The 112073-nt window shown below is 71.3% G+C and carries 111 protein-coding genes, 4 tRNA genes and 1 pseudogene (2 of these 116 cut by a window edge); 95 read left to right on the top strand and 21 right to left on the bottom strand.

Annotation, left to right across the window (positions count from 1 at the left end):
- From GXW83_RS30510 to GXW83_RS30490, 5 genes are all read left to right on the top strand, one after another.
- Nucleotides 1–270, top strand: partial view of an NADH-quinone oxidoreductase subunit L gene (locus tag GXW83_RS30510; RefSeq protein WP_182446245.1) — the 3' end only. Its footprint begins 1821 nt before the window's first position; the window shows 270 of its 2091 coding nt (coding positions 1822–2091); the start codon falls outside the window, past its left edge; the stop codon is at nt 268–270.
- Nucleotides 267–1841 carry a NuoM family protein gene (locus tag GXW83_RS30505; protein WP_182446244.1) on the top strand — a complete coding sequence of 525 codons (1575 nt, stop codon included), beginning with the start codon at nt 267–269 and terminating at the stop codon, nt 1839–1841. Before GXW83_RS30510 ends, GXW83_RS30505 begins: the two co-directional genes overlap by 4 nt.
- 3 nt (nt 1842–1844) lie before the next feature.
- Nucleotides 1845–3398, top strand: coding sequence for an NADH-quinone oxidoreductase subunit N (locus tag GXW83_RS30500; RefSeq protein ID WP_182446243.1), 1554 nt, complete (start codon nt 1845–1847; stop codon nt 3396–3398).
- A gap of 175 nt (nt 3399–3573) precedes the next feature.
- Nucleotides 3574–4437 (top strand): zinc metalloprotease HtpX, encoded by an 864-nt coding sequence (htpX, locus tag GXW83_RS30495; protein ID WP_182446242.1) that lies wholly within the window; start codon nt 3574–3576, stop codon nt 4435–4437.
- Between the two features lie 106 nt (nt 4438–4543).
- Entirely contained in the window at nt 4544–4945 is a 402-nt protein-coding gene (locus tag GXW83_RS30490; protein ID WP_182446241.1) for a YccF domain-containing protein, read from the top strand.
- 43 nt (nt 4946–4988) lie between these two features.
- Here the strand turns inward: GXW83_RS30490 and GXW83_RS30485 are convergent, their stop codons facing one another.
- Nucleotides 4989–5948, bottom strand: coding sequence for a D-2-hydroxyacid dehydrogenase family protein (locus tag GXW83_RS30485; RefSeq protein ID WP_182446240.1), 960 nt, complete (start codon nt 5946–5948; stop codon nt 4989–4991).
- Between the two features lie 261 nt (nt 5949–6209).
- On the opposite strand from GXW83_RS30485, the gene GXW83_RS30480 reads away from it, so the two are divergent.
- Nucleotides 6210–6395 carry a hypothetical protein gene (locus GXW83_RS30480; RefSeq protein WP_182446239.1) on the top strand — a complete coding sequence of 62 codons (186 nt, stop codon included), beginning with the start codon at nt 6210–6212 and terminating at the stop codon, nt 6393–6395.
- A 183-nt stretch (nt 6396–6578) separates the two neighbouring features.
- The gene (locus GXW83_RS30475; protein ID WP_225447341.1) at nt 6579–7106 is read left to right on the top strand and encodes a peptide deformylase; all 528 of its coding nucleotides are present in this window, start codon (nt 6579–6581) and stop codon (nt 7104–7106) included.
- A 141-nt stretch (nt 7107–7247) separates the two neighbouring features.
- Here GXW83_RS30475 and GXW83_RS30470 read toward each other — a convergent pair whose 3' ends face one another.
- The gene (locus GXW83_RS30470) at nt 7248–7736 is read right to left on the bottom strand and encodes a YajQ family cyclic di-GMP-binding protein (protein ID WP_182446238.1); all 489 of its coding nucleotides are present in this window, start codon (nt 7734–7736) and stop codon (nt 7248–7250) included.
- Nucleotides 7737–7965: 229 nt separating this feature from the next.
- Here GXW83_RS30470 and GXW83_RS30465 point away from each other — a divergent pair.
- Nucleotides 7966–8050 (top strand) — tRNA-Tyr (locus GXW83_RS30465).
- Nucleotides 8051–8514: 464 nt separating this feature from the next.
- Nucleotides 8515–8739: a 50S ribosomal protein L28 gene (gene rpmB / locus GXW83_RS30460; RefSeq protein WP_182446237.1), complete on the top strand. Its 225-nt coding sequence runs from the start codon at nt 8515–8517 to the stop codon at nt 8737–8739.
- Nucleotides 8740–8963: 224 nt separating this feature from the next.
- On the opposite strand, the gene GXW83_RS30455 is transcribed toward rpmB, so the two are convergent.
- Nucleotides 8964–9704, bottom strand: a complete 741-nt coding sequence (locus GXW83_RS30455) for a 4'-phosphopantetheinyl transferase superfamily protein (protein ID WP_182446236.1) — start codon at nt 9702–9704, stop codon at nt 8964–8966.
- A gap of 482 nt (nt 9705–10186) precedes the next feature.
- Here GXW83_RS30455 and GXW83_RS30450 point away from each other — a divergent pair, with 482 nt between their 5' ends.
- From GXW83_RS30450 to GXW83_RS30435, 4 genes are all read left to right on the top strand, one after another.
- Nucleotides 10187–11752, top strand: a complete 1566-nt coding sequence (locus tag GXW83_RS30450) for a GNAT family N-acetyltransferase (RefSeq protein ID WP_225447340.1) — start codon at nt 10187–10189, stop codon at nt 11750–11752.
- Between the two features lie 23 nt (nt 11753–11775).
- Nucleotides 11776–12879 (top strand): FkbH-like protein, encoded by a 1104-nt coding sequence (locus GXW83_RS30445; protein WP_255431336.1) that lies wholly within the window; start codon nt 11776–11778, stop codon nt 12877–12879.
- The gene (locus GXW83_RS30440; RefSeq protein WP_225447339.1) at nt 12866–13144 is read left to right on the top strand and encodes an acyl carrier protein; all 279 of its coding nucleotides are present in this window, start codon (nt 12866–12868) and stop codon (nt 13142–13144) included. The genes GXW83_RS30445 and GXW83_RS30440 overlap by 14 nt, the downstream gene beginning before the upstream one ends.
- 514 nt (nt 13145–13658) lie before the next feature.
- On the top strand, nt 13659–13862 hold the full coding sequence (locus GXW83_RS30435; RefSeq protein WP_182447657.1) for a DUF3073 family protein: 204 nt from the start codon (nt 13659–13661) through the stop codon (nt 13860–13862).
- A gap of 391 nt (nt 13863–14253) precedes the next feature.
- On the opposite strand, the gene hpf is transcribed toward GXW83_RS30435, so the two are convergent.
- Complete coding sequence (gene hpf / locus GXW83_RS30430; protein ID WP_225447338.1) at nt 14254–14886, bottom strand: ribosome hibernation-promoting factor, HPF/YfiA family; 633 nt, start codon at nt 14884–14886, stop codon at nt 14254–14256.
- A 682-nt stretch (nt 14887–15568) separates the two neighbouring features.
- The gene (locus tag GXW83_RS30425; RefSeq protein ID WP_182446233.1) at nt 15569–15946 is read right to left on the bottom strand and encodes an S-adenosylmethionine decarboxylase family protein; all 378 of its coding nucleotides are present in this window, start codon (nt 15944–15946) and stop codon (nt 15569–15571) included.
- A gap of 851 nt (nt 15947–16797) precedes the next feature.
- Here GXW83_RS30425 and GXW83_RS30420 point away from each other — a divergent pair.
- From GXW83_RS30420 to GXW83_RS30405, 4 genes are read left to right on the top strand one after another with little or no spacing between them, the layout of a single operon-like run.
- Nucleotides 16798–18639 (top strand): peptide ABC transporter substrate-binding protein, encoded by a 1842-nt coding sequence (locus tag GXW83_RS30420; protein ID WP_225447337.1) that lies wholly within the window; start codon nt 16798–16800, stop codon nt 18637–18639.
- Nucleotides 18636–19589, top strand: a complete 954-nt coding sequence (locus tag GXW83_RS30415; RefSeq protein ID WP_182446231.1) for an ABC transporter permease — start codon at nt 18636–18638, stop codon at nt 19587–19589. The genes GXW83_RS30420 and GXW83_RS30415 overlap by 4 nt, the downstream gene beginning before the upstream one ends.
- Nucleotides 19576–20532: an ABC transporter permease gene (locus GXW83_RS30410; protein WP_182446230.1), complete on the top strand. Its 957-nt coding sequence runs from the start codon at nt 19576–19578 to the stop codon at nt 20530–20532. The genes GXW83_RS30415 and GXW83_RS30410 overlap by 14 nt, the downstream gene beginning before the upstream one ends.
- A gap of 10 nt (nt 20533–20542) precedes the next feature.
- Complete coding sequence (locus GXW83_RS30405) at nt 20543–22627, top strand: ABC transporter ATP-binding protein (protein WP_182446229.1); 2085 nt, start codon at nt 20543–20545, stop codon at nt 22625–22627.
- 85 nt (nt 22628–22712) lie between these two features.
- Here GXW83_RS30405 and GXW83_RS30400 read toward each other — a convergent pair whose 3' ends face one another.
- Entirely contained in the window at nt 22713–23702 is a 990-nt protein-coding gene (locus GXW83_RS30400; protein WP_182446228.1) for an NAD-dependent epimerase/dehydratase family protein, read from the bottom strand.
- A gap of 200 nt (nt 23703–23902) precedes the next feature.
- On the opposite strand from GXW83_RS30400, the gene GXW83_RS30395 reads away from it, so the two are divergent.
- Nucleotides 23903–24379: a hypothetical protein gene (locus GXW83_RS30395; protein WP_182446227.1), complete on the top strand. Its 477-nt coding sequence runs from the start codon at nt 23903–23905 to the stop codon at nt 24377–24379.
- Between the two features lie 168 nt (nt 24380–24547).
- On the top strand, nt 24548–25180 hold the full coding sequence (locus tag GXW83_RS30390; protein ID WP_182446226.1) for an N-acetyltransferase: 633 nt from the start codon (nt 24548–24550) through the stop codon (nt 25178–25180).
- A gap of 129 nt (nt 25181–25309) precedes the next feature.
- Here GXW83_RS30390 and GXW83_RS30385 read toward each other — a convergent pair whose 3' ends face one another.
- Nucleotides 25310–26587: a hydrolase gene (locus GXW83_RS30385; protein WP_182446225.1), complete on the bottom strand. Its 1278-nt coding sequence runs from the start codon at nt 26585–26587 to the stop codon at nt 25310–25312.
- Between the two features lie 206 nt (nt 26588–26793).
- Here GXW83_RS30385 and GXW83_RS30380 point away from each other — a divergent pair.
- The 8 genes from GXW83_RS30380 to GXW83_RS30345 all read left to right on the top strand — a co-directional run bounded on the left by GXW83_RS30380 (nt 26794) and on the right by GXW83_RS30345 (nt 31612).
- A tRNA-Thr gene (locus tag GXW83_RS30380) sits at nt 26794–26866 on the top strand.
- Nucleotides 26867–26910: 44 nt separating this feature from the next.
- Nucleotides 26911–26986 (top strand) — tRNA-Met (locus GXW83_RS30375).
- Nucleotides 26987–27073: 87 nt separating this feature from the next.
- On the top strand, nt 27074–27238 hold the full coding sequence (gene rpmG / locus GXW83_RS30370; RefSeq protein ID WP_182446224.1) for a 50S ribosomal protein L33: 165 nt from the start codon (nt 27074–27076) through the stop codon (nt 27236–27238).
- Between the two features lie 127 nt (nt 27239–27365).
- Nucleotides 27366–27818, top strand: a complete 453-nt coding sequence (locus GXW83_RS30365; protein WP_182446223.1) for a MaoC family dehydratase N-terminal domain-containing protein — start codon at nt 27366–27368, stop codon at nt 27816–27818.
- A gap of 2 nt (nt 27819–27820) precedes the next feature.
- Nucleotides 27821–28249, top strand: coding sequence for a MaoC family dehydratase (locus tag GXW83_RS30360; RefSeq protein ID WP_182446222.1), 429 nt, complete (start codon nt 27821–27823; stop codon nt 28247–28249).
- Between the two features lie 113 nt (nt 28250–28362).
- Nucleotides 28363–28926, top strand: a complete 564-nt coding sequence (locus GXW83_RS30355) for a TetR/AcrR family transcriptional regulator (protein ID WP_225447336.1) — start codon at nt 28363–28365, stop codon at nt 28924–28926.
- A 110-nt stretch (nt 28927–29036) separates the two neighbouring features.
- Complete coding sequence (locus GXW83_RS30350; protein ID WP_182446221.1) at nt 29037–30464, top strand: DHA2 family efflux MFS transporter permease subunit; 1428 nt, start codon at nt 29037–29039, stop codon at nt 30462–30464.
- Nucleotides 30465–30553: 89 nt separating this feature from the next.
- Nucleotides 30554–31612, top strand: a complete 1059-nt coding sequence (locus GXW83_RS30345) for a UDP-N-acetylmuramate dehydrogenase (RefSeq protein ID WP_182446220.1) — start codon at nt 30554–30556, stop codon at nt 31610–31612.
- 39 nt (nt 31613–31651) lie between these two features.
- Here the strand turns inward: GXW83_RS30345 and GXW83_RS30340 are convergent, their stop codons facing one another.
- Nucleotides 31652–32734: an adenosine deaminase gene (locus tag GXW83_RS30340; protein WP_182446219.1), complete on the bottom strand. Its 1083-nt coding sequence runs from the start codon at nt 32732–32734 to the stop codon at nt 31652–31654.
- A gap of 163 nt (nt 32735–32897) precedes the next feature.
- A complete protein-coding gene (locus GXW83_RS30335; protein WP_182446218.1) occupies nt 32898–34145 on the bottom strand; it encodes a pyridoxal phosphate-dependent aminotransferase in 1248 nt (415 codons plus the stop codon).
- Between the two features lie 214 nt (nt 34146–34359).
- On the opposite strand from GXW83_RS30335, the gene GXW83_RS30330 reads away from it, so the two are divergent.
- The 10 genes from GXW83_RS30330 (at nt 34360) to GXW83_RS30285 (ending at nt 48327) form a co-directional block, all read left to right on the top strand.
- Nucleotides 34360–34432: transfer RNA gene (locus tag GXW83_RS30330), tRNA-Trp, on the top strand.
- 112 nt (nt 34433–34544) lie between these two features.
- The gene (secE, locus tag GXW83_RS30325) at nt 34545–34880 is read left to right on the top strand and encodes a preprotein translocase subunit SecE (protein WP_182446217.1); all 336 of its coding nucleotides are present in this window, start codon (nt 34545–34547) and stop codon (nt 34878–34880) included.
- A gap of 195 nt (nt 34881–35075) precedes the next feature.
- Nucleotides 35076–35975, top strand: coding sequence for a transcription termination/antitermination protein NusG (gene nusG / locus GXW83_RS30320; protein ID WP_182446216.1), 900 nt, complete (start codon nt 35076–35078; stop codon nt 35973–35975).
- Nucleotides 35976–36218: 243 nt separating this feature from the next.
- A complete protein-coding gene (rplK, locus tag GXW83_RS30315) occupies nt 36219–36653 on the top strand; it encodes a 50S ribosomal protein L11 (protein ID WP_182446215.1) in 435 nt (144 codons plus the stop codon).
- A gap of 88 nt (nt 36654–36741) precedes the next feature.
- Nucleotides 36742–37464, top strand: a complete 723-nt coding sequence (rplA, locus tag GXW83_RS30310; RefSeq protein ID WP_182446214.1) for a 50S ribosomal protein L1 — start codon at nt 36742–36744, stop codon at nt 37462–37464.
- Nucleotides 37465–37749: 285 nt separating this feature from the next.
- Entirely contained in the window at nt 37750–38631 is an 882-nt protein-coding gene (locus GXW83_RS30305; RefSeq protein WP_182446213.1) for a hypothetical protein, read from the top strand.
- Between the two features lie 358 nt (nt 38632–38989).
- Complete coding sequence (gene rplJ, locus GXW83_RS30300; protein WP_182446212.1) at nt 38990–39559, top strand: 50S ribosomal protein L10; 570 nt, start codon at nt 38990–38992, stop codon at nt 39557–39559.
- 75 nt (nt 39560–39634) lie between these two features.
- Entirely contained in the window at nt 39635–40018 is a 384-nt protein-coding gene (gene rplL / locus GXW83_RS30295; protein WP_182446211.1) for a 50S ribosomal protein L7/L12, read from the top strand.
- Between the two features lie 829 nt (nt 40019–40847).
- Nucleotides 40848–44321, top strand: coding sequence for a DNA-directed RNA polymerase subunit beta (gene rpoB / locus GXW83_RS30290; RefSeq protein WP_182446210.1), 3474 nt, complete (start codon nt 40848–40850; stop codon nt 44319–44321).
- A 106-nt stretch (nt 44322–44427) separates the two neighbouring features.
- Nucleotides 44428–48327, top strand: coding sequence for a DNA-directed RNA polymerase subunit beta' (locus tag GXW83_RS30285; protein ID WP_182446209.1), 3900 nt, complete (start codon nt 44428–44430; stop codon nt 48325–48327).
- Between the two features lie 107 nt (nt 48328–48434).
- On the opposite strand, the gene GXW83_RS30280 is transcribed toward GXW83_RS30285, so the two are convergent.
- Both GXW83_RS30280 and GXW83_RS30275 read right to left on the bottom strand, forming a co-directional pair.
- Complete coding sequence (locus GXW83_RS30280; RefSeq protein ID WP_182446208.1) at nt 48435–51008, bottom strand: helicase-associated domain-containing protein; 2574 nt, start codon at nt 51006–51008, stop codon at nt 48435–48437.
- A gap of 178 nt (nt 51009–51186) precedes the next feature.
- Nucleotides 51187–52560, bottom strand: coding sequence for a DUF2786 domain-containing protein (locus GXW83_RS30275; protein ID WP_182446207.1), 1374 nt, complete (start codon nt 52558–52560; stop codon nt 51187–51189).
- Nucleotides 52561–52881: 321 nt separating this feature from the next.
- On the opposite strand from GXW83_RS30275, the gene GXW83_RS30270 reads away from it, so the two are divergent.
- From GXW83_RS30270 to tuf, 5 genes are all read left to right on the top strand, one after another.
- The gene (locus GXW83_RS30270) at nt 52882–54282 is read left to right on the top strand and encodes a DUF2637 domain-containing protein (RefSeq protein ID WP_182446206.1); all 1401 of its coding nucleotides are present in this window, start codon (nt 52882–52884) and stop codon (nt 54280–54282) included.
- Between the two features lie 315 nt (nt 54283–54597).
- Nucleotides 54598–54969, top strand: coding sequence for a 30S ribosomal protein S12 (rpsL, locus tag GXW83_RS30265; protein ID WP_014144289.1), 372 nt, complete (start codon nt 54598–54600; stop codon nt 54967–54969).
- A 2-nt stretch (nt 54970–54971) separates the two neighbouring features.
- On the top strand, nt 54972–55442 hold the full coding sequence (gene rpsG, locus GXW83_RS30260) for a 30S ribosomal protein S7 (RefSeq protein ID WP_030251646.1): 471 nt from the start codon (nt 54972–54974) through the stop codon (nt 55440–55442).
- A gap of 42 nt (nt 55443–55484) precedes the next feature.
- Nucleotides 55485–57590 (top strand): elongation factor G, encoded by a 2106-nt coding sequence (gene fusA / locus GXW83_RS30255; protein WP_182446205.1) that lies wholly within the window; start codon nt 55485–55487, stop codon nt 57588–57590.
- A 230-nt stretch (nt 57591–57820) separates the two neighbouring features.
- A complete protein-coding gene (tuf, locus tag GXW83_RS30250; RefSeq protein WP_182446204.1) occupies nt 57821–59014 on the top strand; it encodes an elongation factor Tu in 1194 nt (397 codons plus the stop codon).
- 160 nt (nt 59015–59174) lie between these two features.
- On the opposite strand, the gene GXW83_RS30245 is transcribed toward tuf, so the two are convergent.
- Together GXW83_RS30245 and rfbA are read right to left on the bottom strand one after the other, a co-directional pair.
- A complete protein-coding gene (locus GXW83_RS30245) occupies nt 59175–59783 on the bottom strand; it encodes a dTDP-4-dehydrorhamnose 3,5-epimerase family protein (RefSeq protein WP_182446203.1) in 609 nt (202 codons plus the stop codon).
- Nucleotides 59780–60652, bottom strand: a complete 873-nt coding sequence (rfbA, locus tag GXW83_RS30240) for a glucose-1-phosphate thymidylyltransferase RfbA (protein WP_182446202.1) — start codon at nt 60650–60652, stop codon at nt 59780–59782. Before rfbA ends, GXW83_RS30245 begins: the two co-directional genes overlap by 4 nt.
- Nucleotides 60653–60780: 128 nt before the next feature.
- On the opposite strand from rfbA, the gene rfbB reads away from it, so the two are divergent.
- The 6 genes from rfbB to GXW83_RS30210 are packed head-to-tail and all read left to right on the top strand — an operon-like array spanning nt 60781 to nt 66103.
- A complete protein-coding gene (rfbB, locus tag GXW83_RS30235; protein WP_182446201.1) occupies nt 60781–61767 on the top strand; it encodes a dTDP-glucose 4,6-dehydratase in 987 nt (328 codons plus the stop codon).
- Nucleotides 61764–62693 carry a dTDP-4-dehydrorhamnose reductase gene (gene rfbD / locus GXW83_RS30230; protein WP_225447335.1) on the top strand — a complete coding sequence of 310 codons (930 nt, stop codon included), beginning with the start codon at nt 61764–61766 and terminating at the stop codon, nt 62691–62693. Before rfbB ends, rfbD begins: the two co-directional genes overlap by 4 nt.
- Nucleotides 62690–64000, top strand: coding sequence for a lipopolysaccharide biosynthesis protein (locus tag GXW83_RS30225; RefSeq protein ID WP_182446200.1), 1311 nt, complete (start codon nt 62690–62692; stop codon nt 63998–64000). Before rfbD ends, GXW83_RS30225 begins: the two co-directional genes overlap by 4 nt.
- Nucleotides 64001–64029: 29 nt before the next feature.
- A complete protein-coding gene (locus GXW83_RS30220; RefSeq protein ID WP_225447334.1) occupies nt 64030–64719 on the top strand; it encodes a glycosyltransferase family 2 protein in 690 nt (229 codons plus the stop codon).
- Nucleotides 64716–65117: a DUF2304 domain-containing protein gene (locus tag GXW83_RS30215; RefSeq protein WP_182446198.1), complete on the top strand. Its 402-nt coding sequence runs from the start codon at nt 64716–64718 to the stop codon at nt 65115–65117. Before GXW83_RS30220 ends, GXW83_RS30215 begins: the two co-directional genes overlap by 4 nt.
- Nucleotides 65118–65173: 56 nt before the next feature.
- On the top strand, nt 65174–66103 hold the full coding sequence (locus GXW83_RS30210; RefSeq protein WP_182446197.1) for a glycosyltransferase family 2 protein: 930 nt from the start codon (nt 65174–65176) through the stop codon (nt 66101–66103).
- A gap of 79 nt (nt 66104–66182) precedes the next feature.
- On the opposite strand, the gene GXW83_RS30205 is transcribed toward GXW83_RS30210, so the two are convergent.
- Entirely contained in the window at nt 66183–67766 is a 1584-nt protein-coding gene (locus GXW83_RS30205) for a DUF2142 domain-containing protein (RefSeq protein ID WP_182446196.1), read from the bottom strand.
- Nucleotides 67767–67788: 22 nt separating this feature from the next.
- Nucleotides 67789–69411 carry a hypothetical protein gene (locus tag GXW83_RS30200; RefSeq protein WP_182446195.1) on the bottom strand — a complete coding sequence of 541 codons (1623 nt, stop codon included), beginning with the start codon at nt 69409–69411 and terminating at the stop codon, nt 67789–67791.
- A gap of 734 nt (nt 69412–70145) precedes the next feature.
- Here GXW83_RS30200 and rpsJ point away from each other — a divergent pair.
- The 31 genes from rpsJ to truA all read left to right on the top strand — a co-directional run bounded on the left by rpsJ (nt 70146) and on the right by truA (nt 87697).
- Entirely contained in the window at nt 70146–70454 is a 309-nt protein-coding gene (rpsJ, locus tag GXW83_RS30195) for a 30S ribosomal protein S10 (protein WP_020549238.1), read from the top strand.
- Nucleotides 70455–70469: 15 nt separating this feature from the next.
- Entirely contained in the window at nt 70470–71114 is a 645-nt protein-coding gene (rplC, locus tag GXW83_RS30190) for a 50S ribosomal protein L3 (protein ID WP_182446194.1), read from the top strand.
- Between the two features lie 4 nt (nt 71115–71118).
- Nucleotides 71119–71796, top strand: a complete 678-nt coding sequence (rplD, locus tag GXW83_RS30185; protein WP_182446193.1) for a 50S ribosomal protein L4 — start codon at nt 71119–71121, stop codon at nt 71794–71796.
- Complete coding sequence (rplW, locus tag GXW83_RS30180; protein WP_182446192.1) at nt 71796–72125, top strand: 50S ribosomal protein L23; 330 nt, start codon at nt 71796–71798, stop codon at nt 72123–72125. The genes rplD and rplW overlap by 1 nt, the downstream gene beginning before the upstream one ends.
- Nucleotides 72126–72167: 42 nt before the next feature.
- On the top strand, nt 72168–73004 hold the full coding sequence (rplB, locus tag GXW83_RS30175) for a 50S ribosomal protein L2 (RefSeq protein WP_182446191.1): 837 nt from the start codon (nt 72168–72170) through the stop codon (nt 73002–73004).
- Nucleotides 73005–73015: 11 nt separating this feature from the next.
- Complete coding sequence (gene rpsS, locus GXW83_RS30170; protein ID WP_034089814.1) at nt 73016–73297, top strand: 30S ribosomal protein S19; 282 nt, start codon at nt 73016–73018, stop codon at nt 73295–73297.
- A gap of 46 nt (nt 73298–73343) precedes the next feature.
- A complete protein-coding gene (gene rplV / locus GXW83_RS30165) occupies nt 73344–73691 on the top strand; it encodes a 50S ribosomal protein L22 (protein WP_182447654.1) in 348 nt (115 codons plus the stop codon).
- Complete coding sequence (rpsC, locus tag GXW83_RS30160; protein ID WP_182446190.1) at nt 73691–74530, top strand: 30S ribosomal protein S3; 840 nt, start codon at nt 73691–73693, stop codon at nt 74528–74530. Before rplV ends, rpsC begins: the two co-directional genes overlap by 1 nt.
- A 4-nt stretch (nt 74531–74534) precedes the next feature.
- The gene (gene rplP / locus GXW83_RS30155) at nt 74535–74954 is read left to right on the top strand and encodes a 50S ribosomal protein L16 (protein WP_030251586.1); all 420 of its coding nucleotides are present in this window, start codon (nt 74535–74537) and stop codon (nt 74952–74954) included.
- Nucleotides 74954–75178: a 50S ribosomal protein L29 gene (gene rpmC, locus GXW83_RS30150; RefSeq protein ID WP_182446189.1), complete on the top strand. Its 225-nt coding sequence runs from the start codon at nt 74954–74956 to the stop codon at nt 75176–75178. The genes rplP and rpmC overlap by 1 nt, the downstream gene beginning before the upstream one ends.
- The gene (rpsQ, locus tag GXW83_RS30145) at nt 75178–75453 is read left to right on the top strand and encodes a 30S ribosomal protein S17 (RefSeq protein WP_034089818.1); all 276 of its coding nucleotides are present in this window, start codon (nt 75178–75180) and stop codon (nt 75451–75453) included. Before rpmC ends, rpsQ begins: the two co-directional genes overlap by 1 nt.
- A 106-nt stretch (nt 75454–75559) precedes the next feature.
- Nucleotides 75560–75931, top strand: coding sequence for a 50S ribosomal protein L14 (rplN, locus tag GXW83_RS30140; RefSeq protein ID WP_030251577.1), 372 nt, complete (start codon nt 75560–75562; stop codon nt 75929–75931).
- A gap of 14 nt (nt 75932–75945) precedes the next feature.
- Nucleotides 75946–76269, top strand: coding sequence for a 50S ribosomal protein L24 (gene rplX, locus GXW83_RS30135; RefSeq protein WP_030251573.1), 324 nt, complete (start codon nt 75946–75948; stop codon nt 76267–76269).
- Nucleotides 76269–76838: a 50S ribosomal protein L5 gene (gene rplE / locus GXW83_RS30130; protein ID WP_182446188.1), complete on the top strand. Its 570-nt coding sequence runs from the start codon at nt 76269–76271 to the stop codon at nt 76836–76838. Before rplX ends, rplE begins: the two co-directional genes overlap by 1 nt.
- 4 nt (nt 76839–76842) lie before the next feature.
- Complete coding sequence (locus tag GXW83_RS30125; RefSeq protein WP_055585129.1) at nt 76843–77028, top strand: type Z 30S ribosomal protein S14; 186 nt, start codon at nt 76843–76845, stop codon at nt 77026–77028.
- 229 nt (nt 77029–77257) lie between these two features.
- The gene (gene rpsH / locus GXW83_RS30120) at nt 77258–77665 is read left to right on the top strand and encodes a 30S ribosomal protein S8 (protein ID WP_182446187.1); all 408 of its coding nucleotides are present in this window, start codon (nt 77258–77260) and stop codon (nt 77663–77665) included.
- Nucleotides 77666–77688: 23 nt separating this feature from the next.
- The gene (gene rplF, locus GXW83_RS30115) at nt 77689–78228 is read left to right on the top strand and encodes a 50S ribosomal protein L6 (protein WP_182446186.1); all 540 of its coding nucleotides are present in this window, start codon (nt 77689–77691) and stop codon (nt 78226–78228) included.
- 3 nt (nt 78229–78231) lie between these two features.
- On the top strand, nt 78232–78615 hold the full coding sequence (gene rplR / locus GXW83_RS30110; RefSeq protein ID WP_182446185.1) for a 50S ribosomal protein L18: 384 nt from the start codon (nt 78232–78234) through the stop codon (nt 78613–78615).
- A 45-nt stretch (nt 78616–78660) separates the two neighbouring features.
- Entirely contained in the window at nt 78661–79287 is a 627-nt protein-coding gene (gene rpsE / locus GXW83_RS30105) for a 30S ribosomal protein S5 (RefSeq protein WP_030251561.1), read from the top strand.
- Nucleotides 79287–79469, top strand: coding sequence for a 50S ribosomal protein L30 (gene rpmD / locus GXW83_RS30100; protein WP_030251557.1), 183 nt, complete (start codon nt 79287–79289; stop codon nt 79467–79469). Before rpsE ends, rpmD begins: the two co-directional genes overlap by 1 nt.
- A 1-nt stretch (nt 79470) precedes the next feature.
- Nucleotides 79471–79926: a 50S ribosomal protein L15 gene (gene rplO, locus GXW83_RS30095; protein WP_182446184.1), complete on the top strand. Its 456-nt coding sequence runs from the start codon at nt 79471–79473 to the stop codon at nt 79924–79926.
- 381 nt (nt 79927–80307) lie between these two features.
- Nucleotides 80308–81621 carry a preprotein translocase subunit SecY gene (secY, locus tag GXW83_RS30090; RefSeq protein ID WP_182446183.1) on the top strand — a complete coding sequence of 438 codons (1314 nt, stop codon included), beginning with the start codon at nt 80308–80310 and terminating at the stop codon, nt 81619–81621.
- Entirely contained in the window at nt 81621–82292 is a 672-nt protein-coding gene (locus GXW83_RS30085; RefSeq protein ID WP_182446182.1) for an adenylate kinase, read from the top strand. Before secY ends, GXW83_RS30085 begins: the two co-directional genes overlap by 1 nt.
- A gap of 140 nt (nt 82293–82432) precedes the next feature.
- Entirely contained in the window at nt 82433–83266 is an 834-nt protein-coding gene (gene map / locus GXW83_RS30080) for a type I methionyl aminopeptidase (RefSeq protein ID WP_182446181.1), read from the top strand.
- Between the two features lie 168 nt (nt 83267–83434).
- A complete protein-coding gene (gene infA / locus GXW83_RS30075) occupies nt 83435–83656 on the top strand; it encodes a translation initiation factor IF-1 (RefSeq protein ID WP_003956442.1) in 222 nt (73 codons plus the stop codon).
- Nucleotides 83657–83713: 57 nt separating this feature from the next.
- Nucleotides 83714–83827 (top strand): 50S ribosomal protein L36, encoded by a 114-nt coding sequence (gene rpmJ / locus GXW83_RS30070; protein ID WP_009740505.1) that lies wholly within the window; start codon nt 83714–83716, stop codon nt 83825–83827.
- Nucleotides 83828–84030: 203 nt separating this feature from the next.
- Nucleotides 84031–84411, top strand: a complete 381-nt coding sequence (rpsM, locus tag GXW83_RS30065) for a 30S ribosomal protein S13 (protein WP_182446180.1) — start codon at nt 84031–84033, stop codon at nt 84409–84411.
- Between the two features lie 113 nt (nt 84412–84524).
- Nucleotides 84525–84893, top strand: a complete 369-nt coding sequence (gene rpsK / locus GXW83_RS30060) for a 30S ribosomal protein S11 (protein ID WP_182447653.1) — start codon at nt 84525–84527, stop codon at nt 84891–84893.
- 125 nt (nt 84894–85018) lie between these two features.
- Nucleotides 85019–86038 carry a DNA-directed RNA polymerase subunit alpha gene (locus GXW83_RS30055; RefSeq protein WP_182446179.1) on the top strand — a complete coding sequence of 340 codons (1020 nt, stop codon included), beginning with the start codon at nt 85019–85021 and terminating at the stop codon, nt 86036–86038.
- A gap of 144 nt (nt 86039–86182) precedes the next feature.
- Nucleotides 86183–86674 carry a 50S ribosomal protein L17 gene (gene rplQ, locus GXW83_RS30050; RefSeq protein ID WP_182446178.1) on the top strand — a complete coding sequence of 164 codons (492 nt, stop codon included), beginning with the start codon at nt 86183–86185 and terminating at the stop codon, nt 86672–86674.
- A gap of 93 nt (nt 86675–86767) precedes the next feature.
- Nucleotides 86768–87697: a tRNA pseudouridine(38-40) synthase TruA gene (gene truA, locus GXW83_RS30045; RefSeq protein WP_182446177.1), complete on the top strand. Its 930-nt coding sequence runs from the start codon at nt 86768–86770 to the stop codon at nt 87695–87697.
- Nucleotides 87698–87745: 48 nt separating this feature from the next.
- Here the strand turns inward: truA and GXW83_RS30040 are convergent, their stop codons facing one another.
- Complete coding sequence (locus GXW83_RS30040; protein WP_182446176.1) at nt 87746–88834, bottom strand: hypothetical protein; 1089 nt, start codon at nt 88832–88834, stop codon at nt 87746–87748.
- A 67-nt stretch (nt 88835–88901) separates the two neighbouring features.
- Here GXW83_RS30040 and GXW83_RS30035 point away from each other — a divergent pair, with 67 nt between their 5' ends.
- From GXW83_RS30035 to glmM, 4 genes are all read left to right on the top strand, one after another.
- On the top strand, nt 88902–90584 hold the full coding sequence (locus GXW83_RS30035; protein ID WP_182446175.1) for an ABC-F family ATP-binding cassette domain-containing protein: 1683 nt from the start codon (nt 88902–88904) through the stop codon (nt 90582–90584).
- A 432-nt stretch (nt 90585–91016) separates the two neighbouring features.
- A complete protein-coding gene (gene rplM / locus GXW83_RS30030; protein WP_182446174.1) occupies nt 91017–91460 on the top strand; it encodes a 50S ribosomal protein L13 in 444 nt (147 codons plus the stop codon).
- Between the two features lie 44 nt (nt 91461–91504).
- Complete coding sequence (gene rpsI, locus GXW83_RS30025) at nt 91505–92005, top strand: 30S ribosomal protein S9 (RefSeq protein WP_182446173.1); 501 nt, start codon at nt 91505–91507, stop codon at nt 92003–92005.
- A 169-nt stretch (nt 92006–92174) separates the two neighbouring features.
- Nucleotides 92175–93533, top strand: coding sequence for a phosphoglucosamine mutase (glmM, locus tag GXW83_RS30020; protein ID WP_182446172.1), 1359 nt, complete (start codon nt 92175–92177; stop codon nt 93531–93533).
- A gap of 60 nt (nt 93534–93593) precedes the next feature.
- On the opposite strand, the gene GXW83_RS30015 is transcribed toward glmM, so the two are convergent.
- Together GXW83_RS30015 and coaA are read right to left on the bottom strand one after the other, a co-directional pair.
- A complete protein-coding gene (locus GXW83_RS30015) occupies nt 93594–94664 on the bottom strand; it encodes a protein kinase family protein (protein WP_182446171.1) in 1071 nt (356 codons plus the stop codon).
- Nucleotide 94665: 1 nt separating this feature from the next.
- A complete protein-coding gene (gene coaA / locus GXW83_RS30010; RefSeq protein WP_182446170.1) occupies nt 94666–95646 on the bottom strand; it encodes a type I pantothenate kinase in 981 nt (326 codons plus the stop codon).
- A 149-nt stretch (nt 95647–95795) separates the two neighbouring features.
- Here coaA and GXW83_RS30005 point away from each other — a divergent pair, with 149 nt between their 5' ends.
- Both GXW83_RS30005 and GXW83_RS30000 read left to right on the top strand, forming a co-directional pair.
- Nucleotides 95796–96788 (top strand): ATP-binding cassette domain-containing protein, encoded by a 993-nt coding sequence (locus GXW83_RS30005; protein ID WP_182447652.1) that lies wholly within the window; start codon nt 95796–95798, stop codon nt 96786–96788.
- 2 nt (nt 96789–96790) lie between these two features.
- Nucleotides 96791–97597 carry an ABC transporter permease gene (locus tag GXW83_RS30000; RefSeq protein ID WP_182446169.1) on the top strand — a complete coding sequence of 269 codons (807 nt, stop codon included), beginning with the start codon at nt 96791–96793 and terminating at the stop codon, nt 97595–97597.
- A gap of 43 nt (nt 97598–97640) precedes the next feature.
- On the opposite strand, the gene GXW83_RS29995 is transcribed toward GXW83_RS30000, so the two are convergent.
- Nucleotides 97641–100952, bottom strand: coding sequence for a BTAD domain-containing putative transcriptional regulator (locus tag GXW83_RS29995; protein ID WP_182446168.1), 3312 nt, complete (start codon nt 100950–100952; stop codon nt 97641–97643).
- Nucleotides 100953–101070: 118 nt separating this feature from the next.
- On the opposite strand from GXW83_RS29995, the gene GXW83_RS29990 reads away from it, so the two are divergent.
- From GXW83_RS29990 to GXW83_RS29965, 6 genes and pseudogenes are all read left to right on the top strand, one after another.
- Complete coding sequence (locus GXW83_RS29990; protein WP_225447333.1) at nt 101071–101439, top strand: holo-ACP synthase; 369 nt, start codon at nt 101071–101073, stop codon at nt 101437–101439.
- A 34-nt stretch (nt 101440–101473) separates the two neighbouring features.
- On the top strand, nt 101474–103006 hold the full coding sequence (locus tag GXW83_RS29985) for an NAD(P)H-hydrate dehydratase (protein WP_182446166.1): 1533 nt from the start codon (nt 101474–101476) through the stop codon (nt 103004–103006).
- 120 nt (nt 103007–103126) lie between these two features.
- On the top strand, nt 103127–104281 hold the full coding sequence (gene alr, locus GXW83_RS29980) for an alanine racemase (RefSeq protein ID WP_182446165.1): 1155 nt from the start codon (nt 103127–103129) through the stop codon (nt 104279–104281).
- Nucleotides 104282–104847: 566 nt separating this feature from the next.
- Nucleotides 104848–105963, top strand: a pseudogene (locus GXW83_RS34585) (alpha/beta fold hydrolase); the annotation flags it as partial.
- A 203-nt stretch (nt 105964–106166) separates the two neighbouring features.
- Complete coding sequence (gene tsaE, locus GXW83_RS29970) at nt 106167–106670, top strand: tRNA (adenosine(37)-N6)-threonylcarbamoyltransferase complex ATPase subunit type 1 TsaE (protein ID WP_182446164.1); 504 nt, start codon at nt 106167–106169, stop codon at nt 106668–106670.
- A gap of 94 nt (nt 106671–106764) precedes the next feature.
- Nucleotides 106765–106995 (top strand): hypothetical protein, encoded by a 231-nt coding sequence (locus GXW83_RS29965; RefSeq protein WP_182446163.1) that lies wholly within the window; start codon nt 106765–106767, stop codon nt 106993–106995.
- A 42-nt stretch (nt 106996–107037) separates the two neighbouring features.
- On the opposite strand, the gene GXW83_RS29960 is transcribed toward GXW83_RS29965, so the two are convergent.
- Nucleotides 107038–107610 (bottom strand): hypothetical protein, encoded by a 573-nt coding sequence (locus tag GXW83_RS29960; RefSeq protein WP_225447332.1) that lies wholly within the window; start codon nt 107608–107610, stop codon nt 107038–107040.
- Between the two features lie 113 nt (nt 107611–107723).
- On the opposite strand from GXW83_RS29960, the gene tsaB reads away from it, so the two are divergent.
- From tsaB to GXW83_RS29940, 4 genes are all read left to right on the top strand, one after another.
- Nucleotides 107724–108398, top strand: coding sequence for a tRNA (adenosine(37)-N6)-threonylcarbamoyltransferase complex dimerization subunit type 1 TsaB (tsaB, locus tag GXW83_RS29955; protein WP_182446162.1), 675 nt, complete (start codon nt 107724–107726; stop codon nt 108396–108398).
- Entirely contained in the window at nt 108395–108901 is a 507-nt protein-coding gene (gene rimI, locus GXW83_RS29950; RefSeq protein ID WP_225447331.1) for a ribosomal protein S18-alanine N-acetyltransferase, read from the top strand. The genes tsaB and rimI overlap by 4 nt, the downstream gene beginning before the upstream one ends.
- 6 nt (nt 108902–108907) lie before the next feature.
- Nucleotides 108908–109993, top strand: coding sequence for a tRNA (adenosine(37)-N6)-threonylcarbamoyltransferase complex transferase subunit TsaD (gene tsaD, locus GXW83_RS29945; protein WP_182446161.1), 1086 nt, complete (start codon nt 108908–108910; stop codon nt 109991–109993).
- 111 nt (nt 109994–110104) lie between these two features.
- A complete protein-coding gene (locus GXW83_RS29940; protein ID WP_182446160.1) occupies nt 110105–110995 on the top strand; it encodes a polysaccharide deacetylase family protein in 891 nt (296 codons plus the stop codon).
- A gap of 19 nt (nt 110996–111014) precedes the next feature.
- On the opposite strand, the gene GXW83_RS29935 is transcribed toward GXW83_RS29940, so the two are convergent.
- Nucleotides 111015–112073, bottom strand: the 3' portion of a protein-coding gene (locus tag GXW83_RS29935; RefSeq protein WP_182446159.1) for a class I SAM-dependent methyltransferase. Its footprint extends 144 nt past the window's final position; 1059 of the gene's 1203 nt are visible here — the last part of the coding sequence; its start codon lies off the right edge, out of view — the gene reads right to left on this strand; its stop codon occupies nt 111015–111017.

Genomic DNA, 112073 nt, shown 5'->3' with positions numbered 1-112073 from the left:
CTCGGCCCGCTGCTCGGGCCCGCGAGCAGCGGCTTCGGCATGGACCGGCTCTACCGGAACCTGGCCGTCCGCCCTGTCCTCGCCGCCGCCGGGCTCGCCCGCTTCCTCGACCGCGAGGTCATCGAGACCTACATCGCCGCAGCCGTCGGCCTGCCCCGGCTGCTGGGCGCGGCCGTCCGCCGGGCCCAGAACGGCAACACCCAGACCTACCTCAGCGCACTGCTCGCCGGGGCCGTCGTCCTCGCCGTCCTCGTGGAGACCACCCGATGAACGCCGTCCTCATCGCGCTGATCCTGCTGCCGCTCGCCGGGGCCGCCGCCACCCTCGTCCCCGGCCTGTTCGGCGCCGACGAGCAGGCTGCCGGACGCCGTGCGCTGCGCTTCGGCGCCGCCGTCAGCGGGCTGGCCCTCGCCCTGGCGGTCGCCCTGGCCGCCGGATTCGACCGAGGCCACTCCGGCCGGATGCAGGCCGTCACCAACGCCCCCTGGATCCCCGCCATCGGCGTCCGGCTGCACCTCGGCGTGGACGGGATCTCGCTCCCGCTGCTGCTGCTCACCGCCCTGCTCTCCTTCCTGTGCGCGGTCTACTCGCTGCGCCGACTGCCCGACGGGCCCGGCACGCCCAGCCCCCGCTCCTACACCGGGCTGCTGCTGCTGCTCGAAGCGGGCATGCTCGGCACCTTCGCGGTGCTCGACCTGATCCTGTTCTTCCTGGCGTTCGAGGTCGTGCTCATCCCCATGTACTTCCTCATCGCCCGCTGGGGCGGCGAGAACCGGGGCCCGGCCGCCAACCGCTTCATCCTGTACACCCTGCTCGGGTCCGCCAGCATGCTGCTGGGCTTCCTGCTGCTCGGCTTCAAGTCCGGCACCTTCGACATGACCGTGCTCGCGCACCGCCACGGAGCCGGGCTCTCGCACAGCACCCAGGTCCTGGTCGTGTTCGCGGTCGGGCTCGGCTTCGCCGTCAAGGCGCCGATGTGGCCCTTCCACAGCTGGCTGCCCGACGCCCACACGGCCGCCCCCACCACCGGCTCGGTACTGCTCGCCGGGGTGCTGCTGAAGATGGGCACCTACGGTTTCGTCCGGATCCTCCTCCCCGCCACACCCCAGGGCATGGCGACGTTCGCGCCGTACCTGGCCGCGTTCGCGGCGGTCGGCATCGTCTACGGCTCACTGGCCTGCCTCGCCCTGGTCCGCCCCGGCGCCAAGGGCGACCTCAAGCGGCTCATCGCCTACTCCTCCGTCGGCCACATGGGCTTCGTGCTGCTGGGCATCTCCACGCTCACCGCCGCCGGGGTCAACGGGGCGCTGTTCGCCAACATCGCCCACGGGCTGATCACCGGCCTGCTGTTCTTCCTCGTCGGCGCGGTCAAGGACCGCTACGGCACCGCCGACCTCGACACCATCGCCGGGGCCACCGGCCGCACCGGCGCGGCGCTGTACGGACGCGCCCCCCGCCTGGGCGGACTGCTCGCCTTCGCCGCCATCGCCAGCCTGGGACTGCCCGGCCTCGCCGGGTTCTGGGGCGAACTCCTCGCCATCTTCGGCTCCTTCCAGCCCGCCGCGGGGCTCTCCCGCCCCGCGTTCCTGGTCTTCATGGCCCTCGCCGGACTCGGCACCCTGCTCACCGCCGCCTACATGCTCAACGTCGTGCGCCGGATCTGCATGGGAGACCCCCGCAGCCCGCACAACTCCACCGCGCCGGGCATCGCCGACGTCCAGGCGTACGAAGTCGCCGCCTGGACCCCCCTCGTCGCCCTCACCGTCCTCGCCGGGCTCTGGCCGGCCGTGCTCCTCGGCCTCAGCAACCCCGCCGTCACGGCACTCCTCGGAGGCAGCTGAGCCATGGCCCTGACCCCACTCGCCTCCGCCGCCGCGGGCTCGCTCATCCAGTCCGTCGACTGGACCACGATCGCCCCACCGCTGATCACCGCCGCCACCGGGCTCGGCGTGCTGGTCGCGGACCTCTTCCTGCCCGCCCGGCGCAAGCCGCTGCTGGGCTGGGCCTCCATGGCAGGACTGGTCGTGGCCCTGCTCGCGCTCATCCCGCTGCGCGACGGAACCCACGTCACCTTCTGCCTCAAGACCGTAGCGGGCACCACTGACAACGGGGCCTGCTCCTACGTCGCCGACCACTTCGCGCTCTCCTTCCAACTGCTGGTGCTCGGCGGCGCGCTGCTGGTCGCGCTGCTGTCCGTGCACGCGGTCGAGGAGACCGGCCTGCCGCGCGGCGAGTACTGGTTCCTGCTGCTCAGCTCCGCCGCCGGGGCCGCGCTGCTGCCCGCTGCCCGCGACCTGGCGACCCTGGTGGTGGCCCTGGAGGTGGCCTCGCTGCCCGCGTTCGCCCTGGTCGGGCTGCGCAGGGACGGCCGGGGCGGCGAGGCCGCGCTGAAGTTCTTCCTCTCCTCCGTCGCCGCCACCGCCGTCACACTGCTCGGCGCCGGCTTCGTCTACGCGGCCACCGGCAGCATGTACCTGACCCGGATCGCGGCGGCGCTGCCGCACGTGCCGGACCAGCTGAAGACGCTGGCCCTGGTCGGCGCGGTGCTGACGCTGGTCGGCTTCGCCTTCAAGACCGCCGCCGTGCCGTTCCACTTCTGGCTGCCCGACACCTACGCGGGCGCGCCGGTGCCGGTCGCCGCGTACCTCTCCGTGGTCGGCAAGGCCGCCGGCATCTCCGGCCTGGCCCTGATCGCCGTCGTCGGATTTCACCCGTACGGCCGAATCTGGGGACTGGGACTGGCCGTCGTCGCCGCCCTCACCATGACCCTCGGCAACACCGCGGCGCTGCGGCAGCGCACCGATGCACCGCACAGCGCCGTCCGGCTGCTGGCCTGGTCCTCGATCGCCCAGGCCGGCTACCTGCTGGTGCCGATCGCGGCGGCGGGCTACGGGCACGGACGGCACGACCCGCTCGGCGCCACCGTGGCCTACGCGCTGATCTACGGCGTGGTCAACCTGGGCGCGTTCGCGGTGGTGGCGCTGCTCGCGGGCCGGGTGGACGACTACCGCGGGCTGTACGCCCGGCGCCCCGCCACCGCCCTGGCGCTGGCCTTCTTCCTGCTCTGCCTGGCCGGGCTGCCGCCGGGCGTGATCGGCCTGTTCGGCAAGGTCGTGGTGTTCCGCGCGGCGGTGCAGTCCGGGCTGGGCTGGCTGGCCGTGGTGATGGCGGTCAACGTCGTCGTCGCGCTCTACTACTACCTGGTGTGGACGGCGAAGCTGTTCCAGCCCGACCCGACGCGGCCGAGCGCCGAACCGGCGGCCGCCCCGCGCCCGCCCCGCCCCGCCCTGCCGCTGCCGCTGGCGGTCGGCCTGGGCCTGGCCGCGGCCCTCGGCGTGGTCCTCTCGCTCGCGCCGCAGCTTGTGCTCCAGGTCACCTCCGTCTCGCTGTTCGGCTGACCGCGCCCGGCGCACGGCTCTGACCTGCGGTCGTCCGTCCGGGGGCGGGTGTGCGACCATCCCGGGCCCGGCCCGGCGGGGACGCGTCGGGGAACCAGGACGTCGGCTCCGGCCGTTGGATGCAACGAATGGGCGGTGAACGTCACCGCCAGCGTTCGTTCTGGAGGGCCCACCCGTGCACCGCCGGCACAACGGTCTGAAGACCGCCGTACTCCTCGGCGGCTTCTCCGTGTTGATCGTCGTGATCGGCGGAGCGTGGGGCCTGACCGGCCTGCTGCTGGGCCTGGTGGTCGCGCTGGCAGCCAACGGCTTCGCGTTCTGGAACAGCGACCGGCTGGCGCTGCGGGCGATGCGGGCCCGGCCGGTGAGCGAGTTCGAGGCGCCCTGGCTGTACCGGATCGTCCGCGAGCTGTCGATGTCCGCGCGCCAGCCCATGCCCCGGCTCTACATCTCCCCGACCTCCGCCCCGAACGCCTTCGCCACCGGCCGCAACCCGCGCAACGCGGCGGTCTGCTGCACCCAGGGCATCCTCGGCATCCTGGACGAGCAGGAACTGCGCGGAGTCCTGGGGCACGAGCTCTCGCACGTCTACAACCGCGACATCCTGATCTCCTCGGTGGCCGGCTCGCTGGCGTCCGTGGTGATGTTCCTGGCCAACTTCGCCTGGCTGATACCGCTCGGCCGCAGCGAGGACGACGACAGTCCCGGCCTGGTCGGGCTGCTGCTGCTGATGGTGCTCGGGCCGCTCGCCGCCACCATGATCCAGCTGGCCGTCGGGCGCTCCCGCGAATACGCGGCGGACGCCTCGGCCGCCCGGCTCACCGGCGACCCGATGGCCCTGGCCAGCGCCCTGCGCAAGCTGGACGCCGGCAGCCGGCGGCTGCCGCTGCCGCCCGAGCCGCAGCTGCAGACAGCCAGCCACATGATGATCGTCAACCCGTTCCGGCAGGGCGAGGCCGGCGCCCGGCTGTTCTCCACCCACCCGCCGATGGCCGAACGGATCGCCCGACTGGAACAGATGGCCGGGTACCGCAGGTGAACGGACTGCCCCGGGGCGGCGGTGGTGGCAGACTCTCCGGTAGGGACCGGAACGCATCCGGACCCCTGCCCACCGCCCAGCGCGGCGCACAGGAGGCGGTCGCACCATGAGCGTGATCAATGTCGTCCTCAACATCATCTGGCTGATCTTCTGCGGCATCTGGATGGCCATCGGCTATGTCGTCGCCGGCATCATCTGCTGCATCCTGATCATCACCATCCCCTTCGGCATCGCCTCCTTCCGCATCGCCGCCTACGCCCTGTGGCCCTTCGGCCGGACCACGGTGGAGCGGGGCGACGCGGGCGCGCCGTCAGTCGTGGGCAATGTGATCTGGGTGATCTTCGCCGGTGTATGGCTGGCCCTGGGCCACGTCGTCACGGCCTTCGCGCTGGCCGTGACGATCATCGGCATCCCGTTCGCCTGGGCCAACCTGAAGATGATCCCGCTGGCGCTGATGCCGCTCGGCCGCGAGATCGTCCCCACCGACCAGCCCTTCGCCGCCCGCTGACCGCCGCGGCCCTTGCCCGCCGTGGGCTCAGCGGCTCAGCGGCTCAGCCGAGGACCCGGACCGGCTCCCCGGCGAGGAAGGCGGCGATGTCCTCCACCGCCTGCTCGAAGTAGGTCCGGTAGTTCCGGCGCGTGACATAGCCCAGGTGCGGGGTGGCCAGCAGGTTCGGCAGCGAGCGGACGTCGTCGTCGGCGGCCAGGGGCTCGGTCTCGAAGACGTCCAACCCGGCCCCGGCGATCCAGCCGCCGCGCAGCGCCTCGGCCAGCGCTGCCTGGTCCACGATGGGCGCGCGCGAGGTGTTCACCAGATAGGCCGACGGCCGCATCCGCTTCAGCTCGGCCGCGCCGACCAGGCCCCTGGTCCGCTCGCCCAGCACCAGGTGCACCGAGACGAAGTCGCTGTCCGCCAGCAGCTCCTCCATGCTCCCCGCCAGCCGGACGCCGACCTCCCCGGCCCGCTCGGCGGTCAGGTTCCGGCTCCAGGCCGACACCTCCATGCCGAACGCCTGGCCGACCCGTGCCACCCTGGCGCCGATCCTGCCGAGGCCCAGCAGCCCCAGCCGGCTGCCGTGCAGATCGACGCCGACGGTGCTTTGCCAGGGGCCGCCGTCCCGCAGGGCCGTGCTCTCCGGGACCAGCTGCCGGGCCAGCCCCAGGATCAGCGCCCAGGTGAGCTCCACCGTCGGCTCGGAGCTGCCGGCCGTCCCGCACACGGTCACTCCGTGCCGCCCGGCCGCGGCCAGGTCGATCGAGGCGTTGCGCATGCCCGAGGTCACCAGCAGCCGCAGCCGGGGGAGCCGGTCGAACAGCTCGGCGCTGAACGGTGTCCGCTCCCGCATGGCCACCACGATCTCGCAGTCGGCCAGGGCCGCCACCAACTCGTCCTGCGAGGCGAGGTGTTCCCTCACCACCCTCACCTCGACACTGTCGGCCAGCACCGACCACTCGCCACTCGCCAGGGCCACACCCTGGTAGTCGTCCAGCACAGCGCAGCGCAGTCTCATGGAGATTCCCCTCACTCGGCAGCCACAGAAACCCGTCCAACACCCATCCTCCCCCGCCCACCGCCGCAACCGGCCGCCCACACAACGGCCTGATCCGCCATCACCCAGGCCCGCCCCGACCCGTAGGAGGGCGGCGGGCGGTAGTTGACGAACTGAAATCACAAGGCGCTGACCTGGGAATACTTCCCCAATGTGCCCTGGTGGCTGCCCTGCATGCGCGGATGGGGATGTCATGTCAGAGGCCACTGATAGACCCTGTCCATGACGTTCGTCGTGGTAGTTGATGGCGATGCGGCCGGCTGGCGAGTCAATCCGACGGCGCTGACCGAGGCAATCCGGGCTCGATGGGCCGATGCCGAGTTCGATTCGACTGAGTACAGCGAGGTGCGCAGCCTCATATGGCGCTTCGAGACCGGCTTCAGACCGGGATCACCTGCGGAGAGCTGACCGATCTGGTGGACGCTGCTGGCTGAGTTCAGGCGGTGGCCGGAGGGCTGGACGAGGACGGCCACAACCGATCGGCCTCGATGCATGTGAGAAGACGATGTCGCTCATCTGGACGTCGCTGCTTCCAGCGCGCGGTCCGCCTGCCTACCGACCATCTCCAGGTCCGGCTCGCCTGACCTCGGCGTGGTCCAGTACGGAGCCGAGATCCTGGAACGGCCTGCCCGACGTTTCGACTTGCCTTCCGAGCGAGCGGAAGCCGAAGCGGCCGTGGACCGGCTGTTCGCTTCGCTCGATCCGATCGGCCAGGTTCACTCCTTCGCCAAGGGCATGGGCATCGCCGCCCCTCAGCTCGGCATCGACCGAGCCGCCGCCGTGGTCCAGCCCGCCGAACCCGGAGCCCCGGTCATCGTGCTGCTGAACCCGCGCGTCATCGACTGCTCGTCCGACACCGACGAGCAGTACGAGGGCTGCCTGTCCTTCTTCGATGTCCGGGGCCTGGTCCCGCGCCCGCTGACCATCACCGTCGAGACCACCACCCTCGACGGCAGCACCGCCGTCACCAGCTACGAACGCGGCTTGGCCCGCCTGGTCCACCACGAGATCGACCACCTCGACGGCCTGCTCTACCTAGCCCGCATGCGCACCGGTGTAGAACCGCTGCCCGTTGAGGAGTATCGACAGGTCGGCCGCGCCTGGAGCTACGAGCCGTAACCGTCAACTTCCCTTACACGCACCTCTGGCCGGACGAGGAGGACACAACGAGGGCAGCGATCGAGTCTGTGCTCAGCGCTGTGCCCTCGATGTGCCCTCTCTCCGCCCAGGAACTACAAACGCGCAGGTCAGAGCCCTGCTTTAGCGGTAGTTCACGAACTGGACCGCGAAGTCGAGGTCCTTGCCCTTGACCAGGGCCTGGACGGCCTGGAGGTCGTCCCGGCTTTTGGAGGTGACGCGCAGTTCCTCGCCCTGGACCTGGGCCTTGACGCCCTTGGGGCCCTCCTCGCGGATGATCTTGGCGACCTTCTTGGCGTTCTCCTGGGAGATGCCCTCCTGGATGGACGCGAAGATCTTGTACTCCTTGCCGGAGAGCTGCGGCTCGCCCGCGTCCAGGGCCTTCAACGAGATGCCGCGCTTGATCAGCTTGGTCTGGAAGACGTCGAGGATCGCGTTGACCCGCTCCTCCGAGTTGGCCCGCATCTCGATCTTCTCGCCGGACCACTCGATGGAGGCGCCGACGTTCTTGAAGTCGAAGCGGGTGGTCAGCTCGCGGGCGGCCTGGTTGAGCGCGTTGTCGACCTCCTGCCGCTCGACCTTCGAGACGATGTCGAAACTGGAGTCGGCCATGATCTGTGAATCTCCTTGGCGGTTCTACGACACGGAAGGCGCCGGTCTCCGTTCGAGGGCCGTCGCCGCTCCAGCCTAGCCATCGCGGGCCCCCGGTGCCCTCCTCCCGGTGGACCGTGGCAGACGCTCGCCGCGCCCGGTCCGCGCCTGATGAACCGGGTGGCGGAGCACCCCCTGCGATCGGGTATTGTTTACCTCGTCGGACGGGAGACCGCGAGACAAAGCCCCTGGCGGGTTGCCCGAGTGGCCAAAGGGAGCAGACTGTAAATCTGCCGGCTCAGCCTACAGTGGTTCGAACCCACTACCCGCCACCAGGGAATTGCGGCCCCTGATCTGCAGCAGTGCGGATCAGGGGCCGCTGCTTTTGTGACGGGGCGTCGCATTCCCGGCCGCTCCCGCACGCGTCCCCGTGCGCGTCCCTCGTGCGCTCGCGCTCCGGGCGTGGACGGGGCGGTGAAGGGCCTGTAGTACCCTTGGGACGGGCCTCTTGGGAGCCGTGATTGAGTCAGTGAGCGCACTGCAGTGGGTGATGCTCCCGGGCGACACGTAAATACGTGTTCCGTTCTCCGGCCCGGCTCAACCGCCGGGTCGATTGCGTGGACGGGAAGTCGAACAGCCGTTGTGCGTGGGTTGCGCGGTCGGCATGGGTCCCGGCATGCCTGCGAGAGCGGCATTTGCCGCCCGAGGCCGAGATGTCATAGTGTATGCGAGCATGTGCTCTTGGCGGCTCACGCCAAAAGTTAACGGTAGATTCAAGCTCTGTAACGGAGGGTAGTCGATGGCGAACAGGTGTGACTCCTGTGAGAAGGAGCCGACGTTCGGCCGGACTGTCGCGCGTCTGGGCCGTGGAGCCCAGAACCGTCGTATCAAGGGACGTTCTGCGCGTAGGTTCAACCCGAACATCCAGACGTTTCGCACCGTCATCGACGGCACGCCCAAGCGTCTGAAGCTCTGCACTTCTTGCTTGAAGAAGGGTAAGTTTGCCAGGCGCGTTGCAGCCTGATCCCGTGAGCTGCGGGCAGTCGTTGAATGCGAAGGCGACAATGGTCCGGCTCTGTAGCTATTGACAGCCCAGGTTTTCGTGGTTGGCACTAGCGGCAGAGCCGGACTGTTCCATTGGGGCGCCGCCGAGTTCGGCGCACCGGACGCCCCGAGCATGCAGGGTTGTGAGGCGGCCGTCCAGCTGTGGAGACACACCTGGGCGGCCGCCTCTCGCATGCCCGGGTCTCACCGCGTGGCCCAGGCGCGCAGCCGGTGCCCGGCGAAGCCGCCGGCGACGGCGGGCGCGGTGTCCGTCCGGGCGGCCAGGCAGGCGAGATGCTCCCGGTCCGGCCGGATCCCGGTCAGCCGCACCTCGGCCGGGGCCTGCGGCCGGCTCGGCCAGGCGAGCAGCGCGGGCGGCTGCCCGGGCGGCGCCAGCCGCAGCGCCCGCAACGGCGTCCGGAGCCCGACGCCGTAGCACTTGAGCACCGCCTCCTTCTGGGTCCAGGAGCGGACGAACGCCTCGCGCCGCTGCTCGCCCGGGAGTTCGGCCAGGGCCTGCCACTCCTCCGCGCCGAGGACCCTCGGCCCCAGCGCGTCCACGTCGGCCCGGGTGGACAGCGGCTCGACGTCCAGCCCCACCTCGAATCCGTCGCCCAGGGCCACGCCGACCAGCGCGCCGGCATGGGTGATCGAGAGCCCGATCCCGTCCGGCCCCTGGCCCTCGACGCCGACCCGGCCGTGCGGTCCGCCGCAGTTCGGGCAGGAGCGCAGCAGGCGGACATCGCCGGGCGCGAGACCGAGGCACTCGCCCAGTGCCAGCTTGGCCAGGGCGCAGCCGAGCAGGAACGCGGCGCGGCGCTCGGGCCGCAGCGTGGTCTCGTAGCGCGCGCGCTCCACCGGATCGAGCAGGTCCCTGAGCGAGCCGTGCGCGTCGGCCGGGCGGGCCCACCACACCCGCGCGCCGCCGGGCGGCAGGCCGGTCATGCGGCCCGGCCGGGGGCGGGGTGCGTGGTTCCGACATACATGCCGGCTGTCGTCCTTTGCGTTTCGGCTGGAAGGGTGAGCACCGCCCGCGCGGCCGGGAGGTGGGATGATCCCTGCCGATACAGCCTGCTCCGTCGACCGCCGCCGGAATGGGCGGTCTATGATACCCTGGCAGCACCTACATTTGGAAATTGATTGTGACGCATCTGCACCTGGATCCGCAAGAACATTCTGCCGAAAAGCTCCTCCAAGAAGTTGCGAATGCGGTTCGTCTGCAGGAGGGGGCTGTAGGCGTCCGGTCCGTTCTGCGCGCAATCCGGCGGCTTGCTCCGGCCGCCACCAAAGAGATCAGCCGGGCGACGGGTATTCCGGTTCCCATCATCGCCGCCATCAGCAATGAACTCCGCCGCCGCGGCATCCTGACCCGGCAGCGCCCCTCGCAGCTCACCGCCGCCGGGCTGGAGCTGGCCGCGGATCTCGGCATGGACCTCGCCATGGATCCGACCTGCCCGCAGTGCCACGGCCGGGAGGTGACCGTGCCTGCCGCGCTGGACGAGATGGCGGCCCGGATGCAGGCGTTGATGGACGTCGGGCCCTTGGCGGACATGAGCCTTGACCAGTCCAGGTGCACCCCGGAGACCAAGGTGCGCCGGGTGCTCGCGCTGCTGCGCGCGGGCGCGCTGCCCGGTGGATCGCTGCTGCTGGTCGGCGACGACGACCTGGTCTCGCTCGCGGTCGCGGTCGCCGCCGAGGTCCTCGGTGTCCGCCTGGCCCAGCGCATCGCCGTGGTCGACATCTCGCCGGATATCCTCGGTTATGTCGAGGAGGTCTCCGCAAAACACGGATTCGGAATCGAGACGTACCAGCACGACCTCCGGCTGCCGCTGCCCGAGGAATTGTGCCGCCAGTTCGACGTCGCCATGACCGATCCGCCGTACACCGCCGAGGGCGCCCGGGTATTCCTCTCCCGCGCGGTCGAAGGGCTCCGCCCCGGTCCGGCGAACAGTATTTTCTTCTCCTTCGGGCCCAAGAGCCCGGACGAGCTGTATTCCGTGCAGCAGGAGATCCTGGAACTCGGCCTGGTCACCAACGGCTACATCAACAATTTCAACGAATACGAGGGCAGCGGGATCATCGGCGGCTCCGGATTCCTGCAGCACCTGCTCACCACCGGCTCCACCCGCTCGTCCGTCGACGGCTCCTACCAGGGCCCCATGTACACCCGGGACAAGCGGCCGCAGCAGCGCGTGTTCGCGTGCCTCTCCTGCCGGGCGCGGATCGTGGTCGGCCAGGGCGCCCGCTGGCAGTCCGTGGCCGCGCTGCGCGCCGACGGCTGCCCGGAGTGCGGCGGCGGCCCGTTCCGTCCGCGCCAGTTGGTCCCGGAGACCAAGCGGCCGGACGAGCCCCGGCAGCCCGAGGGCCTGGGACAGCCGGACGGTGCGCAGCAGCCGACCGAGGCCGACGAGCACCCGGCGTACGACGTCCCGCTGGACGACGCAGACGACGCCCGGGCGGACGACGACGCCCCGGTGCGGGCGGCCGAAGGGCTGCCCACCGGCTACCGGCCCCGCGAGCTGGACGGCTACCGGATCAGGCCCGCCGAGGAGCGGGATCTGGACGCCATCGCCGCCTTCGAGGTGGAGATCGCCCAGGTCTCCTTCCAGGAGCACGCCGTGGACGACCTGCCGACCCACCGCTCGCGCCTGGCCAAGGCGATGAGCCGGTCCAAGGTCGGCATGTTCGTGGCCTGCCAGGAGTCCGACGACCAGGTCGTCGGCTGGGTGTGGATGAGCGTCAACCGCAACGCCATGACCGGCAACTCGTACGTCAACTTCCGCTCCCTGGCGGTGGCGCCCGGTGAGGACCGGAGCCTGGTGGCCGAGCAGCTGATCAGCGTCGGCCTGCGGTTCGCGCGCGAGCAGCGCCCGACCGAGGTGGTCGGCCGGGTGTACAGCGGCAACCTGCCGATGCGGGCGCTCTACCGCAAGTTCGGCTTCGAGTCGGCCCACATGGCCATGCGGTTGAGGCTGCCGGAGGGCGGCCGCTAGTGCATGCGGGTCGCATCAAGTGTGTGGCGTGGGACCTCGACGGCACCCTGTGGGACGGGGTCGCCGTCGAGTCGCCCCCCGGCACACTGCCGGAGCTGCGCCCACCCGCGCTCGACGCGGTCGACGCACTGACGGCCATGGGCGTGGTCAGCAGCATCGCCAGCCGCACCGATCCCGCGGTGCTGGAGCTGGTCGCGGCCGACCCCCGGCTGGCCGGGCGGTTCCTCGCCCCGCAGGTCGGCTGGTGCGACAAGAGCGTCTCGCTGCGGGCCATCGCCGCCGACCTGGGCATCGGGGTGGAGGCGCTGGCCCTGGTCGACGACAACCCGTACGAGCGGGCCGAGGTGGCGGCGATGCTGCCCGACGCCCAGGTGCTGCGGCCGGACGAGGTCGCGGAGCTGCTGGCGGCGCTGGCCGGGCAGCCGGTGACCGGCGACGCCCGGAACAGGGTCGGCCGCTACCGCGACGAGGAGCAGCGCAGCCGGGCCGGCCGCTCCTTCGACGGGCCCCGCGAGCAGTTCCTGGAATCCTGCCGGATGCGGCTGACGCTCACCCGGGCGCGGCCGGACGACGTCCCACGCTTCGTGGAACTGGCGGCCCGCACCCACCGGTTGAACTCCTCCGGGCTGGAGCTGGACGCCGACCGGGTGCGCGGGCTGCTCGCCGACGGCAGCCATCTGCTGCTGACCGCCCGGCTGGAGGACCGTTTCGGCGACTACGGCCTGATCGGCGCGGCTCTGGTGGAGCGCGGCGCGGCGGCCTGGACCGTCCGGCTGCTGGCCCTGTCCTGCCGGGTGGCCGGGCGCGGGGTGTCCGCGGCCTTCCTGTACGGGGTGATGCGCGAGGCCCGGCGCTGCGGGGCCGGGGAACTGCTGGTGGACTCCGCGCCGACCTCCGCCAACGTCGAGCTGCGGCTGCTGTTCCGGCAGGCGGGGCTGCGCCGGTCGGCCGATCTCTTGCCGGAGCCTGGCGCCCCGTCGTCGTATGCTGCTGTCGAAGCCGAGGGGATCCCTGCCCGCGAGCCGCGGGTGCGCCGACTGGGCCGGTCCCTGCTGGATCCTCTCCCGAATTTCCCGTCCTGGCTGGACGTGGTCGAGCCAGGAAGAGAACTGGATGATGGAGAGTGACCCCACTCTCGCCGCGATCGAGGCCGTGGTGCGCCCGCTGCTCGCCGACGCGCTCGGCCTGGACCCGGGGGCGGTCTCCGCATGGGCGGCGGACACGCCGCTGTTCGGGCCGGTGATCGGCCTCTCCTCGCTGTCCGGCGCCAATCTGCTGGCCGGTATCGAGCGGGAGTACGGCCTGGACGTCGCCGACGGCGATCTCGACCTCGACTCGCTGGAATCCATTGCCACGCTGTGCGCCTACGTGGCCGTGCACCTGCCCCGCTGAGAGTTCCCCGCGGAATTGCCGCCGGGAGCGGCGCGGAATTGCCGGGCGGGAAGCCGGAAGGCCATAGCGGGCCCGGTCGGGTGCGGCCGTTCGGGGGCCGTTGCGCCGAGTATGCCCAGGAACTTTCGCCGCGTCCGCGACTGTCGTCCGCGACTCTCCCCTTTACCCGCGTCCGTTTACCCCGGCCGCCGGTGAGGGGCGCCGTCCGGGCGGACGCCGGTCCGGGCCGTCGAGGCCGCCCGGACGGGCCCGGCGGGGCCTGGCGGGCCGTTCCGGCGGCGCCTCGGCCATGTTCGCCCGGAGCTGTGGGAACGGGTCCGCAGTCACCCGCTGAAGCGGTTCCGGCCAGGCCGCGAGCGTCTCGGTGACCGACGGTTGCGGACGTCCGGGGCAGGCCACGGACGGGTACCAGGCCTCAACTCGCTGGTGCTACACTCCGCAGTGTGACTTAGCAGCTGAGCGGTTCCGTCGGGATGCGATCGGGTACGCCGCTCCTCTTTTGGAGATACTCGATATGGGACGTGGTCGGGCACGGGCCAAGCAGGCGAAGATCGCTCGGGAGCTGAAGTACTCCGCACCGACAGCCGACTTCGCTGCCCTCCAGAAGGAGCTCTCCAGCAGTGGGCCGAGGGTCCCCGCCGAGAGCTTCGCGCAAGCGTCGGACAGCTCTGACGACGGCGGCGATTCCCGCGACCAGGGCGCTGACCGCGATTACTAGCAGGCGATTCCGCCGGACCGAGGGCCGGTCTGCTGTATTCCTCCGGCAATTCCGGGAAGATATCGGGTCGGTCTGCGCGGTCTGAGGACCATGGAATTCCGGGTGCCTGGCGCGGGCGTTTTCGCCTGTCCTTTCACTCCGCCTCTCGTACAGCGAGACAGGCATGACAGCAGAGCGCCGACCGGGACGATACCTGTCCCGGTCGGCGCTCTGCTGTCTGCGGTCGCTGTGTGCGGTCGGGGCGTCGGCTCCGGCCCAAGTCCCCTGCCAGCGGCGCCTGTTGGACGAATGCCGCCAACACGGGGCTTCAGCAGGGAAGTTGGGCCTCTCCGGCCCGGCCCGGCTCGGGGGAGCGGCGACCGCTGCCGCCGCTCCCCCGGGGCTCGGGACGCTAGTCCTGTCCCTCCACCTTGAGGTGGATCACTCCGTAGTCGTAGCCGCGCCGACGGTAGACGACGCTCGGCTGGCCGGTGTCGCTGTCCACGTACAGGAAGAAGTCGTGGCCGACCAGTTCCATCTCGTAGAACGCCTGGTCGAGCCCCATCGGCACGCCGGCGTGGACCTTCTCGCGGACGACCAGCGGGCCGTCGCCCTCCACCTCCACCGAGCCCACCAGCGTGCGCTTGGGCGGCTGCCCGGTCTCCTCCGCCAACGTCGAGCCCAGCGGCTCGGTGAGCGCTGCCGTGCTCTCCGCGACGCTCTTGGGCGCGTGCCTGCCGGTGTGCACACGGCGGCGGTCGGCGGCCTTGCGCAGTTGCGCGTCCAGCTTGGCCGAGGCCAGGTCGAGTGCCGCGTACGGGTCGGGGGCGCACGCCTCGGCCCGGATCACCGGGCCCTTGCTGTGCAGGGTGATCTCCACCCGGTCGGACCGTTCCGCCTGGCGCGGGTTGCGCTCCTTGGAGAGTTCCACATCGAGGCTGATGACCTTGCCGTCGAGCTTCTGGATGCGCTCCAGCTTCTCGGCCACGTGCTTGCGGAACCGCTCGGGCACCTCGGTCTTGCGACCCTTCACGACGATGTCCACGCAGATCTCCGATCCCTTGCGCTGTCGCCGGCGAACCCGCGGGTCCGCACGGCCCATCGAGTACGCAGCACCGCCCGCCCGGGGTGAGCGGGGCCGCCCCTCACACCCCCTCCTCCCCACTGGAAACGGTTGGAACCCCATGAAACAACGGATCCCCCGTTTCCGCCCGTTCTGCGGCGGTCGGAACCCGGACATCCTGGGCAGCTCTGCGTCCAACCCCTCCAACCTCCCGCCGACGCGCGCCGGTGTACAGGCCCTCGACCGGCTCTGCCCCCTTTCGAGTGACGAGCGGCCGAAACCCGCACACTGCCCCTGCCCGGTCCGGGAAGGTGGGGAACCTCTGTGCCGACCCTTGCCCTGACACGGCATCAGTCGCCGTCGGCCGCAGCGGCGTACCGGTGCCGGGCGCGGAGCGGATACGGCTTCTCCGCCGACCGGCGTTTCGGAATTGCTCCGGGGCTCCCGGCACCGCCGGGAAACCCTTCCGAAATGCCGGTCGGGAAACGGGTGGCAGGCGTCGGCCGGGAAGACCTGGGGGCGGTGGAATGCGCGTGCGCGGGAACAGGGAATGCGCTGCCGGGGCCGCTCCGGCGCCGAAAGGAAACGTCCGGACGAAAAAAGGATTCCCCGCGGGCCGTAAAGGCCGGCGGGGAATCCGGGTACGCGCGCTCGGAGCGGGCGGTCAGTGGACCGCGCGGAGCAGCCGGGAGACGTTGATCTTGGTGGGGGAGAGGCCGGTCTCCACGCTCTCCATCATGCGCTCGCCGTTGAGGCGGCCGTAGGCCAGCAGGTCGACGTTGGCCAGGCTGAACTCCGGCCAGGTGTGGATGGACAGGTGCGAGGCCGAGAGCAGCAGGATCGCGGTGACCGCGCCGTTCGGGAAGATGTGGGACGCCTCGCCCAGGATCTTCGCGTTGCCCTTCTCGGCGGCCGTGCGCAGCAGGTCGAGCAGACGGCGCTCGTCCGTGAGGATGCTGGCGTCGCTCACCCATACATCGACGGCGTAGGAGCACAGATCATCGACATTGATATCGGCGGGCTCGGTCTCGGTAGAGTTCATCGTTGATAGCTGGGAAGCGAGGCGCAAAGAACTCCGCCTCCCATCTCCTTCCGGCTGTGGATTTCCGTCCGATGCGCGCGTTCGATGACGCCCTCTAACCGGCATGCATGACGATCGGATCGAACAATTTTACCATGGGCCCGACCGGCCGCCTTCTTTTGCTGCCGGGGCCGAGCTGTTCGGGATCTTTCCGGTCGGTACGCCGGTCGGGGAATGGCCCGGTCGGCAATCGCGCGGTCGATCCGGGCCGTCCGAGTGCCGTCCGAGTGCCGTCTGCGGGCCGTTCGCGGGTCTTCGGCGCGGGCGGACGTCGGGACGGGCACAGCGATGGCTCAAAATTGACCAGGACATGTCTAGACAAGCGGCGGCTCGACGCCATGTGCGATACGTCATAGGCCCGCCCGGCGGATGCCCCTCGTCGAGCGCCCCGACCGTGACGGTGCTGTTGCGGCGGGCGAAGCAGCCGCGGCACGGCTCCACGGGGGCCCGAGGCGGCCGCCCCACGGCCGCAGCGGAAGCTTCTGTACTGCCGCTGAGCACAGTTGATCATGCGTCAGTTTCAACTGCCCGGCGCGCGAGGGCACATGCCCCGCCCTGCAGGCGCTTCGGGACTGTTTCAGGAAGATTGACCCCCGTAACAAGGCTCTCTATCAGACATTCTGAGTCCCGCTCGCCCAAACGGCCTCTGGCACAAGAAAAGTGGCGTAGATCACACGATTCCGCAGCGCGCCCCAGGGGCATCCATGGTGAAGTGTTCCTGCCATTCCGCGGCGGGGTGACAGCCATCCCTGCCGTGAAAACCCCTGCCACATGCGCGTTTTGAGCTACGGAAGGCGACAACCCGAATGAGAATGACCCGCCATCTGGCCGTCACGTCGGTCGCACTGACTCTGGCGTTGACCGTGGCGGGGTGCAGCGGTGGCAGCAGCGGATCCGGCGGCGCGATAGGCAACGGCAACTCGGGCAGCTCCGCGCCCAAGGGCCAGTTGCAGCACGGCGGAACGGTCACCATCGCCGAGGTGGGCGCCTCGCCCAACTTCGTCTTCCCGCTCACCCCGGCGACCAACACCGACGGCTACAACGTCAACCTCACCCAGGGCATGTGGCCCTTCCTGGTCTACTCCGGCGACGGCGCCCAGTCGGTGATCAACCCGCAGGAGAGCCTGACCACCTCCATCGTCTACGGGGACGGCGACAAGCAGGTCACCATCGGCCTGAAGGACTGGAACTGGTCCGACGGACAGCCGATCACCAGCCGGGACTTCACCTTCGTCTACAACCTGCTGAAGGCCAACGCCTCCAACTGGTCCGGCTACGTGCCCGGGCTGTTCCCCGACGACGTGTCCAAGGTGACCGCACCGGACGCCCACACCGTCGTGCTGGACCTCACCAAGGCGTACAACCCGAGCTTCTTCACCGACGACGTGCTCAGCGAGATCCCGCTGCTGCCGCAGCACGCCTGGGACAAGACCTCCACCACCGGCGCCGTCGGCAACGCCGACCAGACCACGGCCGGGGCCAAGGCCGTCTACGCCTTCCTGCAGAAGCAGGGCGGCGACATGACCACCTTCGCCACCAACCCGCTGTGGAAGGTGGTGGACGGCCCCTGGCAGCTGTCGGCGTTCCGCACCGACGGCTACTACAGCTACGTGCCCAACGCGCACTACTCCGGGCCGGACAAGCCGATCGTCTCCAGCGTCGTCGAGACCCCGTTCACCACCGACACCGCCGAGCTGAACGTGCTGCGCTCGGGCACCACCCTGGACGTGGGCGGCCTGCCGCTGAACGACGTCAAGCAGGCCGGGGCGCTGGAGGCGGACGGCTACTCGGTGGCCAGCATCCCGATCCCGGGCGTGGCCGGCATCATCCCCAACCTCTACAACGCCAAGGTCGGGCCGGAGCTCCAGCAGCTCTACGTGCGCCAGGCGCTGGAGGACCTGATCAACCGCCCGCAGATCGTCTCCAAGGTCTACGGCGGCTACGCCGACCCGGGCAACGGACCGGTCCCGCTGACCGCGACCGGGCCCTGGGCCTCGCCGCTGGAGAAGTCCGGCGGGCCCTACCCGTACAACCCGTCCAAGGCCGCCGCGCTGCTGACGGCGCACGGGTGGAAGGTGGTGCCCAACGGCAAGACCGTCTGCCAGTCGCCGGGCACCGGGCCCGCGCAGTGCGGCGCCGGGATCACCGCCGGCGAGCCGCTGACCTTCGAACTGGCCTACTCCTCCGGCAACACCGCCACCGGTGAGCAGGAGGCGGCGATCCAGTCCTCGGAGGCCCAGGAGGGCATCACCGTCAACCTCAAGGCCGAGCCCTTCAACACGCTGATCGGCGCCATGGGCTCGTGCACCGCCGCCTCGCACCCGGCCGCCACCTGCGGCTGGCAGCTGGTGGACTACGGCTACGACCCGTACCCGCTCTACCCGGCCGGGGACGGCTTCTTCAACAGCACCGGCGACAACAACTCCGGCGGCTACGCCAGCCCGGAGATGGACCAGCTGATCAACGCCACCGAGTTCGGCTCGCAGACCTCGGCGTTCTTCGCCTACGAGGACTACACCGCCCAGCAGTTGCCGTGGCTGTGGCTGCCCAACCAGGAGGCCATCCTGGTCTACCGGAAGAACCTGCAGGGCGTCACCCCGCTCAACCCGTTCTCGGGCGGGCTGAACCCGGAAGTCTGGTACTTCACCAAGTGAGCAGCTACCTCCTGCGGCGCGTGGGTCAGGCGGTCGCCGTCGTCATCGGCGTGATGGTCCTGACCTTCGTCATGCTCCACCTGGAGCCCGGGAGCGCGGCCCGGGCCACCCTGGGGGTCAAGGCCACGCCCGGCCGCATCGCCATCTTCAACAGCGTCAACGGGCTCGACCAGCCGCTGTACAAGCAGTTCCTCACCTATGTGCGGCAGGTGTGCGAGGGCGACCTCGGCACCTCGTACTCGCTGCAGCAGCCGGTCTCCACGCTGATCGCCCAGCGGGTGCCCAGGGACGCGGTGCTGGTGGGGATCTCCACGGTGCTGTCGCTGCTGATCGCCCTGCCGCTGGGCATCGGCCAGGCGGTGCGGCGCGGCGGCTTCGCCGACAACGTGCTCACCGCGGTGGCGTTCGTGCTGTATTCCATGCCGGACTTCTTCTTCGCGCTGCTGCTGATCTCGGTCTTCTGCGTGCAGCTGCACCTGCTGCCGCCGGAGGCGCCGCAGGCAGTGTCGGTGGGCGGCATCCTGGCCGACCCGCGCGCCCTGGTGCTGCCGTTGGCGACGATGACGCTGGGCAGCTTCTCCGGCTACAGCCGCTACATGCGCTCCTCGGCGATCGACGCCCTGGCCCAGGACTACATCCGGGTGGTCCGGGCCAAGGGTCTGCCCGAGCGGCTGGTGCTGGCCCGGCACGTGCTGCGCAACTCCATGCTGCCGATCATCACCCTGCTCGGGCTCTCCGCACCGGGGATCGTGGCCGGCGCGGTGATCGCGGAGGAGGTCTTCAACTACCCCGGCATGGGCCTGCTCTTCTTCCAGGCCGCCACCAGCCACGACTACCCGATCCTGCTGGGCTCCACGCTGGTCGTCGGCGTGGCCACGGTCGCCGGGAACCTCGTCGCCGACGTCGTCTACAGCCTCCTCGACCCACGGATCCGCTATGTCAGCTCCTGAACCGGGCACCGGCACCGCCGAGCTGCCCGAACCGCCCGGCCGGGCCGCCGGGACCGGCCGGTCCGAGACCGCCGAGGCGGGCGCGCTCGCCGCGCGCACCGGCTCCGGCCGGCTCATCTGGCAGGCGTTCATCCACAACCGGCTCGCCGTCGCAGGCGCGCTGACGGTCGTCGTGATCGCCCTGTTCTGCTTCCTGGGGCCGCTGTTCTACCACACCGACCAGGTGACCGTCCGGCTCGACCTGGCCGAACTGCCGCCCAGCAGCGCGCATCCGCTGGGCACCGACGCCTCCGGCTACGACGTGCTCGGACGGCTGATGGAGGGCGGGCGGTCGTCGCTGGAGCTGGGCTTCGCGGTGGCCGTCGCCACCACCGTCCTGGGCGCCCTGTACGGGGCGTTCGCCGGGCTGGTCGGCGGCATCGTGGACTCCCTGATGATGCGGGTCATCGACACCTTCCTGGCCGTCCCCGGCCTGGTACTGCTGCTGATCCTGGTGAACCTGTTCACCCCCAACCTGTGGATGATCATCATCCTGCTGTCGCTGCTCTCCTGGATCGGCGTGGCCAGGCTGGTGCGCGGCGAGGTGCTGACCCTGCGCACCCGGGACTTCGTGCTGGCGGCGACCATGATGGGCGCCACCCGCTGGCGCGTGGTGGTCCGGCACCTGCTGCCCAACGCCATCGGCGTGATCATCGTCAGCGCCACCTTCACCGTGGCCGACGCCATCCTCACCCTGTCGACCCTGAGCTTCCTCGGCCTCGGCCTGCCGCCGCCGCACGCCGACTGGGGCACCATGCTCTCGGACGGCCTCAACTACCTCTTCGACGGCTACTGGTGGCTGGTGTACCCGCCCGCGATCATCCTGATCGTGACGGTGGTGGCGTTCAACCTGATCGGTGACGCCGTCCACAACGCCCTGGACGTCCGCCTGAGCAAGAACTGACGGGAACGACATGGCCCCCCTCCTCGAGGTCAACCACCTCACCACGCACATCCGAACCGGCGACCGCCGCGTGGTCCAGGCCGTGGACGACGTCTCCTTCCACCTGGACGCGGGCGAGACCCTCGGCCTGGTCGGCGAATCCGGCTGCGGGAAGTCCATGACCGGGCTCTCGCTGATGGGGCTGCTGCCCCCGGGCGGCGCGATGATCGGCAGGTCGTCGGTGGTGCTCGCCGGGCGCGAACTCGTCGGCCTGCCCGAGCGCGAACTGCGGGCGGTGCGCGGCAACGAGATCGCCATGGTCTTCCAGGACCCGATGAGCTCGCTCGACCCGACCAAGACCATCGGCTACCAGGTCGCCGAACCGGTCCTGCTGCACCGAGGCTGCTCGAAGGCCGAAGCCATGGACCGGGCCGCCGAGGTGCTCGGCCTGGTCGGCCTGCCGCACCCCAAGGAGCGGCTCGGGGACTACCCGCACCAGCTCTCCGGCGGCCTGCGGCAGCGGGTGATGATCGCCATGGCGCTCGCCAACGAGCCCAAGGTGCTCATCGCGGACGAGCCCACCACCGCCCTGGACGTCACCATCCAGGCGCAGATCCTCACCCTCCTCGCCGACCTCAAGGACCGGCTGGGCATGGCGATGATCCTGATCACCCACGACATGGGCATCATGGCCGGGCACGCCGATCGGATCAACGTCATGTACGCCGGGCGGATCGCCGAGAGCACCGGCACCGACGCGCTGTTCGGCGCCATGCGCCACCCCTACACCCAGGGCCTGCTGGCGGCCACGCCCACCCTCGGCCAGGACAGCACCCGCGCCCTCTACACCGTCCCCGGCCTGCCGCCGGACCTCGCCGACCCGCCCCGGGGCTGCCGCTTCGCCGAGCGCTGCGCGTACGCCACCGACCGTTGCCGGGAGGAGGAGCCGGCCCTGGCCGGGAGCGAGCAGCACCTGTTCGCCTGCTGGCACCCGACCGACGGCCCGCTGCCCCCGGCCGAGCCGGTGCTGACGGTCGCGGCGCAGGCCAGGGCGGAGGCCGAGGTCGAGACGGCCGACGCCCGCCCGCTGCTGGAGGTCCGCAGCCTGGTCAAGGAGTTCCCGGCCGGCCGGGGCGGGTTCCTGGGCCGGGAGCGGCTCTCCGTCCACGCCGTCTCGGACGTGTCGCTCACGCTCGGCTACGGCGAGACCTTCGGCCTGGTCGGCGAGTCCGGCTGCGGCAAGACCACCCTCGGCCGCATGATCGTCGGCCTGGAACGGCCCAGCTCCGGCACGGTCAGCCTGGACGGCACCGACATCAGCAGCCTGCGCGGGCGCGAACTGCGCCGCCACCGCCGGGATCTGCAGATGATGTTCCAGGACCCGATGAGCTCGCTCGATCCCCGGATGCGGGTCAGCAGCACCCTGCTGGAGCCGCTGCAGATCCAGGGCATCGGCACCGCCAAGGAGCGGCTGGAGCGCGCCGCCGAGCTGCTGGCCGAGGTCGGCCTGCCGGAGAGCGCCCTGGATCGGTTCCCGCACGAGTTCTCCGGCGGCCAGCGGCAGCGCATCGGCCTGGCCCGGGCGCTCACGCTGACGCCCCGGGTGATCGTCGCCGACGAGCCGGTCTCCGCGCTGGACGTCTCCATCCGCGCCCAGGTGCTCAACCTGATGAAGCGGCTGCAGGCCGCCCACCGGCTCTCGTACGTGGTCATCTCGCACGACCTGGCGGTGGTGAAGTACCTGGCCGACCGGATCGGGGTGATGTACCTGGGGCGGATGGTCGAGGTCGGCAGCGGGGACGACATCCACCACCGCACCGCCCACCCGTACACCGCGGGCCTGCTGGAGGCCATACCGGTGCCCGAGCCGGAGCTGGAGCGCACCAAGCGCGGCGGCGGGATCAGGGGCGAGCTGCCCAGCCCGCTGGACCCGCCCTCGGGCTGCCGCTTCCGCACCCGCTGCCCGCTGGCGCAGCGCCGGTGCGCGGAGGAGGAGCCGCAGCTGCGGCACTTCGGCCCCGGCCATGTGGCGGCCTGCCACTTCCCGCTGCGGACGCCGCTGCCGGAGATCCCGGCGCCGACGGCCGCCGCGGAGGGGGCGTCCACGCCGGTCTGACGTGACCGGGCGGGGCCGGGCCGGACCGGGCCGGGCCGGGCCGATTCGCTTCGGTTCGCTTCGACCGACCGGCGCGGCCCCCGGGTCAGGGCCGCCGCAGCAGCTCCGCCTCCCGCTCCGGCTCCAGCCCGGGCGGGCGACGGCCGTGGCGCGGGGCCGGCGGGGGCGCGTCCGACTCCCGCAGCCAGCGCCAGGTGTCGGCCACGGTCTCCGCCACCGGGCGGCAACGCAGGCCAGCGCCGACGGCCTTGCCGACGTCCCCCTGGTGCAGGGCGTCGTACAGCTCGCCCGGCGGGATCCACACCGGCAGGTCGGTCCAGGGCTCGACCCCGGCGGCCAGGATCGGCTCCGGGTCGGTCCACCGCAGCTCGGCGCCGGAGCCGGTCACCCGGACGCAGGACTCCAGCAGCTCGCCCATGGTGGCGTGCCCGGGCGGGCTGACCACGTTGTACGCGCCGCCGAGCCCGCGCCCGGCGGCGTCCAGCACCCAGGCGGCGAGGTCGCGGGCGTCCACGTACTGCAGCGGCAGCCCGCGCGGCCCGGGCGCCAGGACCGGCCCGCCGCGCTCGATCCGCCGCAGCCACCAGGGCAGCCGTCCGACGTTCTCGCGGGGGCCGAGGATCAGCCCGGCCCGGGCCAGCAGCGCCCGCTCGCCGAAGGCCGCGATGGCCGCCAGCTCCCCGCCGCGCTTGGCCTCGGCGTACTCCACCTCGCCGTCGTCGGGCGAGCCGTCCACCAGCGGCCCGTCCTCCCCCAGCCCGGCCGGGGCCGGGAACGCGTACACCGAGCGGCTGGACACGTACACGTAGTGCCCGGCCCGCCCGGCCAGCAGCCGCGCGGCGTCCCGGACCGCCGACGGCGCGCCGCTCCAGGTGTCCACCACGACGTCCCACTCGCCCGTGGCGAGCGCCGACAGCCCGTCAGCGGCGGTGCGGTCACCGCGCAGCGCGGTGGCGCCCGGCGCCTGTTCCTGGCGGCCGCGGTTGAACGCGGTCACCTCCCAGCCCCGGGCCAGCCCCTCGTCGACGACGGCCCGGCCCACGAATTCCGTCCCACCCAGCAGCAGCAGCCTCATGCCCCGACTCTGCCCGCCCGGCCGGGGGCTGTGAACGGCGGCACGCTCTCGGCGGAATCGCCCAGAGCGGAACGGCGGCCCGGGGCGCCCGGATCTCGGCGTGCGCCGGGCAGCCCAGGTCGGACAATGGTGGTGGTGGACGTAGGGGCACGGACGGCCCGCACTCGCCGCACGGCCCCTCCGGGACGAGGAGGCGCACGATGATGTGGCACAGGGGCGAACGCCAGACCGGCGCCGGGGCGGGCGGAAGCGCCGGAGCGGGATCCACGACCGGCCCGGCCGCCACTGAACCGGCCGCCGACCCCGCCGCGGTGCGGGCCGACGCCGCCGAGCGGGCCCGGGCCGCCGAGCTGATCCTCGCCGCGGTCGCCACCGAGGGCCTCCCGGCGCTGGTGCACTCCTTGCTGGAGGCCAGATCCGGCAACCAGGACGCGGCGGCCATGCCGGTCGGCGCGCTGCTCCGGGCCCTGCCCGACACCGGCTGGTTCACCGCCCACGACCTGGTCAGCCTGGCCGGGATCACCGAGTCCACCACCGTCGGCGAACTGGACGCCGTGCAGCTCAGCACCCTCACCCGCGGCCTCAACCGGGCCTCCTACCTGCCCGGCAGCCCGCAGGCCGGGCAGGGGGCGGCCGACAGCCGGCAGGCCCGGCCGCAGCCGCCGCGCGGGGTGTGACCGGCCGCCTCCGGCGCGGACCGATGGCGCACCCTCGCTAGCGGCGGCCCGGAGGTTCGTCCTAGGCTCGGCCCGACCAGAGGAACTGCCGTCCCTCCGGCACCAGTTCGATGCGGCTCGGTTCGGCGGGGGAGCGCTTGGACGCACGGCAGGGAACAGGGGCATGGAATGAGCGAGCAGGCGGCGGTGCGCGAGGCCGTGGCGCAGGACGTGGACGCGGCGGTACGGCTGTGGACGCTCTCCCATGTCGTCCGCCGCAACGGCAGGCCCCTGCCGGAGGCGCACATCGCCTCGGTCCACCGGCGCATGGCCACGCCGGGGGCGCTGCTGCTGCTCGCCCGCTGCCCGGCGGACGACGAGCCCGGCGCGCCCGGCGCGCACCTTGGCGGCGGCGACCCGCAGCGGCCGGGCGCCGACCGGGACGGCCGCGTGGACGCGGGATGGGACGGCGGCGTGCACGACCCCGGCTCCGCCGGTCCGGGCGCGGTGGTCGGGACCATCCTCGGCCTCCAGGGCCTCGACCGGGACGGCGCCGGGCCGCCCGTCCCCGGGCTGCTGCACATATCCCAGCTCAGCGTGGCCCCCGACCGCTGGGGCCAGCACATCGGGCGGCAGCTGGTCGAGCAGGTCCTGATCCGCGCCTCGGCGCGCGGATTCGAACAGGCGCAGCTGTGGACGCACGCCGACAACCTGCGGGCGAACCGGCTGTACAAGTCCATGGGCTTCCGCCGCAGCGGCCGGGTTCGGATCGACGACTGGGGCGAGCTGCTGGTGCACTACCGGCGCGCGGTCCGGGGCTGACGCCCGCCGCAGTCCCAGTCCCAGCCCCAGCCCGCCGCAGCCCGTTCCCGCCGCAGTCCCAGCCCCAGCCCGCCGCAGCCCGTCTCCGCCGCAGTCCGTGCCCGCCGTGGCGCGTCCCCGCTGCGATCCTCAGCCGCTGCGGCCCTGGCGGGGCACGGCCGGGGCGATCGGGTCGGCGTACTCGCGGACCGCGCTGGTCCGGCTGACCACCCGGCCCGCGTGCAGCACCACCCGGCTGTGGCCGCCGGAGAGCACCCCGCGCAGGTTCTCGCCGCGCACGGCCAGCAGCTCGGCCGGGAAGCCGACGGCCAGCCGGACCGGCGGCAGGCCCAGCACCGTCCGGGCGGCCGCGCTCACCGACTCGTACCCGGCGGCCACGTCCAGCTCGCCGCAGGCGGCCAGCAGGAACGCGGCCTCCAGCGGGTCCATCCGCCCGACCGGGTTGGCGGTGTCCCGCACCGCGCCGCTGCCCGCCGCCACCACCACCCCGGCCGCCCGCAGCCGCCGCACCGGCACACCCGTCCCGGCGCGGCGCGGGCCGTCGGCCCCGGCCGCCAGGCCGACGCAGCGGCCGCTCTGCGGCAGGCAGACCAGCGCGATCCCGGCCGAGGCCAGCCGGTCGGCGGCGCGCGCCAGCCCGTCCGGGGCCGGCCGGCCCAGCCCCGGGACCGGGCCGAGCGTCACCGGGGTGCGCAACGGCCGCAGCGCGTCCGTCAGTTGCGCCAGCCGCAGCGGATCTGCGGCGTCGGTGTGCAGGTCCAGCGGCCGCTCCGCCTCACCGGCCAGGGTGGCCAGGGCGCGCAGGCAGCCGACCGGGTCGGCCTCCCGGTCGGGACTGCCGCCGAGGGCGTGCGCGCCCATCGCCAGCGCCTCCCGCAGCAGCGCGCGCCCCTCGCGTCCGGCCGCCCCGGACAACGGCGGCGGCAACACCGCCACCTGAAGCTCCATCAGGCCGCGCAGCCCCCGGGCCGCCTGCAGCGCGGCCTCCAGCCGTACCAGCGCGTGCGCGTCGCCGATCCGCACATGGGTGCGCTGCGCCACCGCCCCGTAGCCCAGGCCGCCGAGGGCCGCCTCGGTGATCCGCCGCTGGAGCGCCTCCGGCGAGGGCTCCGGCGCGGGCCCCGGGGTCGGTCCGGTACGCGGGCCTGACGCCGCCTCCGGCCAGGGGCCGGCGCTGAACGCCTCGTCCAGGTGGGCATGGGGCTCCACCGGGGCCGGGAGCAGCAGGTAGCCGCTGAGGTCCAGTCGTTCGGCGGCGCTCAGGCTGCCCGCCGCCCCGATCGCCTCGATCCGGCCGCCGCTGATCCGGACGTCCACCGTGCGGCCGTCCGGCAGCCGGGCCCCGGAGAGCAGCTGGGCGGGGCCGACGGGCGCGCCCAGCCCCCCGGAGGGCGTGCCGGTGGACATCGCTGCTCCTTCGGGCCGGTCAGGATCGCCGGGGGGAGCCTAGGGCGGCGTCGGGGGCGGGCCCGGGAGGCGCGTGGGGACGATGGGGAGGACTGGATAAGTCGTACCGGCCGGGTGGTCCGTCCGGCCGCTCTGAGCTGGGAACGGGCAGTCCTGATACGGATTTCACGGATCGGCCGGGAACCGTGTAATGTCTTCCTCGGCCAGCCCCTATAGCTCAGTCGGTAGAGCGTCTCCATGGTAAGGAGAAGGTCTGCGGTTCGATTCCGCATGGGGGCTCGGATGAGAGGGAACCCCGCTTCGGCGGGGTGCCCGATCGTCGTGGCGGTGTAGCTCAGTTGGTAGAGCAAGCGGCTCATAATCGCTGTGTCACCGGTTCAAGTCCGGTCACCGCTACCACGCCCTGTAGCCGATTGTCGGGTAACCCGCCCAGTCGGCTACTCTTGTCTGTGTTCATAACGTTGTCTGTCCGAGGAAGGCACTCCTGTGGCCGCCACTGATGTCCGCCCGAAGATCACGCTGGCCTGCGTGGAGTGCAAGGAGCGGAACTACATCACCAAGAAGAACCGGCGTAACGACCCGGACCGTCTTGAGTTGAAGAAGCACTGCCCCCGCTGCAAGTCGCACACCGCGCACCGCGAGACCCGCTGACCTCTGCGTTCACTCGCAGGGCCGGTGCTATCGACCAGCTCGTCGGCGAAGGCCGTCCCCATCCGTGGGGGCGGCCTTCGTCTCGTTGCGGTTTCCCCAACCACCAGGATCCACAAGGAGACTGTCCATGCCGCTCGACCCCTCCTTCATCGGGCGGACCTACCCGCCCACGGCCCCGTACGAGGTCGGGCGCGAGAAGATCCGCGAGTTCGCCGAGGCGGTCGGCGACCCCAATCCGGTCTACCGGGACCAGGAGGCCGCCAAGGCCCTGGGCCACGCCGACGTGATCGCCCCGCCCACCTTCCCCTTCGTGATCACCTACCGGGCCTCCGCCCAGGTGGTCAACGACCCGGAGCTGGGCCTGGACTTCTCCCGGGTGGTCCACGGCGACCAGCGCTTCGTCTACACCCGGCCGGTGCGGGCGGGGGACCGGCTGGCGGTCACCTGCGTCATCGAGTCGATCAAGTCGCTGGCCGGCAACGACGTGCTGTCGGTGCGCGGCGAGGTGCACGAGGAGAGCGGTGAGCACGTGGTCACCGCCCACATGATGCTGGTGGCCCGCGCCGCCGAGGAGGGGTGACCATGACCGCGAAGGTCAACTACGACGAGGTCGAGGTCGGGGCCGAGCTTCCGGCGCAGTCCTTTCCGGTGACCCGCGCCACCCTGGTCCAGTACGCCGGGGCCTCGGGCGACTTCAACCCGATCCACTGGAACGAGGCGTTCGCCACATCGGTGGGCCTGCCGGACGTCATCGGCCACGGCATGTTCACCATGGCCGAGGCGATCCGGGTGGTCACCGACTGGCTCGGCGACCCGGGCGCGGTGGTCGAGTACGGCGTGCGCTTCACCAAGCCGGTGGTGGTCCCGAACGACGGCGTCGGCGCGGTGATCGAGGTCTCGGCCAAGGTCGGGGCGAAGCTGGACGACCGCCGGGTGCGGGTGGACCTGCTGGCCACCAGCGCGGGCCAGAAGGTGCTGGGCATGTCCCGGGCCGTAGTCCAGCTGGCCTGACGGCGCTCGCGGCGACCGATCGCGGCGCACCCCGGACGGCCTCCGGGCGGGCGCCGCGACCGCCGGGGCGCCCGGCGTTGACAGGTTAGTAATCAACCACTAACTTTGTCTGCATGGCAAAGGCGAGCATGAGGATGACGGCGGAGGAGCGGCGCGAGAGCGTCATCCGCGCCGCCATGGTCGAGTTCGCCGAGCGCGGCTACAACGGCACCTCCACCCAGTTGATCGCCGACCGGGTCGGCGTCTCGCAGCCGTACCTGTTCCGGATCTTCCCCAGCAAGCGGGCGATCTTCGAGGCCGCCGCCCGGCGCTGCATGGACGACATCCGGGAGGCCTTCGTCGCCGCCTCCGAGGGGCTCAGCGGCGAGGACGCCCGGGAGGCCATGAGCCTGGCCTACATCGACCTCATCGCCGACCGCAGCCGGCTGATGATGCAGATGCAGATGTACGTCTCCACCGCGGCCGCCGAGGCCGCCGGGGACGCCGACGTCGGCGAGATCGTCCGGGGCATGTGGACCGACCTCTGGGACACCGTGACCGATGCGGCCGCGATGACCCAGGAGGAGACGCGGGAGTTCTTCTCGCAGGGAATGCTGATCAACGCAATGGTCGCCATGGGTTTTCCGCCGGAGCACCGCCTGTGGCAGGGATTCAACTTCGAGGACAAAGGGCACTGAGGCGGGCCCGCCGGGCCTGTCTGCGGCGTTTCTTTCTGTCCGCGAAAGTTAGTAATCAATTACTAAGTGTGGCCCCACCCCAGTCGGGGCCGAGCAGCAGGGAAACCGACATGCGCAAGGGCAATCCAGCAGTCTGGGCCTTCGTCATCACCAGCACCGCCGGCTTCATGGCCGCCCTCGACAACCTCGTCGTCACCACCGCCCTCCCCTCCATTCGGGCGCACCTCGGCGGCGGCATCACCGACCTCGAATGGACCGTCAACGCCTACACCCTGACCTTCGCCGTGCTGCTGATGCTCGGCGCCGCCCTCGGCGACCGCTTCGGCCGCCGCCGGATATTCACCCTCGGGCTCACCCTGTTCACCCTCTCCTCGCTGGGCGCGGCCCTCGCCCCCGACATCGGCGCGCTGATCGCCGCCCGCGCCGCCCAGGGCGTCGGCGCGGCCCTGCTCACCCCGGTCAGCCTCACCCTGCTCACCTCCGCCGTCCCGCCCGCCCGGCGCGGCGCCGCCTTCGGGGCCTGGGGAGCCGTCAACGGCATGGCCATCGCCCTCGGCCCGCTGATCGGCGGCACCGTGGTCGAACACCTCTCCTGGCAGTGGATCTTCGCGCTGAACGTCCCCATCGGGCTGGCCCTGATACCGCTCGCCCGACTGCGGCTGACCGAGAGCCACGGCCCCAACGGACGCCTCGACATCCCCGGCACCGCCCTCGCCAGCGCCGGCCTCTTCGGCATCGTCTTCGCCCTGATCCGCGGCAACTCCGACGGCTGGAGCAGCCCCACCGTGCTCACCGGACTCGTCGCCGGAGCCGCCCTGCTGGTCGCCTTCGTCGCCTGGGAGATGCACACGGACGCGCCGCTGCTGCCCATGCGGCTGTTCCGCAACCGGGCCTTCGCCGCCGTCAACAGCGCCTCGCTGCTGATGTCCCTGGGCATGTTCGGCTCGATCTTCCTGCTCAGCCAGTGGCTGCAGAACGCCCAGGGCTACAGCCCGATGGAGGCCGGGGTCCGGATGCTGCCCTGGACGGCCATGCCGATGGTGGTCGCGCCCATCGCCGGACTCTTCGTCGACCGCATCGGCGGACGCGTCATCATCGCCGCCGGGCTCGCCCTGCAGACCGCCGGGCTCACCTGGTTCGCCCTGATCGTCGCCGCCCACGTCGGCTACGCCGCGCAGCTCCCCGCGCTGATCCTCTCCGGCATCGGCATGGCCCTGTTCTTCTCGCCGGTCGCGGCGGTGCTCATGGGCTCGGTCGAGCCGGAGGAGCAGGGCGTCGCCTCCGGCGCCAACAGCGCGCTCCGCGAGGTCGGCGGAGCCCTCGGCATCGCCGTCCTCACCTCGGTCTTCACCGCCCACGGCGGCTACGGCAGCCCGCAGGCGTTCGCCGACGGACTGGACCCGGCGCTGTGGGTGGGCGCCGCCGCCATCGCCGCCGCCGTGGTCGCCGCCCTGGTCATCCCGCGCCGCCGCCGGGCCGCCGGGGCGCCCGAGGCCGCCGCCGAGAGCCAGGCCCCCACCCTGTCGCCGGTCTCCTGACCCGGCCGCGCGGCACGACCGGCGCCCCGTCCCATCCGCCCCGGCGGGTGCGGGCGGGGCGTCCGCGCGCCCCCCTCTAAGCTGGCATCGTGCAGGTACTCCAGGACGCCCCCCTCGCCCCGCTGACCACCTTCCGCCTCGGCGGCCCGGCCCGCCGGCTGGTCAGCGCCACCACCGACGACGAGATCGTCGAGACCGTCCGCGCCGCCGACGCCGCCGGGGAGCCGCTGCTGGTGATCGGCGGCGGCAGCAACCTGGTCATCGGCGACAAGGGCTTCGACGGCACCGCCCTGCACATCGCCACCACCGGCCACACCCTGCACGGCACCCGCCTGGACGCCGCCGCCGGAGAGGTCTGGACGGACCTGGTCGCCGCCACCGTGCTGGAGTACGGGCTGGCCGGGAACGAGTTCCTGGCCGGCATCCCCGGCTCGGTCGGCGCCACCCCGGTGCAGAACGTCGGCGCCTACGGGCAGGAGGTGGCCCACACCGTCACCGAGGTCGTCGCCTACGACCGCCGCGCCCGCGAGACGGTGACCCTGGCCAACGCCGACTGCCGGTTCTCCTACCGGCACAGCGTCTTCAAGGCCCACCCCGACCGGTACGTGGTGCTGCGGGTCCGCTTCGACCTGGAGGACGCCCAGGGGCGCTCCACCCCGGTCCGCTACGCCGAGGTGGCCCGCACGCTCGGCGTGGAGCAGGGCGAGCGCACCGGGCTGCGCACCGCCCGCGAGACCGTGCTCGAACTGCGGGCCGGCAAGGGCATGGTGCTGGACCCGGAGGACCACGACACCTGGTCGGCGGGCTCCTTCTTCACCAACCCGGTCCTGGACCCGGAGCAGCAGGCCGCGTTCCTGGCCCGCGTCCGCGACCGGCTCGGCCCGGACGTCCAGCCGCCGCTGTTCCCCGCGCCGGACCAGGGCGCCAAGACCTCGGCCGCCTGGCTGATCGACCGGGCGGGCTTCGGCAAGGGCTACGGCCGCGGCCCGGCCCGGCTCTCCGGCAAGCACACCCTGGCCCTGACCAACCGCGGCCAGGCCACCACCGATGACCTGCTGGCGCTCGCCCGCGAGGTGCGCGACGGCGTCCGGGCGGCCTTCGGCGTCACCCTGGTCAACGAGCCGGTGCTGGTCGGCGTCGAGCTCTGACCCGGACCGGCCCGCGCACCGGCCGCGGCGCGCGCCCGGTCAGGACACCAGCCAGGCGTCCACCCCGGCCAGCAGCCGCTCCCGGACGTCCTTGGGCGCGCACGAGCCGCGCACCGACTGCCGTGCCAGCTCGGCCAGTTCGGCGTCGCTGAAGCCGTGCACCTCGCGCGCCGAGCGGTACTGGGCCACCAGCCGCGAGCCGAACAGCAGCGGGTCGTCGGCGCCCAGCGCCATCGGCACGCCTGCGTCGAACAGCGTGCGCAGCGGCACGTCCTCGGGCTTCTCGTAGACGCCCAGCGCCACATTGGACGCCGGGCAGACCTCGCAGGTGATCTGACGGTCGGCCAGCCGCTGCATCAGCCGGGGGTCCTCCGCCGCGCGCACCCCGTGGCCGACCCGCCCGGCGCCGAGGTCGTCCACGCAGTCCCGGATGCTGGCCGGGCCGGCCAACTCGCCGCCGTGCGGGGCGGCCAGCAGGCCGCCCTCCCGGGCGATGGCGAAGGCCCGGTCGAAGTCCCGCGCCATGCCCCGGCGTTCGTCGTTGGACAGGCCGAAGCCGACCACGCCCCGGTCGGTGTAGCGCACCGCCAGCCGCGCCAGGGTGCGGGCGTCCAGCGGGTGCTTCATCCGGTTGGCGGCGACCAGCACCCTGATCTCCACGCCGGTCGCCCGGGAGGCGGCGTCCACCGCGTCCAGGATGATCTCCAGCGCCGGGATCAGCCCGCCGAGCCTGGGCGCGTAGGAGGTCGGATCGACCTGTATCTCCAGCCAGGCACTGCCCTCGGCCAGTTCGTCCTGGGCGGTCTCCAGTACCAGCCGCCGGATGTCGTCCTCGTCGCGCAGCACCGATCGCGCCATGTCGTACAGCCGCTGGAAGCGGAACCAGCCGCGTTCGTCGGTGGCCCGGAGCTTCGGCGGCTCGCCGGAACTCAGGGCGTGGGCTCCCAGCGCCTCGGGCAGGTGCACTCCGTGCTTGTCGGCCAGCTCCAGCAGGGTCGCGGGGCGCATGGAGCCGGTGAAGTGCAGGTGCAGATGCGCCTTGGGAAGAAGGCGGACATCCCGGGGGGCAGGGGCGGCGGCGACCGCAGGGGGGCCGATCGGGGCAGCGGATACCTGTTCCATCCAGAGATCTTCGCTCATTCAGCCTGGCCTTGGAATACATCCAGGTCAAGACCCTCGATCGGGTGAACCCCGGACGGGGCGCCGCGCTGACGCGACGGGCCCGTCACCGCGGCCGCAGCCGCCGTGACGGGCCCGAAAGACCGGCTCGCACCGGCCCGGCGGTCTAGTCGCGGGCCTCGCCGAGCAGCTTCTGCAGCCGGGTGACGCCCTCGACCAGGTCGTCGTCGCCCAGCGCGTACGAAAGACGCAGGTACCCCTGCGTTCCGAACGCCTCGCCCGGGACGACCGCGACCTCGGCCTCGTCCAGGATCAGCGACGCCAGCTCGGCGGAGGTCTGCGGGCGCCTGCCGCGGATCTCCTTGCCCAGCAGCCCCTTGACCGACGGGTACGCGTAGAACGCGCCCTGCGGCTCCGGGCAGACCACGCCGGGGATCTCGTTGAGCATCCGCACGACCGTCCGGCGGCGGCGGTCGAACGCCACCTTCATCTCGTCCACCGCGGAGAGGTCGCCGGACACCGCCGCCAGCGCCGCCACCTGGGCCACGTTGTTGACGTTGGAGGTCGCGTGCGACTGCAGGTTGGCGGCCGCCTTGACGACGTCCTGCGGGCCGATCACCCAGCCCACCCGCCAGCCGGTCATGGCGTAGGTCTTGGCCACGCCGTTGACCACGATGCACTTGTCGGCCAGCTCCGGCACGGCCACCGGCAGCGACACGAACGCGGCGTCGCCGTAGACCAAGTGCTCGTAGATCTCGTCGGTGAGCACCCACAGCCCGTGCTCCGCGGCCCAGCGGCCCACGGCCTCCACCTCGGCCCGGGTGTAGACCGCGCCGGTCGGGTTGGACGGCGAGACGAACAGCAGCACCTTGGTGTTCGCGGTGCGGGCGGCCTCCAGCTGCTCCACCGACACCTTGTAGCCGGTGGTCTCGTCGGCGACCACCTCGACCGGGACACCGCCCGCGAGCTGGATGGACTCCGGATAGGTGGTCCAGTAGGGCGCGGGCACGATGACCTCGTCGCCCGGGTCCAGGATCGCGGCGAACGCCTCGTAGATGGCCTGCTTGCCCCCGTTGGTCACCAGCACCTGCGAGGGCTCCACGGCCCAGCCGGAATCGCGCAGCGTCTTGGCGGCGATGGCGGCCTTCAGCTCGGGCAGCCCCCCGGCCGGCGTGTAGCGGTGGTTCTTCGGGTCGCGGCAGGCCGCCACGGCCGCGTCCACGATGTAGCCGGGAGTCGGGAAGTCCGGCTCGCCTGCGCCGAAGCCGATCACCGGACGACCGGCCGCCTTGAGGGCCTTGGCCTTGGCGTCGACGGCGAGGGTGGCGGACTCCGCGATGGCGCCGATGCGTGCCGAGACGCGGCGGTCTGCCGGACGGATGCTGGGGTCAGGGGTGGGGGATGCAGCGCTCATACCTGCATGGTCGCAGAACCGGACCGGCCCGGGCATCGCCGTTCCGCGATACGGCCGGGAACCGCCCGGCGGCAAGGCATTCGACCAATCGCGCCCCCACCCCCTACACTCAACCTCCGATGGACCGAGCCGCGGCTCAGGAATCGTGCACACACCGTGCCGGGGCCCTGATGCGGTAGGTTGGGTCCTGCGAATCCGGTCACCCGGATTCCAAAGGGTCGTAGCTCAATTGGTAGAGCACCGGTCTCCAAAACCGGCGGTTGGGGGTTCAAGTCCCTCCGGCCCTGCAGTCCGCCCTGTTGCAAACGCGCTTCAGGCGGTACCGTCCAGCAGTGCGCAACACGAGATCGCAACACTGCGACCACTCGAACAGGTACCCGATCTTCAGGTGAGGAACGAGTGACGGAGACCGTGGGCTCCACCGCGACACCTGATCGTGGTAACCCTGAGGACGAACAGGGCGAGGCGCTGTCCCGCCGCGACCGCAAGCGCGCCAACAAGGCCGCCGGCAAGGGTGGGAAGAGGCAGAAGGACCCGAACCGCAAGAACGTCTTTGCGCGTACGGCCCTCTTCTACCGCCAGATCATCGCCGAGCTGCGCAAGGTCGTCTGGCCCACCCGCAACGAGCTGACCACCTACACCACCACGGTCATCTGCTTCGTCCTGGTGATCATGGCGATCGTCTACGGCCTCGACACCGGCTTCGCCGAGCTGGCCAAGCTCGTCTTCGGCTGACGGTCGGCCGCAGCTGCCCGGCGCCGCGCTGCCGGACCGCCGTGGGACACCATCACCGGACACCGCCGTGCGGACGCTCCGCTACCGTGGAGTCGGTATCGTTGAGTATCCGAGTCGTCCGCAGTCAAGCCCTGCTTCTCCCTGTGGACGGTCCGGTACCGATCCACCCTTCATCTCCAGGAAGAAGCAGCCAACGTGTCTGAGTCCCACCCGTCCGACGCCGCAGAGACCCCCGAGGCTGACGAGGCCGTGGAGTCGGTCGACGCTGCGGAGCAGGACGCGTCTGCGTGGGCCGATGCCGACGACTCCGCCGAGCAGATCATCGACAACGCCGATGGGGACGACGACGAGGCCGAGGCAGCTGACGACGAGGCCGGCCGGGCCGCCGAGGATGCGGCGCTGACCGTCGTCACGGACGAGGAGTCCGCGGCCGTCGAGGCGGCCGAAGAGGCCGACGCCGAGGTCACCGAGGAGGACCAGGTCGAGATCGACCCGGTCGCCGCGTTCCGCGAGGAACTGCGCCTGGCCCCCGGCGAGTGGTACGTCATCCACACCTACGCCGGGTACGAGAACCGGGTGAAGTCCAACCTGGAGCAGCGCGCCGTCTCGCTCAACGTCGAGGACTACATCTACCAGGCCGAGGTGCCGCAGGAAGAGGTCGTCCAGATCAAGAACGGCGACCGCAAGACCATCCGTCAGAACAAGCTCCCCGGCTACGTACTGGTGCGCATGGACCTGACGAACGAGTCCTGGGGCGTCGTCCGCAACACCCCCGGCGTCACCGGCTTCGTCGGCAACGCCTACGACCCGTACCCGCTGACGCTGGACGAGGTCGTCAAGATGCTGGCGCCGGACGTCGAGCGCGCCGCCGCCAAGGAGGCCGGCCGGCCCTCGCAGGTCCGCCCGTCCGAGATCCAGGTGCTGGACTTCGAGGTCGGCGACTCGGTCACGGTCACCGACGGCCCGTTTGCGACGCTGCAGGCCACCATCAACGAGATCAACCCGGACTCCAAGAAGGTCAAGGGCCTGGTCGAGATCTTCGGCCGGGAGACCCCGGTCGAGCTGTCGTTCGACCAGATCACCAAGAACGACTGAGTACCAGGAGCGACTGAGTACCGAGCACGACCGCAGGGCCCCGCACCGGACGCACGGTGCGGGGCCCTCGCGCGTGCGGCCTCGGGAGCGATTTAGGATCGTGGGCCTTTCGGGCTATCCTGGTTCGATGTGTGCGTTGAGCCAGGCCGTCCGGCCAGGTGGCGCCACGCAAACCCCAGGCCCCGCCGGTGCGCTTCCGCATGCCGGTCGGGAACACCTCTCGTAAGGACCCGGAGAGAGAACATGCCTCCCAAGAAGAAGAAGATCACTGGGCTGATCAAGCTCCAGATCAAGGCCGGTGCGGCCAACCCCGCCCCGCCCGTCGGCCCCGCGCTGGGCCAGCACGGCGTCAACATCATGGAGTTCTGCAAGGCCTACAACGCGCAGACCGAGTCGCAGCGCGGCATGGTCGTGCCGGTGGAGATCACGGTCTACGAAGACCGCTCCTTCACCTTCATCACCAAGACCCCGCCGGCCGCGCGCCTGATCCTCAAGGCCGCCGGTATCGAGAAGGGCTCCAGCGAGCCCCACAAGACCAAGGTCGCCAAGCTGTCGGCTGCCCAGGTCCGTGAGATCGCCACGACCAAGCTGCCCGACCTGAACGCCAACTCCCTGGAAGAGGCCGACAGGATCATCGCCGGTACCGCCCGGTCGATGGGCATCACCATCGAGGGCTGAAGTCCCCTTCAGTCCCCGTTGGCAGTGGTAGGGCCGAGCGCGGCCCGCAGCCACCACAACTCCACGTCTTGAATCCACAGGAGCAGCAGTGAAGCGCAGCAAGGCTCTGAACGCCGCGGCCGCCAAGGTCGACCGCGACCGTCTCTACGCCCCCCTCGAGGCCATCCGGCTCGCCAAGGAGACCTCGACCACCAAGTTCGACGGCACCGTCGAGGTCGCCATGCGCCTGGGCGTCGACCCGCGCAAGGCCGACCAGATGGTCCGCAGCACCGTGAACCTTCCGCACGGCACCGGCAAGACCGCCCGGGTCCTGGTCTTTGCGACCGGTGACCGTGCCGCGGCCGCGGAGGCTGCGGGTGCCGACATCGTCGGCGCCGACGAGCTGATCGACGAGGTGGCCAAGGGCCGCCTGGACTTCGACGCCGTCGTCGCCACCCCGGACCTCATGGGCAAGGTCGGCCGCCTGGGCCGCGTGCTCGGCCCGCGTGGCCTGATGCCGAACCCGAAGACCGGCACCGTGACCCCGGACGTGGCCAAGGCCGTGACCGAGATCAAGGGCGGCAAGATCGAGTTCCGCGTCGACAAGCACTCGAACCTGCACCTCATCATCGGCAAGACCTCGTTCGATGACGACAAGCTGGTCGAGAACTACGCCGCCGCCCTGGACGAGGTGCTCCGCGCCAAGCCGTCCGCCTCCAAGGGCCGCTACATCAAGAAGATCGCCATCAGCACCACGATCGGCCCCGGCATCCAGGTCGACCCGAACCGCACCCGCAACCTCCTCGTCGAGGAGGACCCCGCGGCGGTCTGACGACCGAGCGAGGTACGAGCGAGGCCGTTCATGGCGCCGCAGTCAAGCACTGTGGCGGTCTGACGACCGAGCGAGGTACGAGCGAGGCCGTCATGGCGCCGCAGTCAAGCACTGTGGCGGTCTGACGACCGAGCGAGCCGGACTGACGACCGGGCGAGCCTTCTGAACGGGCCGGTTTCCCATCCCCTCACCGGGGGGCGGGGAACCGGCCCGTTCGCGTGTCCGTCCCCGGGTGTAGCGTCGTGTGTCGAAAAGGTTCACAGGCACCACCCAGGGGGGTTTCCTATGCGTCGTACTCGCGCTCTCTGTCTCACCGTCGTCGCCTCCGCCGCCGTGCTCGGCCTCGCGGCCTGCGGCGGCGCCACCAAGGGCGCCGCCTCGGCCGGCGCCGTCGCCGCGCCGAAGATGGCCAGCGTCGCCGACGCCATGGCGCTGGTGAGCAAGCAGACCTCGGCCGACACGTCGGCGAAGATGACGATGACCGAGTCCGTGCCGTCGGTCGGCACGATCACCGCCAGCGGCTCGGTGTCCTCCAAGCCGCTGGCGATGGACATGACGATGACCAATCCGCAGCTGACCCAGAAGCTCGGCGCCGGCAGCATCCGGGTGCTGCTCTCCGGCGACGTCATGTACATGGATCTGGGGCCCAAGAGCGCTGCGGAGTTCGGCGGCAAGCAGTGGCTGAAGATGGACATCGCCTCGCTCGGCGGCGCCAGTGGCCAGAGCCTGTCCAGCCTGCTGAACGCCAACAGCGGCCAGGACCCGGCCACCATGGTCCGGCTGCTGACCTCTTCCGGGGACGTCCACCGGGTCGGCCAGGAGACTGTGGACGGCCAGCAGACCACCCGCTACACGGGCGTGGTCGACGTCAAGAGCCTGCTCACCACGGAGCTCGGCGGCCAGGACGACGCCGAGCTGAAGAACGTCCTGCAGCAGTTGTCCGCGCAGGGCGTGAGCACGGAGAACGTGAGCATGTGGGTCAACTCCCAGAGCCTGCCGGTCCGGATCCAGGAGTCCGGGAACAGCTCCGCCGGGACGACCAGCGCCACCGTCGACTACTCCGACTACTCCAGCGTGCCGCTGAAGATCACCGTGCCCCCGGCCGGCCAGACGATGGACCTCACCCAGCTGCTCAAGCAGCAGACGCAGGCCCAGGGCGCCGGCTGACGCCTCGTCCGCTGCTGTGCCGACGGCCCGTTCCGGGGGCGATTTGCCCCGGGGCGGGCCGGTCCCGTACCGTGGTGCCTGCCACAGACCGCTGGTTGTCGCCGCCTGCCTTTCACAAGGTGAGCGTGGTGACCGAAGGCTCCGCGAAGGATGCGGACAACCCGCGCAGGATGAATGAGGAAGATCGCGCTCCGGGTGCGTGCCGCAAGGCATCGCAGTCGTTGAGCATGTTGAAGCCCCGTGCGCCTGCGCCGGGGCTGTTCTGTTTTTCTCGAACTCTTTCTTCCGGCGGTACGGGCGTAGCAGGTCGACTCAACGGTCGGCCACGCATCGACATCACGGAAGGAGGCGTAAGCCTATGGCAAGGCCCGACAAGGCTGCCGCTGTCGCGGAGCTGACGGACAAGTTCCGTGACTCCAGCGCGGCCGTGCTGACCGAGTACCGCGGTCTGACCGTGGCGCAGCTGAAGACGCTGCGTCGCTCGCTCGGCAGCAACGCCAATTACGCCGTGGTGAAGAACACGCTGACCAAGATCGCCGCCAACCAGGCCGGCATCTCTGAGCTTGACGACCTGTTCGCGGGTCCGACGGCTGTCGCCTTCGTCGCCGGTGACCCGGTGGAGTCGGCGAAGGCTCTGCGTGACTTCGCCAAGGACAACCCTGCGCTGATCATCAAGGGCGGTGTCCTTGACGGTAAGGCGCTGTCCGCCGATGACATCAAGAAGCTCGCGGACCTTGAGTCCCGCGAGGTGCTGCTCGCCAAGCTCGCGGGTGGCCTGAAGGCGTCGATGGCCAAGGCCGCCGCGACCTTCCAGGCTCCGCTCACGGAGTTCGTCCGCACTGCGGAGGCGCTCCGGGCCAAGGTCGAGCAGGGCGGTGCCGGTACGCCGGCTCCCGCCGCCGAGGACGACGCTCCCGCCGCGGAGTAGGACCCTCGCAGCGGGCCCGTACGCCCGCCTATCCGTACATCCGGCACCTGCCGAAAATAGTGGAAGGACGCCACCATGGCGAAGCTGTCCCAGGAAGAGCTGCTCGAGCAGTTCGCCGAGCTCACCCTCATCGAGCTGTCCGAGTTCGTGAAGGCGTTCGAGGAGAAGTTCGACGTCAAGGCTGCCGCCCCGGTCGCCGTCGCCGGTGTTGCCGGCCCGGGCGCCGTCGAGGAGGCCGCTGAGGAGCAGGACGAGTTCGACGTCATCCTCACCGCCGCCGGTGACAAGAAGATCCAGGTCATCAAGGAGGTGCGCGCCCTGACCTCCCTCGGCCTGAAGGAGGCCAAGGACCTCGTTGACGGCACCCCCGCCACGGTCCTGGAGAAGGTCGCCAAGGAGGCCGCCGAGAAGGCCAAGGCCGCTCTCGAGGCTGCCGGCGCTTCGGTCACCGTCAAGTAATCACGGTTACTGACTGACAGTCCCTCCGAGGACTGTTCGGCCGGGCCGTTCACCCCTACGGGTGAGCGGCCCGGCCTTCTTGTATGCCCGGGGCGCTGCGGCCCCCCGCCCGTTCTATGACGATTCGCCACTTCTGTCGGCCAGTTGCCCTCTTCGGCGGCCCGGGACGAGTATGGTGATCGTCGTCGCTGCGGGTACGACCTGTCCGCAGCGGGCGCCGTGGCGCGTCCGGGGTCACCTCCGGAGCCGCACAGCGGTCGCCGGTCGGCCACCCCACCAGGGCAGTCGTCCGGCTCGGCCGCCGGCGTGCGGGACCGGGCCGGAGCCCGTCGCAGGGGCCCCTCGATGCACCTGCTCGGGGGTCTGCCCTTGACGAACCGCACGCGGCGCGCAATTCTCAGGACGCGAAGGTCCGCGCAGGACGGTTCCAGGCAGCGCACCGGCGAGTCGATGAATCTTCGGCTGGCAGGCATGGAACCCCGGCGTGGTGGGGAATACACACCCCGTAGGCAGTTACCGCCCCAGGGGGCGCCCTTGTCAGGGGGCTCTCCCGCGAGGTAGGGAGTTCGACGATTCGGTCTCCGAATCCGGACTGGACAGCAGTGTGCCCTTTGGCTACACTGTCCCTTTGCGCTGCCTTTTAGCTGCTCCGCGACTCGACCCACGGAGTACGCACTACCCCGACCAGGGGTGGCACCCCGCTTGCGCACCGGCTACGACCTGGTGAAACACCCAGGACGACGGCTTGTGTGGGAGTGCGGATGCTACCCGTGCGACGGGTGGGCCCGGTACGCGCGTAGTGAGTCCGAGCCCTCGGAAGGACCCCCTCTTGGCCGCCTCGCGCAACGCCTCGAACAACTCCGCATCCACCGCACCGCTCCGTATTTCTTTCGCGAAGATTCGTGAGCCCCTCGAGGTTCCCAACCTCCTCGCCCTGCAGACCGAGAGCTTCGACTGGCTCCTCGGCAATCAGGCGTGGAAGTCCAGGGTCGAGGCGTCGCTCGCCGAAGGACACGACGTCCCGCAGAAGTCCGGCCTGGAGGAGATCTTCGAGGAGATCTCTCCGATCGAGGACTTCTCCGGTTCGATGTCGCTGACCTTCCGCGACCACCGCTTCGAGCCCCCCAAGAACTCGATCGACGAGTGCAAGGACCGCGACTTCACCTTCGCGGCCCCGCTCTTCGTGACGGCCGAGTTCACCAACAACGAGACCGGCGAGATCAAGTCGCAGACGGTCTTCATGGGCGATTTCCCGCTCATGACCCACAAGGGCACCTTCGTGATCAACGGCACCGAGCGTGTCGTCGTCTCGCAGCTGGTGCGCTCCCCGGGCGTCTACTTCGACACCACCCTGGACAAGACGTCCGACAAGGACATCTACTCCGCCAAGGTCATCCCCTCGCGCGGTGCCTGGCTGGAGCTTGAGATCGACAAGCGCGACATGGTCGGTGTCCGCATCGACCGCAAGCGCAAGCAGTCCGTCACCGTGCTGCTGAAGGCCCTCGGCTGGACCTCCGAGCAGATCCTGGAGGAGTTCGGCCAGTACGAGTCGATGCGCGCCACCCTGGAGAAGGACCACACCCAGGGCCAGGACGACGCGCTGCTCGACATCTACCGCAAGCTGCGTCCGGGCGAGCCGCCGACCAAGGAGGCCGCGCAGACGCTTCTGGAGAACCTCTACTTCAACCCGAAGCGCTACGACCTGGCCAAGGTCGGTCGGTACAAGATCAACAAGAAGCTCGGCGTGGTCGAGCCGCTCGACGGCGGCGTGCTCACCGTCGACGACATCCTGGCGACCATCAAGTACCTGGTCCAGCTGCACGCGGGGGAGACCGAGACGGTCGCGCCCAACGGCAGCACGATCGTCGTCGAGGACGACGACATCGACCACTTCGGCAACCGTCGCCTCCGCAACGTCGGCGAGCTGATCCAGAACCAGGTCCGTACGGGTCTCGCCCGTATGGAGCGGGTCGTGCGCGAGCGCATGACCACCCAGGACGTCGAGGCGATCACGCCGCAGACCCTGATCAACATCCGGCCGGTCGTCGCCTCCATCAAGGAGTTCTTCGGCACCAGCCAGCTGTCCCAGTTCATGGACCAGACGAACCCGCTGTCGGGGCTGACCCACAAGCGCCGTCTGTCCGCGCTGGGCCCCGGTGGTCTGTCCCGTGAGCGCGCCGGCTTCGAGGTCCGCGACGTGCACCCGTCCCACTACGGACGCATGTGCCCGATCGAGACCCCGGAAGGCCCGAACATCGGTCTGATCGGCTCGCTCGCCTCCTACGGCCGGGTCAACGCCTTCGGCTTCGTGGAGACCCCGTACCGCAAGGTCGTCGAGGGCATCGTCACCGACGACCTCGACTACCTGACCGCGGACGAGGAGGACCGGTTCGTCATCGCCCAGGCCAACGCGCCGCTGACCGATGACAACCACTTCGCCGAGGCCCGTGTCCTGGTCCGCCGCCGCGGCGGGGAGATCGACTACATCCCCGGCGTCGAGATCGACTACATGGACGTCTCGCCCCGGCAGATGGTGTCCGTCGCCACCGCGATGATCCCCTTCCTGGAGCACGACGACGCCAACCGCGCGCTCATGGGATCCAACATGATGCGCCAGGCCGTCCCGCTGCTCAAGAGCGAGGCGCCGCTGGTCGGCACCGGCATGGAGTACCGCGCGGCGGTCGACGCCGCCGACGTCATCTCCGCCGAGAAGTCCGGCGTGGTCCAGGAGGTCTCCGCCGACTACGTCACCGTCGCCAACGACGACGGCACCTACACCACGTACCGCGTGGCCAAGTTCACCCGCTCCAACCAGGGCACGGCCTTCAACCAGAAGGTCATCGTGGACGAGGGCGCGCGCATCGAGGTGGGCCAGGTGCTCGCCGACGGTCCCTGCACGGACCAGGGCGAGATGGCGCTCGGCAAGAACCTGCTCGTGGCGTTCATGCCATGGGAGGGCCACAACTACGAGGACGCGATCATCCTGTCGCAGCGCCTCGTGCAGGACGACGTCCTCTCCTCGATCCACATCGAGGAGCACGAGGTCGACGCCCGCGACACCAAGCTGGGCCCCGAGGAGATCACCCGGGACATCCCGAACGTCTCCGAGGAGGTCCTCGCCGACCTCGACGAGCGCGGCATCATCCGCATCGGCGCCGATGTCACCACCGGTGACATCCTGGTCGGCAAGGTCACGCCCAAGGGCGAGACCGAGCTGACCCCGGAGGAGCGCCTGCTGCGCGCCATCTTCGGCGAGAAGGCCCGTGAGGTCCGCGACACCTCGCTGAAGGTGCCGCACGGTGAGCAGGGCAAGATCATCGGCGTCCGCGTCTTCGACCGCGAGGAGGGCGACGAGCTCCCGCCCGGCGTCAACCAGCTGGTCCGGGTCTACGTGGCCCAGAAGCGCAAGATCACCAACGGTGACAAGCTGGCCGGCCGCCACGGCAACAAGGGTGTCATCTCCAAGATCCTCCCGGTCGAGGACATGCCCTTCCTCGAGGACGGCACCCCGGTCGACATCGTGCTCAACCCCCTCGGCGTCCCGTCCCGAATGAACCCGGGACAGGTGCTGGAGACCCACCTCGGCTGGCTCGCCAAGACCGGCTGGGACGTCTCCGGGCTGAGCGAGGAGTGGGCCCGCCGGCTCCAGAAGATCGGGGCCGACCGGGCCACCGGTGGCACCAACCTCGCCACCCCGGTTTTCGACGGCGCCCGCGAGGACGAGATCGCCGGCCTGCTGGACCACACCACGCTCACCCGGGACGGCGACCGCCTGGTCGGCTCCTCCGGCAAGGCGCGGATGTTCGACGGCCGCTCCGGCGAGCCGTTCCCGATGCCGGTCTCGGTCGGCTACATGTACATCCTCAAGCTGCACCACCTGGTCGACGACAAGCTCCACGCCCGTTCGACCGGTCCGTACTCCATGATCACGCAGCAGCCGCTGGGTGGTAAGGCGCAGTTCGGTGGTCAGCGCTTCGGTGAGATGGAGGTGTGGGCGCTGGAGGCGTACGGCGCCGCCTACGCCCTCCAGGAACTGCTCACCATCAAGTCCGACGACGTCCTGGGCCGCGTGAAGGTCTACGAGGCGATCGTCAAGGGCGAGAACATCCCCGAGCCCGGCATCCCTGAGTCCTTCAAGGTGCTGATCAAGGAGATGCAGTCGCTCTGCCTGAACGTGGAGGTGCTGTCGTCCGACGGCATGTCCATTGAGATGCGTGACTCCGACGAGGACGTGTTCCGCGCCGCGGAGGAGCTCGGTATCGACCTGTCCCGGCGTGAGCCGAGCAGCGTCGAAGAGGTCTGACGGAGGTCTCGGGTCCGCGTAGCGCCAGCCGCCGCGGACCCGTCACCCCCAGGACCCCCTCAGACCAGATGTAAGACTTCGACCCCGAAGGTGGGATTGACGACCCGTGCTCGACGTCAACTTCTTCGATGAGCTGCGAATCGGCCTGGCGACCGCTGACGACATCCGTCAGTGGTCCCACGGCGAGGTTAAGAAGCCCGAGACCATCAACTACCGCACCCTCAAGCCCGAGAAGGACGGACTCTTCTGCGAGAAGATCTTCGGCCCCACCCGGGACTGGGAGTGCTACTGCGGCAAGTACAAGCGCGTGCGCTTCAAGGGCATCATCTGTGAGCGCTGCGGCGTCGAGGTCACTCGCGCCAAGGTGCGTCGTGAGCGGATGGGCCACATCGAGCTGGCCGCCCCGGTCACGCACATCTGGTACTTCAAGGGCGTGCCCTCGCGCCTCGGCTACCTCCTGGATCTTGCCCCCAAGGACCTCGAGAAGGTCATCTACTTCGCCGCCTACATGATCACGTGGGTGGACGACGAGCGCCGCACCCGCGACCTGTCCTCGCTGGAGGCCCAGGTCTCCGTCGAGCGCCAGCAGATCGAGCAGCGCCGCGACTCCGACCTGGAGACCCAGGCGAAGAAGCTGGAGAGCGACCTCGCCGAGCTGGAGGCCGAGGGGGCCAAGGCCGACGTGCGCCGCAAGGTGCGCGAGAGCGCCGAGCGCGGCATGAAGCAGCTGCGCGACCGGGCCCAGCGCGAGCTGGACCGCCTGGACGAGGTGTGGGCCCGCTTCAAGTCCCTCAAGGTCCAGGACCTCGAGGGCGACGAGCTGCTCTACCGCGAGCTGCGCGACCGCTTCGGCACGTACTTCTCCGGTTCGATGGGTGCCGCGGCGCTGCAGAAGCGCCTCGAGACCTTCGACCTGGAGGAGGAGGCCGAGAAGCTCCGCGAGATCATCAAGACCGGCAAGGGCCAGAAGAAGACCCGTGCGCTCAAGCGCCTCAAGGTCGTCTCCGCCTTCCTGCAGACCACCAACAAGCCCAACGGCATGGTGCTGGACTGCGTCCCGGTGATCCCGCCGGACCTGCGTCCGATGGTGCAGCTGGACGGTGGCCGCTTTGCGACCTCCGACCTGAACGACCTGTACCGCCGCGTGATCAACCGCAACAACCGCCTGAAGCGGCTGCTCGACCTCGGCGCGCCCGAGATCATCGTGAACAACGAGAAGCGCATGCTCCAGGAGGCCGTCGACGCGCTGTTCGACAACGGCCGCCGCGGCCGTCCGGTCACCGGACCGGGCAACCGCCCGCTGAAGTCCCTGAGCGACATGCTCAAGGGCAAGCAGGGTCGTTTCCGTCAGAACCTGCTCGGCAAGCGCGTCGACTACTCGGCCCGTTCGGTCATCGTCGTCGGCCCGCAGCTCAAGCTGCACCAGTGCGGTCTGCCCAAGGCCATGGCGCTGGAGCTCTTCAAGCCGTTCGTGATGAAGCGCCTGGTCGACCTGAACCACGCGCAGAACATCAAGTCGGCCAAGCGCATGGTCGAGCGCGCCCGTCCGGTCGTGTGGGACGTCCTCGAAGAGGTCATCGCCGAGCACCCGGTGCTGCTGAACCGTGCGCCCACGCTGCACCGCCTCGGCATCCAGGCGTTCGAGCCGCAGCTGGTCGAGGGCAAGGCCATCCAGATCCACCCGCTCGTCTGCACCGCGTTCAACGCGGACTTCGACGGCGACCAGATGGCCGTGCACCTGCCGCTGTCGGCGGAGGCGCAGGCAGAGGCCCGCATCCTGATGCTGTCCTCCAACAACATCCTGAAGCCGGCCGACGGTCGCCCCGTCACCATGCCGACCCAGGACATGGTGCTGGGCCTGTTCTTCCTGACCTCCAGCCGTGACCCGGAGACCCTGCGCGGCGTCGGCCGCGCCTTCGGCTCCACCTCGGAGGCCGTGATGGCCTTCGACGCCAAGGAGCTGGACCTCCAGGCCGAGATCGACCTGCGCCTGCCGCTGGGCACCGTCCCGCCGCGCGGCTGGGTCTCCCCGGTCGACGAGGACGGCAAGCCGGTCTGGCAGGACGGCGACCAGCTCCGGCTGCGGACGACCCTGGGCCGCGCGCTCTTCAACGAGCTGCTGCCCGAGGACTACCCGTTCGTCGAGGAGGAGATCAACAAGAAGGCGCTCTCCGCGATCGTCAACGACCTCGCCGAGCGCTACCCCAAGGTCGTCGTCGCGGCGACGCTGGACAACCTCAAGGCGGCCGGCTTCCACTGGGCCACCCGCTCGGGCGTCACCGTCTCCATCTCGGACGTCGTGGTCCCGCCGAACAAGCCCCAGATCCTCGAGGGCTACGAGGCGCAGGCCGAGAAGGTCCAGAAGCAGTACGAGCGCGGCCTGATCACCAAGGACGAGCGCCAGCAGGAGCTCGTCGGCATCTGGACCAAGGCGACCGCCGAGGTCGCCGAGGCCATGAACGCGAACTTCCCGAAGACCAACCCCATCTTCATGATGGTGGACTCCGGGGCCCGCGGAAACATGATGCAGATGCGCCAGATCGCCGGTATGCGTGGTCTGGTGTCGAACGCGAAGAACGAGACCATCGCGCGCCCCATCAAGGCGTCCTTCCGCGAGGGCCTCTCCGTGCTGGAGTACTTCATCTCCACCCACGGTGCCCGTAAGGGTCTCGCCGACACCGCCCTGCGCACCGCCGACTCCGGCTACCTCACCCGTCGTCTGGTCGACGTCTCCCAGGACGTCATCATCCGCGAGGAGGACTGCGGCACCGAGCGCGGCCTGAAGCTGCCGATCGGCACCGTGGGCGCGGACGGCGTGCTGCGCAAGTCCGACGACGTCGAGACCAGCGTGTACGCCCGGGCGCTCGCCGAGGACATCGTCATCGACGGGCAGGTGCTGGCCCCGGCCAACACCGACCTGGGCGACGTCCTGATCGACGAGCTGATCCGCCGCGGCATCTCCGAGGTCAAGACCCGTTCGATCCTGACCTGCGAGTCCGCCGTCGGCACCTGCGCCATGTGCTACGGCCGCTCGCTGGCCACCGGCAAGCTGGTCGACATCGGTGAGGCGGTCGGCATCATCGCCGCCCAGTCCATCGGTGAGCCCGGCACCCAGCTGACGATGCGTACCTTCCACACCGGTGGTGTGGCCGGTGACGACATCACCCAGGGTCTGCCGCGTGTCGTCGAGCTGTTCGAGGCCCGCAACCCGCGCGGTGTGGCCCCGATCAGCGAGGCCGAGGGCCGGGTCCGGATCGAGGACACCGAGAAGACCCGCAAGCTCGTCGTCACCCCCGACGACGGCAGCGAGGAGATCGCCTACCCGGTCTCCAAGCGCATCAAGCTGCGGGTCTCCGAGGGCGAGCACGTGGAGGTGGGCCAGCAGCTCACCGCCGGTACGGTCAACCCGCACGACGTGCTGCGCATCCTCGGCCAGCGCCAGGTGCAGATCCACCTGGTGGCCGAGGTCCAGAAGGTCTACAACTCGCAGGGTGTGTCGATCCACGACAAGCACATCGAGATCATCATCCGGCAGATGCTCCGCCGGGTCACGATCATCGAGTCCGGCGACGCCGAGCTGCTGCCCGGCGAGCTGGTCGAGCGCGGCCGCTTCGAGACCGAGAACCGTCGAGTGGTGTCCGAGGGCGGCCAGCCCGCCTCCGGCCGTCCGCAGCTGATGGGTATCACCAAGGCCTCGCTGGCGACCGAGTCCTGGCTGTCGGCCGCCTCCTTCCAGGAGACGACCCGGGTGCTCACCGACGCGGCGATCCACGCCAAGTCGGACCCGCTGCTGGGCCTCAAGGAGAACGTCATCCTCGGTAAGCTCATCCCGGCCGGTACGGGTCTGCCCCGCTACCGCAACATCCGGGTCGAGCCGACCGAGGAGGCCAAGGCCGCGATGTACTCGGCCGTCGGCTACGACGACATCGACTACTCGCCGTTCGGCTCCGGCTCCGGCCAGGCCGTGCCGCTGGACGACTACGACTACGGCCCCTACACCGGCTGAGGTCAGTAGCCCGCACCGACCGCAGGGCGGTCACCCCGATCCCGGGGTGGCCGCCCTGCGGCGTTTCCGGGGGCGTTTTCTGCGGTCCTTCCTGCGGCGGCGGCGGGTCAGTCGGCGTCCAGCAGCCGCTGCGCGAGGGCGAGGGTCCGCTCCGGGGAGCGGCCGTGCTCGCGGCGGGCCCGCGCGTGGTCCGGCATCCGCTCCTCGGCCCGCAGCTCCGGCGCCCGCTCGACCACGGTCACGCCCGTCTCGGCCTCCAGCACCGGCGCGAAGCCGGCGGCGCGCAGCGCGTCCAGGGTGACGCCGGGGGCGGCGGTGCTGATCAGCACGGTCGGGGCGATCCGGCGCAGCTCCAGCCCGGCCAGCGAGCGGGTCCGGGCCAGCTCCTCCAGCAGCGCCTCGTCGTCCGAGCGGATGCAGCAGGCCGAGCGGACCACCCGGACGTGCCCGTGCGTCCGGCCGGTGTCGCGGACCAGGTACTCCAGCGGCTGCGGCAGGCCGCCCTCGGCCGCCTCGCGCAGCCGCCGCAGCAGCTCCTCGGCGGACAGCCCGGCGTCCAGGGCCCGGCGCACCGAGGGCGCGCTGAAGCGCCAGACCACGGCGTGGCCCTCGGACTCCCGGACCGCGGCCATGCCCAGCAGCTCCGCCAGCTCGGCGGAGGGCGCCCCGGCCGCGATGGCCGTCAGGTCGGCCTGGAACCGCGCCCGCCGCTGCGGCGCCGGCAGCAGCCCCGCCAACGCGGCCCGCAACGCCGCCACCGGCCCCCGGTAGGCGCCTGCGGCAGCGGCGCGGTGCGGCGCGCCTGCGGCAGCGGTGCCGTGCGGCGCGTCGGGGCGGTCGGGACCGTGTGCGGAGGCGGCTGCGGTGTCGGGGGTGGCAGCGGCACCGGGGCGGCGGGGGGTGTCGGGGTGGTCGGTGCCGTGCGGCGCGTCGGGGCGGTGGGCGGTGTCGGGGTCGGCTGCGGGGTCGGGGTCGGGCGGGCTGTCGTCGGTGGCGGGGACGTAGGGGAACCAGTCGGGGGCGTCGGTGTCCAGCAGTGCCAGGACCGCCGCGCCGAGCGGGGTGAGCTGGCCGTGCGCGACCGCGCCCAGCAGCTCGGCCTCGTGCAGGGTGGCCAGCAGCCGCCCGGCGTCCACCTGCTCCGCCCCGGTCAGCCCCGGGCACAGCCAGCCGACCAGGGCGAGCAGCTCGCGCAGCGCCTCGCCGCCGAGCGCGGCCGCCGGGCCGACCCCCTGCCCGGGCGGCAGCGTCGCCAGCGCCGCCAGCACCTGCCGCCGCAGCGGGACGGCCTGCTGGTCCTGCGGGGCCACCAGCGCCACCGGCGTCTCGCCCTCCGGGTCCGGCCACCAGCTGAACAGCTCCGGCACCACCGCCCAGGCACAGACCACCGGCACCAGCCGGTCGGCGGGGGAGCAGCCCAGCCAGTCGTCGTAGCGGGTGGTCGGCAGCAGCCGCACCGGCGCGGCGGGCAGTGCTGCACGCCGTCCGCCGCGCCCGCGCGCCGCCGGACGCTCGGGCTCCTCCTGCGCGGTGCCCAGCAGGTCCGCGGTGTACGCCAGATCGATCCACAGCCGGGCCTGCTCCTCGGCGGCGTCGATCGCCTTGGCCAGCCGCCTGGTGTCGCGCACCGCCAGGCCGCCCGACTTGCGCACCCCCGGCGGGACGGCCGCGCACGACGCCAGCAGCAGCTCGACCTTGCGCCCGGCGGTGGCCACGGCCGCCTGCGCCTCGCTCAGCGCGCCGGTCACCGCCGACAGCCCGGTGCGCAGCCGGGGCGGCTCCGGGTCGAACGGCGCCCGCACCCGGCCCCCGGTCAGCGCGTCGGCCACCTCGTACGGCAGCTCGACCATCTCGGCGCCGACCGGCGCCAGCAGCCCGCGCTCGGCCAGCCAGTCGGCCCCCCGGTCGCCCGAACCCTCGGGCCGCAGCTGGTACTTGGTGCCGGAGCCGTAGTGGTAGCCGCCGAGCGGCGCGAAGCAGCGGGCCCGCAGCACCGGCGGCCCGGACACCAGCCGCGCCAGCACCTCCGCGGCCTGCGGCGGCGCGGCCACCAGCAGCGCCCGTACCCGCTCCCGGTCGGAGAACAGCGCCACGATCCCGGCCTGCGCCGCATTCCGGTCGCGCTCGCCGGGCAGGTCCAGCGCGGCCGCCACCCGGTGCACCTCGGGCGCGTTGAAGGCGTCCGACATCAGTTGCGCCAGCGGTCGGCCCAGGCCCAGCGTCTCGGCCAGGTGCCGGTGCACGAACGACGGCAGCGCCAGTCGACCGGGCCCGGCGGGCAGCACCAGCAGCAGCTCCCGCAGCGCCGCCAGCTGCTCCTGCGCGGCGGCCCGCAGCCCGGCGTCACCGCCGGAGAGGAAGTCCAGCAGCGCCCCCTCGTCCACCGGCCGGGAGGAGGGCTCCAGCGGCGTCCAGTACGGGGTCTGCCGCAGCGGGCCGTGCTCCCGCGCCGCCAGCCGCACTCCCGCTGCCAGCAGCTGGACGCCGGGGGTGCGCAGCCGGGAGACGGCCTCCGCGACGCAGCGGTCCTCCAGCAGCAGATCCGCCAGCTGCGCCAGGGTGTGCGGGGTACGGCCGCTGCGCAGCGCGGGGCCGCCGATGCGGCGGGCGTCCAGCAGCGCGGCCAGCTCCCCGGGGTCGAGCCGGGCGAGGCGGGTCCGCAGTGCGGTGGCGCTTTTCACACGCCGACGCTACCGCGCCGCGCTGCCCGGAGCCGGTCCCGACCGCCCGCCCCTGCGTGCGCCGCCGGGCCGCCGGGCCGTGACGCCGCCGGGGTACGCGTCGCCGGGCCGCGCGGGTGGTGGGCGGCTGCGACGGCGGGGGCAGTGCGGCGCGGGCCCGTCGGGGGCGGGCGTCGCGTCAGTGGGGCAGGGCGCTGTTCTGGCCGTGCAGGCGGGCGCGGTCGGCGGCGGCGCGGCCCTGGGTCCAGCCCTCGTAGTCGTTGGCGCGGACCGCCCGCCCGGCCTTCAGCGTGGGGAACATCCGCTCGGTCGACTCCCGGACCGCCTCGTCCCGCGCGGCCAGCACCGGGAGCAGTGACACCGCGCCGCCGCTGCCGCCGCCGCCGTCGTCCGGACGCCCGCCGCCCAGCGCCTCCTCGGTGGCCTGCGCGGTGGCCTCCGCCAGCCGCTCGCGGATCCGCGAGGCGTAGGCCACCAGGAACGACTGCCGGAACGACTTGGTGCGCGAGCCGCCGCCGTTCATCCCGCCGGTCGCCTGCACCAGCAGCGAGGTGTAGAGCAGCTCCACCGCCTCCAGATCCGCCGGGAACCCGACCACCGTGCAGAAGCCCAGGTCCTTGGACCACACCGAGCGCGACCGGTTGGCCTCCGCCACCGCGTCCAGCAGCACCGCCTTGGGGGCCTCGTACGGGTTGTCCACGCCGATGCGGCAGGCGCCCGGCTCGGCGGCGCTGCCGGAGACGGCGGCCAACAGCGCCTCGTCGATGCTGTGCTGCGCCATCAACTGCTGCGCCTTGGCGGTCAGCGCCTCGGCCTCGTCCGGGAACTCGGTGGACTCGGCCTTGGCCAGCAGCGCCCGGATCCGGCCGAGCATCCGCGGCTCGCTGCCGGTCTTCTGCGCGTACGCGGGGGAGCGGCCGGGCCCGGAACGCGCCCCGCCGCTGCCCGGCGGCGGGCCGAGCAGGGTGATCGGGGGCAGCCTGCCGATCAGTCGGAACAGCTCCAGCAGCAGGGTGGCCACAGCGAAGCGGTCGGCGCGCTCGCGGGCGGCGACCCCGGGAAGGAACGCGTCGTCCTCACCCCACCATTCGGTTGCCTCCAGCTCGCGCAGCTGCCCGGACCAGCGCGGATCCAGCGAGGCGGCGGCGTAGCCGCGGGCCTCGGCCGCGATCAGGTCGACCGCCAGCCGCAGGTGCCGGACCGTCAGCTCCCGCCGGACCGCCCGGGCCAGGTCGGCCGGCTGCCAGCCGGCCTGCCACAGCCGGGCCAGCATCGCGCCGGTGACCACCAGCACGGTACGGCTGGTCTGCGGCCAGCGGGAGGCGGGCTCGGACAGCGCGCTGGCGCCCTGGTCCAGGGTCAGGTGATAGCGGTCGTCCGGGGCGTACAGCACCGCGCCGAGCGTGGACTCGACCAGCTCCCGCAGCGAGGAGCCGCCGCCGAGCCCCGGCTCGTCCGGCTCCGGCCGCGCCCGGGGAGGGGTCTGCGGGCGCTGCCGCGCGTCCCGCTCGCGTTTCCTGGCGCGGCGGTGCTCCTGGTCGCGCTTGCCCATGGCTGCCCTCCCCTTCCCTGTGGTCCCTCGGCTGTCCGGCGGTACACCGGCGTCCTGATCCCGCGTCCTGACCCGGTGTCCTGATCCAGTGTCCTTGAGGTCACGCCCGGTGACAGCATGGCATCAGGGTGTGACAGTCCGGTCCGGGCTCCCCGGCCGCCGGGCCCGGCCGCCCTCGCCCGTGGACGGGCGGTTCACCTGCGGTTGTCCTAAGTCCCGCTCTCCGCAGGGCGATCCGGTCGAACCGTATGGCAAGCTGTGCTCCGCCCGCGTGCGAGCCCCGCGCGGTGACCGTCCGTACCCGGGGAACGAAGGCTTCCGATGGCAGTCCCTGAGATAACCCGCGCGCACCGCGCCCTGATCGGCGGTGTGGCGACCGGCGCCGTCATCATCGCCGGCATCGGCTTCACCGGCTCGTACGCGGCGGTGCGCACCCTGGCCCTGCACAAGGGCTTCGGCGACTTCTCCTATGTCTTCCCGGTCGGTGTGGACGTCGGCATCGCGGTGCTGCTGGCCCTGGACCTGGTGCTGACCTGGCTGCGGATCCCCTTCCCGCTGCTGCGGCAGACCGCCTGGCTGCTCACGGCCGGCACCATCGTCTTCAACGCGGCGTCCTCCTGGGGCGATCCGCTGGCCATGGCGATGCACGCGATCATCCCGGTGCTGTTCGTGGTGGTGGTCGAGGCGGCCCGGCACGCGGTCGGGCGGATGGCCGACATCACCGCCGACAAGCACATGGAGTCGGTGCGGCTGATGCGCTGGCTGCTGTCGCCGGTCCCGACCTTCCGGCTGTGGCGGCGGATGAAGCTGTGGGAGATGCGCTCCTACGACGACGTGGTGCGGATGGAGCAGAACCGGCTGGTCTACCGCACCCACCTGCGCGCCCAGTACGGGCGCAACTGGCGTCGGCAGGCGCCGATCGAGACCCTGCTGCCGCTGAAGCTGGCCAAGTACGGGGTGCCGCTGGACCTGGACACGGTGCGCGCGGTGTCCGCGCCGGTCCGCTACGTCGAGGTACCGCAGCCGGTGCCCGCGCAGCAGCTCGACCCGGCCCAGCAGCCGCCGCTGCCGGGCCCGTTGCCGCAGGCTCCCCACCAACAGGCCGTCCAGCCGCAGCCCGCGCCGCAGCAGGCCGTCCAGCAGCCGCAGCCCGCCCCGGTGCTGCCGCTGACCGGCCCGTCGCCGGATCCGGTGCCGGTCGCGGTGGACCTGCTCAGCAAGCTGGCCAAGCACCGGCACCGGCGTCCGCTGCACGATCCGGACGTCGCCCCGCAGGCCGCCGCCGAGGAGTCCGCGGGCCCGGTCGACAACCCGACCCGCGGAGTGGCCTGGCTGCCCCGGCCGGAGGCGGTCGCCGAGCCGCAGGAGGCCGGGCCGGAGGCGTGGTTCGCGGCCAAGGTGGTCCCCGATCCGCCGGCGGAGCCGGAGCCGGGCGCCGCGCCCGAGGAGGAGGAGCCGCCCGCCGGACTGCACCCGGCCGCCCCGGCCGTCCCGGTCGCTCCGTCCACTCCCGTCGGCGAGGCCACCGTGGACCAGTACCTGGAGGGCCTGCGCAGCTTCATCGACTCGTACAACTACGAGCCCGACGAGCAGAAGCTCGCCGAGCACCTGTTCACCAACCACGGGGTCACCGGCAAGAGCGGCGACCGGCCGGTGGGGGTGGAGACGCTGCGCCGGCACTGGCCGGAACTCCAGCGCCGCTTCGCCGAACGCTACGAGTAGAGCGCCCTGCGCACATCCCGCGCCGATCCGCAAGTCGCCCGCCGATCCGGTCTGACCTGCTGCCTTGTATGTGTTTTGACCCGCGCCGATGCGCCAAGTAGGCTCTGACCTTGTGCCTGGGGTGTCCCCGGGTCTCTTGTGCGTGCGTGCATATCAGCCGTCGCACTTTGGGAACCGCACGTCTCACACCGCTCCTCCGCAAGGAGTCGAGGGGATGGGACGTGGACCGACACACCCGACCGCGTGGGTCGGATGTCGGCGAGACACAACCAGGGTAGTTTCACCAAGCGATGGCACAGAGAAGACGGAGATACGGTGCCTACGATCCAGCAGCTGGTCCGAAAGGGCCGGCAGGACAAGGTCGAGAAGAACAAGACGCCCGCACTGAAGGGTTCCCCGCAGCGCCGGGGCGTCTGCACGCGTGTGTACACGACCACCCCGAAGAAGCCGAACTCGGCTCTCCGTAAGGTCGCCCGTGTGCGCCTCACCAGCGGGATCGAGGTCACCGCTTACATTCCGGGCGAGGGCCACAACCTGCAGGAGCACTCCATCGTGCTCGTGCGTGGCGGTCGTGTGAAGGACCTGCCGGGTGTGCGTTACAAGATCATCCGCGGCTCGCTGGACACCCAGGGTGTCAAGAACCGCAAGCAGGCCCGCAGCCGCTACGGCGCCAAGAAGGAGAAGTAAGAATGCCTCGTAAGGGCCCCGCCCCGAAGCGCCCGGTCATCATCGACCCGGTTTACGGCTCCCCTGTGGTGACGTCGCTCGTCAACAAGATCCTCCTGCACGGCAAGCGCTCCACCGCCGAGCGCATCGTGTACGGCGCCCTCGAGGGCGTCCGCGAGAAGACCGGCGCAGACCCGGTGGTCGCGCTCAAGCGCGCCCTGGAGAACGTCAAGCCGACCCTCGAGGTCAAGTCCCGCCGCGTCGGTGGCGCGACCTACCAGGTCCCGGTCGAGGTCAAGCCGGGCCGTGCCAACACGCTGGCCCTGCGCTGGCTGGTCGGCTACTCCCGCGCCCGCCGCGAGAAGACCATGACCGAGCGCCTGCTCAACGAGATCCTGGACGCGAGCAACGGTCTGGGCGCCTCGGTGAAGCGCCGCGAGGACACGCACAAGATGGCCGAGTCCAACAAGGCCTTCGCCCACTACCGCTGGTAGTTCGAACCCCGTCAGTAACAAGAAAGAGAGAGACGAGCCACCATGGCTGCAACCTCCCTTGACCTCGCCAGGGTCCGCAACATCGGGATCATGGCGCACATCGACGCGGGCAAGACCACCACCACCGAGCGGATCCTGTTCTACACCGGTGTCTCGTACAAGATCGGTGAGGTCCACGATGGCGCTGCCACCATGGACTGGATGGAGCAGGAGCAGGAGCGCGGCATCACGATCACGTCGGCCGCGACGACCTGTCACTGGTCGGTGGACGGCGTTGAGAACACCATCAACATCATCGACACCCCGGGCCACGTCGACTTCACCGTCGAGGTGGAGCGCTCGCTGCGCGTCCTGGACGGTGCCGTCACGGTGTTCGACGGTGTCGCCGGTGTCGAGCCCCAGTCGGAGACGGTGTGGCGTCAGGCTGACCGCTACAACGTCCCGCGTATCTGCTTCGTCAACAAGCTGGACCGCGTCGGCGCGGAGTTCTTCCGCTGCGTCGACTCGATCATCGACCGCCTGGGTGCCACCCCGCTGGTCATGCAGCTGCCCGTCGGTGCCGAGGCGGACTTCGCCGGCGTCATCGACCTGGTGAAGATGAAGGCCCTGCTCTGGTCGGCCGAGGCCGCGAAGGGCGAGATGTACGACACCGTCGACATCCCGGCCTCGCACGCCGAGATCGCCGAGGAGTGGCGCGCCAAGCTCATCGAGACGGCCGCCGAGGGCGACGACGAGCTGATGGAGATGTTCCTGGAGGGCGAGGAGCCCAACGAGGAGCAGCTGATCGCGGGCATTCGCCGCGGCACCATCGCCGGCAACTTCACCCCGGTCTTCTGCGGCACCGCGTTCAAGAACAAGGGCGTCCAGCCCCTGCTCGACGCCGTCGTGAAGTACCTGCCCTCTCCGATCGACGTCGAGGGCGTCATGGGCCACAAGCCCGGCGACGAGTCCGTGGAGATCTTCCGCAAGGCCTCGGACGAGGAGCCGCTGTCGGCGCTCGCGTTCAAGATCATGTCCGACCCGCACCTGGGCAAGCTCACCTTCATCCGGATCTACTCCGGGCGTCTCGAGGCCGGTACCGCCGTCCTCAACTCGGTGAAGGGCCGCAAGGAGCGCATCGGCAAGATCTACCGGATGCACGCCAACAAGCGTGAGGAGATCGACTCGGTGGGCGCCGGCGACATCGTCGCCGTCATGGGTCTCAAGCAGACCACCACCGGTGAGACCCTCAGCGACGACAAGCAGCCGGTCATCCTGGAGTCCATGGACTTCCCGGCCCCGGTCATCCGCGTGGCGATCGAGCCGAAGTCGAAGGGCGACCAGGAGCGTCTGGGCGTCGCTATCCAGCGGCTGGCCGAGGAGGACCCGTCCTTCCAGGTCAACACCGACGAGGAGACCGGCCAGACCATCATCGCGGGTATGGGCGAGCTGCACCTCGAGGTGCTGGTCGACCGTATGAAGCGTGAGTTCCGGGTCGAGGCCAACGTCGGCAAGCCGCAGGTCGCCTACCGCGAGACGATCCGCAAGGCCGTCGAGCGCATCGACTACACGCACAAGAAGCAGACCGGTGGCTCCGGCCAGTTCGCAAAGATCCAGATTGCGATCGAGCCGATCGAGTCCGGCGAGGGCTACGAGTTCGTCAACAAGGTCACCGGTGGCCGTGTGCCGAAGGAGTACATCCCCTCGGTGGACGCCGGTGCCCAGGAGGCGATGGAGTTCGGTGTTCTCGCCGGCTACGCGCTCCAGGGCGTCCGCGTGATCCTGCTCGACGGTGCCTCGCACGACGTCGACTCCTCGGAGCTGGCGTTCAAGATCGCCGGTTCGATGGCGTTCAAGGAGGGTGCCCGCAGGGCGTCCCCCGTGCTGCTCGAGCCGATGATGGCGGTCGAGGTCACCACGCCCGAGGACTACATGGGCGATGTGATCGGCGACATCAACTCGCGCCGTGGCCAGATCCAGGCCATGGACGAGCGCAGCGGAGCCCGTGTCGTCAAGGCCCTCGTCCCGCTGTCGGAGATGTTCGGCTACGTCGGCGACCTGCGCAGCAAGACGTCCGGCCGTGCCAGCTACTCCATGCAGTTCGACTCGTACGCCGAGGTTCCCCGGAACGTGGCGGAAGAGATCATCGCTAAGGCCAAGGGCGAGTAGTCCGCAGGGGCGGGCGGCCAACGCCGCCGGCCCCGACGGGAGCCCCGACAAACCGGGAGCTTTCACCCTTTAGGCTGTAGGAGCGTCCCGGGGCCTGCCACGGCAGTCCCCGGGCCCTCCGGCCCCCACCCCCCGGGCCGGCACCGGCGCTGACCAAGCGGACGGAACCGGCGCGATATCAGACCACCTGACGTCGTACGGCGTACAGAACCAGTCCTCAGGAGGACCCAGTGGCGAAGGCGAAGTTCGAGCGGACGAAGCCCCACGTCAACATCGGCACCATCGGTCACATCGACCACGGTAAGACGACCCTTACCGCGGCGATCACCAAGGTGCTGCACGACAAGTACCCGGACCTGAACGCGGCCTCGGCCTTCGACCAGATCGACAAGGCCCCGGAAGAGCGTCAGCGCGGTATTACGATCTCCATCGCGCACGTCGAGTACCAGACCGAGGCGCGTCACTACGCCCACGTCGACTGCCCGGGTCACGCTGACTACATCAAGAACATGATCACCGGTGCCGCGCAGATGGACGGCGCGATCCTGGTCGTCGCCGCCACCGACGGCCCGATGCCGCAGACCAAGGAGCACGTGCTCCTGGCCCGCCAGGTCGGCGTCCCCTCCATCGTCGTCGCGCTGAACAAGGCCGACATGGTGGACGACGAGGAGATCCTGGAGCTCGTCGAGCTCGAGGTCCGCGAGCTGCTCTCCGAGTACGAGTTCCCGGGCGACGACCTGCCGGTCGTGCGCGTCTCGGCGCTGAAGGCGCTCGAGGGCGACGCCGAGTGGGGCGCCAAGCTGATCGGCCTCATGGACGCGGTGGACGAGTTCATCCCCACCCCGGCCCGTGACGTCGAGAAGCCGTTCCTGATGCCCATCGAGGACGTCTTCACGATCACCGGTCGTGGCACCGTCGTCACCGGCCGCATCGAGCGTGGTGTCCTCAAGGTCAACGAGACCGTCGACATCATCGGCATCAAGGAAGCCAAGACCACCACCACGGTCACCGGCATCGAGATGTTCCGCAAGCTGCTCGACGAGGGCCAGGCCGGTGAGAACGTCGGTCTGCTGCTCCGTGGCATCAAGCGCGAGGATGTCGAGCGCGGCCAGGTCATCATCAAGCCGGGCACCGTCACCCCGCACACCGAGTTCGAGGCGCAGGCGTACATCCTGTCGAAGGACGAGGGTGGCCGTCACACCCCCTTCTTCAACAACTACCGCCCGCAGTTCTACTTCCGCACCACGGACGTGACCGGCGTCGTGACCCTCCCCGAGGGCACCGAGATGGTCATGCCCGGCGACAACACCGCCATGACCGTCGTGCTGATCCAGCCGATCGCCATGGAGGAGGGCCTCAAGTTCGCCATCCGTGAGGGTGGCCGTACGGTCGGCGCCGGCCAGGTCACCAAGATCGTCAAGTAGTTCCGACGTTCTGACCTGCCTGCACCACCAGGGCAACGGAAGGGCCCCGCTCCATCACCCGATGGAGCGGGGCCCTTCCGCATGTGCCCTGCGGCCCGCGGCGCGGAACGCGGAAGGCCCCGGAGGAGGTCCTCCGGGGCCTTCCGCGCGTATGTTCGGGTCAGCCCTGGTGCCGGGAGGACAGCGACGCCGTGAACGCCCTGACCGCGTCGTACGAGGGCAGCAGCCCGGAGGCCAGCGCCTCCGCCAGCGAGGGCGCCGCGGTGTCGCGCTCGGACAGCTGCGGCACCTCGGCCGGCCACTCGATGCCCAGCTCCGGGTCGAGCGGGTGCACGGTGTGCTCGCCGGTCGGGTTGTAGGTCGCCGAGCAGAAGTACGACAGCGTGGAGTCGTCCTCCAGCGCGCAGAAGCCGTGGCCCAGGCCCTCGGAGATGTAGACCGCGCGCCGCTCGGTCTCGTCCAGCCGGACGCCCTCCCAGCGGCCGAAGGTGGGCGAGCCCACCCGCAGGTCCACGATCACGTCCAGCACCGCGCCGCGCACGCAGGTCACGTACTTGGCCTGGCCGGGCGGGACGTCCGCGAAGTGCACGCCGCGCACCACGCCGCGGGCCGACACCGACAGGTTGGCCTGCGCCAGCTGCAGCGGGTGCCCGACCGCCTCGGCCAGGTGGTCGAAGCGGTAGTACTCCATGAACAGCCCGCGCGGGTCGCCGTGCTGCGGGGAGGTGACCTCCCAGGCGCCGTCGATGCTCAGCGGACGGATCTTCATCCGATGCCCTCTTCCAGAAGGTCCAACAGGTAGCGGCCGTAGCCGCTCTTGACGAGGGGCTCGGCGAGGTCGCGCAGCCGGGCGTCGTCGATGTACCCCATCCGCCAGGCCACCTCCTCGACGCAGCCGATCTTGTAGCCCTGGCGCTCCTCGATGACCCGGACGTACTCCGACGCCTGCATCAGCGAGGCGAAGGTCCCGGTGTCCAGCCAGGCGGTGCCCCGGTCCAGCACCGTCACCTGGAGCTGCCCGTCGCGCAGGTACTGCTCGTTGACGGCGGTGATCTCCAACTCGCCGCGGGCGCTGGGCTTGAGCCCGGCGGCGATCTCCACCACGCGGTTGTCGTAGAAGTACAGGCCGGGCACGGCGTAGCGGGACTTGGGCCGCTCCGGCTTCTCCTCCAGCGAGAGCGCGTTGCCGTCCGCGTCGAACTCCACCACGCCGTAGGCGCTCGGGTCGGCCACCGGGTAGGCGAACACCCGGCCGCCGACCAGGGCCTCGTTCTGGCTCAGCCGGGTGCCCAGGCCGCTGCCGTGGAAGATGTTGTCGCCCAGGACCAGGGCCACCGACTCGTCGCCGATGAACTCCGCGCCCAGGGTGAACGCCTGCGCCAGGCCCTCGGGGCGCTCCTGCACCAGGTACTCCAGGCGCAGCCCGAACTGCGAGCCGTCGCCGAGCAGGCGCTGGAACTGCTCCTGGTCCTGCGGGGTGGTGATGACGAGGATCTCCCGGATCCCCGCCATCATCAGCGTGGTGAGCGGGTAGTAGACCATCGGCTTGTCGAAGACCGGCATGAGTTGCTTGGAGATGGCGCGGGTGAGCGGCCAGAGCCGTGAGCCGGTACCGCCTGCCAGAAGGATGCCTCGCATACCGCCACTGTATCGGCGCAGCCAGGGCCGCTTGTCCAGGGTTCGGTAAGGGGCCCGGCGGCCGGGCCCGGCGGGCGGCCGTCCTCGGCTCGGTGCCCCGCCGGTCTCTGCGTAGACTCTTGCCTACTATGCGAATCCTCGTCACCGGCGGCGCCGGTTTCATTGGCTCCGAGTTCGTCCGCTCCCTGCTCGGCGGTGCCGACGGCGCACCCGGCACCTCGATCACCGTTCTGGACAAGCTCACCTACTCCGGGGTCGAGGCCAACCTCGCACCGGTCGCGGACCACCCCGGCTACCGCTTCGTGCAGGGCGACATCTGCGACGCCGACACGGTCGACCAGGTGATGCCCGGCCACGACGCGGTGGTGCACTTCGCCGCCGAGTCCCACGTCGACCGCTCCATCGCCGGCGCCGGCCCGTTCGTCACCACCAATGTCCTGGGGACGCAGGTGCTGCTGGACTCGGCCCGCAAGCACGGCGTCGGCCGCTTCGTGCACGTCTCCACCGACGAGGTGTACGGCTCGATCAGCGAGGGCTCCTGGACCGAGACCTGGCCGCTGCAGCCGAACTCGCCGTACTCGGCCTCCAAGGCCGCCTCCGACCTGCTGGCCCTGGCCTACCACCGCACCCACGGCATGGACGTGGTGGTGACCCGCTGCTCCAACAACTACGGGCACTACCAGTTCCCGGAGAAGGTCATCCCGCTGTTCACCACCAACCTGCTGGACGGCCTCAAGGTGCCGCTGTACGGCACCGGCGGCAACATCCGGGACTGGCTGCACGTCTCCGACCACTGCCGCGGCATCGAGCTGGCGCTGCTCAAGGGCCGCGCGGGCGAGGTCTACAACATCGGCGGCGGCACCGAGATCACCAACAAGGAGCTGACCGGCCTGCTGCTGGCCGCCGCCGGCGCGGACTGGGACATGGTGGTGCCGGTCGAGGACCGCAAGGGCCACGACCTGCGCTACTCCCTGGACATCAGCAAGATCAGCGAGGAGCTGGGCTACGCCCCGCAGGTCTCCTTCGAGGACGGCCTGGCCGCGACCATCGCCTGGTACCGCGACAACCGCGCCTGGTGGGAGCCGCTGAAGCAGAAGGCGGCGCTGGGCCAGTGAGCGAACCGCAGCAGTCGAGCACGCCGCAGCCGTCCAGCTGGCTGGTGGTCGGCGCCGGGGGGATGCTCGGCCGGGACCTGCTGGACGTCCTCGCCGGGACGCCCGGCGTCCGCGCCCTCGGGCTCACCCGGGCCCAGCTCGACATCACCGACCCGCAGGCCGTGCTGGCGGCCGTCACCGGCCACGACGTGGTCGTCAACGCCGCCGCCTGGACCGACGTGGACGGCGCGGAGACCGCCGAGGCCGAGGCCGCCGCCGTCAACGGCACCGGCGCCCGCCACCTGGCCGCCGCCTGCGCCGCCACCGGCGCCCGGCTGCTCCAGGTCTCCACCGACTACGTGTTCCGCGGCGACGGCGACAGCCCCTACCCGGAGTCCGCGCCCACCGGCCCGGTCGGCGCCTACGGCCGCAGCAAGCTGCTCGGCGAGCAGGCCGTCACCGAGCTGCTGCCGGAGCGCGGCTACATCGTCCGCACCGCCTGGCTGTACGGCGAGCACGGCCGCAACTTCGTGGCCACCATGCTGACGCTGGCCGCCCAGCGCGACACGCTGGACGTCGTCGACGACCAGCGCGGCCAGCCCACCTGGGCCCGCGCCCTCGCCCAGCAGCTGCGCGACCTCGGCCTGGCCGCCCTCGACGGCGCCGCCCCGGCCGGGATCTACCACGGCACGGCCTCCGGCGACACCACCTGGTTCGGGCTGGCCAGGGCCGCGTACGAGCTGGCCGGGCTCGACCCGGAGCGCATCCGGCCGACCACCTCGGCCGCCTTCGTCCGGCCCGCGCAGCGCCCCGCGTACAGCGTGCTGGGGCACGACCGATGGGTGGAGGCCGGCCTGAAGCCGCTCCCGCACTGGCGGGACAGCCTCGCCGAGGCGCTGCGGCGCCCCGGTTTCGCGGCCCTCACCGGATCCCCGGGCCCGGGATGACCAACCCGCTGGCGAAGCTTCTGCGCGTGATCCCGGCCGGAACCCACCTGGTCATCGGCGGGACGCTGGTCCTCGGCGCGGCTTCGTACATCCAGATCTCGATCGCCGGCCACGCCCTGGCCACCGGCCCGCGCGCGGCCGTCTCCGAGCTGTGGTCGCTGGTGATGACCGTCAGCCTGGGCCTGTTCTTCCCGATCGAACAGGAGCTGACCCGGGTGGTGGCGGCCCGCGCGGTGCGCGGCGAGGGCGTGGCGCCGGTGCTGCGCCGGGCCTCGCTGCTCACCCTGGGCCTGCTGGCCCTGCTCGGCGGCGGCCTGGCGCTGGGCGCGGGCCCGCTGGCGGACACCTTCTTCGGCGGCGACCGCACCCTGGTCTGGGCCTTCGCCGGCTCCCTGGTGGGCATGGCGCTGGTCTACCTGACCCGGGGCATCCTGGCCGGGCTGGGCCTGTTCAACTCCTACGGCATCTCGCTGGCCCTGGACGGCGGGCTGCGGATACTGCTGGCCGGGGGCCTGTACCTGGCGGGCAGCCACTCCGCGGTGGCGTACGGCCTGGTGCTGGCGGCGGCCCCGCTGTTCGCCATGGTGTGCACGCTCCCGGCCACGCTGCGCGGTTGCCGACCGGGACCGCTGATGCCCTGGAGCGAGCTGTTCCAGAACATGACGATGATGATCACCGCGTCGGTGCTGGCGCAGATCATGGTGAACGCGGCGGTGATCACCACCGCGCTGGTCGCCACCGATCCCCGGATCACCTTCGCGCTGCTCAGCGCCGGGGTGCTGTGCCGCATCCCGCTGTTCGTCTTCGGCTCGCTGCAGCCCACGCTGATGACCGGGCTGTCCACCACGGCCACCACCGGGGACCGCGCGGGCTTCCGGAAGATGCTGCTGCAGACCTCGGCGGTGATCCTCGGACTGGGCCTGATGGGTGCCGTTCCCGCCGTGATCATCGGTTCATGGCTTATTCACACCTTTCTGGGCGCCCCCGACGTCCTCGGACCGATGGACTTCTTCTGGTTCTCCGCCGGGACCATGTGCTACATGCTCGCCATGGTGCTGGGGCAGGCCCTGATGGCCCTCGGGCGGCACCGCTGGCAGATGGTCGCCTGGCTGCTGGGGACGGTCGCCCTGGTGGCTGTCACACTGGTTTCAGGCCCGGTCACCACCCGGGTTGAGGTAGCGTATGCGTTCGGTTCACTGGTGACCGCGGCATCCATGCTCCTCACCCTCGTACGGGGCGTCACCAAGAGATCATCCGGTCCTGCGGCGCACGGCGCCGCTGCGGCGTCCGCGTTGGAGAATGCCTGATGCCGCCCGTTCCCCACCTCGGAGACGCAGTGAACGATTACCACGACACCTGGCTGGTGATCCCCGTCTACAACGAGGAACAGGTCATCGCCGACGTCGTCGAGCAGGCCCTCAAGGTCTTCCCCAACATCGTCTGCGTCAACGACGGCAGTTCCGACGGCTCCGCCGAGCGCATCCTGGGCACCGGCGCCCACCTCGTCCGGCACCCGGTCAACCTGGGCCAGGGCGCGGCGCTGCAGACCGGGCTGTCCTACGCCCTGTCCCGCCCCGGCGCCGAGTACTTCGTCACCTTCGACGCCGACGGCCAGCACCAGACCGACGACGCCGAGAAGCTTGTCGCGCTGCTCCGCGAGGACGCCGCCGACGTCGTCCTGGGCTCCCGCTTCATCGAGCAGAGCGACCAGGTGCCGCTGCTCAAGCGGATGGTGCTGCGCACCGCCGCCGCGGTCAGCCCGACCGCCCGCCGGCTCAAGCTCACCGACTCGCACAACGGCCTGCGCGGACTCAACCGCAAGGCCGCCTCGCAGTTGAGGATCACCATGAACGGCATGGCCCACGCCTCGGAGATCGTGGGCATCCTGGCCCGGTCCGACCTGCGGGTCGCCGAGATCCCGGTCGACATCCTGTACACCGACTACTCGCGGGCCAAGGGGCAGTCGCTCCTCAACGGCGTCAACATCCTCTTCGACATCTCACTGAGGGAGCGTGGCGGCCGATGAAGGGCACCCTGCTGATCCAGCTGATCCTGCTCCTCGGCGCGGGGATGATGCTCTTCCTGTTCATCCGCCGCTGGGACGCCGCGCACACCCGGGCCTGGAAGCGCATCGCGTTCTTCCTGTTCGTGGTGGCCAACGTCTTCGCCGTGCTCCGCCCCGGCGACGTGACCTGGGTGGCCAACCGGCTCGGCGTCGGCCGAGGCACCGACCTGGTGCTGTACCTGCTGGTGGTGGCCGTGTCCTTCTTCGCGCTCAACACCTACATGCGGTTCCGTTCGCTGGAGAAGAAGGTCACCGACCTGGCCCGGACGGTGGCGCTGCGCGATGCGGAGCTGCTGAACCGGGACCGCCTGGACCGGGAGCGGCTGGACGCCCCCACCGGCGCCTCCACCCGCCCCTGACCCTGCCGGACCACCTGCGCCGGACCACCGCGAACCCGAGGCGAGCAACCACCGTCATGGCCACCTTCGACATCATGATGCCGTACTACGGAGATGTCGGTCTGATGCAGGACGCTGTCCGCAGCGTGCTCGCGCAGACCGACCCGGACTGGCGGCTGACCGTCGTCGACGACGGCCGCGAGCCCGGCGTCCCGGAGTGGTTCGCACAGCTGGGGGACGAGCGGGTGCGCTACCTGCGCAACCCGCAGAACCTGGGCATCACCCGCAACTTCCAGAAGTGCGTGGAACTGCTGGAGCTGGAGCGCGCGGTCATCATGGGCTGCGACGACCTGCTGATGCCCGGCTACTTGGCCACCATCCGCCGGGTGCTCAAGGAGCACCCGGGCGTGGGCATGGTCCAGCCCGGCGTCGAGGTCATCGACTCCCAGGGCGCGCCCGTCGGCGGCCTGGTGGACGGCGTCAAGAACCGGCTCTACGCCCCCGGGGTGAAGGGCAGCCGCCGGATGGGCGGCGAGGCCCTCGCGGCCAGCCTGCTGCGCGGCAACTGGCTGTACTTCCCCTCGATCTGCTGGGACTCGGCCGCGGTCAAGGCGGTCAACTTCCGCGACGGGCTGTCGGTCATCCAGGACCTCGCGCTGGTCATCGACCTGCTCCAGCGCGGCCAGGAGATGGTGGTCGACACCGAGCCGGCCTTCCGCTACCGGCGGCACGCCGTCAGCGAGTCCTCGCTGCAGGCGTTCTCCGGCACCCGCTTCACCGAGGCGGAGCGCTACTTCGCCCAGGTCGCCGACCGCATGGACGCCCAGGGCTGGCCCCGCGCCGCCCGCGCCGCGCGGGTCCACAGCGCCTCCCGGCTGCACGCGCTGACCATGCTGCCGGGCGCGGTCAAGCGCGCCCAGTGGGACGGCGTGCGCACCCTCACCGGCCATGTGCTGCGCCCCACCGGCGCCTCCGGCGCCAACAGCGCCGCCGCCGACGGTTCCTGACCGTCCGACGGCGGCGCCGTCCCGCCCGTGCAGCCCGCTCGTACGGCCCGCCCGGCAGGTGCCGGTCGGGCCGGAGCCGCTAGAGCCGGGTCAGGCCGAGCGTGCCGGGCGCGGCCCCGACGCCGTCCGCGCCGGTCCGGGCCGTGCCCGCGTCCGGCTCCCGGTCCTGCGCGAACGCGCGCACCAGGCCGTACTGGGCCAGCAGCCCGAGCCCGTAGACGGCCGTCCACAGCATCCAGGTGCCCGGCGGCTGCCAGTGCACGTGCCGGGGGAGGAGCGCGCCGTTGATGCCCACCAGGTAGCGGTGCAGCGCCCAGTAGAAGGCCGCCAGGTTGGCGAAGGCCAGCAGCAGCGCGGTGATGGTGACCAGCCGCCTGCGCGCCGGCCCGGGCAGCGGGTTGCGCCGGGCGATGACGAAGGCGCTGAGCACGGGCAGCCCGGCGGCGAAGGCCAGCAGGTAGCGTCCCTGCCAGATCGGGCCCAGCCGGTAGTCCAGGGTGCTGCCGGCGATCGGGATGACGAAGATCCCCACGGCGATGGCCAGCAGCGGCAGCGCCTCCCGGCGGCGGCAGCAGGTCAGCGCCAGCAGGGCCAGGGCGACGATGACGCCGAGCCAGATCAGCAGCGTGACCGCGGGCACCGGGGTGTTCAGCCAGCCGAAGTTGCCGACCATCTGGTCGACGTACTGGCCGGAGGCGTGGAAGGTCCACATGGCGACCGCCTCCGGGGTGAGCGCGCTGCGCAGCGACGAGTGGTCCGGGTGGGTGATGTTCCACAGCTCGCCCGCGACGAAGGCGACGCCGGAGACGGCGGTCCAGACCCAGAAGGCGCGGCGGCGGATGATCGACGGCAGCGTGCCGCGCTCGTTGACCAGCAGTCCGACGGTGATGGTCGCGGCCACCCAGGCCAGCCCCAGCGGGCGGATGCAGAACAGCGAGGCGGAGGCGATCCCGGCAGCGGCCAGCCGCCGGTTCAGCAGCGCGGGATCGGGCGACATGAAGACGGACAGCACGGCGGTCCAGGCCAGGATGCCGGCCGCGCACTCGACCGCGTTCGGGTTGACCACGCCGCCGAGGAACAGCACCATCGGCGTCGCCGCCGCCAGCACCCCCAGCACCGCCACCCCGCGCCGCCGCCACTCGCTGGCCGTGACCACGGCGCTGGCCAGCAGCGCCGCGCAGAGCACCGCCGTCAGCAGCCGCATGGCGTAGACGCTGTCGCTGCCGTTCAGCAGCAGCGAGGGCCAGCCGACGGCGAGGTAGTAGACCGGGTTGTAGCGGCCGGCCGAGGTGGTCATGCTGGCGACCTGTTCGGTGCCGTGGAAGTCGGGTGCGCAGCCGGCCGGCCGGTTCACGTTGAAGGCGTAGCAGCGGAACATGTCGTTCAGCGAGGCGTAGCGCTCCGGCAGCCGGATGCCGGTTATCACCTCCTTGGAGATGAAGTCCGCGATCTTGACCTCTTGGACCACGGGCGGCCCGTTGAACTGGCCCCGGACGACGGAGGCGGCGCGCAGGATGTGGGCCGGCTCGTCCGGTGCGGCGGTGAGCGGGGTGGCGAGGGACCATGCGGCCATCAGCGTCAGGAAGAACGCGAATCCCGCCAGCCAGATGCTGCGGCGGTTCGCCGTGACCCTTGGTCCGATGGCCTGGAGTAGCGGTGGCATGGAACTACGAGACCTCGTCTGTTCAGTTTGTCGGTCGGTAATAGATCATCTTCAACCACGACTGGTCGCCGTTTTTCGAGCACTTCCCCTGCGGCGCGTACCTGGGACATTTTCCATTGGTCATGCGAACGGTCTGCGAAACCCAGGGAAGAATCTGGTACGTGTTCGTCTTCTGGGGCATGTACCGGTCCGACTGGGACGAGCCCATGGAGCCGACCAGCATGATCAGCGCGCAGAAGACCCCGATCACCGCCGGGCCCCGGGCGGGCAGCCGGCTCCCGGCCCGCCTGACCGCCAGCCAGACCGCGAGCGTGACGAACACCAGCCCGCAGTAGAGGAGTTGGTTGTCGGTGCGGATCCACAGCTGCACCTCGCCGGTGCCGTACATCTGCGAGGCGAAGTACATCCGCATCAGCCAGGCGCTGCCGAAGACGGCGACGGTGGCGAGCACCACCGAGCGGCGCAGCCCCAGCCACAGGGCGACGGCCAGGGCGACGAAGAGCAGCGCGGTGAAGACGCTGACCCCGCCGATCTCCCCGGGCGGCGGCCACTGGCCGACCTGGCCGGGCATGTCGGTGCGCCACATGGAGAAGAACGCCGGGTCGGTGTAGGCGTCGAAGCCGTAGTCCCGGTCGGCGGTGCCGGACGCCTGCAGCAGGTCCACCACGTACCAGCCGGCCGCGGCCAGGAAGACGGCCGCGGTGGCGCCCAGGAAGGCCAGGCTGCGCAGCCGGGCCCGGGGCACCCGGGAGCGCCACGGGAACAGCAGCAGGACCGCCGCGAAGGTGCCCGCCGCGCTCCAGACGAACCAGCCCGAGTAGGTGAGCAGCAGCAGCGCCAGCAGCAGCCCCAGCCCGCCCGCGGTGAGCAGCAGCGGCCGCCACTCCTGCTCCGCGGACCGGCGGAAGGCCCGCAGGAACGCGGCCAGCACCGGCAGCAGCAGGATCAGCACGGTCGCGCTGTACGGCTTGTACGAGTCGATCAGCGCCATCATCGGGACGATGCCGACGACCGTGGCCCAGATCGGGCTGTAGAGCATCCGCCAGCACAGGTAGGCCAGCGGGCCGGTGATGGCCGCGCCGAGGATCTCCAGGTCCTTGAAGGCGTATCCGGCGTTGCCGCCGTGGAACACCTTGGCGAACAGCGCCAGGCTGTACAGCGGCAGCGGCGGGTAGATCGGCTCCGGGTTGGCGTGGCCGTGCATGATGGTGGTCGCCCAGGCGACGATCCGGCCGCTGTCGCCGTTCAGGCCGAACATCGGCCAGGGCGTGCCCAGCAGCGAGACCACCGCGCCCGCGGCCACGAAGCCGCTGGCCAGGCCGGCCAGCGCGGCGCAGCTGAGGCGGGTGGCCAGCGGGAACCAGCGCCCGTCGCCGAGCCTGCGGGCGGCCACCAGCGCGGCCACCAGGACCAGGCCGAGCAGGGCGAAGCGCAGTTGGATGGCGGCCAGTCCGCTGACCGCGCCGAGCCTGCTCATCGGGTCGACGTCGAGGTGCCGCACCAGCAGCGGCAGCAGCAGGCAGGAGCCGAAGGCGACGGCGGCCTCGGCGGCGGTGAGCTTCCAGGCGCGGTCGGCCCCGAGCCGCAGCAGTCCCCGTCGGGGTCTCGGGGCGGCCACCGGGCCGGGAAGGGTCATGCTGCTCACGTGGGCGTCCCCTGGTTTTTCACACGTACCGGGAACGCGTCCCGCTGGAATCCGCGGGCGGCGCATACCCCCCATGCGGCGGCGTCACCCTATCCCACCCCCGGCGGAAATCCCCGGCGACCTGCCTTCGGGTGTTCGAAGGTAATAATCGCGTTCGGGAATCCGCGGGAGCGCAACCATTCGGGCCGACACGACGTCCGCGAATCACCGCGTCGGCGGCCTCCGCCGGTCGCGTGCGGCGAGGGCCCCGGTCCGGCCCGGCCGCGCCGGGGGCACTGCTCCGTCCGGCCCCGGCCCTGGTTTGACATGGTGGGCGACCTGGGTACGCTCGTCGGCTCAATTGGCGTGCACCGTGTCCGGTATGGCACACTAGCCAAGTTGCTCGGTTGAGTGCCGATGCTGCGCGCCTCCCATGCGGGGGGACCGGAAGCGAGTCCCACAGTACTCGTCGTGCCCGTGTACGGCCGTTGCCTAGTTGATGTTGACGAAGCGCGGCAGCTGCGGCGCGGACGTACGGGAATCTTCCGGGAAGTGCATGCAGGCGCTCGGTCCGGCGTTTCGCCCCGGCGGACCTCAGGGTCTGCCAGCGGGGCCAGGAGTTCGACCAAGGCTTTCTTATGGCGGGCAGCGCGACACGCCCGACCGCGTGGGTCGAAGGAACGCCACCGGAGCCTCCACCCGGAGGATCCGGCCGCAGAAGCAGCAAGACCACACAGAAGGACTACGAAGAAGCCATGGCGGGACAGAAGATCCGCATCCGGCTCAAGGCCTACGACCACGAGGTCATCGACTCCTCGGCGAAGAAGATCGTCGAGACGGTGACGCGTACTGGTGCGCAGGTCGCGGGCCCGGTGCCGCTGCCCACTGAGAAGAACGTGTACTGCGTCATCCGCTCGCCGCACAAGTACAAGGACTCGCGCGAGCACTTCGAGATGCGCACGCACAAGCGTCTGATCGACATCCTCGACCCGACCCCCAAGACCGTTGACTCTCTGATGCGACTCGACCTCCCGGCCGGCGTCGACATCGAGATCAAGCTCTGAAGGGGCTGAACGAAGATGGCTAAGCAGATGAAGGGCATCCTGGGCGAGAAGCTCGGCATGACCCAGGTCTGGGACGAGAACAACCGGATCGTTCCGGTGACCGTCGTCAAGGCCGGGCCCAATGTCGTCACCCAGGTCCACACCGCTGATGGCACCGGCTACGACGCCGTGCAGATCGGCTTCGGCGAGATCGACCCGCGCAAGGTGAACAAGCCCCTCGCGGGCCACTTCGCCAAGGCCGGCGTCACCCCCCGTCGCCACCTCGTCGAGCTGCGCACCAGCGACGCCGGCGAGTACACCCTGGGCCAGGAGATCACGGCCGAGCTCTTCGAGGCCGGTGTCAAGGTCGACGTGACCGGCACCAGCAAGGGCAAGGGCTTCGCGGGTGTCATGAAGCGCCACAACTTCCACGGTCTGGGCGCCGGACACGGCGTGCAGCGCAAGCACCGCTCGCCCGGCTCGATCGGTGGCTGCGCCACCCCGGGTCGTGTGTTCAAGGGCATGCGCATGGCTGGTCGCATGGGCCACGAGCGCGTGACCACCCAGAACCTGACCGTCCACGCCGTTGACGCGGAGAAGGGCCTGCTCCTGATCAAGGGAGCGATCCCTGGTCCGAACGGCGGCCTCATCCTGGTCCGCACTGCGGCGAAGGGGGCCTGAAGCAATGAGCACCATCAACGTTCTCTCCCCTGCGGGTGAGACCGTCGGCACCGTCGAGCTGCCCGCCGAGATCTTCGACGCCAAGGTCAGCATTCCGCTGATCCACCAGGTCGTCGTCGCCCAGCTGGCCGCGGCCCGCCAGGGTACGCACAAGACGAAGACCCGCGCCGAGGTCCGTGGCGGTGGCCGCAAGCCGTACCGCCAGAAGGGCACCGGCCGCGCCCGCCAGGGTTCGACCCGCGCTCCGCAGTTCGCCGGCGGTGGCGTCGTGCACGGCCCCGTGCCGCGCGACTACTCGCAGCGCACCCCCAAGAAGATGAAGGCCGCCGCTCTGCGTGGCGCCCTCACCGACCGGGCCCGCAACTCCCGCATCCACGTCATCACCGGCGTGACCGCGGGCGAGGCGCCGTCCACCAAGGCTGCCCGCACCCTGATCGGCAAGATCAGCGAGCGCAAGAACGTCCTCCTCGTGGTCGAGCGCGACGACGAGCTGGCGATCAGGAGCGCCCGTAACCTGCCCGAGGTGCACATCCTGGACGCCGGTCAGCTCAACACCTACGACGTGCTCGTCTCCGACGATGTGGTCTTCACCCAGGCCGCCTTCGAGCGCTTCGTGACCGGCCCCGCCGCGTCCGCGAAGGCCGTTGCCTCCTCGAGCGAGCTCGAAGGGAGCGACGCCTGATGAGCGACGCAACGATCACCAGCAAGACGTTCACGGACCCCCGTGACGTCCTGGTCAAGCCGGTCATCTCGGAGAAGAGCTACGCGCTCCTCGACGAGGGCAAGTACACGTTCATCGTGGCGCCGGGCTCCAACAAGACCCAGATCAAGCAGGCCGTCGAGGCGGTCTTCTCGGTCAAGGTCGCCAACGTCAACACGATCAACCGTCAGGGCAAGCGCAAGCGCTCCAAGACCGGTTTCGGCAAGCGCAAGGACACCAAGCGCGCCATCGTGACGCTGGCAGAGGGCAGCAAGCCCATCGACATCTTCGGGACGCCGACCTCCGCCTGACGGCGAGTCGGATAACCGAAACGGACGAGGACAGAAGAAGCCATGGGCATCCGCAAGTACAAGCCGACAACGCCGGGCCGTCGTGGCTCCAGCGTTGCCGACTTCGTCGAGATCACGCGGTCCGAGCCGGAAAAGTCGCTGGTCCGCCCGCTGCACAGCAAGGGCGGTCGTAACAACGCCGGTCGCGTCACCGTCCGCCACCAGGGTGGCGGTCACAAGCGCGCGTACCGCGTCATCGACTTCCGTCGTCACGACAAGGACGGCGTTCCGGCCAAGGTCGCTCACATCGAGTACGACCCCAACCGCACCGCACGCATCGCGCTGCTGCACTACGCAGACGGCGAGAAGCGCTACATCATCGCCCCGGCCAAGCTGGGCCAGGGCGACCGGGTGGAGAACGGCCCCGCGGCCGACATCAAGCCCGGCAACAACCTGCCGCTGCGCAACATCCCGGTCGGTACGGTCATCCACGCCATCGAGCTCCGGCCCGGCGGCGGCGCGAAGATCGCCCGTTCCGCGGGTTCCTCCGTGCAGCTGCTGGCGAAGGAGGGCGTCTACGCCCACCTCCGCATGCCCTCCGGCGAGGTCCGCCTGGTCGACGCCCGCTGCCGCGCCACCATTGGCGAGGTCGGCAACGCCGAGCAGTCGAACATCAACTGGGGCAAGGCCGGCCGTATGCGCTGGAAGGGCGTTCGCCCGACCGTGCGCGGTGTCGCCATGAACCCGATCGACCACCCGCACGGTGGTGGTGAGGGCAAGACCTCCGGTGGTCGCCACCCGGTTTCGCCGTGGGGTCAGAAGGAGGGTCGTACTCGTTCGCCGAAGAAGGCGTCCAACAAGTACATCGTCCGCCGCCGCAAGACGAACAAGAAGCGCTAGGAGCAGTCTCGATGCCGCGCAGCCTCAAGAAGGGGCCCTTCGTCGACGACCACCTGATGAAGAAGGTGGACGTACAGAACGAAGCAGGTACCCAGAACGTCATCAAGACCTGGTCCCGCCGCTCCATGATCGTGCCGGCGATGCTGGGCCACACCCTCGCGGTGCACGACGGTCGCAAGCACGTCCCGGTGTTCGTCACCGAGTCGATGGTCGGCCACAAGCTCGGCGAGTTCGCGCCGACCCGCACCTTCCGCGGCCACGAGAAGGACGACCGTAAGTCGCGTCGTCGCTGATCTGCGGAAAGCGAAGACCATGACAGACACCAACAAGGGGACAACCATGGAAGCCAGGGCAGCGGCACGGTACATCCGTGTAACGCCCATGAAGGCCCGCCGCGTGGTGGACCTCATCCGTGGCATGAATGCCACGGAGGCCCAGGCGGTCCTGCGTTTCGCTCCGCAGGCCGCCAGCGTGCCGGTCGGCAAGGTGCTCGACAGCGCCATTGCCAACGCCAAGCACAACTACAACCACAACAACGTGGAATCGCTGTACGTCGCTGAGGCGTACGTCGACGAGGGCCCGACTCTGAAGCGTTTCCGTCCGCGGGCCCAGGGCCGCGCGTACCGGATCCGCAAGCGGACGAGCCACATCACCGTGGTTCTCGCGTCGAAGGAAGGGACCCGGTAATGGGCCAGAAGGTTAACCCGCATGGGTTCCGCCTCGGCATCACCACGGACTTCAAGTCCCGCTGGTACGCCGACAAGCTGTACAAGGACTACGTCAAGGAAGACGTCGCCATCCGTCGGATGATGACGTCCGGCATGGAGCGCGCCGGCATCTCGAAGGTGGAGATCGAGCGCACCCGTGACCGCGTGCGGGTGGACATCCACACCGCCCGTCCCGGCATCGTCATCGGCCGTCGCGGCACCGAGGCCGACCGCATCCGCGGCGACCTCGAGAAGCTGACCGGCAAGCAGGTCCAGCTGAACATCCTCGAGGTCAAGAACCCCGAGCTGGACGCCCAGCTCGTGGCTCAGGGCGTCGCGGAGCAGCTGTCCTCCCGCGTCTCCTTCCGTCGGGCCATGCGCAAGAGCATGCAGGGCACGATGAAGTCCGGCGCCAAGGGCATCAAGATCCAGTGCTCCGGTCGTCTCGGCGGCGCTGAGATGTCCCGCTCCGAGTTCTACCGCGAGGGCCGCGTGCCCCTGCACACCCTGCGCGCCAACGTGGACTACGGCTTCTTCGAGGCCAAGACCACCTTCGGCCGCATCGGCGTGAAGGTCTGGATCTACAAGGGCGACGTCAAGAACATCGCCGAGGTCCGTGCCGACAACGCCGCCGCCAAGGCCGGCAACCGTCCGCCCCGCGCGGGCGGCCCGGGCGAGCGCCCCCGTCGCGGTGGCGAGCGCCCCGCCGGCGGCGAGCGCGGTGGCCGTGGCCGTCGTCCCGCCACCGAGGCTCCGGCCGCGGTGACCGAGGCTCCGGCCGAGGCCGCTCCCTCGACTGACACTGGATCGGAGGCCTGACCCCATGCTGATCCCTCGCAGGGTCAAGCACCGCAAGCAGCACCACCCCAAGCGGCGTGGCATGGCTAAGGGCGGTACCGAATTGGCGTTCGGCGAGTACGGCCTGCAGGCCGTCTCCCCGGCGTACGTGACGAACCGGCAGATCGAGTCCGCTCGTATCTCCATCACCCGTCACATCAAGCGTGGCGGCAAGGTCTGGATCAACATCTACCCGGACCGTCCCCTCACCAAGAAGCCGGCCGAGACCCGCATGGGTTCCGGCAAGGGTTCGCCGGAGTGGTGGATCGCCAACGTGCACCCCGGACGCGTGATGTTCGAGTTGTCGTACCCGAACGAGAAGATTGCCCGCGAGGCGCTCACCCGCGCCGCGCACAAGCTTCCGATGAAGTGCCGGATTGTCCGGCGCGAGGCAGGTGAGAGCTGATGTCGGCCACCACCAAGGCTGCAGAGCTTCGCGAGCTGGACGACGAGGCACTCGTCGCCAAGCTCCGTGAGGCGAAGGAGGAGCTGTTCAACCTCCGCTTCCAGGCGGCGACCGGGCAGCTCGACAACCACGGACGGCTTCCGCTCGTGAAGAAGCAGATCGCGCGGATCTACACCCTGATGCGCGAGCGCGAGCTGGGCATCGAGACGGTGGAGAACGCCTGATGACTGAGAACACCAACGAAGAAGCACGCGGCTTCCGCAAGACCCGTGAGGGTCTGGTCGTCAGCGACAAGATGGACAAGACCGTCGTCGTCGCCGTCGAGGACCGCGTCAAGCACGCGCTGTACGGCAAGGTCATCCGCCGTACGAACAAGCTGAAGGCGCACGACGAGGCCAACGCCGCGGGTATCGGCGACCGCGTCCTCCTCATGGAGACCCGGCCGCTGTCCGCGACGAAGCGCTGGCGCGTCGTCGAGATCCTCGAGAAGGCCAAGTAGTAACGAACGCGATTGGGCGCGGCTCGTATGTGCCCGGGGCTCCCAGGAGCGCTCGGGTGAGCAGCGGGCCGGCCCGGTCCCGATCGTTGACGATCAGGAGAAAGCTGTGATCCAGCAGGAGTCGCGACTGCGTGTCGCCGACAACACTGGTGCGAAGGAGATCCTTTGCATCCGTGTTCTCGGTGGCTCCGGCCGACGCTACGCGGGCATCGGTGACGTCATCGTCGCCACCGTCAAGGACGCGATCCCCGGTGGCAACGTGAAGAAGGGCGATGTGGTCAAGGCCGTCATCGTCCGCACCGTGAAGGAGCGCCGTCGTCCGGACGGTTCCTACATCCGTTTCGACGAGAACGCCGCGGTCATCCTCAAGAACACCGATGGTGACCCGCGCGGAACCCGCATCTTCGGCCCGGTGGGCCGCGAGCTGCGCGACAAGAAGTTCATGAAGATCATCTCGCTTGCGCCGGAGGTGCTCTAACCATGGCGAACAGCATGAAGATCAAGAAGGGTGACCTGGTCCAGGTCATCACCGGCAAGGACAAGGGCAAGCAGGGCAAGGTCATCCAGGCCATCCCCACTGAGAACCGCGTCCTGGTCGAGGGTGTCAACCGGGTCAAGAAGCACACCAAGGTCGGCCAGACCGCCCGTGGTGCCCAGACCGGCGGCATCGTGACCACTGAGGCCCCGATCCACGTGAGCAACGTTCAGCTCGTCGTGGAGAAGGACGGCAAGAAGGTCGTCACCCGCGTCGGTTACCGCTTCGATGACGAGGGCAACAAGATCCGCGTTGCCAAGCGAACCGGTGAGGACATCTGATGACCGACACCTCTGTTGAGAAGGTGGCCCCCCGTCTCAAGGAGCGCTACCGCTCCGAGATCAAGGGCCAGCTGCAGGAGCAGTTCTCCTACGAGAACGTCATGCTGATCCCCGGCCTGGTCAAGGTCGTGGTCAACATGGGTGTGGGCGACGCCGCCCGCGACTCCAAGCTGATCGACGGCGCCGTCAAGGACCTCACCGCGATCACCGGCCAGAAGCCGACCGTGACCAAGGCCCGGAAGTCCATCGCGCAGTTCAAGCTGCGTGAGGGCCAGCCGATCGGCACCCACGTCACGCTCCGCGGCGACCGCATGTGGGAGTTCCTGGACCGTCTGGTCTCGCTGGCGCTCCCGCGTATCCGCGACTTCCGCGGCCTGTCGCCGAAGCAGTTCGACGGCAAGGGCAACTACACCTTCGGTCTGACCGAGCAGGTCATGTTCCACGAGATCGACCAGGACAAGGTCGACCGCGAGCGGGGCATGGACATCACCGTGGTCACCACTGCCCAGACCGACGACGAGGGCCGGGCGCTGCTGCGTGCCCTTGGCTTCCCGTTCAAGGAGAACTGAGCACATGGCTAAGAAGTCCCTCATTGCGAAGTCGGAGCGCAAGCCGAAGTTCGGCGTCCGGGGTTACACCCGTTGCCAGCGCTGCGGCCGCCCGCACTCCGTGTACCGCAAGTTCGGCCTGTGCCGTGTGTGCCTTCGTGAGATGGCCCACCGCGGCGAGCTGCCGGGCGTCACCAAGAGCTCCTGGTAGTCAGGTAGTTCGCGGTACGCACGCGGGTCCGCAGGGCCCCCGGCCCCACGACCGTTTTGGGAACTCCGCAGGGATTCCCGTAAGGTAGTGGGGTCGGGGCCCTGCGCCCCTGATTCGTCTTACGCAGTACATGATCAACTACGCCGCAGGTCCCCGCGCCGCGCCCGCTCTGGTTCATCCCCGGGCTGCGCGCTTCGGGAAACCGCGGTGAGAGAGGCCACAGGCCATCATGACCATGACCGACCCGATCGCAGACATGCTGACGCGTCTGCGAAACGCGAACTCGGCCTACCACGACACTGTCGTGATGCCCCACAGCAAGATCAAGACCCACATCGCCGAGATCCTCCAGCAGGAGGGCTACATCACGGGATGGAAGGTTGAGGAGCCCAAGGAGGGCGAGGTCGGCAAGAAGCTGACCATCGACCTCAAGTTCGGCCCCAACCGTGAGCGCTCGATCGCGGGCATCAAGCGGATCTCCAAGCCGGGTCTGCGGGTCTACACCAAGTCCACCAGCATGCCGAAGGTGCTCGGCGGTCTGGGCGTGGCGATCATCTCCACGTCCGCCGGTCTGCTCACCGGACAGCAGGCAGCCAAGAAGGGCGTGGGTGGGGAAGTCCTCGCCTACGTCTGGTAACTAAGGGAAACGGAGGTACAGCAATGTCTCGCATTGGACGGCTGCCCATCCCGGTTCCCGCCGGCGTGGACGTCACCATCGATGGCCGCACGGTCTCGGTCAAGGGCCCCAAGGGTTCCCTTGCCCACACCGTTGCCGCGCCGATCGACATCGCCAAGGGTGAGGACGGCACTCTGCTCGTCACCCGCCCCAACGACGAGCGTATGTCTAAGGCCCTGCACGGCCTGACCCGCACGCTGGTGGCGAACATGATCACCGGCGTGACCGCGGGCTACCGCAAGTCGCTCGAGATCAGCGGCGTCGGCTACCGCGTCGCAGCGAAGGGCTCCTCCATGGAGTTCGCGCTCGGCTACAGCCACCCGATCATCATCGAGGCCCCCGAAGGCATCGCCTTCGTGGTCGAGTCGCCCACCAAGTTCCACGTGGACGGCATCGACAAGCAGCAGGTTGGCGAGGTGGCTGCGAAGATTCGCAAGCTGCGTAAGCCCGACCCGTACAAGGCCAAGGGTGTCAAGTACGCCGGCGAGGTCATCCGCCGCAAGGTCGGAAAGAGTGGTAAGTAACCCATGAGTGTCGGTGTGAAGATCGGCAAGGGCAACGGTTACAAGGCCGCCGCCCGCAAGCGCCGCGCCATCCGCGTCCGCAAGCGCGTCTCCGGTACGCCGGTGCGTCCGCGCCTGGTCGTGTCTCGTTCCAACCGCCACATCGTGGCGCAGGTGATCGACGACCTCGCGGGCCACACGCTGGCTTCGGCGTCCACCCTCGACGTGTCCATCAAGGGCGTCGAAGGTGACAAGACCGAGCAGGCAAAGAAGGTCGGGGCCCTGGTCGCTGAGCGCGCCAAGGCTGCCGGTGTCGAGTCGGTCGTCTTTGACCGCGCGGGCAACCAGTACGCCGGGCGCATCGCCGCTCTGGCGGACGCCGCCCGCGAGGCCGGGCTCGACTTCTGACCCGCTCGCCCAAGCTGGCGGACGTAAACGAGAGAGGTAAATCCAATGGCTGGACCCCAGCGCCGCGGTAGCGGCGCCGGCGGCGGCACCGGCGGTGGCGAGCGGCGAGACCGTAAGCGGGATGGTCGTGACGGCGCTCCCGTCGTCGAGAAGACCGCGTACGTCGAGCGCGTTGTCGCAATCAACCGTGTCGCCAAGGTTGTCAAGGGTGGTCGTCGTTTCAGCTTCACCGCGCTGGTCGTGGTGGGCGACGGTGACGGCACCGTAGGTGTCGGTTACGGCAAGGCCAAGGAAGTTCCCGCGGCCATCGCCAAGGGTGTCGAGGAAGCGAAGAAGAACTTCTTCAAGGTTCCCCGCATCCAGGGCACCATTCCCCACCCGATCCAGGGTGAGAAGGCCGCGGGCGTCGTCCTGCTCAAGCCGGCTTCGCCGGGTACCGGTGTCATCGCCGGTGGTCCCGTGCGCGCCGTGCTCGAGTGCGCCGGTGTCCACGACATCCTGTCGAAGTCCCTGGGCTCCGACAACGCGATCAACATCGTGCACGCCACGGTCGCGGCGCTGAAGGGCCTTTCGCGCCCCGAGGAGATCGCCGCCCGTCGTGGGCTGCCGCTCGAGGATGTCGCTCCCGCAGCCCTGCTGCGTGCGCGTGCTGCCGGGCAGGGGGCTGCGTAATGGCTCGCCTGAAGATCACGCAGACCAAGTCCTACATCGGCAGCAAGCAGAACCACCGTGACACCCTGCGTTCGCTTGGCCTCAAGCGCATGCACGACGTGGTCGTGAAGGAGGACCGTCCCGAGATCCGCGGGATGGCCCAGACCGTCCGCCACCTCGTCACGGTCGAGGAGGTGGACTGAAATGGCGGAGCAGAACCCGCTGAAGATCCACAACCTGCGGCCCGCCCCCGGTGCCAAGACCGCCAAGACCCGTGTCGGTCGTGGTGAGGCATCCAAGGGCAAGACCGCCGGTCGTGGTACCAAGGGCACCAAGGCGCGTTACCAGGTTCCCGCGCGCTTCGAGGGTGGCCAGATGCCCCTCCACATGCGCCTGCCGAAGCTCAAGGGCTTCAAGAACCCGTTCCGCGTGGAGTTCCAGGTCGTGAACCTGGACAAGCTCGGTGCGCTCTACCCCGAGGGTGGCGAGGTCACCGTCGAGGACCTGGTCGCCAAGGGCGCGGTTCGCAAGAACTCGCTCGTCAAGGTGCTGGGCACCGGTGAGCTGACCGTGGCGCTGCAGGTTTCGGTTGACGCCGTCTCCGGCTCCGCCGCGCAGAAGATCACCGCCGCCGGCGGCACGGTCACCGAGCTGATCTGAGGCACCGCCTCCCAGCCCGGCTGACCGCCGTCGCAGCGCACGGCCTCGGGCCCGTCCCTCTTTCGAGGGGCGGGCCCGAGGCTTGTCGTCGTTCGGCGGGTCGCCGCCGGGCCCGGGACGAAGGGTGACAACTGCGTCCACGGCGGGCCGCACCGGGCCCGGGAGCGCCGAAGACGTCGAGATGCATGCGGGCACGCGCTTCATTCGAGTGGCCACGGACTGTTAGAGTCCGTGGAGTCCACTTGTAGGCTGGCGCACTCTCTGTCTGCGAGCCGCCGCCCTCGGGTGGTACCCACCATCGTCCGGCCCCGCTCCCATCCGTGCTGGGCCCAGATACACCGTCCCTCCCGCCGCTCTCGGCAGGGAGCTGCAGGAGGCACCGTGCTCACCGCGTTCGCCCGGGCGTTCAAGACGCCCGACCTGCGCAAGAAGCTGCTGTTCACGCTGGGCATCATCGCCGTCTTCCGGATGGGCGCTCACATCCCCGTTCCCGGGGTGGACTTCTCGGCTGTCCAGGCATGTATCGGCAACCCGTCGAGCTCCAACCAGCTCCTCGGCCTGGTCAACCTGTTCAGTGGCGGCGCTCTGCTGCAGATCACCATCTTCGCGCTGGGCATCATGCCCTACATCACGTCCAGCATCATCCTTCAGCTGCTGACCGTGGTGATCCCGCGTCTGGACGCCCTCAAGCAGGAGGGTCAGGCCGGGCAGACGAAGATCACGCAGTACACCCGTTACCTGACCATCGCCCTGGCGATCCTGCAGGCGACCGGCATCGTCGCCACGGCCTCCAGCGGCGCGCTGTTCAGCGGCGCCGGCCCCAGCTGCGACGTGGCCAAGATCGTCCCCAACCAGTCCGTCTTCACCATCGCCACCATGGTCATCACCATGACCGCGGGCACCGTGGTGATCATGTGGCTGGGCGAGCTGATCACCGACCGCGGCATCGGCAACGGCATGTCGATCCTGATCTTCACCTCGGTCGCCTCCGGCTTCCCCGCCTCGCTGTGGAACATCAAGGCCGAGAAGGGCTGGGCGACCTTCGTGTTCGTCCTGGCCATGGGCCTGTGCATGGTCGGCCTGGTGGTCTTCGTGGAGCAGGCCCAGCGCCGCATCCCGGTCCAGTACGCGAAGCGCATGATCGGCCGCCGGGCCTACGGCGGCACCTCGACCTACATCCCGCTGAAGGTCAACCAGGCGGGTGTGATCCCGGTCATCTTCGCCAGCTCGCTGCTGTACATCCCGGCCCTGGTCGTCCAGTTGAGCGGCTCGCAGAGCAAGGGCTGGGCCGAGTGGATCACGCGGAACATGACCAAGAGCGACAAACCGCTCTACATGGCCGTCGACTTCCTGCTGATCGTCTTCTTCGCCTTCTTCTACGTCGCCATCTCCTTCAACCCCGAAGAAGTAGCCGACAACATGAAGAAGTATGGTGGTTTCATCCCGGGCATCCGGGCCGGCCGCCCGACGGCTGAATACCTGAACTACGTGCTGACCAGGATCACCTGGCCGGGCTCCCTCTATCTGGGCCTGATCGCCATGGTGCCGCTGATCGCGCTCGGGGCATTCGGAGCGTCACAGAGCTTCCCGTTCGGCGGTACGAGCATCCTGATCGTTGTCGGCGTCGGCCTTGAAACTGTCAAGCAGATCGAGAGCCAGCTCCAGCAGCGCAACTACGAAGGGTTCCTCCGCTGATGCGAATCGTCCTCGTCGGGCCGCCCGGGGCCGGGAAGGGTACTCAGGCCACGCTGCTGGCCAAGACCCTGTCCATCCCGCACGTGTCCACCGGTGACCTGTTCCGCGCCAACATCAGTCAGGGCACCGAGCTGGGCCTTGCCGCGAAGAGCATCATGGACTCCGGCAAGCTCGTACCGGACGAGGTCACCATCGCCATGGCCAAGGACCGGCTGGCCCAGCCGGACGCCGCCGACGGCTTCCTGCTCGACGGCTTCCCCCGGAACGTCGCCCAGGCCGTGGCGCTGGACCAGATCCTCGCCGAGTGGGAGATCGAGCTCGACGGCGTGCTGGACCTCGAGGTCCCCGAGGACGAGGTGGTCCGCCGCATCGCGGGCCGCCGGGTGTGCCGCAACGAGAGCTCCCACATCTTCCACGTGGAGTACAACCCCCCGGCCGTCCCGGGCGTCTGCGACGTCTGCGGCGGGGAGCTGTACCAGCGCGGGGACGACAGCGAGGAGAGCGTGCGCGTCCGGCTGGAGGTCTACCACACGCAGACCGAGCCGATCATCGCGTACTACCAGAAGCAGGGGCTGGTCACCACCATCCCCGCGCTGGGCAAGGTGGACGAGGTCACGCAGCGCGCCATCGCCGCGCTGCGGCAGAACAAGGACACAGTCGACTCCGTGTGAGTCGAGGCGCGAAGCGCTAACCGGCCGTGACGCCCGCAGGGGTGTCACGGCCGGAGCGCGTTCGGGCGAGCGGCCGTACCGTGGAACGGTGCGCCGGGCAGTGACGGAACGATCCAGTGGTAGCGGGAAGGCGAGCGAGCATGGTTGAGATCAAGACCCCGGAGCAGATCGCAAAGATGCGGGAGGCGGGCCTGGTCGTCGCCGAGGCGCTGAAGGCGTGCCGGGAGGCGGTGGCGCCCGGGATCACCACCGGCGAGCTGAACGCCATCGCCGCCAAGGTCATCGGCGACCACGGGGCGACCTCCAACTTCCTCGGGTACCACGGCTTCACCGGGGTGATCTGCGCCTCGGTCAACGACGAGGTGGTCCACGGCATCCCCGGCGACCGGGCGCTGAAGGACGGCGACATGATCTCCATCGACTGCGGCGCCATCGTCGACGGCTGGCACGGCGACGCCGCCATCACCGTCTTCGTCGGCGAGGGCCACCCGGAGGAGCTGCTGCAGCTCAGCCGGGTCACCGAGGAGTCGATGTGGGCCGGCATCGCCCAGGTGAAGAAGAACAACCGGCTGTCCGACCTGAGCCGGGCCATCGAGTCCTACATCCGCCGCCAGCCGCTGCCGCCCAAGGGCAAGTACGGCATCATCGAGGACTTCGGCGGCCACGGCATCGGCTCCGAGATGCACATGGACCCGCACCTGCTGAACTACGTGGACCGCCGCCGCGGCCGCGGGGTGAAGCTGGTGCCCGGCTTCTGCATCGCCATCGAGCCCATGGTCAGCCTCGGCACCCCGCGCACCCACACGCTCGAGGACGAGTGGACCGTCAAGACCAACGACGGCAGCTGGGCCTCGCACTGGGAGCACTCCATCGCCGTCACCGAGGAGGGCCCGCTGGTGCTGACCGCCTTCGACGGCGGCCGGGCCAAGCTGGCCGAGCTGGGCATCACCGCCGCCCCCGACCCGCTGGCCTGACCGGCGCGCGATTTCGCTATCGCTTGCCCCGTGTCGTAGACTGCTGTGTCGGCTCACTCGTAGCTTGCATCCGCACGTCCTCGCACGACCAGTGGCGGGGTGGACTTAGCGGTCCCTGCGTGAGTGCCGACTACGGTAGTCGAATCCGGAAGGCGATACCCGCAGGACATGGCCAAAAAGCAAGGCGCCATCGAGATCGAGGGCACCGTCATCGAGTCTCTGCCGAACGCCATGTTCAAGGTAGAGCTTCAAAACGGACACAAAGTCCTCGCGCACATCAGCGGCAAGATGCGGATGCACTACATTCGTATCCTCCCGGACGACCGGGTCGTCGTCGAGCTGAGCCCGTACGACCTGACCCGGGGACGTATCGTCTACCGGTACAAGTAAGCAGCAGATCTCGTGCCCCTTCGCCGGGGTGCGCTCGACCCGGAGAACCTGAATCCCATGAAGGTCAAGCCGAGCGTCAAGAAGATCTGCGACAAGTGCAAGGTGATTCGCCGTCACGGGCGCGTCATGGTGATCTGCGAGAACCTGCGCCACAAGCAGCGCCAGGGCTGATCGCACCTCCGCACGGGTCGTAACTCTTCGCGCGACGCGAAAAACAACATGAAGCGGGATGCCCGATCCGCTCATACCTCCCTGGCACGCCCCAGGGAAGGTGAGCGGACTGCCACCCTCGGTCCGGAGGCCGGGGCTCGATCGACGAGAGTCGTACGAGAGGCATCGCGCCAGACCTCCGAAGGAACACAGGAGCCACATTCATGGCACGCCTCGCCGGCGTTGATCTCCCCCGCGAAAAGCGGATCGAGATCGCCCTCACCTACGTGTACGGCATCGGCCGTACGCTCTCCAAGAAGGCCCTGGCCGAGACCGGTGTGAACCCGAACGTGCGCGTTCGTGACATCACCGAGGACGACCTGGTCAAGCTGCGCGAGTACATCGACGGCAACTACAAGGTCGAGGGTGACCTTCGCCGTGAGGTCGCCGCCGACATCCGCCGCAAGGTCGAGATCGGCTGCTACCAGGGTCTGCGCCACCGCCGCGGCCTGCCGGTCCACGGTCAGCGCACGCACACCAACGCTCGTACCCGCAAGGGTCCGCGTCGCGCGATTGCCGGCAAGAAGAAGCCCGGCAAGAAGTAGTCCGCCCCACTAACCGGACTCCAATCCGGCCCGCTGGGCTAGCGGACCGACCACCTCAGTAGGAGAAACAGACTTATGCCCCCAAGGGTCGTCAGGCTGCCGGCGCGAAGAAGATCCGCCGCAAGGAAAAGAAGAACGTCGCTCACGGCCACGCGCACATCAAGAGCACGTTCAACAACACCATCGTCTCGATCACGGACCCCTCGGGCAACGTGATCGCGTGGGCGTCCTCGGGCCACGTCGGCTTCAAGGGCTCCCGCAAGTCGACTCCGTTCGCCGCGCAGATGGCCGCCGAGTCCGCCGCGCGTCGCGCCCAGGAGCACGGCATGCGCAAGGTCGACGTCTTCGTGAAGGGTCCGGGCTCCGGCCGCGAGACCGCGATCCGCTCCATCCAGGCCACCGGCCTGGAGGTCGGCTCGATCCAGGACGTCACGCCCACCCCGCACAACGGCTGCCGCCCGCCGAAGCGCCGCCGCGTCTGACGCGCTTCGCCTCGCTACGGCACACGTAGCCACCGGGATACGGCCCCTGTTCGCGCAGGGGCCGTATCCTTGCTTCGTCGGCATCAAATAGTGGGTGCCGAAGATCTCTCTGGAGGAATCCCCCCATGCTGATCGCTCAGCGTCCGTCGCTGACCGAAGAGGTCGTCGACGAGTTCCGCTCCCGGTTCGTCATCGAGCCGCTGGAGCCGGGCTTCGGCTACACCCTCGGCAACTCGCTCCGTCGCACGCTCCTCTCCTCGATCCCCGGAGCCGCTGTCACCAGCATCCGGATCGACGGTGTCCTGCACGAGTTCACCACCGTGCCGGGCGTCAAGGAGGACGTCACCGACCTCATCCTGAACATCAAGCAGCTGGTCGTCTCCTCGGAGCACGACGAGCCGGTCGTGATGTACCTGCGCAAGCAGGGCCCGGGCCTGGTCACCGCCGCCGACATCGCGCCCCCGGCCGGTGTCGAGGTGCACAACCCCGAGCTGGTCCTGGCCACGCTCAACGGCAAGGGCAAGCTGGAGATGGAGCTGACCGTCGAGCGCGGTCGCGGCTACGTCTCCGCCGTGCAGAACAAGCAGTCGGGCCAGGAGATCGGCCGCATCCCGGTCGACTCCATCTACAGCCCGGTGCTCAAGGTCACCTACAAGGTCGAGGCGACCCGAGTCGAGCAGCGTACCGACTTCGACAAGCTCATCGTCGACGTCGAGACCAAGCCCGCCATGCGTCCGCGCGACGCCATGGCCTCGGCCGGCAAGACCCTGGTGGAGCTGTTCGGTCTCGCCCGCGAGCTGAACATCGACGCCGAGGGCATCGACATGGGCCCGTCCCCCACGGACGCCGCCCTGGCCGCCGACCTCGCCCTGCCGATCGAGGAGCTGGAACTCACCGTCCGCTCCTACAACTGCCTCAAGCGCGAGGGCATCCACTCCGTGGGTGAGCTCGTCGCCCGCTCCGAGGCCGACCTGCTCGACATCCGCAACTTCGGTGCGAAGTCGATCGACGAGGTCAAGGCGAAGCTGGCCGGCATGGGCCTGGCCCTCAAGGACAGCCCGCCCGGATTCGACCCGACCGCCGCCGCCGACGCCTTCGGCGCCGACGACGACGACCCGGGCTTCGCGGAGACCGAGCAGTACTGAGCCCCACCGCACGACCTCGGTACGGGACCGCTCCGGCGGTCCCGTACTCTTGACAGCTGTGTGCAGAAGTCGCAGCGGCAACCGTGCTGCTGCGCCCGCCCCGGTACCTGGTACGGCCGGGGGTCGGAGATACAAGGAGACACCATGCCCCGCCCCGCGAAGGGTGCCCGCCTCGGCGGCGGCCCGTCCCACGAGCGTCTGCTGCTCGCCGGTCTGGCCCGTGAGCTGTTCCAGTACGGCCGCATCACCACCACCGAGGCCAAGGCCCGCCGCCTGCGCCCGGTGGCGGAGAAGCTGATCACCAAGGCCAAGAAGGGTGACATCCACAACCGCCGTGAGGTCCGCAAGACCATCACCGACGTGTCTGTGCTGCACACCCTCTTCACCGAGATCGGTCCCCGCTACGAGAACCGCCCCGGTGGCTACACCCGCATCACCAAGATCGGCCCCCGTCGTGGCGACAACGCCCCGATGGCCGTCATCGAGCTGGTCGAGGCCCTCACCGTGGCCCAGACCGCTGTCGGCGAGGCCGAGGCCGCGACCAAGCGCTCCGTGAAGGAGACCGAGGCTGCCGCTCCGGTCGCCGAGGACGCCGCTCCGGCCGAGGACGCTGCTCCGGCCGAGGCCGCCGAGTAAGGTCCGCGGACGACACACCGTCCGTCGACGGGCCCGCTCTCCCCTCGGGGAGGCGGGCCCGTCGCCGTATCCGCACCGAGGAGAAGAGCAGCGATGACCAGCGAGTGCGAGCAGCGGCCGGAGCGCCGGGACGGCCCGGCGCCGGGCCTGGTGCGGGTACGGCTCGACCTGTCGTACGACGGCACGGACTTCTCCGGCTGGGCCAAGCAGAAGAGCGGCCGGCGGACCGTGCAGGGCGAGCTGGAGGACGCGGTCCGGGTGGTGCTGCGGCAGCCCGAGGTCTTCCCGCTGACCGTCGCCGGGCGCACCGACGCCGGGGTGCACGCCCGGGGCCAGGTCGCCCACGTCGACCTGCCCGGGGAGGTCTGGGCCGCCGAGGGCGACAAGCTGCGGCGCCGGCTGGCCGGGCGGCTGCCCGGGGACATCCGGGTGTGGCGGGTCGCCGAGGCCCCGGACGGCTTCGACGCGCGCTTCTCGGCGGTCTGGCGCCGGTACGCCTACCGGGTCTGCGACGCGCAGGCGGGGGTGGATCCGCTGCGGCGCGGGCACGTGCTCTGGCACGACCGGCCGCTGGACGTGGAGCTGATGAACGAGGCGGCGCGGCTGCTGGTCGGCGAGCACGACTTCGCGGCGTACTGCAAGAAGCGTGAGGGCGCCACGACCATCCGCGAGCTGCTGGACTTCCGCTGGGAGCGGCTCCCCGGGGACGCGCTGCTCGGCCCGGCGCTGCCCGGGCTGGTGGTGGGCACGGTCCGGGCCGACGCCTTCTGCCACAACATGGTGCGCGCCCTGGTCGGCTCGATGCTGCTGGTCGGCGGCGGGCAGCGGCCGGTGGGCTTCCCGGCCGAGGTGTTGGCCGGGGGAGTGCGCAACTCCGCCGTCAGCGTGGTGCGGCCGCACGGGCTGACCCTGGAGGAGGTCGGCTACCCGGCCGACGAGGACCTGGCCGCCCGCAGCCGGGCCGCCCGCAACCTGCGGGTGCTGGCGCCCCGGGGCGCGGGCGCGGCGGCCGACGCCGGGTAGGCACCGGCCGCCGCGGGGCGCTCGCGGGCTGCTCGCGCGCTGCGGGCGTCAGTGCGCGGCGGCCTCGGCGCCGGCCCGGGTGCCCAGGTCGGTCAGCACCACCTGGTTCATGTCGTTCCCGGCGTCGAAGGCCGCGGTGTCGTCGGCCGGGACCGGCTTGCCGCTGGTGTACCCGGCGACGGTGAAGTAGGCGTAGCGGCCCACGGCGTTCACCGACAGTCGGCACACCACGCCCCGGCAGAAGGCGGCCACCCCGCCGCCGGGCAGGGAGGTCAGGTTGCCGGCGGCCTGCTGCCGTACGGCGGCGGCCTGGGCCGCGTCGTCGAAGACGGCCACGCCGACCGTCACCGCGGTCGTCCCGGTGGTGTAGGTGGCCCGGAGCACCTCGCGGCAGCCGTTCCTGGTGAGCACCGCGGCCAGGGCCTGGGAGGCGGCGGCCGCGCAGCCGGAGTCGGCGGTCGCCGCCCGGGTGTAGGAGCGGTGGTTGAGGGAGACCGTGCGTCCGGGGAAGAAGCCGGCCGCGGTGATCGGCGCCCGGTCGGTGGCGGCGCTGGAGAGCAGGGCCACCAGCGAGGTCGGCGACGGCGTTGTTGACGGTTCGTCAGAGGTGCTGGGAGCGGCCGTGGTCGGTGCGGGGAGCGAGACGCCGCCGGGGGCGCTGGGGGCCAAGGTCGGCCTCGGCGCGGCGGCCTGACGCTTCTTCGTGGCGGACGGCGTCAGCAGCGCGACGCACACCGCCACCAGGCAGCACAGCACCAACCCGGCCGCGCCCCAGCGGATTCGGCGTCGGCGCCGGTCCAGCACGTGCTTGCGCTCGGCCATGGCCTCGAACGCGGCGTGGGCGGGGTCGCCCGGTGCGCCCGGTCGTATCACGTACCCGGCGGCCGCCGGTTCGGCGCTGCGGGAGTCCGCCGACTGCGGTTCCTCGCCCCGGAGTTGGCCGGGGAGCGGGGCGGCCCGCTGCGGTTCGGGGATCGGCAGGTTCGGTGCTCCGGGGCGTACCCGGTAGTGACCCGTGTCCGGGTGCTCCCGCACCGGGTTCTCCGGCCCGTACGACGTGGGGATGCGCCCCTGGGTGTCCACCCCCCGCCGGGGGAGCGGTTCTGTGCTCTGGTCCGACACTGGCCCGTTGCTCATGGGCCGCGAGCATAGCCCGGGAAAACCGGTTTGGGTGGCGGCGCTGGTCAGCGGACAATTGCTGACCATGGGACACGTCGAGATTTCACACCTGGAGTACTACCTGCCGGACGGACGGGTGCTGTTCGACGACGCGTCCTTCCGGGTCGGCGAGGGCGCCTCGGTCGCCCTGGTCGGCGCCAACGGCGCGGGCAAGACCACGCTGCTCAGGATGGTGGCCGGTGATCTCCAGCCGCACGGCGGCTCGGTCACCGTCAGCGGCGGGCTGGGCGTGATGCGGCAGTTCGTCGGCACCACCGGCCGTGGCGCGGACGCCGCCGGGGCGGCCCGCGACGACGACGCCGACAGCGGGCACGCGTTGGCGCACGACGCCTCGGTACGCGACCTGCTGGTGTCCGTCGCGCCCCCGCGCATCCGCACCGGCGCCCGCGCGGTGGACGCCGCCGAGCTGGCCATGATGGCCCAGGACGACGAGAAGGCGCAGCTCGCCTACGCCCAGGCGCTCGCCGACTGGGCCGACGTCGGCGGCTACGAGTACGAGACCATCTGGGACGTCTGCACCACGGCCGCCCTGGGCATGCCCTACGACCGGGCCCAGTGGCGCGGCCTGAACACCCTCTCCGGCGGCGAGCAGAAGCGGCTGGTGCTGGAGGCCCTGCTGCGCGGCCCGGACGAGGTGCTGCTGCTGGACGAGCCCGACAACTACCTGGACGTCCCCGGCAAGCGCTGGCTTGAGGAGCAGATCCGGACCACCGCCAAGACCGTGCTGTACATCTCGCACGACCGGGAGCTGCTGGCCAACAGCGCCGAGAAGATCGTCAGCGTGGAGCCGGGCGCGGCTGGCAGCGAGGTGTGGGTGCACGGCGGCGGCTTCGCCACCTTCCACGCCGCCCGCGAGGACCGCTTCGCCCGCTACGACGAGCTGCGCCGCCGCTGGGACGAGAAGCACGCCCAGCTGAAGAAGCTGGTGCTGGACATGCGCGACTACGCGGCCCGCAGCCACGACATGGCCTCGCGCTACGCGGCGGCCACCACCCGGCTGCGCAAGTTCGAGGAGATCGGACCGCCGCCGGAGCCGCCGCGCAAGCAGAGCATCAGCATGCGGCTCCGGGGCGGCCGTACCGGCGTCCGGGCGCTGACCTGCGAGCAGTTGGAGCTGACCGGGCTGATGCAGCCGTTCGACCTGGAGGTCTTCTACGGCGAGCGGGTCGCGGTGCTGGGCTCCAACGGCTCCGGGAAGTCGCACTTCCTGCGGCTGCTGGCCGGGGAGCAGGTGGCCCACCGGGGCGGATTCCGGCTCGGCGCCCGGGTGGTGCCCGGGCACTTCGCGCAGACCCACGCGCACCCGGAGCTGTTCGGCCGCACCACCCGGGAGATCCTGGAGTCGGAGCACGCGCTGGACCGCAAGGCCGCGATGAGCGTGCTGCGCCGCTACGAGCTGCACCGCCAGGAGGAGCAGCGCTTCCAGGATCTCTCCGGCGGCCAGCAGGCCCGGCTGATGATCCTGCGGCTGGAGCTGTCCGGTGCGACCGCGCTGCTGCTGGACGAGCCGACCGACAACCTGGACCTGGAGAGCGCGGAGGCACTTCAGGAGGGGCTGGAGAGCTTCGAGGGCACGGTGCTGTCGGTCACCCACGACCGCTGGTTCGCCCGGACCTTCGACCGCTTCGTGGTCTTCGGCTCGGACGGCCGGGTGTACGAGGCCCCCGAGCCGGTCTGGGACGAGACCCGCGTACAGCGCGACCGGTAGCCGCCGGGGCCGGGCTTGGCTAAGGCGGTCGGGCTGGCCGGGCTGGCCGGGCTGGCCGGGCGACGGGTGGGCTGGGCGCGTAGCGCTTCACTCGGGGGCGGTGGCCGGGCGACGGGTGGGCTGGGCGCGTAGCGCTTCCCTCGGGGGCGGTGGCCGGGCGACGGGTGGGCGTAGTATGGGCTGAAGGACCTGGCAGGGTACTGCGGTCCCGGGCGGGCATTTTGACCCGTACGGGTCCGTCCCGGTATCCTGCTAGTTCGTTGTGCGTATTGGCTCGCTCCATCTCACGTGAGAGGTCGGTACGCCGGTCCACCGGGCCGATAAGCAGCGACGTGCCCATCCGATTGCGTCCGGGGAAGCTCGTCCTGGCTGCTTCTGATCGTCCGGGTGGTCCTGTCAGGACTCACTCACTGAAAAGCGAAGGCTACGACCGTGCGTACGTACAGCCCCAAGCCCGGCGACGTCCAGCGTCAGTGGCTCGTCATCGATGCCGAAGACGTCGTTCTCGGCCGTCTGGCCTCTCAGGCCGCTAACCTCCTCCGGGGTAAGCACAAGCCGGTGTACGCGCCGCACCTTGATATGGGTGACTTCGTCATCATCATCAACGCGGACAAGGTGCACCTTTCCGGGAACAAGAAGACCCAGAAGCTGGCCTACCGCCACTCCGGCTACCCGGGCGGCCTGCGCTCCGTGCGCTACGACGACCTCCTGGAGAAGAACCCGGAGAAGGCCGTCGAGAAGGCCATCAAGGGCATGATCCCCAAGAACTCCCTGGGTCGTCAGATGCTCTCGAAGCTGAAGGTCTACTCGGGCGACCAGCACCCGCACGCTGCCCAGCGTCCGGTGCCGTTCGAGATCACCCAGGTCGCGCAGTAATACCGGCCACCCCCGAATCTAGAAGAACGTAGCTGAGGAGAACCGTGGCCGAGACCACTGCCGAGACCGCGCTCGAGGTCGACGAGACCTTCGAGATCGAGGCCGAGGAGCCCACCGAGTACACCACCGAGTCCCTTGTGGGCCGTTTCGCCGAGGCCGTTCCGGCCGCCGGCCTCGGCCGCCGCAAGGAGGCGATCGCCCGCGTGCGCATCGTCCCCGGCACGGGCGTGTGGAAGATCAACGGTCGCACCCTGGAGGAGTACCTCCCCAACAAGGTGCACCAGCAGATCGTCAACGAGCCGTTCAAGCTCCTTGAGCTGGACGGTCGTTACGACATCATCGCCCGCATCAACGGCGGCGGCATCTCCGGCCAGGCGTACGCCCTGCGCCTGGGCGTCGCCCGCGCGCTGAACGAGGTCGACGTCGACGCCAACCGCCCGGCGCTGAAGAAGGCCGGCTTCCTGACCCGTGACCCGCGCGCCGTCGAGCGCAAGAAGGCCGGTCTCAAGAAGGCTCGCAAGGCGCCGCAGTACAGCAAGCGCTAAGCCTCCCTGCCTCGGGGCCCCCTCGTGGGGCCGAGGCTGGACATCACGCCCCGGGAGCACGGCTCCCGGGGCGTGTTGTGCGTTCGATGGGCCTGGTTCGATGGACCTCGGGGGAGGGCGCGTGCAGTGGCACCGCCTTGTGGATAGACGAGTCGCGGAGGAATGATCAGTGGGACGACTCTTTGGCACCGACGGCGTGCGCGGCCTTGCCAATGCGGACCTCACCGCCGAACTGGCGCTGGGGCTGTCGGTGGCGGCGGCGCACGTGCTGGGCGACGCCGGAGCCTTCGAGGGGCACCGCCCGACGGCGGTGGTCGGTCGGGACCCACGGGCCTCGGGTGAGTTCCTGGAGGCCGCGGTGATCGCGGGCCTGGCCGGGTCCGGCGTGGACGTGCTGCGCGTCGGCGTGCTGCCGACCCCGGCCGTGGCGTACCTCACCGGGCTGCTCGGCGCGGACTTCGGGGTGATGCTGTCGGCCAGCCACAACCCCATGCCTGACAACGGCATCAAGTTCCTGGCGCGCGGCGGCCACAAGCTCGACGACGAGATCGAGGACGCCATCGAGGCGTACTTCGAGCGCTTCGGCGGGCAGGACTGGCAGCGCCCCACCGGCGAGGCCGTGGGCCGGGTCCGGGACCACGGCGAGGGCTTCGAGCAGTACCTGGCGCACCTGCTGTCGGTGCTGCCCAACCGGCTGGACGGCCTGCGGGTGGTCATCGACGGCGCCCACGGCGCGGCCTCGAAGGTCTCGCCGGAGGTGTTCCGGCGGGCCGGGGCCGAGGTGGTGCACACCATCGGCGACGCCCCCGACGGCCTGAACATCAACGACGGCATCGGCTCGACCCACCTGGCCCCGCTGCGTGCCGCGGTGCTCGAGCACGGCGCCGACCTGGGCATCGCCCACGACGGCGACGCCGACCGCTGCCTGGCGGTGGACGCCGAGGGCAACGAGATCGACGGCGACCAGATCCTCGCGGTGCTGGCGCTGGCCATGCGCGAGGCCGGGACGCTGAGCCGGAACACCGTCGTCGGCACGGTCATGTCCAACCTGGGCTTCAAGCTGGCGATGGAGCGCGAGGGCATCGACCTGGTGCAGACCGCGGTCGGCGACCGGTACGTGCTGGAGTCCATGAAGGAGCACGGCTACAACCTGGGCGGTGAGCAGTCCGGGCATGTGATCTTCCTGGACCACGCCACCACCGGCGACGGCACCCTCACCGGCCTGATGCTGGCCGCCCGGCTGGCCGCGACCAAGCAGTCGGCGTCCGAGCTGGCCTCGGTGATGACCCGGCTGCCGCAGGTCCTGGTCAACGTCAAGGGCGTGGACAAGTCCCGCGCCGCGACCGATGCCGTGCTGCTGTCCGCCGTCGCCGAGGCCGAGGCCGAACTCGGCACCACCGGCCGCGTCCTGCTCCGTCCCTCGGGCACCGAGCCGCTGGTCCGGGTCATGGTCGAAGCCGCCGACGTGGACCGCGTGCACGCCGTCGCCGAGCGCCTCGCCGACGTCGTCCGCAAGCAACTCGGCTGATCCGCAAGCAGCTCGACCCCACCGCGACCCCGGCAGCCGCCGAAAAGGCTGCCGGGGTCGTCAGTCGGTGAGCGCGGTGTCCGGCCCGTCGATGCGGCGGAGCGCCTCCAGCGGGAACGGGGTCTGCCTGCTGTCGCGTTGGAACGCCCGGTAGAAGTCGGTCATCACCGCGGCGACCGGGGCGTGCCGGGCGATGAGCGCGGCGGCCCGCGCGGGGATGCCCGTCGGGCGCAGCCCCTGGGCGCAGGCGCGGACGAACGCGCTGCGCTCGTCCTGCCGGTGGCCGTACAGGGCGGTGACGAGCCAGATCACCAGGTGGGTGGCGGTGTAGCAGCGGTCGTAGCTCCGGTGCCGGGCGAAGAAGCCGGCCTCCTCGTCGGAGAGGTCGAAGCCGGAGGCGAGGGAGAGGCCGTAGTCCGCGAAGTACAGGCGCCGGCCGTCGGTCAGGATGTTCTGGAAGTGCGTGTCGAGGTGCAGCAGGCCGCGGGCGTTGAAGAAGGAGACGCCCGCCTCCAACTGCCCCGCCACCATGGCGCAGGCGCGGTCGGCGGCTTCGTCCCCGGCTTCGATCCGGGCGCCGAGCCAGTCGTGCAGGTTCTGCGGGATGTACTCCAGGAACAGCGCGATGCTCGCCGAGGAGTCCCGCAGCGCCTCGATCCGGCGGCGCATGCCCGGTCCGGCTCCCCAGTAGGCGAGTGCCTGCTCCACGTCGGCCAGTTCCCGGGGGAGCGCCTGCCCGGGGTGCGGCAGCACCCGCCAGTGGTACATCAGCGGGAAGCCCTCGTGCTCCCCCGCCAGCACCCAGTCGGTGGTCATGGTGTGCACGGCCAGCTCCCGCCAGGCGCCGAAGCCCGGCCCCCCGATGGTGCCGACGCCGAAGTGGCAGAAGGCGGGCAGCCCGAAGAGGTTCGCCGTGGACCCGACGTTCTCCGGCCGCCGCTCCAGGTCGGTCAGCGGCACCCGCTTGACGAAGACCGGCACGCCGTCGACCTGGAGCAGCGCCGAGGTGCCGCCGATGCCGGAGCCCATCGGCGCGGCGGCGTCCACCAGCGCGCCCAGTTCGCTGTCGCTGCACCGGGCCAGTGAGCCGGAGGCGGCCTGGTAATCGGCCAGACGCGCACCGTGCGCCATGTCAGAGCTTCCGCAGGCGGACCCGCTGGACCTTGTGGTCGCTGCCCTTGCGCAGGATCAGGCTGGCGCGGCCCCGGGTGGGGGCGACGTTCTCGATCAGGTTGGGGCGGTTGATGGTGCGCCAGACCTGGCGGCCGTAGTCGACGGCCTCCTCCTCGGGGACCTCGGTGAAGCGCCGGAAGTAGGAGGAGGGGTCCTGGAAGGCGGTCTCGCGGAGCTTGCGGAAGCGCTGCAGGTACCAGCGTTCGATGTCGTCGGCGCGGGCGTCGACGTAGATGGAGAAGTCGAAGAAGTCGGCGACGGCGACCCGGGTGCGCCCGTCCAGGCCGGGCAGCGCGGGCTGGAGGACGTTCAGGCCCTCCACGATCAGGATGTCGGGGCGGCGGACCACCAACCGCTCGTCCTGGACGATGTCGTACACCAGGTGGGAGTAGACCGGCGCGGTGACCTCGTCCTTGCCGGACTTCACGTCCGCGACGAAGCGGGTCAGCGCCCGGCGGTCGTAGGACTCGGGGAAGCCCTTGCGGGACATCAGGCCGCGGCGCTGGAGCTCCGCGTTGGGCAGCAGGAAGCCGTCGGTGGTGACCAGCTCCACCCGGGGGTGCTCCGGCCAGCGCGCCAGCATGGCCTGCAGCACGCGGGCGGTGGTGGACTTGCCGACGGCGACGCTGCCGGCGACGCCGATCACGAACGGCGTCCCGGCCTGGGTGTGGGTGTGCTCGTTGTCGTCCAGGAAGTCGTTCAGCGCGCCGCGCAGCCGGCCGGTCGCGGTGACGTACAGGTTCAGCAGCCGTGACAGCGGCAGGTAGACGTCCTGGACCTCCTGGAGGTCGATGACGTCGCCGAGGCCCCGCAGCCCTTCCACCTCCTCGGCGGAGAGCGGGAGGGGCGTGCGCTGGTGCAGCGCGCTCCACTCCGCCCGGTCGAGGTCGACGAACGGGGACGCGTCAGCGCGGCGTTGGGCTTCGAGCGTGGTCGGCACGCCCCCATTCTCCGGCCAGCCGCCGCGGTGTGGCGTGTCAGGGCGCTGTCAGCGGCGAGAGATTCGTCTCAGCGGAATGTCAGTGCCCGGGAGGAGAGTCGGTGACGCAGGACGGCACGGACGGACAGCACGACAACGGGGAGACCGCGATGACGTACGCGATCCAGGCAGAGGGCCTGGTCAAGACCTTCAAGGAGACCAAGGCCCTGGCCGGGGTGGACCTGGTGGCCCGCACCGGGACGGTGCTGGGCGTGCTCGGGCCCAACGGCGCGGGCAAGACCACGGTGGTGCGCATCCTGGCGACGCTGCTGCGGCCCGACTCCGGCCGGGCGCTGGTCGGCGGCCTGGACGTGGTCCGGGAGGCGGGCGCGGTCCGCGCGCAGATCGGCCTCACCGGCCAGTACGCGGCCGTGGACGAGATGCTGACCGGCACGGAGAACCTGCTGATGATCGGCAGGCTGCTGGGCTTCAGCCGCCGGGACGCCCGGGCCCGCGCCGCCGAGCTGCTGGAGCGGTTCGACCTGACCGAGGCCGGGGGGCGCGCGGCCGGGACCTTCTCCGGCGGCATGCGCCGCCGGCTGGACCTGGCGGCCTCCCTGGTCGGCCGACCGCAGGTGCTGTTCCTGGACGAGCCCACCACCGGCCTGGACCCGCACAGCCGCAACGGGCTGTGGGACACCGTCCGGGGCCTGGTCGGCGACGGCGTCACGGTGCTGCTCACCACCCAGTACCTGGAGGAGGCCGACCAGCTGGCCGACGACATCGTGGTGGTGGACCACGGCCGGGTCATCGCCGAGGGCACCCCGGAGGCGCTGAAGGCGCAGGTCGGCGGGCAGGTGCTGGAGCTGCGGCCGGTGCGCCCGGCGGATCTGGACGCGGTCCACCGGCAGGTCGCGGAGCTGGCCGGGGCGTCCGCCGAGATCACCCCCAACGGCCTGGTCAGCGTCCCGGTGCGGGACGTGGCGCTGATGCCCGCGGTGGTCCGGCGGCTGGAGGAGGCCGGGCTGGCCGTCGGCGAGATGTCGCTGCGCGGCTCCAGTCTGGACGAGGTCTTCCTGACCCTGACCGGGCACCGGGCCGAACCCGAACGGACCGCCGACCTGGCGGCGTCCGCCGACGAGACCGAGAAGGCAGGAGTCTGACCATGGCAACGCTCACCGCAACCCCCGCCCGGCCCGCCTCGGGCCGGGTCGGCCTCCTCGCCGGGCTGGGCCACACCGCCACACTGGCCTGGCGCAACCTCGTCCAGATCAAGCACAACCCGATGGAACTGATGGACCTCAGCGTCCAGCCGATCATGTTCCTGCTGCTGTTCACCTACGTCTTCGGCGGACAGCTGTCCGGTTCGACCCACGCCTACCTGCAGTACGCGCTGGCCGGGATCGTGGTCCAGAACGGGCTGTTCGCCACCATGAACACCGCGGTCGGGCTGAAGAGCGACATCCAGAAGGGCGTCTTCGACCGGCTGCGCAGCCTGCCGATCGCCCGCTCCGCGCCGCTGGCCGGGCGGGTCGTGGCCGACCTGGGCAAGCAGGCGTGGTCGCTGCTGCTGATGCTGGGCGTCGGCACGGCCCTGGGCTTCCGGCCGCACAGCGCGCTCGGGGTGGTCGGCGCGATGGCGCTGATGATCGTCTTCGCGCTGGCCATGTCCTGGATGATGGTGCTGGTCGGGATGGTCGCCGCCAACCCGGAGAAGGTGCAGATGCTGGGCTTCGTGGTGATGTTCCCGCTGACCTTCTCCTCCAGCGCGTTCGTCAGCGTGGCCTCCATGCCGGGCTGGCTGCAGGCGTGGGTCAAGGTCAATCCGGTGACCTCGCTGGTGAACGCCATGCGGGCGATGCTCGACGGCGGGGCCGTGGCCGTCCCGGTGATACACACGCTGCTGTGGGCGGCGGCCTTCGCGGCGGTCTTCTTCCCGCTGGCCCTGCGCGCCTACCAGCGGCGCAGCTGACCCGGCCCGTCCCTGCGCGGCCCGGCCCGGCCGCCGCCCGGGCTCAGCGGCCGGGCGGCGCGGGTTCGGGCGCGGGTACGGGTGCGCCGAGGCGGCCGACGGCCACCCCGAGCGAGGCGTTGGTGACCTCGCGCGGGGTGGCCCGGCCGCGTTCGTACGCCTGCGCGTAGCCGGCCTCGCCCAGCGCCGCCCGGGCCCCGGCCGCGATCCGGGCCACGTCCGGCGAGGACAGGTCGGGCAGGCCGCGTTGCAGGTGCGCGGCGCCCAGCAGCTCCGCGGCGCGCAGCGGATCGCCCCGGCGCAGCGCCAGATCGGCCCAGCCCTGGAGGCAGGCGGCGATGATCGGGCCGTCGTGCGCGAACACCGCCGACTCCAGGGCGGTCCGGTGCTGCTCGGCGGCGGCCTCGAAGTCGCCGCAGGCCGCCTCGACGTACCCGGCCGCCCCGGCGAGCAGCGACCGCACCTGCGGCGCGCCGTTGCTGCGGCCCCGCACCAGCTCGGCGGCCTCCCGCAGCAGCGGGCGGCTGCGCTCGGGGCTGCCGATCAGCCGGTAGGCGTCGGCGAGCGCGGTGTGGCTGGCCAGCACCATCGTCCAGGAGCCCTCGCGCAGCGCGGCGGCGGCCTCCTCCTCCAGGGTCTCGACCGCCGCCGGGCTGAAGCCGCTGCGCAGCCCCACGGCGTGGACGATCCGCGAGCGGTAGTCGCCGATGTCCCCGTTGACGCCCAGCCGCTCCTCGCAGGAGATCGCCAGCTGCCACAGCCGGAGCGCCTCGTCGATGTCGCCCCGCCACTGGGCGTAGTCGGCCATGCCGGCGGCGCAGAACGACTGGCCCCACAGGTCGCCGATGGCCCGGAAGCGCTCGGCGGCCTCGTTCAGGTACGCCTCGGACTCGTCCGTGCGGCCGACGTTCTGCAACGAGAAGCCCATGAACAGCCGGGCGGTGGCCTGGACGAACGGGTCGGGGGCGTCGAACAGGGCGAAGGCCCGCCGCTCGACGGCCTGGTCGTCGGACTCGAAGATGGCCGCCATGAGGTCGAGCAGCGGCAGCACGGGGTGCGCGAACGGATCGTCCAGCCGGTCCCGCAGCGCGATACCGGCCTGCATGAGCTCCAGCGACGCGCCCAGATCCCAGTGGGTGTCCAGGCTGTACAGGGCGGTGATCCCGCTGGTCACGGCGCGGGCGACCGGCGGGGTGGCGTCGCTGGGCATGGCCAGCGCCGCGGTGGCCAGCTCGAAGTTCTCGCCGCGCTCGCCGCGCCGCCACAGGTACCAGCCGAGCGCGGCCACCAGCCGCTGCGCGGTCGGCGCGTCGCCCTGCTCCACCGACCGGCGCAGCGCGGCGACCAGGTTGTCGTGGTCCGTCAGGAAGCGGGCGAACCAGGCGACCTGCTCGCCGGTGAACAGGTGCGGCTCGCCCTCCTCGGCCAGGGCCAGGAAGTGCGCGGCGTGGGCGTCGCGGGCGGCGGCGGTGCAGCCGGCCGCGTCCAGCTTCTCGGCCGCGTACACCCGGATGGTCTCCAGCAGCCGGTACCGGCCGTTGCCGGAGCGCGTCACCAGCGACTTGTCGACCAGCGAGGACAGCACGTCCAGGACCTCCTCCGAGGGCAGGTCCGGGGTCGCGCACACCTCCTCGACGGTCTCCAGGCCCGCGCCACCGGCGAACACCGACATCCGGGCGAGCAGCGTCCGCTCCGGCTTCTCCAGCAGCTCCCAGCTCCAGTCCACGACGGCGCGCAGGGTCCGGTGCCGGGGCAGGACGGTCCGGCTGCCGCCGGTGAGCAGGTGGAAGCGGCGGGCCAGCCGCTGGTCGATCTGGTCGGGGGAGAGGCTGCGCATCCGGGCGGCGGCCAGCTCGATCGCCAGCGGCTGGCCGTCCAGGGCGCGGCAGATCCGCAGCACCGCGGGCAGGTCCGCCTCGGTCGGGGCGTAGCCGGGGCGGACGGCGGCGGCGCGGTCGGCGAACAGCCGGACGGCGGCGAAGCCGCAGGCCGCGTCCACGGTCAGGGCGGCGCCGCCGGGCGGGTCGTCGGGGAACGCCAGCGGCGGCACCGGGTGCAGCTGCTCGCCGGTGATGCCCAGTGGCTCCCGGCTGGTGGCCAGGATGCGCAGCCCGGGGCAGTCGGCGAGGAGCCGGGCGGCGAGCACCGCGACCGCCTCGACGACGTGCTCGCAGTTGTCCAGCACCAGCAGCAGCGGCCGGTTGCCCAGCGCGGTCACGATCCGCTCGGTGACCTCGGCCACCGGGTGCGGCACGGCGGTCGGCCGTTGCGCCCCGGCGGAGCTGCGCAGGTGCAGCGTGGCCAGGACGGCGGAGGGGACGTCGCCGGGACTGCCCACGGAGGCCAGCTCCACCAGGCCCACGTGCGGCGCGTCGCTGCCGGACGCGGTCTCCAGCGCCAGCCGGGTCTTCCCGGCGCCGCCGGGCCCGGTCAGCGTGACCAGCCGGGCGGCGGCCAGCGCGGCGCGGACGGCGGCCAGGTCGGCCTCCCGGCCGAGGAAGCTGGTGAGCGGCGCGGGCAGGGCGCGGGGCGCGGGCTGCGCCGACCGTCCCGGCTGCGCCGACCGGGTGGCGGCGGCCGACTGCGGCGCGTCCGTGCTGTCGGTGTCCCGGGTCTGCGGGGGGTCGGTGTCCGCGTCGGTGGAGAGGACCGCCAGGTGGGCCCGGCGCAGCAGCGGGGAGGGGTCGGTGCCGAGCGTCTTCGCCAGCAGCGCCTTGCCCTCCTCGTACACGGCCAGGGCTTCGGCGCTGCGACCGGACCGGTGCAGGGCGCGCATCAGCAGCGCCCGGGGGCGGTCCCGCAGCGGGGCGGCGGCGGTGCGCGCGCCCAGCTCCGCGACCAGCTCCGCGACCAGGTCGGCGTCCGGCTGCCGGGCGCAGTCGGACTGCTCCAGCCGGGCCTCCAGCAGGTCCTCGCGGGCGTTCTCGCGCAGCGCCTCCAGTCGGGCCGCCTCCTCGGCGAAGCCGGGCACGTCCGCCAGGGCCGGGCCGCGCCACAGCGCCAGCGCGGCGCCCAGCCGGGGCACGGCGTCCCCCGGCTGCCGCAGCAGCGCCTCGAACCGGTGCACGTCGATCTGCGCCCGGTCCAGCTCCAGGCGGTAGCCCGCGGGCGTGGCGGCCACCAGATCCCGGCCGATGGCCCCGCGCAGCCGGGAGGCGAGGGCCTGGAGCGCGTTGGCGGGGTTGCCGGGCCGGGCATCCGGCCACAACGTGTCGATCAGCCGGGCGGAGGACACCGGCTGGCCCGCCTCCAGCGCCAGCGCCGCCAGCAGCGTACGCAGCCGGGCACCGGCCAGCTCGACGGCCGAGCCGTCGGCGTCAATGACGGTCAGAGGGCCGAGCAGTCGTATCCGCACGGAGCCATTGTCCAGGCAACGGCGGCGCGACGGGAACGCGTTTCTTGGGAGCGGGGGTGCCGTGGTGGACGATGAGGGCCGGAACCGGGGCGTCGGGCCCGGGACAGAGGGAGGCAATGTGATCATCGGGGTCGGGATCGACGTGGCGGCGATCGACCGTTTCGAGGCGTCGCTGGAGCGGACGCCGGGCCTGGCCGAGCGGCTGTTCACCGGCTCCGAGCTGCTGCTGCCGAGCGGCGAGCGGCGCGGCGTCGCCTCGCTGGCGGCCCGGTTCGCCGCCAAGGAGGCCCTGGCCAAGGCGCTCGGCGCGCCCGTCGGGCTGGCCTGGACCGACGCCGAGGTGTGCACCGAGCCCTCCGGGCAGCCGAGGCTGGAGGTGCGCGGCTCGGTCGCGGCCCGCGCCGAGGAGCTGGGCGTTCGGTCGTGGCACCTCTCGCTCAGCCACGATGCGGGCGTAGCGTCGGCAGTGGTGATCGCCGAGGGCTGAACCGAGGGCTGACGGAACCGGAGGGGGTTCGCGGATGCGGTACGCGCACACGGTCGAGCAGGTACGGGCGGCGGAGGCCGCGCTGATGGCACGGGTGCCGGAGGGCACGCTGATGCAGCGGGCGGCGGCCGGGCTGGCCGCGGCCTGCGTCGAGCTGCTCACCGGCGGCGGCCCGGGGCCCCGGAGCGGGCTGCGCGGCAGCCGGGTGCTGGTGCTCGCGGGCAGCGGCGACAACGGCGGTGACGCGCTGTACGCCGGGGCCCGGCTGGCGGCCCGGGGGGTCGCGGTGCGGGCGGTGCTGCTCGCACCGGACCGCGCCCACGCCGCCGGTCTGGCCGCGCTTCTCGCCGCGGGCGGCACGGTCGCCGCACCCGGCCCGGAGGCGGAGCCGGACGGGGCCGCAGCCGATCGGCTGGCCGGGTGGGCGGATCTGGTGCTGGACGGGATCGTCGGCATCGGGGGGAAGGGCGGGCTGCGGGCCGGAGCCCTGCCGTACGCGCGGGCGGCGCGGCGGGCGGGGGTGCCGGTGGTGGCGGTGGACCTGCCCAGCGGCGTGGACGCCGACACCGGCGAGGTCGCGGGCGAGGCGGTGCGGGCCGCGCTCACGGTGACCTTCGGCACGCACAAGCCCGGGCTGTTCGTCGACCCGGGCGCCCAGCACGCCGGCGCCGTGCGGCTGGTGGAGATCGGCATCCGCCCGCCCGTTCCGGCCGTGGAAGTGCTGCAACACGCCGACGTGGCCGCGCTGCTGCCGCGCCCCTCCGCCGAGAGCGACAAGTACCGCCGGGGGGTGGTCGGTGTCGCCGCGGGCTCCGAGCGCTACCCGGGCGCGGCGGTGCTGGCGGTGTCGTCGGCGCTGCGCGGCGGCGCGGGCGCGGTCCGCTACGCCGGGTCGGCGGCCCGCGAGGTGGTCCGGGCGCACCCGGAGACGCTGGTGTCGCAGGGCGGCCCCAAGGCGGCGGGCCGCACCCAGGCGTGGGTGGTCGGCCCGGGGCTCGCGGACGGGTCCGAGGCCGAGCGCACCCTGGAGGAGGCGCTGGCGGCGGGCGTGCCCACGCTGGTGGACGCCGACGGCCTGCGGCTGCTGGCCCGGCGCGGCGGCCCGGACGGGCCGGGCGGGCTCGCCCGCGAGCACGGCGTGCTGCTGCTGACCCCGCACGCCGGCGAGGCGGCGGCGCTGCTCGCCGGGGCGTGCGAGACGGCCACCCCGGAGCAGGTGGAGGCGGCCCGGCTGCGGTACGCCCGGCGCATCGCCGAGCTGTACGGCTGCACGGTGCTGCTGAAGGGCTCGACCACCGTGGTCGCCGGTCCGGACCCGGCCGCGCCGGTGCGGGTCAACCCGACCGGGACGCCGTGGCTGGCCACGGCGGGCAGCGGGGACGTCCTCTCCGGCCTGGCCGGTTCGCTGCTGGCGGCCGGACTGGCGCCGCTGGACGCCGGCAGCGTCGCCGCCTACCTGCACGGCCTGGCGGCGCGGATCGCCTCCGGCGGCGGGCAGGCGCCGGTCACCGCCTCGGACGTGGCGGCGGCGCTGCCCGCGGCGTGGCGCAATGTCGTCGACCGCTGACGGACCGTACTGTCCGGTGCGGTCGCCGGACGGCCGCCGACCGTGATCGTCCGCGAGCGCGCCGGGAGGTTGGTCCGGCGGCGCCGCGGTCTGGGAGACTGACCGGCAATGGAATCTGCGATGCGTGCCGAAGCCGTGGTCGACTTGGCGGCGCTGCGGGGGAACATCCGTGCCCTGCGCGACCGAGCCGGGTCGGCTTCCGTCATGTCCGTGGTCAAGGCCGACGCCTACGGCCACGGCATGGTCCCGTGCGCCCGGGCGGCCCTGGAGGCGGGCGCCACCTGGCTCGGCACGGCCACCCCGGACGAGGCGCTGGCGCTGCGCGCCGCCGGGATCACCCCCGACCAGGCCCGCGTGCTGTGCTGGCTGTGGACGCCGGACGCCCCCTGGGAGCAGGTGGTCGCCGCCGACATCGACATCACCGTCAGCGGTGAGTGGGCGCTCGCCCGGGTGGTCGCCGCCGTCCGGGCCACCGGCCGTCCGGCCCGGGTCCAGCTGAAGGCCGACACCGGCCTCGGCCGCAACGGTGCGCAGCCGCACGACTGGCCCGGCCTGGTCCGGGCCGCCCGCGCGGCCGAGGCCGAGGGCCTGGTCTCCGTCACCGGCCTCTGGTCGCACTTCGCCTGCGCCGACGAGCCGGGGCACCCGTCCATCCAGGCGCAGCTCACCGGCTTCGGCGAGGCGCTGGCCGTGGCCGAGGCGGCCGGGCTGCGCCCCGAGGTGCGGCACATGGCCAACTCCCCGGCCACGCTGCTGCTGCCGGAGGCGCACTTCGACCTGGTCCGGCCGGGCCTGGCGCAGTACGGCCTGTCGCCGGTGCCGGAGGTCGGCAGCCCGGCCGACTTCGGGCTGCGGCCGGTGATGACGCTCCAGGCGTGGCTGGCCGGGGTGAAGAGCGTCCCGGCCGGACACGGCGTCAGTTACGGCCACAGCTACGTCACGCCGACCGCCACCACGCTCGGGCTGGTCCCGGTGGGCTACGCCGACGGCGTCCCCCGGCACGCCAGCGGGACCGGGCCGCTGTGGCTGGGCGGGAAGTGGCGCACCATCGCCGGGCGGGTGGCCATGGACCAGTTCGTCGTCGACCTGGGCGGCGACCCGGCCGAGGTCGGTGACCGGGTGGTGCTGTTCGGCCCCGGCGACCACGGCGAGCCCACCGCCGAGGACTGGGCCCGCGCCTGCGGGACCATCTCGTACGAGATCGTGACCCGGATCGGGCCCCGGGTGCCGCGCCGCTACGTCGGCCTCGGCGGGGCTGACGGCGGCGGCGGATGAGCGCCGACGAGGGGCGCTCGGCCGCGGCCGACGCCGTCCAGCAGGTGCGGGAGGTGGCCGGGTCGGTCGTCGGCGACATGGCCGCGGGGCGCTGGCGGCGCGCCGGGCTGGTCGGGCTGTCGCTGGGCGTGGTCGCCGCGGGCGCGGCGGCGGGCGTGGCGGTGGAGCGGATGACCGTCGGCCGCGACATGCGCCGCAGGGCACGCGCCGAGGTGGACGCGGCCGCGCCGTTCGGCGCGCTGCGCGGGGTGCCGTACACCGTGGCCGCGGCCGACGGCACCGAGCTGTACGTGGAACTGGACGGCACCGGCTGGGCAGGCACCCCCTTCGCCCGCAAAACCGCCACCCCTCCGGCCCCCACCGTCACCCCCGGCCCACCGTCGGCCCCGGCCGCCCGCCCGACCCCCGCCACCGCCGACCCGGCCGACGGCCCCGGCGGCAGCGCCGCCCGCCCGTCGCCTCCTGCCGCCCGTCCCGGCTCCGCCCGCGCCAGTGCTCCTGCCAACGGCACCGCCACCGCCGACCCGGCCGACGGCCCCGGCGGTGGGGCTGCCCCCGGCCGCCCGTCGGCGCAGGCGGCCCGCCCCGCCTCCGCCGACGCGAGCGCTCCTGCCAGCGGCACCGCTCCGGCCGGGCGGCACGGCGTCGGTGACGGTGCCGCCGCTGCGGATGGGGCCGCCGGGGCCGGGGCCGATGGGGCTGAGGACGGGCGGCGGGGGTGGTTGGGGCGGCTGCGCGGTGCCGCGCCGGGCCCCGCTCCCGCGTCCGCGCGCGGCGGCGGGCCGCTGGGCGGTGTGCTGTCCGGGGCCGTCGGCAGCTGGCTGGGGCTGGCCCCCACCCCGCCGCTGACCGTGGTCTTCTGCCACGGCTACTGCCTGAACCAGGACAGCTGGCACTTCCAGCGCGCCGCCTTCCAGGACGGCCTGCGGCTGGTGCTGTGGGACCAGCGCAGCCACGGCCGCTCCGAGCGCGGGCGCTCCCAGACCGCAGGTGAGCCCGCCTCCATCGACCAGCTCGGAGGCGACCTGAAGGCCGTGATCGACGCCGTCGCCCCCACCGGCCCGCTGGTGCTGGTGGGCCACTCCATGGGCGGCATGACCGTGATGGCCCTCGCCGACCAGTACCCCGAGCTGGTCCGCGAGCGGGTCGCGGGCGTCGCGTTCATCGGCACCACGGCGGGCGGCTGGAGCGGCAACAGCCTGGGCCTGCCCTCCTACGGCGCCAAGATGCTGCACCGGGTCGCCCCCGGGGTACTGCGCGCGCTCGGCAGGCAGGCCGAGCTGGTGGAGCGCACCCGCCGCCTGGGCAGCGAGCTGACCTCGGCGCTGTACCGCAAGTACTCCTTCGGCACCGAGCAGGTCGACCCGGCCCTGGAGCGCTTCGCCCAGCGGATGCTGGAGTCCACCCCGATCGACGTGGTCGCCGAGTTCTTCCCCGCCTTCGACCTGCACGAGAAGGTCGCGGCGCTGGCGGCCTTCCGGGACCTCCCGGCGCTGGTCCTGGTGGGCACCCGCGACCTGCTGACGCCACCCTCGCACAGCGAGGTGATCGCCGCCGAGCTGCCCGGCGCGGAGCTGGCCGTCGTCCAGGACGCCGGGCACCTGGTCATGCTGGAGTGCCCGGAGCTGGTCAACGGCCGGTTGGCGGTGCTGCTGGAGCAGGCCGCCCGGCGGTCCGGCGCGCCGCTGCCGCAGTCCGTCCGCGAGCTGGCCGGGACGGCCGAAGTCGTGCCGTCCGACGCCGCTCCCGCAACCGACCCGGACCCCGAACCCGACCCGGACCCCGAACCCGACCCTGAACCCGGCCCCGGGACCGGCCCGGCGACCCCCGACACCCCGGAGGCGCGGGCCTGACCGCCCGCGCCGTCCCACCTGAAAGGACCCCCATGCGGCTCACCGTCTCCGACCCGGAAGCCATGCGGGATCTCGGCCGCGCCCTGGCCGCCCTGCTCCGCCCGGGCGACCTGGTGCTCCTCTCCGGAGAGCTGGGCGCGGGCAAGACCACGCTCACCCGGGGCCTCGGCGAGGGCCTGGGCGTGCGCGGCGCGGTCACCTCGCCCACCTTCGTCATCGCCCGGGTGCACCCCTCGCTGACCGGCGGCCCGGCCCTGGTCCATGTGGACGCCTACCGCCTCGGCGGCGGCCTGGACCAGATGGAGGACCTCGACCTGGACGTCTCGCTGCCCGAGTCGGTGATCGTCGTGGAGTGGGGCGAGGGCAAGGTCGAGGAGCTGTCCGACTCCCGGCTGGAGGTCCGGATCGAGCGGGCGCTGGGCGGCGAGGATCCCCCGGCGGACGATGCCGCGGACCCGCGCACGGTCACCCTCACCGGCCTCGGCGAGCGCTGGGCCGGGGCCGACTGGGAGCCGCTGCGGGCCGACCGGGTCTGACCCGATGGCATCGGCAGTTGTTATTCCGACGCTGTGTCGGGAAGATGGGTGAGGTAAGGAACGAGGCCGTCACAGGACGATTCCGGGAGGCGACATGTCCGGCACGACCCCCCGTGGCACACGTACCGGCACCGGAACGGGCTCCGGCATCGCCGCGCTGCTCGCCGCCTCCGGCGCGGTCAGGGCGGTCTCCACGCCGCCGCCGGACGCCGTGCCCGCGCCGGGCCGCACGCCCGGGCTGACCGCCCAGGCGCCGTCGGACGCGCCCGGCGACTGCGGCGAGCACGGCGGCCCGCTGCCGCAGAGCTCCCGGGCCGCCGCCTAGACCGCCCAGACCGCCCAGACCGGCCCGGGTGCAGCCCGTCCGTCAGGCGATGACGACGACCGGGGTGCCCTGGGAGGCGAAGGCGTACATCTCCTTGCCGTCCGCGATCGACTCGCGGATGCCGCCGGTGTGCTTGGACGGGTCGGGCGAGGCCATGGAGCCGTCCACCGCCGAGCTGAACCCGATCTCCACGCCGTCGTGCATGGTGAACAGCACCGAGTTCTCGATCTCCACCCCGTCCGAGCCCGGGTGCGGGGCGGCCTTGCCGCCGTTGACCGCGTAGCTCCCCAGCGGCGGGCTGACCGCGCTGGCCTGCACCGGGAAGCTGGGCGCGGCGGTCTTCGAGGACGGGTCCACCAGCCACACCCGCCGCTGGCCGAGCGAGTACACCACCCGGCGGCCGGTGCCCGAATCGCCCGGCACCGCCACCGGCGCGTTCGCGCCCCTGCCGCCCTTGCCGGGCTTGGCCGGACCGCTTGCCACCGTGCCCGCCCTGGGGCCCGCCGCGGTGGCGGCCGTCGCGGAGCTCTTGGCCTGCAACGCCAGCATGGTGACCACGGCCAGCGCCGAAGCCGTCAGCCCGGTGACGACGATGCCGGAACCGATCTTCGCCACGAGTCCTCCTGCGCCTGACTGACATTCCGATGAACAGCGTGCCCATCCTGCCAGGCCCGCCCGCAAGGGAGGACCCGGGCGGTCCGGTTGGCGGGACGCTCTAACCTGGATGGGTGCTGCTCCTCGCGTTCGACACCGCCACCCCCGCCGTCACCGCTGCCCTCCACGACACGGAACGGCAGCTCACCCTGGCCTCCTGCGACCGGATCGACGCCCGCCGCCACGGCGAGCTGCTGCTCCCGGCCGTGGACGAGGTGCTGCGCACCGCCGGGGCCGCCAAGGAGGACCTCGGCGGCATCGCCGTCGGGACCGGACCGGGCCCGTACACCGGGCTGCGGGTCGGCCTGGCCACCGCCGCCGCGCTCGGCCACGCCCTGGGCATCCCGGTGTACGGCGTGTGCACGCTGGACGGCGTCGCGCACGCCGCCCGCACGGCCGGTCTCACCGGCCCCTTCGTCGCGGCCACCGACGCCCGCCGCAAGGAGGTCTACTGGGCCTGCTACGACGCCGAGGGCCGCCGTACGTCCGGGCCGGACGTGGACCGCCCCGCCGACATCGCCGAGCGGGTCGCCGGGCTGCCCGCCGTGGGCGCGGGCGCGCTGCTCTACCCGGAGGTGTTCCGGCAGCCCGCGCCCGGCATGCCCGAGCACCAGTCGGCGGCCGCCCTGGCCGACTGGGCGGCCCGGCGGCTCGCCGCCGGCGAGGCCCTGCTGGAGCCGGTGCCGCTGTACCTGCGCCGGCCCGACGCCGAGGTCCCGAAGAACTACAAGACGGTCCTGCCCGCATGATCATCCTGCGCGAGATGCGCTGGTGGGATGTGCCCGCCGTGCTGGAGCTGGAGTCCGGGCTGTTCCCCGAGGACGCCTGGTCGGTCGGCATGTTCTGGTCCGAGCTGGCCGACGCCCGGCACCCCCGGGCCACCCGCTGGTACACCGTGGCCGAGGCCCCGGACGGCCGGATCGTCGGCTACGCCGGGCTGATGGCCATCGCCGGAGAGGGCGACGTGCAGACCATCGCCGTGGCCCGCGAGCACTGGGGCGGCGGCCTCGGCGCCCGGCTGCTCACCCGGCTCGTCCGGCAGGCCGTCGAGGCCGGCTGCGAGGGGCTGCTGCTGGAGGTCCGGGTCGACAACGACCGCGCCCAGCGGCTCTACGAGCGCTTCGGCTTCGAGCCGATCGGCATCCGCCGCAACTACTACCAGCCGTCCGGGGTCGACGCCCTGGTGATGCGGCTGGACCACCCGGCCGACGCGCTGCCCCGGCCGAACACCGCAGACAACGTAGGAGCATGACCCGCCATGGCTGACGAACCGCTGGTCCTCGGCATCGAGACCTCCTGCGACGAGACCGGCGTCGGCATCGTCCGGGGCACCACCCTGCTCGCCGACGCCGTCGCCACCAGCGTCGAGGAGCACGGCCGCTTCGGCGGCGTCGTCCCGGAGATCGCCAGCAGGGCCCACCTGGAGGCCATGGTGCCCACCGTCCAGCGCGCGCTGGACGAGGCCGGGATCAAGGCGGGCGACCTGGACGGCATCGCCGTCACCGCCGGGCCCGGCCTGGCCGGCGCGCTGCTGGTCGGCGTCTCCGCCGCCAAGGCGTACGCCTACGCCCTCGACAAGCCGCTGTACGGGGTGAACCACCTGGCCTCGCACATCTGCGTGGACCAGCTGGAGCACGGCCGCCTGCCCGAGCCGACGATGGCGCTGCTGGTCTCCGGCGGGCACTCCTCGCTGCTGCTCACCTCCGACATCACCAGCGACGTCCGCTCGCTCGGGGCGACCATCGACGACGCCGCCGGTGAGGCGTTCGACAAGGTCGCCCGGGTGCTCGGCCTGGGCTTCCCCGGCGGCCCGGTGATCGACCGCTACGCCGCCGAGGGCGACCCGGCGGCGATCGCCTTCCCGCGCGGCCTCAGCGGCCCGCGCGATCCCGCCTACGACTTCTCCTTCTCCGGCCTCAAGACCGCCGTGGCCCGCTGGGTCGAGGCCAGGCGCCGGGCCGGGGAGGAGGTGCCGGTGCGGGACGTCTCCGCGTCCTTCCAGGAGGCGGTGGTGGACGTGCTCACCCGCAAGGCGGTCCGGGCCTGCCGGGACGAGGGCGTGGAGCACCTGATGATCGGCGGCGGGGTGGCGGCCAACTCCCGGCTGCGCGCCATGGCCCAGGAGCGCTGCGAGCGGGCCGGGATCGAGCTGCGGGTGCCGCGGATGAAGCTGTGCACGGACAACGGGGCGATGGTGGCCGCGCTGGGCGCGGAGATGGTGTGGCGCAACCGCAGACCCTCCTCCTTCGACCTGTCCGCCGACTCCTCGCTGCCGGTCACGGAGACCCACGTGCCCGCCGCGGAGCCGCTCTCGCACGAGGACCTGCACCGGCTCTCCGAGTGAGGCCCACGCAGTGAGGCCCACGCCACACCCGTTCCTGGGGGTGTCCTGGGAACTCCCTGGCAGCGGCTAGCGTCTGTGCCGGAGTAGTCGACACCCCCGGGAGCACACAGCGTGAAGCGGCACGGCAGGACCCTCGTCAGCACGGCCGGGGCGCTCGTCCTCGCGGCACTGGCCGCAGGATGCGGCAGCGCGGCCTCCGCGGGCGCGGCGGCCTCCGCCCCGCCGTCGGCGTCCGGGGCGGCCGGGGACGCCGCCACCGGCTCCGCGTCCGCCTCCGCCGACCCCGCCGCCTCCGCCTCGGCGCAGGCGGCGGCCTGGGCGAAGTGGGGCCTGACCCCGCTGCCGCCCGCGCCCGCCCCGCCCGCCGACCGGCCGGTCAAGCTGACCCGGAACGGCAAGGTCCCGGTGATCAAGCAGGTGCCCACCGACCAGAAGGTCGTCTTCATCACCGTGGACGACGGCGCAGAGAAGGACCCGGCGTTCATCCGGATGATGCAGGACCTCAAGGTCCCGATCACCATGTTCCTGATGAACGACGCGATCAAGAACGACTACGCGTACTTCAAGCCGCTGCAGGCCATGGGCAACAGCATCCAGAACCACACGCTGCACCACCCGGCCATGAACACCATCAGCGAGGCCCGGCAGAAGCAGGAGATCTGCGGCGACCAGCAGATCCTCACCCGGCAGTACGGCACCGCGCCGTTCCTGTTCCGGCCGCCCTACGGCGCCGGCGCCTACTCGACCGCGCTGAACACCGCCGTCCAGGACTGCGGGCCGCGCGCCATCGTCTACTGGACCGAGACCATGGAGATCACCGGCCTGGAGTACCAGACGCCCAGCCGCAAGCTCCAGGACGGCGACATCATCCTGGCCCACTTCCGCGGCCCGTCCGAGCTGAAGGGCGAGACCATGACCGCCATGTTCGCCAACCTGCTCAAGCGCATCCACGAGCAGGGCTTCGCCGTCGCCCGGCTGGACGACTACATCCAGAAGCCCTGAGCCCCCGTCAGCCGTCTCCTCAGGGCGTGCGGACCGGCTGCCCCAGCAGCATCATCGGGGCGCCGCCCACCCGGGTGAGGACCACCGTGCAGGAGTTCACTCCTTCGGGTCGGAGTTTCCGGCGCAGCTCCTCCGGCTCGATCGCCGACCCGCGCTTCTTGATGACGACCGTGCCCACGCCGCGCTCGCGCAGCACCGCCTTGAGCTTCTTCAGGCCGAACGGCAGCACGTCGGTGATCTCGTACGCCGTGGCGTACGCGCTGGGGCGCAGCTCGGCGGCGGTCAGGTAGGCGATGGTCGGGTCGATCAGCGTCGCGTCCAGCTCCCGGGCCACCTCGGCGACCAGGTGGGCGCGGATCACCGCGCCGTCCGGCTCGTACAGGTAGCGCAGGACCGGGCCCGGCTCCGGGTCGGGCAGGCGCCCGCCGACCAGGCTGGCGCCGGAGGGCAGCAGCGTGGCCCGGTGCGGCTGCTGCGGCTGCGGCTGCGTGCCGAACCACAGCACGGCCTCCTTGACGTCCCCGGCGTCGGAGACCCACTCGGCCTCGGCGCCCTCGGGCACGGCCTCGTGCGGGATGCCCGGGGCGACCTTCAGCGCGGCGTACGGGGTCTGCCGGGCCGCGCCGACGGCCCAGCTCAGCGGCGGCGAGTAGGCCTCCGGGTCGAAGATCCGGCCGCCGCCCCGGCCCGCGCCGCCGCGCGCCCCGCGCCGGGCCGGGTCCACGAAGACCGCGTCGAAGCCGGTCAGGTCGATGTCGGCGACGTCGGCGCAGCGCTGCTCGATGAGGCCGTCCAGCCCCAGCGCCGCCGCGTTGGCCTCGGCGACGGCGCAGGTCAGCGGGGAGCGGTCGACGGCCAGGACGGAGATCCCGGCCCGGGCCAGGGCGATGGCGTCGCCGCCGACCCCGGAGCACAGGTCCGCCAGCCGCTTCACGCCCAGCGCGGCGAAGCGGGCCGCGCGCCACTGCGCCACGCTGCCGCGGGTGGCCTGCTCGACGCCGTCCGGGGTGAAGTACATGCGCTGCGCGTCCGGGCCGAACTTGGCCGCCGCGCGCTGCCGCAGCCGGGCCTGGCCGAT

Origin of the sequence: Streptacidiphilus sp. PB12-B1b, assembly GCF_014084125.1 — a bacterium.
Classification (GTDB): domain Bacteria; phylum Actinomycetota; class Actinomycetes; order Streptomycetales; family Streptomycetaceae; genus Streptacidiphilus.
Note: the sequence above shows the minus strand (reverse complement) of the source record. Positions and strands in the feature narration are given on the sequence as shown.

Coding starts and splice junctions, on each gene's coding strand:
- GXW83_RS30505 (WP_182446244.1), top strand. CDS start 267: ATGAACGCCGTCCTCATCGCGCTGATCCTGCTGCCGCTCGCCGGGGCC.
- GXW83_RS30500 (WP_182446243.1), top strand. CDS start 1,845: ATGGCCCTGACCCCACTCGCCTCCGCCGCCGCGGGCTCGCTCATCCAG.
- GXW83_RS30490 (WP_182446241.1), top strand. CDS start 4,544: ATGAGCGTGATCAATGTCGTCCTCAACATCATCTGGCTGATCTTCTGC.
- GXW83_RS30485 (WP_182446240.1), bottom strand. CDS start 5,948: ATGAGACTGCGCTGCGCTGTGCTGGACGACTACCAGGGTGTGGCCCTG.
- GXW83_RS30480 (WP_182446239.1), top strand. CDS start 6,210: ATGACGTTCGTCGTGGTAGTTGATGGCGATGCGGCCGGCTGGCGAGTC.
- GXW83_RS30470 (WP_182446238.1), bottom strand. CDS start 7,736: ATGGCCGACTCCAGTTTCGACATCGTCTCGAAGGTCGAGCGGCAGGAG.
- rpmB (WP_182446237.1), top strand. CDS start 8,515: ATGGCGAACAGGTGTGACTCCTGTGAGAAGGAGCCGACGTTCGGCCGG.
- GXW83_RS30455 (WP_182446236.1), bottom strand. CDS start 9,704: ATGACCGGCCTGCCGCCCGGCGGCGCGCGGGTGTGGTGGGCCCGCCCG.
- GXW83_RS30450 (WP_225447340.1), top strand. CDS start 10,187: ATGGACCTCGCCATGGATCCGACCTGCCCGCAGTGCCACGGCCGGGAG.
- GXW83_RS30440 (WP_225447339.1), top strand. CDS start 12,866: ATGATGGAGAGTGACCCCACTCTCGCCGCGATCGAGGCCGTGGTGCGC.
- GXW83_RS30435 (WP_182447657.1), top strand. CDS start 13,659: ATGGGACGTGGTCGGGCACGGGCCAAGCAGGCGAAGATCGCTCGGGAG.
- GXW83_RS30425 (WP_182446233.1), bottom strand. CDS start 15,946: ATGAACTCTACCGAGACCGAGCCCGCCGATATCAATGTCGATGATCTG.
- GXW83_RS30420 (WP_225447337.1), top strand. CDS start 16,798: ATGACCCGCCATCTGGCCGTCACGTCGGTCGCACTGACTCTGGCGTTG.
- GXW83_RS30410 (WP_182446230.1), top strand. CDS start 19,576: ATGTCAGCTCCTGAACCGGGCACCGGCACCGCCGAGCTGCCCGAACCG.
- GXW83_RS30405 (WP_182446229.1), top strand. CDS start 20,543: ATGGCCCCCCTCCTCGAGGTCAACCACCTCACCACGCACATCCGAACC.
- GXW83_RS30400 (WP_182446228.1), bottom strand. CDS start 23,702: ATGAGGCTGCTGCTGCTGGGTGGGACGGAATTCGTGGGCCGGGCCGTC.
- GXW83_RS30395 (WP_182446227.1), top strand. CDS start 23,903: ATGATGTGGCACAGGGGCGAACGCCAGACCGGCGCCGGGGCGGGCGGA.
- GXW83_RS30390 (WP_182446226.1), top strand. CDS start 24,548: ATGAGCGAGCAGGCGGCGGTGCGCGAGGCCGTGGCGCAGGACGTGGAC.
- GXW83_RS30385 (WP_182446225.1), bottom strand. CDS start 26,587: ATGTCCACCGGCACGCCCTCCGGGGGGCTGGGCGCGCCCGTCGGCCCC.
- GXW83_RS30365 (WP_182446223.1), top strand. CDS start 27,366: ATGCCGCTCGACCCCTCCTTCATCGGGCGGACCTACCCGCCCACGGCC.
- GXW83_RS30360 (WP_182446222.1), top strand. CDS start 27,821: ATGACCGCGAAGGTCAACTACGACGAGGTCGAGGTCGGGGCCGAGCTT.
- GXW83_RS30355 (WP_225447336.1), top strand. CDS start 28,363: ATGGCAAAGGCGAGCATGAGGATGACGGCGGAGGAGCGGCGCGAGAGC.
- GXW83_RS30350 (WP_182446221.1), top strand. CDS start 29,037: ATGCGCAAGGGCAATCCAGCAGTCTGGGCCTTCGTCATCACCAGCACC.
- GXW83_RS30340 (WP_182446219.1), bottom strand. CDS start 32,734: ATGGAACAGGTATCCGCTGCCCCGATCGGCCCCCCTGCGGTCGCCGCC.
- GXW83_RS30335 (WP_182446218.1), bottom strand. CDS start 34,145: ATGAGCGCTGCATCCCCCACCCCTGACCCCAGCATCCGTCCGGCAGAC.
- rplK (WP_182446215.1), top strand. CDS start 36,219: ATGCCTCCCAAGAAGAAGAAGATCACTGGGCTGATCAAGCTCCAGATC.
- GXW83_RS30305 (WP_182446213.1), top strand. CDS start 37,750: ATGCGTCGTACTCGCGCTCTCTGTCTCACCGTCGTCGCCTCCGCCGCC.
- rplJ (WP_182446212.1), top strand. CDS start 38,990: ATGGCAAGGCCCGACAAGGCTGCCGCTGTCGCGGAGCTGACGGACAAG.
- rplL (WP_182446211.1), top strand. CDS start 39,635: ATGGCGAAGCTGTCCCAGGAAGAGCTGCTCGAGCAGTTCGCCGAGCTC.
- GXW83_RS30275 (WP_182446207.1), bottom strand. CDS start 52,560: ATGGGCAAGCGCGACCAGGAGCACCGCCGCGCCAGGAAACGCGAGCGG.
- GXW83_RS30270 (WP_182446206.1), top strand. CDS start 52,882: ATGGCAGTCCCTGAGATAACCCGCGCGCACCGCGCCCTGATCGGCGGT.
- rpsG (WP_030251646.1), top strand. CDS start 54,972: ATGCCTCGTAAGGGCCCCGCCCCGAAGCGCCCGGTCATCATCGACCCG.
- fusA (WP_182446205.1), top strand. CDS start 55,485: ATGGCTGCAACCTCCCTTGACCTCGCCAGGGTCCGCAACATCGGGATC.
- GXW83_RS30245 (WP_182446203.1), bottom strand. CDS start 59,783: ATGAAGATCCGTCCGCTGAGCATCGACGGCGCCTGGGAGGTCACCTCC.
- rfbA (WP_182446202.1), bottom strand. CDS start 60,652: ATGCGAGGCATCCTTCTGGCAGGCGGTACCGGCTCACGGCTCTGGCCG.
- rfbB (WP_182446201.1), top strand. CDS start 60,781: ATGCGAATCCTCGTCACCGGCGGCGCCGGTTTCATTGGCTCCGAGTTC.
- GXW83_RS30225 (WP_182446200.1), top strand. CDS start 62,690: ATGACCAACCCGCTGGCGAAGCTTCTGCGCGTGATCCCGGCCGGAACC.
- GXW83_RS30215 (WP_182446198.1), top strand. CDS start 64,716: ATGAAGGGCACCCTGCTGATCCAGCTGATCCTGCTCCTCGGCGCGGGG.
- GXW83_RS30210 (WP_182446197.1), top strand. CDS start 65,174: ATGGCCACCTTCGACATCATGATGCCGTACTACGGAGATGTCGGTCTG.
- GXW83_RS30205 (WP_182446196.1), bottom strand. CDS start 67,766: ATGCCACCGCTACTCCAGGCCATCGGACCAAGGGTCACGGCGAACCGC.
- rpsJ (WP_020549238.1), top strand. CDS start 70,146: ATGGCGGGACAGAAGATCCGCATCCGGCTCAAGGCCTACGACCACGAG.
- rplC (WP_182446194.1), top strand. CDS start 70,470: ATGGCTAAGCAGATGAAGGGCATCCTGGGCGAGAAGCTCGGCATGACC.
- rplD (WP_182446193.1), top strand. CDS start 71,119: ATGAGCACCATCAACGTTCTCTCCCCTGCGGGTGAGACCGTCGGCACC.
- rplW (WP_182446192.1), top strand. CDS start 71,796: ATGAGCGACGCAACGATCACCAGCAAGACGTTCACGGACCCCCGTGAC.
- rplB (WP_182446191.1), top strand. CDS start 72,168: ATGGGCATCCGCAAGTACAAGCCGACAACGCCGGGCCGTCGTGGCTCC.
- rpsS (WP_034089814.1), top strand. CDS start 73,016: ATGCCGCGCAGCCTCAAGAAGGGGCCCTTCGTCGACGACCACCTGATG.
- rplV (WP_182447654.1), top strand. CDS start 73,344: ATGGAAGCCAGGGCAGCGGCACGGTACATCCGTGTAACGCCCATGAAG.
- rpsC (WP_182446190.1), top strand. CDS start 73,691: ATGGGCCAGAAGGTTAACCCGCATGGGTTCCGCCTCGGCATCACCACG.
- rplP (WP_030251586.1), top strand. CDS start 74,535: ATGCTGATCCCTCGCAGGGTCAAGCACCGCAAGCAGCACCACCCCAAG.
- rpmC (WP_182446189.1), top strand. CDS start 74,954: ATGTCGGCCACCACCAAGGCTGCAGAGCTTCGCGAGCTGGACGACGAG.
- rpsQ (WP_034089818.1), top strand. CDS start 75,178: ATGACTGAGAACACCAACGAAGAAGCACGCGGCTTCCGCAAGACCCGT.
- rplX (WP_030251573.1), top strand. CDS start 75,946: ATGAAGATCAAGAAGGGTGACCTGGTCCAGGTCATCACCGGCAAGGAC.
- rplE (WP_182446188.1), top strand. CDS start 76,269: ATGACCGACACCTCTGTTGAGAAGGTGGCCCCCCGTCTCAAGGAGCGC.
- GXW83_RS30125 (WP_055585129.1), top strand. CDS start 76,843: ATGGCTAAGAAGTCCCTCATTGCGAAGTCGGAGCGCAAGCCGAAGTTC.
- rpsH (WP_182446187.1), top strand. CDS start 77,258: ATGACCATGACCGACCCGATCGCAGACATGCTGACGCGTCTGCGAAAC.
- rplF (WP_182446186.1), top strand. CDS start 77,689: ATGTCTCGCATTGGACGGCTGCCCATCCCGGTTCCCGCCGGCGTGGAC.
- rplR (WP_182446185.1), top strand. CDS start 78,232: ATGAGTGTCGGTGTGAAGATCGGCAAGGGCAACGGTTACAAGGCCGCC.
- rpsE (WP_030251561.1), top strand. CDS start 78,661: ATGGCTGGACCCCAGCGCCGCGGTAGCGGCGCCGGCGGCGGCACCGGC.
- rpmD (WP_030251557.1), top strand. CDS start 79,287: ATGGCTCGCCTGAAGATCACGCAGACCAAGTCCTACATCGGCAGCAAG.
- rplO (WP_182446184.1), top strand. CDS start 79,471: ATGGCGGAGCAGAACCCGCTGAAGATCCACAACCTGCGGCCCGCCCCC.
- GXW83_RS30085 (WP_182446182.1), top strand. CDS start 81,621: ATGCGAATCGTCCTCGTCGGGCCGCCCGGGGCCGGGAAGGGTACTCAG.
- map (WP_182446181.1), top strand. CDS start 82,433: ATGGTTGAGATCAAGACCCCGGAGCAGATCGCAAAGATGCGGGAGGCG.
- infA (WP_003956442.1), top strand. CDS start 83,435: ATGGCCAAAAAGCAAGGCGCCATCGAGATCGAGGGCACCGTCATCGAG.
- rpmJ (WP_009740505.1), top strand. CDS start 83,714: ATGAAGGTCAAGCCGAGCGTCAAGAAGATCTGCGACAAGTGCAAGGTG.
- rpsM (WP_182446180.1), top strand. CDS start 84,031: ATGGCACGCCTCGCCGGCGTTGATCTCCCCCGCGAAAAGCGGATCGAG.
- GXW83_RS30055 (WP_182446179.1), top strand. CDS start 85,019: ATGCTGATCGCTCAGCGTCCGTCGCTGACCGAAGAGGTCGTCGACGAG.
- rplQ (WP_182446178.1), top strand. CDS start 86,183: ATGCCCCGCCCCGCGAAGGGTGCCCGCCTCGGCGGCGGCCCGTCCCAC.
- truA (WP_182446177.1), top strand. CDS start 86,768: ATGACCAGCGAGTGCGAGCAGCGGCCGGAGCGCCGGGACGGCCCGGCG.
- GXW83_RS30040 (WP_182446176.1), bottom strand. CDS start 88,834: ATGAGCAACGGGCCAGTGTCGGACCAGAGCACAGAACCGCTCCCCCGG.
- GXW83_RS30035 (WP_182446175.1), top strand. CDS start 88,902: ATGGGACACGTCGAGATTTCACACCTGGAGTACTACCTGCCGGACGGA.
- GXW83_RS30015 (WP_182446171.1), bottom strand. CDS start 94,664: ATGGCGCACGGTGCGCGTCTGGCCGATTACCAGGCCGCCTCCGGCTCA.
- GXW83_RS30005 (WP_182447652.1), top strand. CDS start 95,796: ATGACGTACGCGATCCAGGCAGAGGGCCTGGTCAAGACCTTCAAGGAG.
- GXW83_RS30000 (WP_182446169.1), top strand. CDS start 96,791: ATGGCAACGCTCACCGCAACCCCCGCCCGGCCCGCCTCGGGCCGGGTC.
- GXW83_RS29985 (WP_182446166.1), top strand. CDS start 101,474: ATGCGGTACGCGCACACGGTCGAGCAGGTACGGGCGGCGGAGGCCGCG.
- alr (WP_182446165.1), top strand. CDS start 103,127: ATGCGTGCCGAAGCCGTGGTCGACTTGGCGGCGCTGCGGGGGAACATC.
- tsaE (WP_182446164.1), top strand. CDS start 106,167: ATGCGGCTCACCGTCTCCGACCCGGAAGCCATGCGGGATCTCGGCCGC.
- GXW83_RS29965 (WP_182446163.1), top strand. CDS start 106,765: ATGTCCGGCACGACCCCCCGTGGCACACGTACCGGCACCGGAACGGGC.
- rimI (WP_225447331.1), top strand. CDS start 108,395: ATGATCATCCTGCGCGAGATGCGCTGGTGGGATGTGCCCGCCGTGCTG.
- tsaD (WP_182446161.1), top strand. CDS start 108,908: ATGGCTGACGAACCGCTGGTCCTCGGCATCGAGACCTCCTGCGACGAG.